This is a genomic window from Mesorhizobium sp. M0437 (genome assembly GCF_040321335.1).
In the GTDB taxonomy this organism is placed as follows: domain Bacteria; phylum Pseudomonadota; class Alphaproteobacteria; order Rhizobiales; family Rhizobiaceae; genus Mesorhizobium.
This window is the reverse complement of record NZ_JAMYRK010000014.1, coordinates 1-111,149: the sequence shown is the minus strand read 5'-3', so window position 1 is coordinate 111,149 and position 111,149 is coordinate 1. Positions and strand designations below refer to the sequence as shown.

Sequence of the window (111,149 nt, the reverse complement as noted above, 5' to 3'; positions counted from 1 at the left end):
TATGCCCGAAATTCTTCTTACGCCCGATTTCGGCGACGCCCCGTCAACCCATCCTCATCACGCTACGGGACAGAACCATGACAAGCGATAATTCCATTCAGCATACGAGCAACCGCATGACAGGAGCGGAGATCGTTCTCCGCGCACTCAAAGACAATGGTGTGGAGCATATTTTCGGCTATCCCGGCGCGGCCATATTGCCGATCTACGACGAGATATTCCAGCAGGACGACATCAAGCATATCCTCGTGCGCCACGAACAGGGCGCCGGCCATGCCGCGGAGGGTTATGCCCGGTCCACGGGCAAGGTCGGCGTGATGTTGGTCACATCAGGCCCAGGCACGACGAATGCCGTGACGCCCCTGCAGGACGCGTTGATGGATTCAGTACCGATCGTCTGTCTGTCCGGACAAGTGCCGACAACATTGATCGGCTCCGATGCCTTTCAGGAATGTGACACGATTGGCATCACGCGATCCTGCACCAAGCACAACTCTTTGGTCAAAGACGTCAATGACCTGGCGTCAGCAATCCATAGGGCGTTCCACATCGCCCGGTCGGGGCGACCGGGGCCTGTTCTCGTCGACATGCCAAAGGACGTTCTGTTTGCGTCCGGCGTGTACACGCCGCCATCAGACGTTGTCGCGCTGAAGAACCATCGACCGAAGCTGCAGGGCGATATCGGCAAGATCGGCCAGGCGATAGAATTGATGGCCAATGCCAGCCGTCCCGTTATTTATGCCGGCGGCGGCATCGTCAATTCCGGCCCGGAAGCATCGAGATTGCTGCGGGAGTTGGTTCAACTGACCGACTTTCCGATCACCTCGACGCTTATGGGCCTTGGGGCTTACCCCGCCTCCGGCAAGAACTGGCTCAAAATGGTCGGTCTGCATGGTTCCTATGAGGCGAACATGGCGATGCACGATTGCGACGTCATGATCTGTGTCGGCGCGCGCTTCGATGACCGCGTGACCTCGCGTGTGGACGCTTTTTCGCCGAACTCCAGCAAGATCCATATCGATATAGATCCGTCCTCGATCAACAAGAACGTCCACGTCGATATCGGCATACAAGGCGATGTCGGCAATGTTCTGGATGACATGGTTCGTCTATGGCGCGCATTGTCTCAGAAACCGGATGGAGGCCGCCTCCAGGACTGGTGGAGAAGGATCGCCGGCTGGCGCGCACGCAATTCATTCTCCTACGAGATGAACAAGGATGTGATCATGCCGCAATACGCGGTGCAGCGTCTCTACGCGCTGACGAAGGATCGCGACACATACATCACCACTGAAGTGGGCCAGCATCAGATGTGGGCGGCCCAATTCTACGGCTTGGAAAAGCCGAACCGCTGGATGAGTTCGGGCGGCCTCGGGACGATGGGCTACGGCCTGCCGGCGGCGCTGGGCGTGCAGATCGCACATCCGGACAGCCTCGTCATCGATATCGCCGGCGACGCATCGGTTCAGATGACCATGAAAAGAGATGTCGACGGCAGTCCAGTACGACGCGCCGATCAAGGTCTTCATCCTGAACAACGGATATATGGGCATGGTTCGCCAGTGGCAGCAAATTCTCCACGGCAACCGCCTCGCGCATTCCTATTCCGAGGCTTTGCCCGATTTTATCAAATTGGCCGAGGCGTTCGGAGCGGTCGGCCTGCGCTGCGACAAACCAGCCGACCTTGATGATGCGATCCAGGAAATGATCGATGTGGACCGGCCGGTGCTCCTTGACTGTCGTGTTGCCAAGCTCGCCAATTGTTTTCCGATGATCAGGACGGGCAGGGCGCACAATGAGATGTCACATGAGGCTGCCGACGAGACCTTTGGCAGCGCGATCGAAACGATCAGCCAGGGACTGGTATGAACGCAGCGGCGCCAGGGCGTATCAGGGCGTAAAAAGCCCAGGCCCGCAGCTGCACATATCGGGCGAGCCTGCGGCTGCGCATATCAAAAAGGGGGAGAAATGGAGGTTTCTGTTGCCAGGTACCTCCGAACCCCGCCTAGAAGTGCGAACCACTAGGGCTTGAATTGAAGCTATCGCACCGCTTACGCGGCGAGACGTGCTTCCGCATAGTTGTCGTTGGCAACTATAAGTTTAGCCCGATAACGGTGGTACAATGCCGGGCAAAAGTACGATCTTTACACCTTCGTCGATCCTATTTCGCCCCCAGCAAAAGCCGCTCCTGAGCAGCGGTTTTTGGTGGAGGCGCCGGGTACCGCCCCCGGGTCCGAACGGCTTATTTCATCGCCTGTTTATCGCCATAGTCGGTCGAGCCGACGAAGCGAATATAGAGACTGGCGGTGGAAAATGAAAGGCCGGAATGCCACTTTCGTCCGTGCCAAAGTGGATCATGAAGGGTTGACTTGCAGCCGGTCTCAACCGAAGCTTTGTGGCGGTGAGGAGACCTAGCGCATACTTGCGGCAGCGCGCCACAATCCTCATCGACCGGATCCCGTGGCGCCGACGAGGGGAATTTCGATGGCCGATTATCTCGCAGACGTAAAGAAGTATGATGCGGCGGCGGATGCCGACGCGGTCGCCAAGATCGTCAAGCATCTGGGCATCGCGCTCAGGAACCGCGATTCCTCGCTAGTGTCCTGCACCGACCCGGAGGAACTGAAGCGCGTCAGGAACAGCTGGGTCGCCGGCAAGCTCGGCGTCACCGACGGTGCCAAGGCGGATGCGGCTATCGAAAAGACCTGCAAGGCTATGGCGGCCGACAACAGCAAGAGCCGGGTGACATTCTATTACCTCGTCGCCAAGGATCTGGGCATGCTCGGCTCGCTCTGAGCAACCTCGCCGCCGGTGCTGGTGAGACTTCTGCTGGAATCGTCTCGCTTTGCTGTGTTCGGCCGACTGTCATTCGGCTATGATGGCTGACAACCCGAATCGGACCGGAGCCGATGCGCCAGTATCTCGACCTTCTGAAGCATGTGCTGGAAAACGGCGCTGATCGCGGCGACCGCACGGGCACCGGAACGCGCTCGGTATTCGGCTACCAGATGCGCTTCGACCTGGCCCGCGGCTTTCCGGTCACCACCACCAAGAAGCTGCACCTGAAGTCGATCATCCACGAACTTTTGTGGTTCCTGGCCGGCGACACCAACATCAAATATCTCAACGATCACGGCGTCTCGATCTGGGATGAGTGGGCCGACGAGAACGGCGATCTCGGCCCGGTCTATGGCAAACAATGGCGGTCGTGGCCGGACGGCCATGGCGGCGCTATCGACCAGATTGCGAATCTTCTGAAGGAGATACGCAAAAATCCTAATTCGCGGCGGCTGATCGTTTCGGCGTGGAACCCGGCCGAGGTGGAGGCCATGGCCTTGCCGCCCTGCCACTGCCTGTTCCAGTTCTATGTTTCGGAAGGCAAGCTTTCCTGCCAGCTCTACCAGCGTTCGGGCGATATCTTTCTCGGTGTGCCGTTCAACATCGCTTCCTATGCGTTGCTGACGCTGATGGTGGCGCAGGTGACCGGATTGAAACCCGGCGATTTCATCCACACGCTCGGCGACGCGCATCTTTACTCGAACCATTTCGAGCAGGCGCGCGAACAATTGCGGCGCACGCCCAAGGCGTTGCCGACGCTGTGGATCAATCCCGAGGTGAAGGATCTCTTTGCCTTCCGCTTCGAGGATTTCCAGCTCGAGAACTATTTCGCCGACGCGACGATCAAGGCGCCGATCGCGGTCTAGCACCATACCTGACCATCCATATCGAAATTGCCTACTGCGGCTGCGCCTTCGGGCCTTGTCAGCATCAATCTCGATCGGCCGACGTCGACTTGACGCGCAATCCGGGTCGCTGATTTTCATGTGAATATTTCCTTCGGCCTCGGTGCCGCTGTATCCAACGAAGATTATCGCAGGCCGGGAAAACCTCAGCTCAGAATGCCGTAGGCGGTAAAGAGCCTTTCCTTGTTATGTTCACATGGATATATCGATGGACGGCTTCGGGCGTTCCGAGACGAGGAGAGTTTCATGCTGGCGCGCAAAGGTTCGACGACGATTGCCATCGCGGGTCTCGCCGCCATGCTGATGGCCGCGGTGCCGGCGGCCCATGCCGATGACAAGGTGGTCGTGTTTGCCGCGGCGAGCCTGAAGGACGGGCTCGATGCCGTCAACAAGGCCTGCGAGGCCGATGTCGGCGAGGCGGCGACCATTTCCTACGCGGCGAGCTCGGCGCTGGCCAGGCAGATTGAAAGCGGCGCGCCAGCAGACCTGTTCATCTCGGCCGATCTCGACTGGATGAAATATCTTGCCGACAGGAAGCTGACCAAGCCCGAAACCGAAGTGAAACTGCTCGGTAACCAGATCGTTCTGGTTGCGCCACGGGATTCCAAGGTTGAAACCAGGATCGAAAAGGGTTTCGATCTTGCCAAGCTCGTCGGTGACGGCAAACTTGCCATGGGCGATGTCAAAGCTGTGCCGGCAGGCAAATACGGCAAGGCAGCCCTCGAATCGCTCGGTGCCTGGTCTTCGGTCGAAGGCAAGGTGGCGCAGGCCGAGAATGTCCGCGCCGCCCTAAAGCTGGTGTCGACCGGCGAGGCAGCACTCGGCATCGTCTACGCCACGGATGCGCATGCGGAGCCTGGCGTGAAGGTGGTCGGCACTTTCCCCGCGGGTACCCATCCGCCGATCATCTATCCAGTCGCCCAGCTTGCGGATTCGAAGAGCAGGGATACTCCGGCATTCCTGAAATGCCTGCAATCCGCCAAGGCTGGCGAACTCTTCAAGGCGCAAGGTTTTACAATCCTCGCGCCGAGCAACTGACGTACGGCACCGCACATGAACTGGCTGCTGGATCTCGCTCCCGACGAATGGAATGCGGTCCAGCTGTCGATCAAGGTGGCGACCGTGGCGATGATTGCCAGCCTGCCGCCAGGCATCCTGATCGCTCTTGTGCTTGCCCGCGGCCAGTTCTGGGGCAAGACGCTGCTCAATGGTCTGGTGCATCTGCCGCTGATCGTGCCGCCGGTGGTGACCGGCTATTTGCTGCTGTTGACTTTCGGCAAGCGTGGTCCGGCCGGCGCTTTCCTGGCCGAACATTTCGGGATCGTTTTTTCCTTCCGCTGGACTGGCGCCGCGCTCGCCTGCGGCGTGATGGGCTTTCCGCTGATGGTGCGGGCCATCCGGCTGTCGATCGAGGCCGTCGACCGCAAAATCGAGGCGGCCGCCGGCACGCTCGGCGCCAATCCGCTATGGGTATTCGGCACGATCACGCTGCCGCTGATCCTGCCCGGGCTGATCGCCGGTGCGATCCTCTCCTTCGCCAAGGCGATGGGCGAATTCGGCGCGACGATCACCTTTGTCTCCAACATTCCGAACGAGACGCAGACGCTACCGTCGGCGATCTACACTTTCACGCAGGTTCCCGGCGGCGACGCCGGCGCGCTCAGGCTGACGCTGATCTCGATCGTCATCTCGATGGCGGCACTTGTTGCCTCGGAAGTGCTGGCGCGGCGTGTCGGCCGGCGGATGGACATCGAATGACGGTTCAGGTCGACATCAGCCACCGGCTTGGCGATTTCATCGTCAATGCCCGTTTCGAAAGCGCCGGGCGGCTGACTGCGCTGTTCGGGCCTTCCGGCTCCGGAAAGACGACGCTGATCAATTTGATTGCCGGGCTGATCCGCCCCGACAAAGGTCGCATCGCGGCCGAGGGCCGCGTGCTGGTTGATAGCGATGCCGGTCTGTTCGTGCCGAAGCACAAACGGCGGATCGGCATGGTGTTCCAGGATGCGCGGCTGTTTCCGCATATGAGCGTGGCGAGCAATCTGCGCTATGGCCGCTGGTTCACGCCGGCTGCCGAGCGTTACGCCGATATCAATGCTGTGGTCGAACTGCTCGGGATCGGCCATTTGCTCGATCGGCGGCCGGCAAAACTCTCCGGTGGCGAGAAGCAGCGCGTGGCAATCGGCAGGGCGCTGCTTGCCAGTCCGAAATTGCTGCTGATGGACGAGCCGCTGGCGTCGCTCGATGAGCGGCGCAAGGCCGAGATCTTGCCTTACATCGAGCGGCTGCGCGACGAGACGAAAATTCCGATCGTCTATGTCAGCCACTCGATCGCCGAAGTGGCGCGGCTGGCGAGCGACGTCGTGGTGCTGATGCAAGGAAAGGTCGCCGCTTCCGGTCCGACCGGTGCGATCATGCAGCGTCTGGATCTATTGCCGGCCGAAGAGCGCGGCGAGGGCGGTGGCGTGCTGGATACCGCGGTTCTGCGCCACGACGAAGCCTTTGGCATGACGGTGCTAGGCTCATTGGCGGGCGAGATCCGGGTGCCGCTTCTGGCAACGCCAGTCGGTGCGCCGGTGCGCGTCCGCATCCGTGCCCGCGACGTGATGATCGCCACCGAGCAGCCGGTTGGCCTCAGCGCGCTCAACATATTGCCGGGCACGATCGTGGCGATAGAGCCGGGCGAAGGGCCCACGGTCGAGATCGGCATCGACTGCAATGGCGCAACCGTGCTTGCCCGCATCACCGAACAGTCGCGGCAGACACTGGAGCTTCGGCTTGGTCGACAGGTCTTCGCCGTGGTCAAGACGGTGAGCTTCGACCGGGCGAATACCGGCGCCGGCCTGCCCGCCGAGGCGGATGAGTGAACGGCCGATGATTCGCTATATCGTTTTGGAATAGCGGTATCGCCGCGGAACTTGTAGAATAGCGTGACCGCGGAGGAGCAAATGCCGTCGCTGAGTTTGCGGATAAATCTCGATCCAGATGGCCGCATCGGACCGGGCAAGATCGAGCTTCTGGAACAGATCGCCGCCTTCGGCTCGATTTCGGCCGCGGCACGCGGCATGGAGATGTCCTACAAGCACGCCTGGGATCTGGTCGAAGACATGAACCGCGTGTTCGGCAAGCCGCTGGTTGCGGCACAGACGGGCGGCAAAAAAGGCGGTGGCGCCCAGTTGACGTCGGTCGGGCTTGCTGTGGTCAGCCGCTTCCGCGCGATCGAGCGGGCTGCGTCTTCAGCAGCGGCGGCGCATATGGAGGCGCTGCAGGCCGAGATCGACGCAGCGTGACGCCGGCGGAATTCATGCCGCGTGTGATCCCTGTTACTTCTTAGGCTCGCCCGGCTTGCGCAGCAGATAGGTGTCCATGATCCAGCCTTTTTTCCGGCGGGCCTGCTCACGGGTGGTCACGATCTTGTCGCCGACGTCGCCAATCCGGCCCGAGATGACGATCTCGTCAGGCGTCCCGAGATAGGCGCCCCAGTGAACGGTGACGTCGTTGTCGTCCAGCGTGTTGAAGGCGCATTTGCCGTCCAGCATGACGATGGTGCTGCCGGCGTTTTCGGGCAGACCTTCCTCGGCGAGCCGGCGGCCGGTGGTGATCAAAATGGCGTCGCCGATCCGGTTCAATGCCATTTTGTGGCTGGCTGCGAGTGCCTGGATGGCGGTGATGCCAGGGACGACCTCCAGCTCGAACGCTACATTGCCTCTGAGGCGCACGCGCTCGAGGATGCGCAGCGCACTGTCGTAGAGCGACGGATCGCCCCAGATCAGGAAGGCGCCGCAGCCATCTTCAGGGAGTTCGTCGCGGATCAGGCCTTCGTAGATCGCGGCGATCGCCTCGTGCCAGTCGTCGACGGTCGAGCGGTAGGAAGGCGCCGGCTCGGCGCGCACCGGCACGTCGAATTCGACACGGCGCGAGTTCGGATTAATGACGAAGCGGTCGCAGATCTGGCGGCGCAATTCGGCGAGATCGTTCTTCTTGGCGCCCTTGTCGGGAATGAACAGCACGTCGGCCCGATTGAGACCGTTAATGGCCTGGACCGTCATGTGCTCCGGATTGCCGGCGCCGATGCCGATGACGAGAAGCTTGCGCATGGGCGAACTCCTGCCCGATCGGGACCGGCGTGTCTAGACCGACACGACATGCCGGCAGGCGCCGGCGCATTTGCCGAAAGGCTTTGAAACGCCACATTGAACAGCTAGAGTCATGTTGGCATTCTCGCCGGGGGAGTTTCCATGTTCCGTTACGTCCTGACCGCAGCCTTGGCGCTCTCGGCTACGCCTGCGCTCGCCAATGATTCGGTCGCCGAACTCGGCACCGGTGGGCTGATTCTTTCGCGCAGCGATGCGGTGGCGATGGAAAGCGAGGATCTCTACATCTCGCCGGAAAAAGTGATGGTCGATTACGTCTTCCGCAACAATACCGACAAGGATGTCGATGCGATCGTCGCCTTTCCGATGCCCGACATCGAAGGCGACCCCGAAGAAATACCAGCGATTCCGGAGGCGCAGAGCGACAATTTCCTCGGCTTCGAAGTGACGATCGACGGGGAGCCGGCAAAGCCGCAGCTCGAGCAGAAGGTGTTCGCGCTCGGCATCGACATCGGCGCTGACCTGAAGGCGCAGGGCGTGCCGTTCTATCCGTTCGGCGATGCGGCCAAGGCAGCGCTGGCAAAGCTGCCGCAAGCGGTCGCCGACGACTGGGTCAACCGCGGCATCATCATCGAGGACACTGCTGACGACGGTTCGGGCATGAAGACCGTCTATACGCCGTTCTGGCAATTGCGCTCGACCTATTGGTGGCGCTCGACGTTTCCGGCCAACAAGGCGGTCCATGTCTCGCATCGCTACAAGCCGAGCGTCGGCGGCACCTCCTCGGTCAGCTTCTTCTATGACGGCCAGTTCCAGGGTCAGTATGCCGCCTACAAGACACGCTACTGCATGGACGATGCCTTCGAGAATGCCGTGCGCAAGGCAGCCAAGGACGATCCCGACGGCTACCCCAAATATTTCGAGAACCGCATCGCCTATATCCTGACCACGGGCGGCAACTGGGCGTCGGGAAACATCGGCAGTTTCAAGCTGACCGTCGACAAGGGCGATGCGAAGAACCTGGTCTCGTTTTGCGGCGAAAACGTCAGGAAGATCGGACCGACGACGTTCGAGATGAAGGCGCAGAACTTCTACCCCGAGCATGACATCGACATATTGCTGCTGGAGCCGTCGGATGGCGGAAACGGCGGCTGATGGACCTCGCGCTTTATGTCGCCATCGCCGAGAACGGCGTGATCGGGCGCGAGGGTGGGTTGCCGTGGCGGCTGTCCACCGATCTCAAGCGGTTCAAAGCCGATACGATGGGCAAGCCCATCATCATGGGCCGCAAGACCTATGAAGGCATCGGCCGCCCATTGCCGGGCAGGCTCAACATCGTGGTGACACGAGACAAGGCATGGCGCGCCGAGGGCGTCGAAGTCGCGCACTCGATCGAGGACGCAATCGCGCTGGCGACGGTGCGCGGGCGCTGCATGGCCGGCGCCGACGAGATCTGCGTCATCGGCGGCGGCGAAATCTACGCTCAGGCGCTGCCGTTGGCCGATCGGCTGCACGTGACCCATGTTCTGGCCGCGGTCGACGGCGATGCCCATTTCCCGCCGATCGATCCGGCGCTGTGGCGGATCGTCCGCTCGCAGGAGGTGGAGGCTGGCGAAAAGGACAGCCATGCGACACGCTATTCGGTTTACGAGCGGCGCCGCGACGTGCATTGAAGGCGACAAAGGGGTCGCGACAGGTCTAGATGGACCCAAAGGCGGACAGTGGCGGCAGCCGATCGCGTTGAAAGCGTGCCGTCGCATCCCTATAGAAGAATAATATTGGATTTTGCGCCGGTGAGCCGGCGCTTGAGGGAATTCCAAGCGAAAGGACATTCATGCCCTGGAACGACAAGAGCGGCGGCGGCGGCCCGTGGGGCGGCGGCAACAATCAGGGGCCTTGGGGTCAGGGACCAAAAGGACCCAGCGGCCCGCAGGGCTCGCCTCCCGATCTCGAGGATATCATCCGGCGCGGGCAGGACCGGTTGCGGCGCGCGCTGCCGGGCGGCGGTGGCGCGAGCCCTGCCGTGTTCGGGCTGATTGCCGCGGCGCTGGTGGTGCTATGGGCGTTCAAGACAGTGTACACCGTCCAGCCAGATGAAGTTGCGGTGGAGCTCAGGTTCGGCAAGCCGAAGGCGGAGCTGTCGCAGCCGGGCCTGCATTTCCATTGGTGGCCCATCGAAACGGTCGAGACCGCTAACATCGCCGAGCAGCTTGTCAGCATCGGCGGCGGCAGCACCAGCGGCGATGGCCTGATGCTTTCCGGCGACCAGAACATCGTCAACGTGCAATTCTCGGTGGCCTATCAGGTTTCCGACCCGAAGGCCTATCTGTTCGACGTGTCCGACCCGGGCGGCATGCTGCAGCAGGTCGCCGAAAGCGCGATGCGCGAAGCGGTCGGCCGGCGCCCGGCGCAGGATATTTTCCGCGACGACCGGCAAGGCATTGCGGCGTCGGTGCGTGAGATCATCCAGACGACGCTGGACGGCTACAAGGCCGGCCTCAACGTCAACGCAATTTCCATCGAGGACGCCGCGCCGCCGCGCGAGGTGGCAGACGCGTTCGACGAGGTGCAGCGGGCCGAACAGGACGAGGACAAGTTCGTCGAGCAGGCCAATCAGTATTCCAATCAGAAGCTCGGCCAGGCGCGCGGTGCGGCCGCACAGATCCGCGAAGACGCGGCCGCCTACAAGAACCGGGTCGTGCAGGAGGCCGAAGGCGAGGCGCAGCGCTTCATCTCGGTCTATGACGAATATGCAAAGGCGCCGGAAGTGACGCGCAAGCGGCTCTACCTGGAGACGATGGAGAGGGTGCTGAAGGATTCGAGCAAGGTCATCGTCGAGCAAGGCAACGGGCAAGGGGTGGTTCCCTACCTGCCGCTGCCGGCATTGCAGCAGAAGGCGCCGGCACCGGCCACCGGAGGAAACCAGTGATGGCCAACCGTCTTCCCGTCATTGCGGTCATCGCCGCGGTCATCCTGTTCCTGCTCTATTCGTCGGTCTTCGTCGTCAATGCGCGCCAGCAGGCGCTGGTGCTCAGGTTCGGCGAAATCGTCGACGTCAAGAACCAGCCGGGCATCTATTTCAAGGCGCCATTCTCCTTCTTCGATGCCGACACCGTCCAGCTGATCGAAAACAGGGTCCTGCGCTTCGACCTCGACAACATCCGTGTCCAGGTTTCGGGCGGCAAATTCTATGAGGTCGATGCCTTTATCGCCTATCGTATCTCGGACCCGCGTGTGTTCCGCGCCGCGGTTTCCGGTCAGATCGAACTGGCCGAGGCCCGGCTGAGGACGCGTCTCGACGCTGCCTTGCGCCGCGTCTACGGCCTGCGCGACTTCGAGGCGGCACTCTCGGAAGAGCGCGCCGTGATGATGCGCGAGGTGCGCGATCAGCTGAGGCCTGATGCCACCTCGCTTGGCCTGCAGATCGAGGATGTCCGCATCCGCCGCACCGATCTCACGGCCGAAGTCTCGCAGCAGACCTTCGACCGCATGAAGGCCGAACGTCTCGCCGAAGCCGAGCGGCTGAGGGCGCGCGGCAACGAGGCAGCGCAGCGGATCAGGGCTCGCGCCGACCGCGAAGTGGTCGAAATCGTCGCCGAAGCGCAGAAAGAGTCTGAAATCCTGCGCGGTGAAGGTGAAGCCCAGCGCAGCGCGACGTTTGCCGGGGCCTATCAGCGCGATCCGGCCTTCTTCGATTTCTACCGGTCGATGAATGCCTATGGCACGGCGCTGAACAGCGCAGGAACGACGATGGTGCTGTCGCCGAATTCCGAGTTCTTCCGCTTCTTCCGCGACCCGGACAGCAAGGAAACGCCTGCGGCACCGGCGGCACCACCGCCAGCACCTGCCGCTCCCGCGCCACCGGCGGCTCAGCCAAGCACCGGCCAGTAGGGCCGGTGCAGGGATAGCCGGCGTAACAGAGGATTTATTCTCTGGCGGTAGCCATAGCCGCAAACGTGCCTTATTTCTTGCCAACATGACGCGACGCGGCGTTTTTTGCCGAAGCGCTTTTTTCAGAACACCCGGAGGCCTTTCGATGACATCCACCACCCTTCTGCGTGCAGCGAGGCGGACGTTCATCGCCGGGGCCGCTGCGCTTCTGGTCGGCGCCATTGCCGTTCCGTCGTTCGTGGCGCCGACGATGGCAGCCGACGGGCCGCCCTCGGTTGCCGATCTCGCCGCCGGCCTGCTTGGCGCCGTGGTCAACATCTCGACGTCGCAGACTGTTAAAGGCACTGAGGGGCCGGGCGCAGTGCCGATGCCGCAGCTGCCGGAGGGCTCGCCCTTCCAGGACTTCTTCGACGATTTCTTCAAGAACCGTGGCGGCGACAAGGGCGGCGGCGGGCAAAAGGTGCAGTCGCTGGGCTCCGGCTTCGTGGTCGACGCCGAGCAGGGCATCGTGGTGACCAACAACCACGTCATTGCCGATGCCGACGACATCGAGGTGAATTTCTCCGATGGGGTGACGCTCAAGGCGACGCTGGTCGGCACCGACACCAAGACCGATGTCGCGGTGCTGAAGGTCGATCCGAAAGGGCACAAGCTGACGGCGGTGAAGTTCGGCGATTCCAACACGATGCGTGTCGGCGACTGGGTGATGGCGATCGGCAATCCGTTCGGTCTCGGCGGCACGGTGACGGTCGGCATCGTCTCGGCACGCAATCGCGACATCAATTCCGGCCCGTATGACGACTTCATCCAGACCGATGCCGCGATCAACCGCGGCAATTCCGGCGGACCGCTGTTCAACAGCAGCGGCGAGGTCATCGGCATCAACACGGCAATCATCTCGCCATCGGGCGGCTCGATCGGCATCGGCTTCTCGATCCCGTCGCAGCTTGCCTCGGGCGTCGTCGACCAGCTTCGCCAGTTCGGCGAGACGCGGCGCGGCTGGCTCGGCGTGCGCATCCAGCCGGTGACCGACGACATTGCCGAAAGCCTGGGCATGGCGACCGCCAAGGGCGCGTTGGTCGCCGGCGTTATCAAGGGCGGGCCGGTCGACAACGGCACCATCCAGGCCGGCGACGTCATCATCAAGTTCGACGGCAAGGACATCCATGAAATGCGCGACCTGCCACGCGTCGTGGCGGAGAGCCCGGTCGGCAAGGCGGTCGACGTGATCATCGTGCGCAAAGGGGTCGAGCAGACCGTCAAGGTGACGCTCGGCCGGCTCGAGGACGGCGAAAAGCTTGCCAGCGGCGGTGAAAACGGCAACGCCGACCAGGACGATGCCGACAAGGCGCCTGCGGTTTCGACGGCTGCCGTGCTCGGCATGACGATCGGCGAGCTCAATGAGGAGACGCGCACGAAATTCGGCATCGCCGCCGACGTCTCCGGAGTCGTCGTGACCGACGTCTCCAAGGATTCGGCGGCTGCCGAACGCGGCATCCAGCCGGGCGAGGTGATCACCGAGATCGCGCAGGAATCGGTCGCCACGCCCAAGGATGTCATGGACCGGATCGGCGCGCTGAAGGAGCAGGGGCGCAAGAACGCGCTTTTGATGCTGGCGTCGAAGACCGGCGAGCTGCGGTTCGTTACGATCCGGATGGATTGAGTCCGGAAGAGCCTGCAACGCTCTGATGTTAAAAGGAAAAGGGCGGCTAGCGGGCCGCTTTTTTTCTTGCCTGCCAGTCTGTGCGTGACAGCCTGTAGAAGACATGTCGCCTGAGTGCGGTGTGGCTGTCCGGAACACCGGGATGGTCGAAATCGGAGGCGGGGTCGGCGATCATGCCCAGGCGCTCCATGACGCCAGTGGACCGGCTGTTATCCTTGACTGCGAAGGACACGATTTCGTCGAGGCCAAGTCTTTCAAAGCCATAGGTGAGCCAGGCTTCGGCTGCTTCGGTGACATAGCCGCGGCCCCAGAATTCGGGTGCCAGCCGCCAGCCGATCTCGATCGTGCCGCGCGGCAGGAATGGCAAATGATCGGTTCCGGTTATGCCGACGAAGCCGATGCATTCACCTGTGGCTGCGATCTCAGCGGCCGCGAAGCCGAAGCCGTCGCGATCGATAGCCGCGCGCAACTCCTCCATCTTGGCGTCAGCCTGGGCGCGGTCGCGGCGAAACGGAAAGAATTCCATGACCAACTCGTCGGAATTGATGCGATGGAAGAGCTCGCGGTCACGATCTCCCCAGTTGCGCAGGATCAGGCGCTCGGTGCGGATCGGCGTCATTCGACAAATTCCTTCCGGCGATAACCCTGCAGATAAAGCAAGGCGGTGAGGTCGCCGTGGTCGATACGGATCTTTGCCTCGGCTGCCACGGCCGGCTTGGCATGCAAGGCGACGCCGATCCCGGCAAGACGGATCATGTCGAGATCGTTGGCGCCGTCACCGACGGCAATGGCATCGGCAGGCGTCAGGCCGAGGCCGGCGGAAATCTCGATAAGGGCTTCGGCCTTGGCGGCGCGGCCGAGGATCGGTTCGGCGACCAGGCCGGTGAAGCGGCGATCCTGCTCGATCAGGCGGTTGGCGCGATTTTCGTGAAAGCCGAGCAATGCTGCGATGCGGGTGGTGAAGATGTCGAAACCACCGGAGATCAGGGCCGTCCAGGCGCCATTGGCCGCCATTGTCTGGACGAGCGTGCGGCCGCCGGAGGCTAGCGTCAGGCGATTGTCGATGATGCGGTCGATGATTGCGGCATCGAGACCCTTGAGCAGCGCCACGCGCTCGCGCAAGGCCGGCTCGAATGCGATCTCGCCGTTCATCGATCGCGCCGTGATGGCGGCGACGCGATCCTTGACGCCGATCTCGTCGGCAAGCTCGTCGATGCATTCCTGGTCGATCATCGTCGAATCCATGTCGGCGATCAGGATCTTCTTGCGCCTGTTCTCGGCCGGCTGGACGGCCACGTCGATCGGTTCGGAAGCCAGCGCGGCACGCAGGCGCGCCGTTATTTCGGAAGCGTCGGCGGTCTCCGGCAAGTCGAGCTCGCAGGCGATGCCTTCGGCCAGCCAGCGAACAGCGCTTGCGCCGACCGACCGCGAGGCCATATTCGCTAGCGTCGGCGTCAATGCGCGGCCGGCGGGATGGGATAGAAGCGTGGCGATCAGCGGCATCGAAAATTCCAGCGGACGGGCGGGCGGCGGCCGCCTGAAGAACGCGATCCTGATAGCCGGGCCGACCGCCAGCGGCAAGTCGGCGCTCGCACTCGACCTCGCCGAGCGCAATGGCGGTGTCATCGTCAACACCGATTCCATGCAAGGCTATTCGGTGCTCGACGTGCTGACGGCGCGGCCTGGTCCTGCCGAACTCGCCCGCGTCCCCCACTTTCTTTATGGACACGTCGATCCGTCCACCGCCTATTCAACCGGCGCCTGGTTGCGTGATGTCATAAAGCTGATCGACGACGGCACGCTTTCGGAGCGGCCAGTGATTTTCGTCGGCGGAACCGGGCTTTATTTCCGGGCGCTCACGGAAGGTATCTCGGAGATGCCCGACATTCCGAAGTCGATCCGCGACCGCTGGCGCTACGAGCTCCAGGAACAGGGCGCAGTGAGATTGCACCGCATCCTGTTGCGCGAGGATTCTGCGGCCGGCATGATGCTGAAGCCGACGGATGGCCAGCGCATCGTGCGGGCGCTGGAGGTGCTCGACGCGTCGGGCCGTTCCATCCTGGACTGGCAGGCCGCGCGTGGCTGGCCGTTGATCGACGGGAGCAGCGCGCGTTTTTTCGTCATCGAGCCGGAGCGAGCGGCTCTGGTGGAGCGGATCGATGCCCGCTTCGACCGCATGCTGGATGAGGGGGCACTGGACGAGGTGAAACAGCTTTCAGCGCTCGGCCTCGATCCCGACCTGCCGGCGATGAAAGCAATCGGTGTTCGCGAGCTTCAGGCCGCGCTGGCCGGCGCCTTCAGTTTTCCCGAGGCCATCGAGCGCGCGAAAATCGCGACGCGGCAATATGCCAAACGGCAGGCGACCTGGTTCAGGCACCAATTGGGCCCGGAATGGCAGAGATTGCGTCCTGATGGGGGGATCGACTCGATGCTCTCACTCCCTCCTTCGAGCGCAACCTGAAAAGTCGACACCGAGGGGACATTTCGCGTTGAAGTTGTCCAGGTTAACTGTCCGTAAGTTCCCGCATGCCATAAGATCGCTACGAACTTTCCAACGGGGAGCAGATGCGTTTCCACAAGGCGGAATCAGCCTTTTTCGTCTTTATTTTTGTGATCCTGGCCGCCGGCCTGGTGACGCTTTACGCCTATGGGCTCCTGCAAACCCTGGCCGCCGACATTAGCAATACGCCTTCAAAACTCGATGAAATCGTCTATCTCAACAAGCTGCTGTTTGCGACGGGCGTGCTGTTGGCGACTGCGCTGTTCTTCGGCATTTTCTTCATCTACCCGCTGATCCGAAAGCAGGCGACGGAAGAAGGCAAGCTGCGCGCCATGACCGTTTCGCTCAGCGCGCGTTCGGAGACGCTGGAGCATGCGGCGCTCACCGACAGCCTCACCGGCATGCAGAACCGGCGTTATTTCGACGATGCGCTGAAGGAATATCTCGAAGAGTTCCGCCGCATCGAGAAACCAGTAGGGCTGATGATCCTCGACCTCGACCATTTCAAGCAGGTCAACGACAGCCACGGCCACGATGTCGGCGACGAGGTGTTGCGGGCGGTCGCCAACTGTCTCAAGGACATGACACGCTATCACGACGTGGTGGCGCGCCTGGGCGGCGAGGAGTTCGCGGTGGTCACGCCCAATATGGACGCCGAGCTGCTATCCAAATTCGCCGAGCGCATCCGCAAGGCGATCGCCAACATGTCGGTGCTGACGGGCAATGTCCGACTGAAAATCACCACCAGCGTCGGGCTTGCCGTCTGGGATCGCAAGGAAACCGCCGAGGAGTTCTATCGCCGCGCCGATCGCCAGCTCTATGAGGCGAAGAGGCAAGGGCGCAACCGCGTCTGTGCCTGAATTCCGTCATTGAATTCGTGATTCCGGCCGTCTGGTATCGTTTTCTTCGTTTCCGGTGCACGCAGACCGACATCACCCCGTCAAGCTGAGATGCTGCCTTTGCGGGGCTTGCCGGAAATAGAGGTGTTGCCGTGACTAAATCCGATCTCTCCGGTCTTTACCGAGGCTATATTGCATGCCTGAACAAGCAGGATTGGCCAAATCTGGGGAGGTTTGTTCATGATGAAGTGACCCACAACGGTCGCAAGCTCGGATTGTCCGGCTATCTCGAAATGTTGGTGAGAGACTTCGACGAAATTCCGGACCTTTATTTCAACATTCAGCTATTGGTTGCCGATCCGCCTTATGTAGCGAGCCGGCTAAGCTTCGACTGCGCGCCAAGGGGAACGTTCCTTGGGCTCGATGTAAGCGGGAAGAGAATTTCGTTTGCCGAGAACGTATTTTATGAGCTTCAGAGAGGGAAAATTCGCCAGGTGTGGTCAGTTATAGACAAGACAGCCATCGAAACTCAGCTTTGATATCTGCGAGCGCTGCCTAAAAGTCGCTCGGCTCAATCATTCTGGGGGACGCAGGCCGAAGGTCGCCGGCTTGAGGCCGTAGCGCAAGTCGAAATCGTCGTTTCGCTGGGTGCGTGCGGCCGACGGCTTGCGATAGTCCGAATCGCCGGCCTGCCGGCCCGGATCGACGACTTCCGCGAAAGGCATTGCCTGTTGTGATTTCGGCACGTTGCGCAGCCGTTCGACGATTGCCACGAGGTCGACCTCGTCGCCGGTTTCGGACGGCAAGGCATTCTCGCGTCTGGCGGTGCCGGGGATCAAATCCTCGGAGAGCTTTTCGAACTTCATCCGCATCGTCGTCGCCACGCCTTCCCCGAAGGCGATAGCCTCGCGCTGGCCCATGGAAGACAGGAACGCGAGCGTCGAAGCCGAGGAATCGGCGATCGCCGAGCGGATGATCGCCTGGTCCTGCTCGTTGGCGAGCCGCATGGCAAAGAACGTCGAGCACTGCGACAGGATGGTCGGGTCGAGTTCGCCCGGGCGCTGGGTGACGACGCCGAGATAACAGCCATATTTGCGGCCTTCCTTGGCGATGCGCGACAGCGCGTGCCGCGTCGGCGCGAAACCGAGGCGCGGATCGGCCGGCATATAGCGATGCGCTTCCTCGCACAGGAAGAGCAGCCGCAGGCGGCCTTCGCTCCACAACGCCAGGTCGAAGGCCAGCCGCGCCAGGACCGAGCAAACGGAATTGACCACCTCGGACGGCATGCCGGCCATTTCGAAGCAGGTCACCGGGCGGCCGTGATGCGGCACGCGGAAGATGTTGCCGATCGTCTCGTGGATGGTGTCCTCGATCAGGCGCGAGTTGAACATGAAACGGTAGCGCGGATCGGATGCCGCCGATTCGATACGTGTCTTCAGTGACCTGAGGGTCGGGCGATCGTTCTTGCTTTCCAGCAGCCCCATGCGCTCGTCGACCAGCTTGATGAGGTCGGCAATGCGATAGGGCACCGGCGCGTCTGCGGTCAGCGCATCGGTGCTGCGCCGTAGATAGTTGCCGGAGTTCGGATTGCGGTAGAGGTTCTTGGCCGCGGGGATGAGATCGCGCAAGGCGTCGACCTCTTCCGGGACCGTCTCGCGGCCGCGAAACAGCACCTCGGCAAATTCCTCTAGCTTGAACATCCAGAAGGGCAGGTCGAGCGTCGTCGAATCGACCCTGACGCAATATTCGGGCAACGACGCGGCGAACTCGTTGTGTGGATCGAGGATGAGCACGCGCAGGTCGGGCCGGGCGGCGATCGACTTGCGCAAGAGCAGCGACACGGCGGTCGATTTGCCGACCCCGGTGGTGCCGACAATGGCGAAATGCCGCGCCAGCGTATCGTCGATGGCGATATTGGCGTCGATCGCCTCGTCCTGCGACAGCGTGCCGATGGTGATCGAATGACGACCTGCGAGATCGTAGACGGCCTGCAGGTCGCGGCTGCGGATACGATGGGCAATGGCGCCGATATGCGGGTAGGTTGTGATGCCACGGTCGAAGATCGGCTTCGCGCCGGGTTCGGCCCCGTCGCGCACCTCGCCGATCAATTCGATGCTGACCTCGATCGGATTCTGGCCCTCGCTGCTCCACGCACGATCCGACTTGCCGATTTCATAGACCAGGCCGACGGTTCGTGATGTACCGAGATTGATCGAGATCATCTTGCCGACGCTCCACAGGCCGGTGACCGTGCCTTCGATATCGTCGGCATAGGCGCTGATGGTGGCGCGCGCGCCGTCGCATTGTACGACATTGCCCAGAATGCGCTTGTCGTTCTGCTCCGCCCTGCGGCGCTCCAGCAAAGTCGGTTCCCCAATGGAGGCTTCGCGTTCAACGAGCATGGATACGCCGGTCCCCTTTTCCCAAGCGATGAGCCTAGGCGAACGGGGTTAAGGTGGGATGAGGCCGGATGGTTTAGCGGACATTAAGGAGTTTGCGAAAACTGGATGAAACGGCCGTTGCTCTGTAGAAGAATTTCGATATATTGGATTAATGGATGATATAGCGAACGACATCTCCTCGACCATCGGCAGAAGAATACATACCGAAAGAGTGGCTCGAGGCTGGTCCTTGGCAGAACTGGCGGAGCGGTCCGATGTTTCGAAAGCCATGCTGAGCACGGTAGAACGCGGCATGACCAGCCCGACGGCGGCACTCCTTGTGCGTATTGCGGCCGCCTTCGGCATGACGCTGTCCACATTGATCGCAAGGGCGGAATTGCAGGGCGGTGGCCTGCTTCGCGAACGTGACCAGCCGCTCTGGCGCGATCCGGCTACGGGATATGTGCGGCGGCATCTTTCGCCGGTTTCGGACATGCCCCTCGAACTGATCCGGATCCAGTTGCCGGCCGGCGCCAAGGTAAGTTTCCCGGCGGCGTCTTATGCCTTCATCAGGCAACAGATATGGCTGATCTCCGGGCGGCTGGAATTCACAGAGGGAGACATCGTTCACCGGCTCGAACCGGGCGACTGCCTGGCGCTCGGCGCGCCATCCGATTGCGTCTTTCACGCTCCGGGGCCGGACGCCGCCGACTATCTGGTTGCGTTGGCCAGGAGCTGAGGTGAAGGCGCGCCGTCCAAAACGCTGCGACAATGGCGGTCCGCCGCTCGACGACTATGACGGTCCGCCCTGGGGCAAGGGCGACCCCTATGTGTTTCTTGCCTGGCAGACCGCCCATGCCCAGGCATGGAAAGTGCCGAGCCGCGAGATCATGCTGATGCGGCTGCACAAGGCCGAGCGGCTGGGCCTGACCTATGAGGAATACACGCTCGAACTGCTGGAACGCGGGCGACATCTGCAAGAGGAAGACGCCGATCGCATCGCGGAAATCCGGCGGGCCAGGAAGCGGAAGCGGACCAGTCGTTTCGACTGACGGACGGCGACAGGGGAACGACATGAGTTCGATCGAAATCAGGCCACTCAGCAATGCTGACGGAACGCAAAAAATGCTGACGGAACTGCTGATCGGGACAGTCGCTGCCGGCGGCTCGGTCAGCTTCATGCATCCGTTGGTGCCGGAGATGGCCGCGGCCTTCTGGAACAAGTCGCTTCAGGCGGCCGCCAGAGGCGAAAGGGCGGTGCTTGGGGCCTGGAACGGCGAGGCTCTGGTCGGCACCATCACCTTGCTGCTCGACTGCCCTCCCAACCAGCCGCACCGGGCCGAGATCGCCAAGCTGATGATCCGCCTCGATTACCGCGGCAAGGGCATCGCAACCCGCCTGATGGAGGCGGCGGAAGCCGTTGCTGTGGAGAAAGGCCGCACGCTGTTGGTCCTCGACACGGCAAAAGAGGAGGGGGCTTCCGGGCTCTATGAAAAGCTCGGCTTCACGCTGGCCGGCGAAATACCGGATTATGCGCTGAAGCCGCATGGCGGGCTCACAGGCACCCTCATCTACTGGAAACGCGTCGGCCGGACACGCTGATGGCGACAACGATGCACCTTTGCAACACCCGTCAGACCATCGCGGGCGTGGAAAGAATAGCTCTTGCGTCAAATTGGCGGCGAGCTTAGAGAAGCCGCCCATTCTGATCCGTCGTCCTGAAAGGAGACCTGTCAATGACCCGGCGATCCAGATCGACACATTCCGTGCCGACGCTGGAATTGCGTGCGGCTGACAGGGTTCCAATCAGGAAGAACGGCCATGGCAAAGTCCATGATCCAGCGCAGGCAGGATGCCGAGCGCGAACGCATTGAAGCATATGCCGTAACGCTGCGGCGGGTTTTTCCTGTCCCGCGTCCCGCTCCGGATTTCGAGCGGGCGCTCGACGAGGCACGTCGGGGCTTTGCCGGCATGGCGATCCGCGACGGCGCGCTGTGGCGTCCAAAGCTGAAGACGCGCGACCCCGCGCGGCTGCGGCTGGCCGCGGCGCGCCATCTCTATGCGCGCTACCCGGTTACAGCCGCGCTCGAGGGGATCTGGCTGGACAGCTCGGGGTTGAATGCCGGCGAGATTGCGCTTCGCAAGGCTTGGTATACCGCAGTGGCGCGTGGTGACTCGCTTTACAAGGCGGGCGCCTGTGCGTGGCTGTCTCGCAAGGAGGTGCATTGCTTCTTGAACTTGCCCGGCGATTTCACGTTCGACGAGGCATTTTGGGTGGTGATCGCCCGGTCCTACACGGATGATTCCGGGTTGGCGGCCCGACTTGCCAAGTCGAAAATCGCGCGCACGCCACGTAACGATCTGGCCTTCTGGCGCGAGGTGACACGGTTCTTCTGCGGGCAACCCGCGTCGAAGGAGGAGATCGACGATCTTTGCGACTATATCGGCGCCGTGCACCAGCGCGATGCGGCGTACAGCCTGAAGGGTCGCACGCTTGCCTCGCTGCGTCGGCAGATGCTGGAATGGCATCGAGACATTGCCGCGATCGAACGCATCGAGGCAATGCGCCGCCGCGCTGCCGGGCGGACCACGCGTACTGCCGGGACGCAGTCGCAGGGTCGCGCCTGGGACGGCTCGTGCCTGGACGACTGGGACTGGCAGCCGTCGACCAAGGAGGCAAAGGCGCATGGCGAGCGTTTCTTCGTCCGTCAGTTGAAGACAGCCGAGGATCTGGTCGCCGAGAGCCGGGCGATGCATCATTGCGTCTCGATATACGCGGCCAAATGCATCGCCGGCAATGCCTCGATCTGGGTGCTGCGGCGCTCGGCGCTGGGCAAGATCGAGCGGTTGCTGACGATCGAACTCGACCCGCAAAACCGTGCGGTGCAGGTGCGCGGTTTCGGCAATCGTCTCGCCTCGCTCGAGGAGCGCAAGATCATCGAGCGCTGGGCCAAGGCGAGGGGTGTGGTGCTCTGCGCCTGAAACGGAACACCCGCGCGGCGGAAAGGCGGCGCGGGTGCATAATGGGCGGATGTGCCGACGTCGGGCCAAGTGCACATTCGCCGTTGACAGCGGCGTCAAACCAATTCTATTGTCCGCCACCATGAAAAAGGCACTCATTCTCGTAGGAAAGCGCGTGGGCAAGGCGGTGTAACCGCCGGGCGGTGACCTCCCATGCGCAAGACACAGGCTCCCTCGGGGGCCTTTTTTATTGCCCGAAACACGACTAAACGACGAGCAATCGCCAGATGGCGAACAGTACGGGACCAGAACGATGAGCAGTGGACAGAATGAGCGGCGCGAAATGCCAAGAACTGAAATGCCAAGGAGCGAAATGACGGGTGCCGAAATGGTGGTGCAGGCGCTGAAGGACAATGGCGTCAAGCATGTTTTCGGCTATCCGGGCGGCGCGGTTCTGCCAATCTACGATGAAATCTTCCAGCAGGACGAGGTCGAGCACATCCTCGTCCGCCACGAGCAGGGCGCGGGCCACGCGGCGGAAGGCTATGCGCGCTCGACTGGCAAGGCCGGCGTCATGCTGGTGACCTCAGGGCCGGGCGCCACCAATGCGGTGACGCCATTGCAGGACGCGCTGATGGACTCGATCCCGCTGGTCTGCCTGACCGGCCAGGTGCCGACTTCGCTGATCGGCTCGGATGCGTTCCAGGAGTGCGACACGGTCGGCATCACGCGGCCCTGCACCAAGCACAACTGGCTGGTCAAGGACGTCAACGAGCTCGCGGCAACGATCCACGAGGCCTTCCATGTGGCAACGACAGGGCGCCCCGGTCCGGTCGTCGTCGACATCCCGAAGGACGTGCAGTTCGCCAGGGGTATCTATGTCCCGCCGCAGACGGCGCCGCGCACCAGCTACCAACCGAAGGTCCAGGGCGATCTGGAAAAGATCAAGGCGGCGGTCGAGCTGATGGGGGCTGCCCGAAAGCCGATCATCTATTCGGGCGGCGGCGTCATCAATTCCGGCCCGGAGGCGAGCCATCTGCTGCGCGAGCTGGTCGACCTCACCGGCTTTCCCATCACCTCGACGCTGATGGGCCTCGGCGCCTATCCGGCGTCGGGCAAGAACTGGATGGGCATGCTCGGCATGCACGGCACGTATGAAGCGAACATGGCGATGCACGATTGCGACGTCATGCTCTGCATCGGTGCGCGCTTCGACGACCGCATCACCGGGCGGCTGACGGCGTTTTCGCCGAATTCGAAGAAGATCCACATCGACATCGACCCGTCGTCGATCAACAAGAACGTCCATACCGACGTGCCGATCATCGGCGATGTCGGGCGTGTGCTGGAGGATCTGGTGCGGCTGTGGCGGGCAACCGCCAAGGCCGACAAGAAAGCGCTTCACCCGTGGTGGGAGCAGATTGCCAAATGGCGCGCGCGCGATTCGCTCGCCTACAAGATGAACCACGAGGTGATCATGCCGCAATACGCCGTCCAGCGGCTCTATGCGCTGACCAAGGACCTCGACACCTACATCACCACCGAGGTCGGCCAGCATCAGATGTGGGCGGCGCAGCACTATCATTTCGAGAAGCCGAACCGCTGGATGACCTCTGGCGGATTGGGCACGATGGGCTACGGCCTGCCGGCGGCACTCGGCGTGCAGATCGCGCACCCGGATGCGCTGGTCATCGATATCGCCGGCGATGCCTCGGTGCAGATGACGATGCAGGAAATGAGCGCGGCGGTGCAGCACGAGGCGCCGATCAAGATCTTCATCCTCAACAACCAGTATATGGGCATGGTGCGGCAGTGGCAGCAGCTGCTACACGGCAACCGGCTGTCGCACTCCTACACCGAGGCGATGCCGGATTTCGTCAAGCTCGCCGAAGCCTATGGCGGCCACGGCATTCGCTGCGACAAGCCGGACGAACTCGATGATGCCATCAAGGAGATGATCGCGGTCAAGAAGCCCGTCCTGTTCGACTGCCGCGTGGCGACGCTCGCCAACTGCTTCCCGATGATCCCGTCCGGCAAGGCGCATAACGAGATGCTGTTGCCGGACGAGGCGACGGACGAAGCTGTCGCCAACGCGATCGACGCCAAGGGTAGGGAACTGGTGTAGTCTGGTTCAAGGAAGCTGTGCGAAAACAGCAGATTAGCGCAAAAGTTTGAAATCGAGATTCATGTCATGAACGCACAGTTGCAACCGACCGGCTCCGCCTATTTCATCGCCAAGGAGACGGAAAAACCAGAGAACCACACGCTTTCGGTCCTGGTCGACAACGAGCCGGGCGTGCTTGCGCGGGTCATCGGCCTGTTTTCCGGACGTGGCTACAACATCGAGAGCCTGACGGTCTCGGAAACCGAGCACGAAAAGCACCTGTCGCGCATCACCATCGTGACGCGCGGCACGCCGCACGTGCTGGAGCAGATCAAGCACCAGCTCGAGCGCATCGTGCCGGTGCACCGCGTCGTCGATCTCACCGTGCGGTCGCAGGAATTCGGACAGGAGCGGCCATTGGAGCGGGAACTCGCGCTGGTCAAGGTCGCCGGCACCGGCGAAGCCCGCGTCGAGGCGCTCCGGCTCGCCGATGCATTCCGCGCCAGCGTCATCGATGCCAACACCGAGCATTTCATCTTCGAGATCACCGGCAAGGGCTCCAAGCTCGATCAGTTCATCGCCATCATGAAACCGCTCGGGCTGGTCGAGATCTGCCGTACCGGGGTGGCGGCGATGAACCGCGGCCCGCAAGGGATGTGATCATGATGCTCGCGGCGGCAATTCTAGCAGGCGCCGGCGCAATCGTTCTTGCGGTCACGACGGCGGCGGCCAGCTAGGAGCCGGTATTCGACAAGTCAGTGCTGCCGAAATTGTTTGAAGAAATCGACCCGCAGGGGCACACCGAGCTATTATTTCCAACAATGCCCGGCCGATATTTGGCGCAGGGCGTCGGGCGTCGATGACGCGCTCTTTTCCACGCCGGGAATAGATTACCAAGGTTGTGAGAAAGACGTCTTGGCCTGTGCCAGGCGGTGTTTCGACGGACGCAGGGGCGAAGCCTGTTTCGAGACGGCCAGGGTCATCCAGGAGCACTCGCCAGAAGACAAGCAATGGACCGAGGAGATGTTCGCCCAGGCCTGCGCAACTGGCAGTATCGGCGGCTGCACAAATCGCGGCGCGGGAATTCTCTTGGGTCGGCTTGGGCTAAACAAACTGCTTGCCGCCGGTAGTGCCAATGAATCTTGCCCTTATCGCGCACATTCAAGCTGAGCTGCAATGAGGGCGATGCCTGGGGTTGCACCATGTATGGCAGCGCCCTTCAGCATGGTGAAGGCGTCTCTGCGGACGAAGCCGAGGCGATGGCCGCTTACAAAAAGTCTTGCGAGATCGCTGTGGAATTTGACGCCTGCCGATACGCCAAGGCGCTCATGAAAACGATGCAAAGCCGCTAGGGCTTTTCAGATTTGCGCAACTGCGATCTTTGCGCTGCCTCGCCTCGACCAAGTTCTTTGCTTTCTCTCTTGATAGGGCGCGATACCGGGCAGACATCCTGAACAAATCCATTCAGCGTGTTCACAAGATTGTTCTGGACCAGAGAATAGTGGATGAACTGTCCGTGCCGCTCCTTGGCGATGAGCCCGGCCGTCTCCAGAATGCTCAAATGCTGCGAGATCGACGGCTTCGACATCTCGAAGCGCGCCGCGATCTCGCCCGCCGTTAGGGAAGAGTGCGCAAGATAGGCGAGGATCTTGCGCCGGGGCGCTGAAGATAGCGCTTCAAACACGCGCTGTATCGCGCCATTTGCGTGAGCAGCCGTTTCGGCATCCGCTGCGTGCTCTGCATCTTCGATCACTGTCTGCCACCTTGTGATGCCGAGGCGTTGGCTGCGCCTCGGTCCGCCTTTCTTTTTTTCATTTAGACTATTGCCTAAATACCTAATTCACAGTAGTAGACGATTAGCTTACTGCCTAAGTAACGGACGACGCGCCAGAAGGCAAGGCTGTGGTCCGGAAATGTTCATGCAGGAGGAGGGGTACCGATGAAAACCATATCCACGGGCAGAATGATTTCCCAACAGGACAGTGACGCCGAAGACGGCAAAGTCGTGTGGGTGCCGGCAAAGTCGATCTGGGTCGGGGCGATGACGATCGCCGCCATTGTGTTGGGACCGATGACATTTAGCTGGAGTGCCTTCGCCTTATTCGTTGCGACAACGGCGGCGACAATCTGCGCCGGACACTCGGTGGGGATGCACCGTCTGCTCATCCACCGGTCGTTCAAGGTTCATATCTGGGTCGAGCATGCGCTGGTCTACCTTGGCGTGCTCGTCGGCATGGCCGGTCCTTTTGGGATGATCTATGCTCACGATATTCGTGACTGGGCTCAGCGCCAGACCGCATGTCACGATCTCCATGCCCATCGTCGGCCATTTTTCACCGATGCCTTCTGGCAGATGCATTGCGCGGTCGCTTTGCGCAATCCACCCACCTTCGTCATCGAACACTCGATCACGAATGACCGGTTCTACAAGTTCGTCGAGCGCACCTGGATGCTGCAACAACTGCCCTGGGCGATCCTCTTTTTCGCGCTTGGCGGCTGGGATTGGGTGGTATGGGGAATCGCGGTGCGCGTTTCAGTGTCGCTTACCGGGCATTGGTTGGTTGGGCATTTTGCGCACCGAGATGGGGAGCAAGGATGGCGCGTCGACGACGTTGCCGTGCAAGGATACAATTTGCCGCGTTTCGGGCTGGTAACGTTCGGCGAGAGTTTCCACGGCAACCATCACGCGTTTGCCGAGTCTGCACGGCTTGGTCTGGAACACGGACAGATCGATCTCGGCTGGCTATTCATTCAGGTTCTGGCGATCCTGGGTCTGGCGCACAGCGTCAAGATTCCGGAGAATACGCCGAGACGAAAAGGGCTGCGACGCGTGCGCCGTCAGCGCGAAACTGCCCCGAATTCAGATCTATGGTCGGTGCAGCCCTACCGCAGATAGATGTTCTCAGCGGATATTGGCCTAAGATATGAAGGAACGCTTGGGGCGCGTGGACCAACGAATTGCAATTGCACTCAGCACCTCATCGATTTAAGTCAGTATTTCAGTATTATTGATCTTTGCGATCCTCCATGACCTTCGATGCATTCCTTGCTCTGCTGGTTTATGCCTTCGTGACCTCGATCACGCCGGGTCCGAACAATTTCATGCTTTTGGCCTCGGGCGTGAATTTCGGCTTGGTCAAAACCGTGCCACACATGCTCGGCATCGGCATCGGCTTCCTCGTGCTGTTGCTTGCCGTAGGCTTCGGGCTTGGCGCCGTGTTGACGGCCTTTCCGGTCCTGCATACCGGGTTGAAGATCGCCGGCGGCCTCTACTTGCTTTATCTCGCCTCGAAGATCGCCATGTCGCGCTCGCTCGGCGGCGAAGACAAGACGAAGGGCCAGCCGATGCGCTTCATCGAGGCTGCGGCATTCCAGTGGGTCAATCCCAAGGCCTGGGTGATGGCGATTACAGCCATGGCCGTCTATACCAGTCCGGAACGCCCGTTTGTGTCGGTGGTGCTGATCGCAGCCGCTTTCGCCGTCGTCATGCTGCCGAGCATTTCGACCTGGGCCGGTTTCGGCATGGCGCTGCGCGGCTTTCTGGCGGATGCGGTGCGGCTCAAATGGTTCAACATCGTCATGGGTGTGATGCTTGCGGCGACGCTGTGGCCGATGCTGCGTTAGCTGCCGTTCTATTGTGCACTGCACATTAAATCTTCGTAATGACGGGTTTTGGCCCTTTTTCGCCTTCGGCATCCTCTATTATCTGGCAAAAGCGCGGCAAGAGGCTGCGAGTTGAGCTAGACTACGGCCACCGGATAGCGGCGTGTCGGATCGAGAGGTCTTTTGTCGATGCGCGGAAAGATCGTATTAGCGGTGATCGCTGCAGCCTGCGTTGCCGCGGCGTGGCTCTATCTTTCGCCCAGCGCAATGAGCGGTCTTCAGCAGATGCTGTCGGCGAAGCAGACGGCGACGGCGGACAAGCCCGCTGCAGCGGCAAATGCCGCGCGTACGACTTCGGTGGTTGCCGCCACCGCTACGACGGCCGATTTCCCGGTCCGGCGCTATGCCATCGGCTTTGTGTCCTCTCCTGCCGTGGTCAGCATCAACGCGCGGGTCTCGAGCCAGATCGTCGCAATCGCGGTCAAGGACGGACAGATGGTGAAGGCCGGCGACCTTCTTTTCTCGCTGGACGATCGCTCGTTGAAGGCGCAACTGGCACGCGATCAGGCGACGCTCGCAAAAGACCAGGCGCTGCTTGCCAGCGCCACGGCCGATCTTCAGCGCGCCAAAAATCTCGTCGCCAGGCAGGCCGGAACACAGCAGACCTACGATCAGGCCGTCGCGGCACAGAAATCCGCCGCGGCCACCGTCGACGCCGACAAGGCAACGATCGATGCGGACCAAATCCAGCTTGGCTTCGCCACGATCAGGGCGCCGATCTCCGGCAGGCTTGGCGCAGTCAGCGTCGCCGTCGGCGATCTCGTCACCACCAGCAACGGCAGCAGCACGTCGACTCCACTGGTGACGATCACGCAGGTCGACCCGCTGCAGGTGAACTTCAATCTCCCCGAAAGCGATCTTGCCTTGCTGCACAAGGCGCTGGCAGCGCCGCGGCAAGGTGCGGTGACGCTGACCAAGGACGGCGACCCGAAGCCGGTCGGCAAGGGAACGCTGGATTTCGTCGATTCCAGCGTAGACACGGCGTCCGGCACGATCGCAACGCGGGCCAGTGTGCCCAACGCCGATCTTTCGCTATGGCCGGGCCAATACGTCAACGTCGTGCTCGATGCCGGCATCATGCCACAAATGACGTCCGTTCCGACGGTCGCCGTCCAGCCCAGCCAGAAGGGCCCGTTCGTCTATGTAATCAAGCCGGACAACACCGTTGAAATGCGGCCCGTGCAGGTCGCGCTGACAGAAGGCACCAACACCGCAATCAGCCAAGGATTGAAAAGCGGCGAGCGTGTCGTCGTCGAGGGTCAGACCAAACTGAAGAACGGCGCGGCGGTGCGCGAAGGCAAGGCTTCGACCGGCACAGGCGATCGGGCGGCTCCGAAGGTTGCCGAGGCTGACCGGACGGGCGGAACACAGCCATGATTTCCGAATTCTGCATCCGCAGGCCCGTCGCCACGCTGCTCATGTCGTTCGCCCTGGTTCTGGGCGGACTATTTGCTTACAAATTCCTGCCGGTCGCGGCGCGGCCAAGCGCCGAATTTCCGGGTGTCAACGTCTCGGCCTCGCTGCCCGGGGCTTCGCCGGAAACCATGGCGACCTCGGTGGCAACGCCTCTGATCAAGCAGTTTGCCACTATCGCTGGCATCGATTCGATCTCGACGACCAACTCGCTCGGCTCGACCTCGATCGCCATTCAGTTCGTACTCAACCGCGACATCGATGCAGCCGCCGCCGACGTGCAGGCAGCGATCGCACGTACGCAACGACAATTGCCGCCGGAGATGACCAGCCCGCCGAGCTACCGCAAGGTCAATCCAGCCGACGCGCCGATCCTGCTGATGTCGCTGGTCAGCGACACAATTCCGCTGACTGATCTCGACGCGTTTGCCGAGAATGTGATTTCGCCGTCGCTGTCGACGATTGACGGCGTTGCGCAGGTGTCGATCTACGGGCAGCAGAAATATGCCGTGCGCGTCCAGATCGATCCGACGGCGCTCGCCGCACGCGGCATCTCGATCGACCAGCTGCAGACGGCCATTGCCTCGGCCAACAGCAACACGCCGCTCGGCGTGCTCAAGAACAACAAACAGCAGCTGACGATCACCGCGAACACGCAGCTGAACGATGCGGCGGGATTCTCCAACATCATCATCGCCACCAAGAACGGCCATCCGGTGCGGCTCGGCGAGGTGACCCGCGTCATCGATTCGGTCGAGACCACGACGACGGCAAGCTGGTATGACGGCACCCGCGCCATCATTATGGCGGTGCAGCGCCAGCCGGATGCCAATACCGTCGACGTCGTCGACCGCGTCAAGGCGATGCTGCCTTCCTTCGACGATCAGATGCCGGCAGCGGCGAGCATCCAGTTGCTAAACGACCGCTCGACATCGGTCCGCGAGGCGGTCGATGACGTGCAGTTCACGCTCCTGCTCACCATCGCGCTGGTGGTGATGGTGATCTTCCTGTTCCTGCGCCGAGTGACGGCGACGGTCATTCCGGCGGTGGCGGTACCGATTTCGCTCATCGCCACGCTGGGTGTAATGTACCTGTTCGGCTTTTCCATCGACAACGTCTCATTGATGGGGCTGACGCTGGCGGTCGGCCTTGTCGTCGACGATGCAATCGTCATGCTCGAAAACATTTTCCGCCATATGGAGGAGGACGGGCTCTCGGCCCTCGAGGCGTCACTCAAGGGCGCGCGCGAGATCGGCTTCACCATCATCTCGATCTCGATCTCGCTGGTCGCCGTGTTCATTCCGGTGCTTTTGATGGGCGGCGTGATCGGGCGCATCTTCAACGAATTCGCGGTGGTGGTGACGGTCGCCATCCTGGCGTCGATGTTCGTCTCGCTGACGCTGACGCCGATGCTGTGCTCGCGGCTGTTGTCATTATCGAAAGCCGAGCAGAAAGCAGCGCACGGTGAAGGCCATAGACAAAACGTCTTCATGCGGGGCTATGACAGGCTGCTGACATTCTGCCTGCGCCACAATTTCCTTGTCTTCCTTGTCTTCCTCGTGACCGCCGGGCTGTCGGTGTGGCTGATCCAGATTTCGCCGAAGGGCTTCTTCCCGCAGGAGGATATCGGCCAGGTCTCGGTGACGACCATCGCGCGCCAGGACATTTCGTTTGACGCGATGGTGAAGCTGCAGGGGCAAGTGGCGGATGTCTTCACCCATTCGCCCTACGTCGCGCATGTCGGCTGGTCGGCGGGCAGTGGAAATAATGCGCTCAACCAGGGCCAGCTGTTTGTGCAGCTGAAAGACAAGGACCACCGACCGAACATCGACAAGGTGCTTACGGACCTGCGGCGCCAGCTGGCCAATGTGCCCGGCATCGAAACCTACATGCAGCCGGTGCAGAACCTGCGGCTCGGCGCGCGTTCTTCGGCGAGTGCCTACCAGCTTGCCGTTCAGGGCCTCGATACCGGCCTGACGAACGTCTGGGCGCAGAAGCTGACGGACGCGATGGCTGCCGATCATGCCGCCTTCACCGACGTCACCAATGACCTGCAGAACAACGCGCTACAGGCGACGCTGGTGATCGACCGCGACAAGGCGGCGAACCTCGGCGTCGATACCGACACGCTGCGCTCCAGTCTCTACGGCGGTTTCGGCACCCAGCAGGTGTCGACCATCTTCGGTTCGGCCGACAGCTACGACGTGATCATGGAGCTCGATCCGAAGATCGAGTGGTCGCCCGAGCGGATGCTGGCCATCAAGGTGAGAACGGCGAGCGGCAGCCTAGTGCCGCTCGGTGCGTTCGCCCGCGTCGATCGGACCGCCGGTGCTTTGACCGTCAACCAGCTCGGCCAACTTCCGGCAGTGACCATCTCCTACAATCTGCCGCAAGGCGTGGCCCTCGGCGACAGCGTGAGCCACATCAACGCGCTGAAGGACAAGATCGGCATGCCGCCGACGATCTCGACCGCCTTCTCGGGGACGGCCAAGACGTTCCAGGATTCGCTTTCCAACCAGGGGCTGCTGATCGGCGGCGCGATTCTGACCATCTATATCGTTCTCGGCATGCTCTATGAGAGCTTCATCCACCCGCTCACCATCCTGACCGGGCTTCCATCGGCGGTGCTCGGCGCGCTGGTGGCACTGCGGCTGGCGGGGATGGATCTGTCGGTGATCGCGGTGATCGGCATCCTGATGCTGATCGGCATCGTCAAGAAGAACGGCATCATGATGATCGACGTGGCGCTGGAACTCAGGCGCGAGGGGATGTCGCCCGTCGAATCCATCCACAAGGCCTGCCTGATGCGCTTTCGGCCGATCATGATGACCACGCTTGCCGCGCTGATGGGTACCATCCCGATCGCGCTCGGCACCGGCGCCAGCGCGGAATTGCGCCAGCCTCTCGGCGTGGCGGTGGTCGGCGGTCTTGTCGCCTCGCAGGCACTGACGCTGTTCGTCACACCCGTCATTTACGTCTACATGGAGCATTTTTCCGGCTGGCTGGTCAGGCTGTGGGCGCGGCGCCGGGGCGAGCCGAGCCCGGTCGAAGCGGTCGACCAGCCGTCACTGTTCGACGAGGAGGAAGAACCGGTGCCGCAAAAGGCGGCAGCCGAATAGCGCTGGCCCAAGCCGTGGTGCTTGCGGCCGGGGGTCCGCGATCGTAATTTGACGCCATGCCGCACAATCACGACCACGACAACGAGCTTGATCCCTTTGCGGCGCGGGTGCGCGCGCTGGAGACGATTCTCACCCGCAAAGGCCTGATCGATCCGGCGGCGATCGATGTTATCGTCGACACCTATGAGACTAAGATCGGGCCGCGCAACGGCGCAAAGGTGGTGGCGAAGGCCTGGGTTGATCCCGGGTTTGCCGCATGGCTGAAGCGTGATGCGACGGCGGCAATCGAATCGCTCGGCTACACCGGCCGGCAAGGCGAGCACATGCAGGCGGTGTTCAACACGGCCGACACGCACAACCTCGTCGTCTGCACGCTATGCTCCTGCTATCCGTGGTCGGTGCTCGGCCTGCCGCCGGTCTGGTACAAGGCGCCGCCCTACCGTTCGCGCGCAGTGATCGATCCGCGCGGCGTGCTCGAGGAATTCGGTCTGACCTTGCCGGCGAGGACGACAATCCGGGTGTGGGATTCGACCGCCGAGCTGCGCTATCTGGTGGTGCCGATGCGCCCCCGGGGTACGGAGGGCTGGGATGAGGCAAGGCTCGCCGATCTGGTGACGCGCGATGCCATGATCGGCACGGCGTTGGTGCGGGAACCGGCATGAACGGGCCGCAGGATCTCGGCGGCCAGATGGGTTTCGGGCCGGTCGCGCCCGAACCTGACGAACCCTATTTCCATGCCGATTGGGAAAGGCGGGCGCTGGGCGTGACGTTGTGCGCCGGCGCCATGGGCGCCTGGACCATCGACGAGAGCCGGCACGCGCGGGAATCGCTGCATCCAGCGGATTATTATGCCTCCAGCTACTACCAGATATGGATCAAGGCGCTGGAGGTGCTGCTCAAACGCCATGGTTTCGTCAGCGACCGGGACCTGACTACGGGCGACGCAGTCGACCCGGCAGCGACACCCAAACGGGTGCTGAAGGCTAAGGACGTTCCGGCGGTGCTGGCCAAGGGCGGGCACTGCGACCGGCCTGTCGCCGCGCCTGCGCGGTTCAAGGCGGGCGACCCCGTGCGAACCAAGAACTTTCATCCGACCGGCCACACCAGACTGCCGCGCTATGCACGCGGCAAGCGAGGCGTCGTCGAGGCTGTGCGCGACGGCTTTGTCTTTCCCGACACCAATGCGCACGGCCAGGGCGAAAACCCGCAATGGGTCTATACGGTGGCCTTCACCGGCGGCGAAATCTGGGGCGAGGGCGCCGATCCGACACTTGTCGTGTCGATCGACGCCTGGGAGAGCTACCTTGAGCCGGCGTGAGACGGGCTCAGTTGCCGCCATGCTGCCCGCCGGTGTCGAGGCGCCTGTGTTTGCCGAGCCGTGGCAAGCAGAGGCCTTTGCCATGACGGTAGCACTGCACGACAACGGGCTGTTTTCGTGGAGCGAATGGGCGGATGCTTTGTCGGCAGAGGTGAAGCGGCCGGGCGCCGCGCGCGACGGTCACGATTACTACGAGCACTGGCTGGCAGCGCTGGAAAAGCTGCTTTTGGCCAAGGGCGTTGCCGGAAAGCGCGACGTCGATGCGCTCGCCGCTGCCTGGGAACGCGCCGCGCACGCAACGCCGCATGGCAAGCCGATCCAGCTGGAGAACGATCCACAGCGGGCCGGGTAAGCTGCGGCCGCCCGGCCTTGTTCTCTTTACGTTCCTGTTCGTCACTGATAGCCTGACCCTGTCGCAGCGGCGTGATTGCCGGCGATGAAAATTTGCCGGTGACGGCAGTCACCTTGTCTTTCCCTCGCGAATCCGGTCTGTCGCGCTGATGGAATTCTCTCCTCAACAAGACGAGGCGCTGAAGGCGGTGGCCGGCTGGCTGAAAGCAGGCAAGCCGCAGCTGTTCCGGCTGTTCGGCTATGCCGGCACCGGTAAGACGACGCTGGCGCGCTATTTCGCCGAGCATGTCGACGGCCAGGTGCAGTTCGCCGCGTTTACCGGTAAGGCGGCGCAGGTGCTGCGTTCCAAGGGGGCGGTCAATGCCCGCACCATCCATTCGCTGATCTACCGGCCGAAGGGCGAGGAATCGGTAGCGGACGAGGTGACCGGCAAGACATCGATGTCGCCGACATTTTCGCTCAACCGGCAGAGCCCGATCTCGCGAGCCAAGCTCGTCGTCATCGACGAATGCTCGATGGTCGACGAGCAGCTCGGCCGTGACCTGATGAGCTTCGGCACGCCGATCCTGGTGCTCGGCGATCCCGGCCAGTTGCCGCCAATCTCCGGCGGCGGCTTCTTCACCGACCATGAGCCGGACATTCTGCTCACCGAAATCCATCGCCAAGCGCGAGACAACCCGATCATCCGGCTGGCGCTTGACGTGCGCGAGGGCCGCGAGTTCATGCGCGGCGACTATGGCGCGGCGCAAGTGATCGGCAAGGAAGACGTCACCCAGGAATTGGTGCTGAAGGCGGACCAGGTGCTGGTCGGTACCAACCGTACGCGCCGCCGTTATAACCAGCGGCTGCGCGAGCTGAAGGGGTTCAACGCCGATTATCCGCAAGCCGGCGACAAGCTGGTCTGCCTGCGCAACGATCCGGCCAAGGGACTGCTCAACGGCTCGTTGTGGAAGGTGATGACCTCGTCGCGCGAGACGGTCAAGCCTGGCATCAATCTGCTGGTTTCGCCGGAGGAAGACGACCCGGATCGCGGCGTCGCCAAGATCAAGCTGCTCAAGGCGGCATTCGAAGATCCGGACGCCGACATTCCCTGGCAGCAGAAGAAACGTTTCGACGATTTCGACTATGGCTATGCACTGACCGTGCACAAGGCGCAAGGGTCGCAATGGAACGAGATCGTGCTTTTCGACGAAAGCTGGGCATTCAAGGAAACTCGCCAGCGTTGGCTCTATACCGCTATCACGCGCGCGGCCGAACGGTTGACGATCGTCCGATAGGGCTGTCAGGTCCGTCGTATCAGCGCTGGGCGATCGGTCTGGCGTCAAGCCATTCCCAGGCGGCGGCTTCGTCCTTGGCCTCGAAATGCCGGAGTTCGATAGGCAAAGAGGCAGGCAAAAAGGCTCTTGCCTCCGGTATCCAGTTCGGCTCACCGATCGCCGCGCAGCGGCCGATATGCTCCACGGCATGAGCTATGCCCTGTTCGATCGTCTCGTCCGATACGTCGGCCCAGTCGACACCCTCATGGTCGATCAGGCGCACCAGCACGTCGATCTTCGGATGCAGCGCATAGGCCGCCTCCAGCAATCCGAACAGGTTTTCGGCGTCAGCCGCTGCGACATGGCCGACGACATCGATGGCGAAGAGGTCTTCGCGATCGGTGTCGATGCGGCGAACCGCCGGCACGGCCTCGAGAAAATTCAACAGGGAACTCCTTGCGCTCGATTTCCTTCGCACACCTTGGAACACCTGAAACCCTCTGTCTGTTCCCATTAAAGGCGGTATAGATGCGCGCCAAGATCAGCCTGGAGCCGTGCAAATGCCTGCAAAGCTTTCCGTCAATCTCAATGCGATCGCCATGCTGCGCAACCGGCGCGACCTGCCGTGGCCAAGCGTGACGGGGCTCGGACGCATCGCCCTTGCCGCCGGCGCGCATGGGCTCACGGTGCACCCGCGACCCGACGAGCGGCACACCAGGCATTCCGATCTGCCTGAGATCAGGGCGCTGATCGACGACGAGTTCCCGAATGCGGAATTCAACATCGAGGGCTATCCGACCGAGGAGTTCCTGGCGCTTGTGGAAAAGCATCAGCCCGAGCAGGTGACGCTGGTGCCCGACGACCCGGCGCAGGCGACTTCCGACCATGGCTGGAACTTCGCCGCCGAGGCTGCGTTCCTGACACCGGTCGTCAAGCGCCTGAAGAAGGGAGGCTTTCGCGTGTCGCTGTTTTCGGATCCGGATCCCGCTGGCGTGAACGCCGCTCGCGACACCGGCGCCGATCGGATCGAACTCTATACGGGTCCATACGGCAGCTATCATTCCGATTCGGCAAAAGCGGCGAAGGAATTGGAGAAATTGGGAAAGACGGCGGATGCCGCATTGGCGGCAGGGCTCCAGGTCAACGCCGGGCACGACCTTGTGGTGAGCAATTTGCCGGCGCTGGCCAGGCGCATCCCAGCATTGGCCGAAGTGTCGATCGGACATGGGTTGACAGCCGATGCGTTGGAGTATGGCATGGCCGCAACGGTCAGGCGGTTTCTGAAGGCTTGTGGCTGGTAGAGAAAGGCGAGCCGATAGGCCATGCGTTCCGGGCACGGCAGCGCGTCCTTTCCATCCCGCAGCGTCGAGCGCCGCACGTCTATGGGAGTGTCGTCCATGGCTCTTGCCCACGCCGGTAGCGAGGCAGAACCCATCGAACAATCCAGCCACTCCAAGGCCGAACAGCACAGCACCAGAGTTTTGATGCTGGGCGCGTTGGGCGTGGTTTACGGCGATATCGGCACGAGCCCAATCTACGCGTTTCGGGAAGCGCTGCACGCATCGTCGGGACCGGTAGCGCGCAACGACGTCCTTGGCGTGCTGTCGCTTATCGTCTGGGCGCTGACGATCATCGTCACGATAAAGTACGTCGCTTTCGTGCTCAGAGCCGACAACAAGGGTGAGGGCGGCACGCTGTCGCTGATGGCGCTTGCGCGCAACGCTTATCCAAAGGGAGCCCGGTTCATTCTGGGGATCGGACTTTGCGGCGCGGCGCTGTTTTTCGGCGACGCCATCATAACGCCGGCCATCTCCGTGCTTTCGGCGGTCGAGGGCCTGGAAGTGGTGACCCCGACGCTGGAAACTTATGTTGTTCCGATCACGCTGATCATCCTGGCAATGCTTTTTGCCGTGCAACGCTTTGGCACCGGCAGGGTGGCGGCCGTGTTCGGACCGGTGACGGCAGCGTGGTTCCTGGCGATCGGTGCCGCCGGGGTCTACCATCTGCTGGACGACCCGTCGGTCCTGCTGGCGATCAATCCCTATTACGCGGTCGCTTATCTGGCCAATACGCCCACCGGTGCGTTCGTCACGGTCGGGGCTGTGTTCCTGGCGGTCACCGGGGCCGAAGCCCTTTATGTCGATCTCGGCCATTTCGGCCGCAGGCCAATAGTGCTGGCGTGGTTCTCCGTCGTGTTCCCTTGTCTGCTCCTCAACTATTTCGGACAAGGGGCGTTCGTCCTGGCCAATGGCGGCAAACCCACCAATCCGTTCTTCCAAATGCTGCCTGATTGGGCCCTGATGCCCATGGTTGGCCTGGCGACGGCAGCGACGGTGATCGCCAGCCAGGCGGTGATCTCCGGCGCGTTCTCGCTGACTCGCCAGGCGGTACAGCTCAATCTGCTGCCGCGCATCGAGGTGCAGCATACTTCCGAGATGCAATCCGGCCAGATCTACATGCCGCGGGTCAATCTGGTGGTCGCGCTGGGCGTGATGTTGCTGGTTGTCGGCTTTGGCAGTTCGAGTGCGCTGGCTTCCGCCTATGGCATTTCGGTGACTGGCGAAATGCTTATGACGACCATCCTGCTGTTCGTGGTGATGCGGTTCCGGTGGAAATGGCAGCTTGCACTGGCGGCCGCGCTCACACTGCTGTTCGGCACGATCGATACCGGATTTTTCCTCGCAAACGTCGTCAAGATCCTCGAAGGCGGGTGGGTGTCGATCACGGTCGCCTGCGGCATGGGGCTGATCATGTCCACATGGATACGCGGCACCCGCTATTTGTTCGACAAGACGCGCCGGAACGAGATCCCGCTGGATTTCCTCGCCGGCAATCTGCTGAAGAAGAAGCCGCATCTGGTGTCGGGCACCGCGGTGTTCCTGACCAGCGATCCGCTGAGCGCGCCGACCGCGCTGATGCACAGCCTGAAGCACTACAAGGTGCTGCACGAGCAGAACGTCATCCTTTCGGTGGTGACGGCACCGCAGCCGGTTGTGCCCGACAGCGAGCGCGTCAAGATGGAAATGGTCAACGAGCTGTTCATGCGGGTGACGCTGACCTTCGGCTACATGGAGCAGCCCAACATCCCGCGTGCGCTGGCGATCTGCCGCAAACAGGGCTGGAAGTTCGACATCATGACGACGTCCTTCTTCCTGTCGCGGCGCTCTCTCAAGGCCTCGCCCAATTCCGGCATGCCGGTCTGGCAGGACAAGCTGTTCATCGGGCTGGCGCGCTCGGCGGCCGATGCAACGGAATATTTCCAGATCCCGACCGGACGCGTCGTCGAGATCGGGACGCAGGTGGCTATTTAAAAACGTGTCCGTTGCGACATTCCAGGTGGTCTGCCGATCGGACTGAGTCTGCCAAGTCGTGGAGGGCTCGCAATATCGGGACGGAGCCATTACGTGACGGCACTTGATATTGCAGCGCAGCAAGCGTAGAGCACCGCCCGCTTACCGGAGTGTCGTCCATGGCCCTTACCAATGCTGGTAACGAGGCAGAACCTGTCGAACAATCCAGCCATTCTGAGGTCGAGCAGCACAGCACCAAGGTGCTGATGCTGGGCGCGCTCGGCGTGGTTTACGGCGATATCGGTACCAGCCCGATCTATGCATTTCGCGAGGCGTTGCACGCATCGGCCGGTGGCAACGTCGCCAACCGTGGCGACATCCTCGGTGTGTTGTCGCTGATCATCTGGTCGCTGACGATCACCGTCACCATCAAATACATCATGTTCGTGCTCCGCGCCGACAATCGAGGCGAGGGCGGGGTGCTGTCGCTGATGGCGCTGGCGCGCAACAGCTTCCCGACGCGCTCGGCGGTGATCCTCGGCATCGGCATCGTCGGCGCGGCGCTTTTTTTCGGCGACGCAGTCATCACGCCGGCGATCTCGGTGCTATCGGCGGTCGAAGGTATGAACGTCGTCACGCCGACATTCCAGCCCTATGTGGTGCCACTGACACTGGCCATCCTGGCGATCCTGTTTGCGGTACAGCGATTCGGCACCGGCGGCGTAGGTTTGGTGTTCGGGCCAGTCACCGCGCTGTGGTTCCTGGCCATCGGCCTTTCCGGCATTAACCACATCATCGCCGATCCGGAAATCCTGCTGGCGATCAGCCCGCATTACATCGTGTCGTTCCTGGTCAACTCGCCCGATGTCGCCTTCGTCACGGTTGGTGCGGTCTTCCTCGCCGTCACCGGCGCCGAGGCGCTCTATGCCGACCTCGGCCATTTCGGCCGCAAGCCGATCGTACTCGCCTGGCTGGCAATCGTGTTTCCTTGTCTGTTGCTCAACTATGTCGGGCAAGGCGCCTTCGTGCTGGCAAATGGCGGCGTTGTCGGTCATCCATTCTTCGAGATGAACCAGGGCTGGACGCTTATTCCGATGGTCGTGCTGGCGACGGCGGCGACCGTCATCGCCAGCCAGGCGGTGATCTCCGGCGCTTTTTCGCTGACCAGACAGGCGGTGCAGCTCAATATGCTGCCGCGTTTCGTTATCCAGCATACGTCGGAAAAACAGTCGGGCCAGATCTATCTGCCGCGCATCAACCTGATGCTGGCGCTGGTAGTGATGTTGCTGGTGGTCGGCTTCGGCGAATCCAGCCGCCTGGCCTCGGCCTACGGCATTTCGGTGACCGGCAACATGCTGGTGACGAATGTGCTGCTTTTTGTTGTGATGACGCGCATCTGGAAATGGCCGCTCGGCGTCGCGATCGCCTTGATGGCCGTGTTCGCCTTCGTCGATACCGGCTTCTTTGCCGCCAACATAGTCAAGGTGTTTGAAGGTGGCTGGGCATCGCTTGCCATCGCCGCAGTTATCGTGATGACTATGTGGACCTGGATCCGCGGCAGCCGCTATTTGTTCGACAAGACGCGCCGGAACGAGATCCCGCTGGATTTCCTCGCCGGCAATCTGCTGAAGAAGAAGCCGCATCTGGTGTCGGGCACCGCGGTGTTCCTGACCAGCGACCCGCTGAGCGCGCCGACGGCGCTGATGCACAGCCTCAAGCACTACAAGGTGCTGCACGAGCAGAACGTCATCCTTTCGGTGGTGACTGCGCCGCAGCCTGTCGTGCCCGACAGCGAGCGCGTCAAGATGGAAATGGTCAACGAGCTGTTCATGCGGGTGACGCTGACCTTCGGCTATATGGAGCAGCCCAACATCCCGCGTGCGCTGGCGATCTGCCGCAAACAGGGCTGGAAGTTCGACATCATGACGACGTCCTTCTTCCTGTCGCGGCGCTCTCTCAAGGCCTCGCCCAATTCCGGCATGCCGGTCTGGCAGGACAAGCTGTTCATCGGGCTGGCGCGCACGGCGGCCGATGCGACGGAATATTTCCAGATCCCGACCGGACGCGTCGTCGAGATCGGAACGCAGGTGGCTATCTGAGCAAACGGCCGTGCCCTTCGAAGGGCACCGCCATTTGTCAGGCTCAGCTCACCAGAGCCGCCTTGTTTGCTTCAAGAAATTGCTTCAGCGGCCGCGGCTTCCTGCCGGACAGCGTCTCGATCGCGTCCGTCACCATGCTGATGCGGCCGGAGCGTGTGTTGGTGTCGAAGGAAACGATGACAGGCGCGAAACCTTCGGGGACGCCGGCTGCCTTCAATCCCCCGGTCAGCGCTTCGTCCGAAAGCTGGACGACCTCGATCGGCTTGCCGGTAACTTCGGTGACGAGGGCTGCAATCTCGGCCATCGTGTGGGCCTTGGGGCCGGTCAGCGTGTATGTCGTGCTTTCGGTTCCGCTCGAAGCAAGGCTGGCGGCGATCGCCGCGGCCATGTCGTCGCGCGCGCCATGGGCAATGCGGCCGTCTCCGGCGGATGTGTACCACTGCCCCGACGCGATGGCGTGCGGCAGCGCCATGAACAGGTTCTCCTGATACCAGCCGTTGCGGAAGATGGTGTAGGGGATACCGCTCGCCTTGATCGCCTGCTCGGTGCCGTGGTGATCAGGCGCAAACAGTACCGGCGATCCTGGCTCCGGACTGGGCATCGACGTGTAGAGCAGATGCGAAACGCCGGCGCTTTTTGCTGCGGCGACCGCAGCCTCATGTTGCTTCAGGCGCTTGCCCGGAACGGCGAGCTCGTTTGTCGAAATGATCAGAACCCTGTCCGCACCGGTAAATGCACTGGCCAACGACGTGGCGTCGTCGAAGTCGACTGCCCGGATGGTGACGCCTCGGGCTGCCAGATCGGCCAGATTTTCCGGGTTGCGGGTGGCGGCGATGATGCGCTGAGGGGAGACCTTGAGCGTGTCAAGCAGATGATTAATGACGCCGCGGCCAAGCTGGCCGGAGGCGCCGGTGACGAGAAGGGTGTCGGTCATGAGATGTCCTGACGTTGCGCCGGAGCGGCGGGTGCATATGTTAGTCTCAAAAAGAGACCAGCACTAAAATAGGAATTGACCCATCCTCGTAAAGAAGGCAGTTTTGCGGGAGGTAGGCACACCCAGGGAACCAGCCATGGACGGCAAGATCGTCAATCTGAGATCGAAGCTCGAGATATACAAAGCAGGCAGCGGTGGCGGAAACCTTGCGGATTGCCCGGTTCGCGACGTGATCCAGGGCATAAGCAATAAATGGAGTTCACTGTTGATGGAGGCCTTGGCCGAGAAGCCGTACCGCTTCGGCGAATTGCGGCGGCTGGTGCCCGATATTTCACAGCGCATGCTCACCCAGACGCTGCACGATCTGCAGCGCGACGGCTATGTGCATCGCCAGGTGTTCCCGACCAAACCGCCGAGCGTCGAATACAGCCTCACCGATCTCGGGCGCTCGATGTTTGGACCCTTGCATCAGCTGATCCAATGGGCCGAGCTCAATCACGGCGCTGTACGCGAGGCACGGAAGGTTTTCGATGCTGCCGAAGGCTGAGCCTCCAGGCCGAGACGGCGGCTTGATTTAGCGGCGGTGCTGAAGGATTGTCCGGCCTGGGTTGGGGCGGGCAGATGGGCAATTCTCTGGACATCGCGATTGCCGGCGCCGGGCCGGCTGGACTTGCCGCCGCGCTCTATCTCACGCGCGCCGGACATAGGGTCACCATCTTCGAGCGCTTCGACCAGCCACAACCGGTCGGGTCCGGGCTGATCCTGCAGCCGACCGGGCTGATGGTGCTTGCCGATCTCGGCCTGCTCGATGACATTCTGGCGCTGGGCAGCCGCATAGACCGCCTGCATGGTGCAGATGCCAAGACCGGCCGCACAGTGCTCGACGTCCGCTACGATGCCCGGAGTGGCGGCCGCTTCGGGCTGGCGGTGCACCGCGCGGCTCTGTTCGGCGTGCTTTTCCGCGCCGCCCGGCGCCAGGCGCTCACCATTGAGACAGGTATCGAGCTCGAGACGCTGGAAACCGGCGAGCGGGCAACATTGATCTGCGGCAACGGACAACGGATAGGGTCGTTCGACCTGGTAGTGGATGCCAGCGGTTCGCGCTCCAAACTGCGGCGGTGCGTGAACAATCCGGGCGAACCGCGATCGCTCGCCTATGGCGCGTTCTGGGCATCGCTTGGCTGGCGCGGCGAGGGTTTCGACGAGCACGCGCTGCTGCAGCGCTACGACAGCGCGAGCGTGATGATCGGCGTGCTGCCAATCGGCCGGCCCGAGCCGGATGCCCAGAAGATGGCGGCATTCTTCTGGAGCCTCAAGCCGGCGGATGCCGAGCGCGTCTGGGCGGCAGGTCTCGAGGCATGGAAGGCGAGATTGGTCGGGCTGTGGCCTGAATGCGCGGCCTTCATCGACCAGATCGACAGTTTCGAGCAGCTCTCGCTGGCGCGCTATGGCCATCACACGATGAAGACGCCAGCCGGACGGCGATTGGCCGTTATCGGCGACGCGGCCCATTCGACAAGCCCGCAGCTCGGGCAGGGCGCGAACATGGCGCTGCTCGATGCAGCCGCGCTCAACTACGCGCTCATAGGAACGGACCGTATCGATACTGCGCTGGAAGCTTACGTTCGGGCGCGGCGATGGCATGTGCGGGTCTTCCAGACGCTGTCGCTGGTGCTGACGCCGTTTTATCAATCGGATTCGATTGTGATGCCGTTCGTCCGCGACAGGCTGGTGGCGACGCTGGCAAAAGTCCCGCCGGCGCCGCAGTTTCTTGCTTCCATGGTTACAGGAACGGTGCCCAATCCATTCAAGCCGATAGGGCTTGCGGAAGCGCTGTGGCCGGATCGCCTTGGCGGATGATTTCCGAAAGGTGCGAACCCTTAGCCTGCAAGAATGCATGGAGGCGTTGCGGATGATCGGGAGCGACCGCGCCCTTCACGGATGGGCGTTTGCGCAACGCCTCGCGCCACACCTGGACATGCGGCTTTCCGTCCAGGATGCCGAAATCGCCGATCCGGTCGAAGACGTCGAAATAGCGAAAAATCGGGCCGTAGACCGCGTCGACCAGTGAAAAGCGCTCGCCGTCGAAGCATGGCCCAGCCGCGCCGTTCGCCAGTTCCACTCCCAGGCGATCGAACATTGCTGCCAGAGCCCCGCGTTCGGCGATGAAGGCGGCTTCGGTGAGAGCTGAATAGAAGCGGCCGATGGCATTGAGGATTGCCGAGCCGAACTCGATCCAGGCGCGATGCCGGGCACGGGCGTAGGGGTCGGTGGGATGCAGCGGATTGGGCTGGGTTTCCTCGAGGAATTCGAGGATGACGAGCGATTCGAAGATCACCGTTTCCTGGCCGTCATGCTCAACGCGGAGCAGCGGCACCTTGCCGAGCGGCGATATCGCCTTGAACCAGGCAGGCTTGTTGGCGAGATCGACCGTGATGCGCTCGAATGGCACGCCCTTTTCGCGAAGCGAAATCGCCGTGCGCTGCACATAGGGGCAAAGATGATGGCTGACGAGAGTGAGCTTGTCGGTCATCTCACTCCCCCCAGACATAGTTCAAAGCACCGTCCTCGACGCGGGTGGAGAGGAACATCAGGCGGGAGCCCTTCGGCGCCGGGCCTTCGAGGCGATCACCGTTCGCCATGTCGAACGAGGCGCCGTGCCACTGGCAGACGAGCTTCCCGTCCTTGCAGTCGAGCGGGCCACCGAAATGCAGGCAGACGTTGGCGGCGGCGCGGATACGCTCGCCGCTGCGGTAGACATGGACCTCGCGGCCGAAAAACGGAGCGATGAGGCTGCCTGTTTCCGGAATGTCGGCGATCTTGCAGATTTCATGCTTCATCGGAATTGCCTCTCGTGATTGATGCGATTGCATCTATATAGATGCATTTGCATCGATCGTCAAGCTTGATGCAATTGCATCTATCGCCTACGATGCAATCATGACCGGGATTCCTTCACCTCCAGCCATCAAGGCCTGGGCCCGCCTGATGCGGGTTTCGCGCCAGTTGTTGGAAAGAGCCGAGGACGCGCTGAAGGACAGTGGCCTGCCGCCGCTTGCCTGGTACGACATCCTGCACGAGCTTGCCGAGGCGGGCGAGGGCGGATTGCGGCCGTTCCAACTCACCGAGCGCACCCTGTTTGCGCAGTACAACATCTCCCGGCTGCTGGCGCGGCTCGAAGCCGACGGGCAGGTCGAGAAGCTTCCAGTTGCCGATGACGGCCGCGGGCAAACAGTCCGCGTCACAGACAAGGGACGCGAGACGCGCCGCCGCATGTGGGCTGTCTACGGCCGGTCGATCGCGGAGTTGGTCGGCTCCCGGCTTTCCAATGTTGAACTGGACGCGCTGTCAGCTCTGCTTGGGCGCCTGCGAGATCCGCCCGCCCTGGAGTGACACGCCTTCATGACGAAGATGGCGACCGATTGGCGAGGTCAGGCACTGCCCAAGAGGAATGCCAACGTCGCCAGAACGCCAAGCCCGACGCGGACCAGATGCAGATTGCCCCATTTGGCGATCAATGTCCGAGCTTCAGGATTGACGGAGTTCGCGTCCATCGCCTCCAGCAACCTATTTGCCGGCATCATCACCAGCAGCGTCCATGGCCAAGGCAGGATGATCAGCACAGCGCCGGCCAGAAAAGCGAGATTGCCGGTCAGCCACCACGCGACGAGGCCTAGAATACAGGCGATGACGGCGATCGAGGCCTGCATGGCGGCGCCGCGCTTGTAGGAAGGCTGCCATTCCTGCAGCAATGCTTTGTCCTCGAGGCGAAGCCTCGCCGGCTGTTCGGCGACGCTGACGTAGATAGCCGCACCCGCGAACACTGCGGTAACGGTCAACGCAAGCAATCCGGCGAGCATGATCAGTGTCTCCCGTGATGCCCCGCATGGAGCAAGCTACAGAAATAAAGGCTTGCGTCGGGTCGGGCAATACGCCATAAAGCCGAACCGTAACGTACGGTACGCCATCGAGCTCGTATCTGAACTGCGGGTGAGTTCGCGTCCTGAGGAAAAACTGTGTTGCACGCTGTGACCGACATCGAAACCAGCGAGGCGCTGACGGAGCGGCAGAAGGACGTGCTCGACGCCGCCCTTCGCCTGCTGGTCGAAGAGGGCGATCAGTTGACCATGACCGCCGTGGCGCGGCGGGCGAGCTGCTCGAAGGAGACGCTCTACAAATGGTTCGGCGATCGCGACGGGCTGTTGACGGCAACGGTACAATGGCAGGCGTCTAAGGTGCGGGTAGTGCCGGTCGACCGCAAGGGGCTCGACCTCCCTTCGCTGACGGCGAGCCTCGAACGCTTCGCTTCGGACTGGCTCAAGGTAATTTCGAGCGACACCTCGATCGCGCTGAACAGGGTGGCGGTCGGCCATGCTAGTTCGGGGAAGGACGATCTCGGCGCCATCGTGCTGGAGAACGGCCGCTTCGCACTGGCCCGGCGCCTTAAACCGGTGCTGGAGGCAGGCAAGGAAGCTGGTTTCCTCGAGTTTTCCGACGCGGAGACGGCGTTCCGCACCTTTTTCGGGCTGGTCGCCCGCGACGTGCAGATCCGCCTGCTGCTTGGCGACCGGCTGGAATTGACTGATGCGGCGATCGGCGGCGATGCCGTCCGGGCGACGCAGCAGTTTCTCGCTCTTTACGGGGCAAAAACCGGGCCGCAAGGCCTCTGAATTCAAAACGGGAAGGAACAAAAATGCGTGTCTATTACGATCGCGATGCCGATCTCAACCTGATCAAGGGCAAGAAGGTCGCCATCATCGGCTATGGCAGCCAAGGCAGGGCGCATGCGCTCAACCTCAAGGATTCCGGCGTCAAGGACATCGCCGTCGGCCTCAAAGCCGGCTCGGCGACCGCCAAGAAGGTCGAGGCCGACGGGCTCAAGGTGATGAGCGTAGCCGATGCCGCCAAGTGGGCCGACCTGATGATGATGGCCACGCCGGACGAGCTGCAGGCCGACATCTACAAATCCGAGATCGCGCCGAACATCCGCGATGGCGCAGCGATCGCCTTTGCCCACGGCCTCAACGTGCATTTTGGCCTGATCGAGCCCAAAGCTTCGGTTGACGTCGTGATGATCGCGCCGAAGGGGCCTGGCCATACGGTGCGCGGCGAATACCAGAAGGGCGGTGGTGTGCCGTGCCTGGTCGCGGTCAACCAGGACGCTTCGGGCAATGCGCTCGACCTGGCGCTCTCCTATGCCTGCGGCGTTGGCGGCGGCCGCTCGGGTATTATCGAGACCAATTTCCGCGAGGAGTGCGAGACCGACCTGTTCGGCGAGCAGGTGGTGCTGTGCGGCGGCCTGGTCGAATTGATCCGCGCCGGCTTCGAGACACTGGTGGAAGCCGGCTACGCGCCGGAAATGGCCTATTTCGAGTGCCTGCACGAGGTCAAATTGATCGTCGACCTGATCTATGAAGGCGGCATTGCCAACATGAACTACTCGATCTCGAACACCGCCGAATGGGGCGAATATGTCTCGGGCCCGCGCATCATCACCGCCGAGACCAAGGCCGAGATGAAGCGCGTGCTGAAGGATATCCAGACCGGCAAGTTCACCTCGGAATGGATGCAGGAATACCGCGCCGGCATGTCGCGCTTCAAGGGCATCCGCCGCAACAACGACAGCCACCAGATCGAGGAAGTCGGCGCCAAGCTGCGCGCGATGATGCCGTGGATTTCGAAGAACAAGCTGGTTGACAAGGCCAAGAACTGAAGGACGTCCACGTTCGTTTCGTTACCCGTCCTCGGGCTTCGCCCTGCGGGCGCGTGGGAATTTCCATGAACAAGCTGGTCGACAAGGCCAAGAACTGATCGCAATTTCATTGCCGATCAAGAAAGGCCGGCGGAGCGATCCGCCGGCCTTTTCGCATCAAGATCGTGTGGTTTCCAGGCTTCTGGACAGGCGCACTATCCTCATCACCGTGATATGCCTGTGCGGGGCATGGCACAAAAGTGCCAAGGGGGTGAGAGTTGGAACTCAAATTTCTGTTGATCGGGTTTGCCTGCGCGGTTGCCGGCATGCTCTCCCTCGTCACCTTGCTGAAATGGTGGGAGGTGAGGGCGGTCAGCCGCTGGTCTCCGACGCCGGGAAAAATCATCTCGTCGCGGGTCGAGGCCCGCGAGGTGACCAGTTCGGGATCCGGTTCGGACAGCAGAGGGTCGACCGAAATCCGCAACTTCCCGGCAATCACCTTCGAATACAAGGTGAACGGCAAGACATTTCGCAGTTCGCACTACAGCGTGCAGGAGAACCTTGGAAACTTTGCAGTGGCGGAAACCCTTGCGAAATTTCCAAACGGGGCCGGCGTAACCGTCTTCTACAATCCGGCCGATCCAGCCAAGGCGGTGATCGAACGCACCATGCCCGACGGCTCCTTCAAGTTCATGGTCCAGCTTTCGGCCGGGCTGGTGGTCGGCGCGCTTGTATTGGTCTTCTCCGTCGGCGGCGTCCTCGAAGCGATCCGGCCGTTTTTGCCCAGGCCGCAGAACCTCGGCGCCGCTGCCCTGCTGCTTTTCATGGGATTGTTTGTCCTGCGCATGGGCTTTGCCCAGAAGTCACTTGCGGAACAGGCGGCCAAATGGCCGATCACGGCAGGACGCATCGATGCTTCGGGCCTGCAGAAATTCGAGACCCGCGACAGGTCCGGAGGCGGCTATCGGCCCTGGCGGACAGTCTTCAAATCCCGCGTCGTCTACAGCTATAGCGTCGCCGGCCAGCGCTACGCCGCCGATCGCATCGCGTTCGGCGCAAACGTGACGGCTTCGCTGCCGAGCCTCGTCAGCGGTCGATCGCAGCGCTACCTCCAGGGCGACAAGGTCGAGGTCCACTACGATCCCGACAACCCGGTTGCAGCGGTTCTCGAATGCAGGGTGAGCGGGCTCTGGCTCCTGTGGGTCTGCGCAGTTGGCCTCCTCGGTGGAGCCGCGCTGCTGGTAGGCGTCATCTGAAGCTGCTGTCCTAGGCTGCATATCCAGCGGAAAAAGACGCCTGTCTTCAGCATCTGACAAGAACTCCGCTGTCGAAGCCAGGCCATGTCAATCTCACCGTCGCCCCGTCGACCACAATATGGATGACACGGGAGAACGGCTCTTCGGCCGACGGGTCGGATCCGTAGCATTGGCTGGCCCGAGCCACCCAGCCCGTAGGCGTCTTGAGAAACGATGCGTGTTCGCAGCCGAGAGCAGGGACCGACAGCGCGTCGCGGTACAATGTGTAGACAGTCTGGCGTTGAACATCCGCAACGGCGGTACAGTTCGATCTGTCCCCGGACCATGTGCCCACATAGGGTTCCGTGGCAAAGGCGCTGCCGCACGTAAATGTTAAGATCGAAATGAGCATCAAGAGATTTCGCATCATCGATTCTTTCTTTTCGACGCGGCCTTGGGCCATGCTAAAGCATCGATGCTCAAACTTCACAATGATGCTGCTCCAAGGGACTTAAATGATCATCCGCAAAGCAGCAGCTATTTTTCTGAGCATGCTGAGCCTGTTGCAAGCAGCGAACGCAACAGAATGTTCGCTCAGCCATGCGACCTATCGCGAGCCGCGTTCGGGAGCGACGATACAGTTCCGGCCAACCAACAACGAGCCGGCCGCGCTGACGACCGAGGTCTTTTCGTTGATCGTGCCCAATACCGACATTCGTCTGCCGTCGGACATTACCTGGACCAATGGCAAGTACTCCTTTCCTGTGGGCACGATCCGGCACACCTGCACCGACGACGATCGTGAGGCTGGTCTCGAGGACGGCACCGGGCTGTGCAGAGTGTGGGATGGGCAAGTCTATGCGTTCAATGCAGGCGGTGCCGAGCAGTTGAATTCCCGCGAAGCCTCGCCGGCACCGGCAGGGTTGCTGTTGCCTGACTTCGGCGCGATTTTTACCGAATGGCCCGATTTCGCCAATGCCAATCCCGACGGTTCAGCCTGGGATGCCTTTACCTTGTCGGGTTGCAGCGATGAATAGCAAGAGACTGCCGGCCTGCATCTGCGCCCTGCCGGTCCTTGTTGCCATGGCAACCGGCGCTCGTGCCGACCAAAGCAAGCCGTCGCGTCCGCCTGTCGACAAATGCGCTTGGGAACGGCTGGCGGACAGGGATGTCGGGCTGGCTGCCTGGGTGCAGCGTTGCGATTTCGGTCTTCGCCGGATTCATTTCGAGCTTGGCGGCAATGCTCTTGCCATCAAATACAGCGACGGCGGGCCGGCCGATCCTGTCGTCGAAGTCTTCGATATGCTGCCTGGCGAGGCCGCCGATGCTGCGTTGCAGCGCATTTTTACGGAGAAGACCGAGAAAGCCATCAGCACACGTTGCGTGCTCATGCCTTACACCGAAGGGGCGACGCCCGCGCGCATCCTCCGGTATGTTTTCAGTCCCAATGCCGCCTATCGTGAGGAATTGAAGACCGTCGCCAACCCTGACGAGGTCGGCGTACCGCCTTGCGGCGAATGGGGCGAAGCCCCGGACGGCATTCAGTATTTCGAGGTGCAATCACCCGAACTGCGAAAGCTTCTATTCGTTCGCGTCGGCCAGGATGAGCCGCTGTTTGACGAGCAGACACTGCGAGTCCTGCCACCCGGATAGCGCCGGGATCTCAGCCGTAGTGCCAACTGGGCTTTGGTTCGGTACCGGTGAACATCACGCCGATACGATCCTCGCGGCGCCAGCGGACCACGGCCTTGTAGGCAATGCCGTCGGTCGGAACATAGAGCAGGAACTCATCGGGCACGCGCGCGTCGATCGAGACCTTCAATTCGGCGCCGCCGGCGTGCATGTTGCGCAGCGTGCATGTGACCTCGGAATTGCTCACGCCGGTCAGGATCGTCGCGCCCTTCAAGACGCGCTGCCGGTGTTTGTCCCTCTGTTCGTCCTCGGCCATCGCACGCAATCCAGCCATTTTTCGCGTCTCGGGCGTTCTGATCGGGAGGATTATTAGACCTGCCTGATAAAAATAGCGTTATCAGCAGTCGGGACTGGGCGATGTTCGCGGTTCCTGGCTGGAAGAAAAAGGCGCCGCGAAGCACGGCGCCGAATGATGCTTGTTGTCGGCCTGCTTACCTATAGGGCGAGTAGCATTGCTGGCGCGGCCCGTAATAGGGCTGGAAGGTGTTGTCCCAGGCGCGGTACGACCGGTAGCGATTGTAACACCATTGGACATGAGCACTGGAAAGCCGCCCTGCGCGATAATAGCGGCGCGGTGGCGGCGCGTCGTAGTAGTTGTAGCTGTTGTACAGGCTGCCAAGGCCGAGGCCCAGGCCCAAGCCAAGAATCGCGGCACCCGCACCATCATCATAGTAGCCGCCGCGGTAATGGCGGCGATGGTGGCGCCAGCGCCAGCTGTCGTCCCAGCCGCCATTGTCCCAGTGTCTCGAAAAATGACGGCCGCGGAAATTGTGGGACCGCCATCTCCAATCGTCGCCGCCGTGCCATTGCCGAAAGCCGCGATTGCGCCAACGCCAGATCTGCCTGTCATTGCCGCCTGCCCAATCTTCACGAATTTGCACGATGTCGGCAGCGTTGCCCGCCACCGGCAGCAGGGGTTTGGGCATCGGCCCGGCAAGCGACGGGGCCGAGAGGCTGGCGATCAGACCGAGGGCCATCAGCCCGGATCTGACGGAAGATAAAAAGAGCGGTTTCATCGCACTCTCCGAAATTCAGGCCCCACGCCCAGAAACCTCGGGGAAGGGCCTATTGATGGAACTTTCCATCTGAACGGAAGATGAACAAAAAGGTTCCGTCAACCATGGCGAGCGCGCGATCAATCAGAGCCGCCTGGTTTCTGCGCCCTTGTTTTCGGGCGCGCTTGCGGGCAAAGCTCAAAGCCATGTCGCTGCGCCTTGCCACCTTCAACGTCGAAAACCTAATGAACAGGTTTGATTATTCCGGATACCGCAATCAGCTCAACGAAGATCGCACACTGGCGCTTTTCGACATCCAGAGCGAGGCCGAATACAAGATGCTCGAGCAGGCGCGGGCGATCGCGCAATCCGACGACACGCGCCAGTTGACGGCGCTGGCGATCGCGGCCACCCGCGCCGACATCATCTGCATGCAGGAAGTCGACAATATCGAGGCGCTGAGGGCCTTCGAATATGGCTATCTGTTCAAGATGGTGGGGCAAGGCTACCGGCAGAAATACACCACCGCCGGCAATGATTCGCGCGGCATCGACGTCGCCGTGATGATGCGCAACGAGACCGCGCAGGGCCAGCCAATCGAATTCGTGCGCATGACTAGCTACGCCTATGTCACGTTCGAGCAATTCGGCCTGCACACGGCGGAATTGGCAGCGCTTGGTCACCAGGCCAATGAACGCATCTTCCGACGCGACTGCCTGGAAATCGATCTGACGGTCGCTGGCGCGCCGTTGACGCTGTATCTCGTGCATTTCAAGTCGATGGGCTCGCCCCGTAACGGCCTCGACGGCCGCGAGGCGACAATGCCGCTGCGCATCGCCGAGGCGCAAGCGGTGCGCCGGATCATCGAGGAGCGCTTCGGTAAGGATAATGCCGCCGACAAGCGCTGGGCAATCTGCGGCGACATGAACGACTACCGGCAGCGCGTGAAGATCACTGGCGATGTTTTCGACGGCCATCGCTTCGAGGTGATCGACGAGACCCGGTCCTGCATCGACGTGCTCACTGCCGGCGGTTTTTGCGAAAACACGGTCGAGCGGCGGCCGGAAATGGACCGCTGGACTTTCTATCACACGCGCGGACCGGAAGAGCGGCATCTCTGCCAGCTCGACTACATCCTTTTGTCGAGGGCGCTAGCCAGGCAGAACGCCACCGCCGTTCCCGATATCATCCGTAGCGGGCAGCCTTGGCGCACCATATTTCCGGCGGGCCAGGAGGTCGAGCGCTTCCCACGCGCCGGGTGGGACCGGCCGAAGGCATCCGACCATTGCCCAGTAGCAATTGCCCTCGACATGGTGTGAGACAGGCGTGAGTTTCGATTTGCCGCGCAACGTCATCCTGCCGGTCGATGCCATCGACGTCAGGCTCGATTCCGGCCCGCATCCGTTCGAGCGCGATCATGCCGACGCGATCGCGGCGAACTGGCGGCGTGAGACCGCGGCCAAGCCGGCGCTTTTCGACGGCACCGTGGTGCTGCTTTCCGCTCTCAGCTATCGCGACAATCGCCTAGTCGGCCGTTGCCATGCGGTGCGTTATTCGACCTTCATGCTTTGGCGCAGCAATCGACAGGTGCCTGGCGCCGAACATGCCTACGCGCACGCCATGCTGGTCGCCGGCGACAACGCGTTGGTGGCGATCCGTATGGCACCGCATACGGTCAATGCCGGGCGCGTCTACTTCGCCGCCGGTTCGTTCGAGCCAACCGATTTCCGCGACGGCATTGTTGACGTCGACTTCAACATGATCCGCGAGGTACTGGAGGAAACCGGGCTCGATCTATCAGGTGCGACACGCGGCAGGCGCTATTACGCCCTGTCGACGGCAACCGGCACGGTGATCTTTCGCCGCTACCGCGAGACGGCCTCCGCCGACGACCTGGCACAGCGGATCAGTGCATTCGTCGCCGCCGAATCAGAGCCTGAAATCGAAGGCCCCGTCATCATCCGCAATGCAGCCGACCTGCCGGACGGGCTGATGCCGCATATGAGACCGCTGATCGAATGGCACTTTGCGAGCGAGCAAGGTTTCCAACTCTAACGTCGTAGCCTACCTTCAATAGCCTTGCGGTCGTTGCGGGCGGCAACAAAATACAACAGCACGCCGAGACCCAGGAGCGCGCCCATCGCCGTTCCCATCGTCTGCCCAATTACCTGCTGGAAGTCAGCGGTGACGCGATCGGGGTTGTCCATCCCATAAAGGATCAAATTCCACCAAAGCCCTGCCAAGGCGGCTTCGACGATCACAATCGCCAGAGCCAGTCGCGCTTTCTTGCTCATCCATTGTTCCCCCCTTAGTCCCCAACAGCATTGTTATCATTGCAGAATGTGCTGCGACAAGGGCAGGTTGCATAAAAAATTGGCAGCGTCTGGAGGCGACACTTGCTGCAATGCCTATTCATGCCTCAGCGCGTCGATCGGGTTAAGCCGCGCGCCGCGCAGCGCCGGGAAGAAGCCGAACACCATGCCGATCAGCGCGGAAAAGCCGACCGCAAGCAGGATGACCGCCGGGCTTGGCGCAAACGGGATCGTCAGCGTTAGCGAGGCGAGGCCGGCCAGCGCCAGGCCGATCAGGATGCCGATGATGCCGCCAAGCAGCGACAGCACGGTTGCCTCGACCAGAAACTGGATGAGGATGTGCTTTTCGTGGGCGCCGATGGCGAGCCTGATGCCGATCTCGCGCGTGCGCTCGGTTACCGACACCAGCATGATGTTCATAATGCCGATGCCGCCGACGAGCAGGCTGACGCCGGCGACGGCGCCGAGCATGCCAGTCATGGTGGTGGTCGCGCTGGCCATGGCATCGGCGATCTGGGTCATGTCGCGGATCGAGAAATCATCGTCGCGGTCGGGCGTGATGCGGCGTGTGTCGCGCAAGATGTCCTCGACGCGCTGCTGCAGCACCGTGGTTGGCGTACGGTCGTCGGCGGCGACATAGATCGAATCGATGTCGCGATTGCCGGCAATGCGACGCTGATAGGCGGCGAGCGGCATCAGCACGACATTGTCCTGGTCCTGGCCGAAACCGGTATAGCCCTTCGGTTCGAGCAAGCCGATGATCTTGCAGGAAGTGCGGTTGACGCGGATGATCTCGCCTTCAGGGTCGCCGGCGCCGAAGAACTGCTGGCGCACCGTCTCGCCGATGAGGCAGACGCCGGTCCCCGAGCGGGTTTCCGAATCGCTGAACGGACGGCCCGAAACCAGCTTCCAGTCGCGGGCATCGAGATAGACGCTGTCGGTTCCGGTGACGCCCGAGGTCAGGCTTTCGGTGCCGAAAATGACGCGCACCTGCTTTTGCGACGCCGGCGAGATGGCACGCGCGCCGTCCAGATGCGCGACAAGCGCTGCGAGATCTTTGTCGCCCAGCGGTCGGACGACCTGATCGAGCCCTCCAGGTCCGCCAGGCCCGGCCGGACGGCCGGAACGGATGACGAGCAGATTGCTGCCGAGCTTGGAAATGTCGGATTTGACCTTCTCGGTGGTGCCCGAGCCGATGGTCAGCATGGCGATGACGGCGGCGACGCCGATGACGATGCCGAGCAGCGTCAGGAACGAGCGCAGCACGTTGCGGCGGATGGAGCGGAGCGAGAGGCGAACGGTTTCCCAGATCATGGCTAGGCCATCTCGAGATTGGCTGTGTCCAAGGCGACATGGCCATCGAGGAAACGGATCGTGCGCTGCGCATAGCCGGCAACATCGGCTTCGTGCGTGACCATGGCGATAGTCAGCCCGAGCTCGCTGTTCAGCTGCGTCAGGAGTTCCATGATCTCGTGCGTGCGTGCGGTGTCGAGATTGCCGGTCGGCTCGTCGGCAACGAGCAGCGTCGGCCTGGTGACGATGGCGCGGGCGATCGCCACGCGCTGCTGCTGGCCGCCGGACAGCTCGGCTGGCGTATGATGCTCGCGGCCGACAAGGCCGACCTCGGCAAGCGCCTGCATGGCAAGGCCGCGACGCTCGCGGGCACCAACGCCGCGGTAGATCAGCGGCAGTTCGACATTCTCCGCCGCCGTGGTGCGCGGCAAGAGGTTGTAGCCTTGGAAGACGAAGCCGACATAGAGGTTGCGCAGTACGGCGCGGCGATTGCGATCGAGACGGCCGGCGTCGATGCCTTCGAAGCTGCAGGTCCCAGCGGTCGGCGTGTCGAGGCAGCCAATGATGTTCATGGCCGTCGATTTGCCCGAACCGGACGGGCCCATAATGGCGATGAATTCGCCGCGCCTGATGGCGAGGTCGACGCCGGCCAGCGCATGCACCCGGGCTTCGCCCTGGCCATAGCTTTTCCAGACCTTGTCGAAGCCTATGAGGGTGGTCGCGCCCGATGCCACGATCAGCTCCGCTGCTGCGAGGCGGTAATGACTTGCGCGCCTTCCTCCAGGCCGGAGACGATCTCGGTCAGTTCTCCGTCTGTCGAGCCGACCCTGACGTTGACCGGATGCGGCCGCCCATTCTCCAGCACGTAGAGCGTGCGCGAGCCGTCGGTGGGCTTCGCCGCCGCCTGGTGCTGGCGGTTGCCGCCGGGGCGTCCCATGCGGCCGGTGAACAGGTCGGTGAGGCTCCAGCCGCGCTCCGCCGTCTGCGCCGGCCGGTAGCGGAAGGCGATCGATGGCACGGTGAGCACGTTCTTGGCCTGCTTGGTGACGACCGAGACGGTGGCTGTCATGCCGGGCCGCAAAAGAAGCTCGCTATTGTCGACGTCGAGCCTTGCATCATAGGTAACGACACCGTCGGTGGTGACCGAGGCATAGGAAATGTCGCGGATTTCGGCGTCGAATGGCCGTTCGGGGAACGCGTCGACGGTGAAGCGCGCATGCTGGCCGGGTTTGACGGCGCCGATATCGGCCTCGTCGACCGCAGCCTTCAATTCCATGTTCTTCAAATCCGCGGCGATGACGAACAGCACCGGCGCCTGCAGCGAGGAGGCGACCGTCTGGCCGGGGTCGACCGAGCGCGTCAGTATGATGCCGTCGATCGGAGCGTAGATGGTACTCTTGGCAAGATCCGTCTGTTGCGCCTTGAGATCGGCATTGGCCATGGCGAGGTTGGCTTTGGCGATATCAAGCGCCGCCTTCGAGCGGTCGCGGGTGGCGGTTGCCGCTTCGAGCGACTGGTCCGTCGCCATGCCGCGCTTGGTCAGTTGCGCCGCGCGCACCAGCGCCTTTTCGTTTTCGGCCAGGGTCACGGTGGCGTCCTCGACGCTCGCCGCCGCTGCCTTGGCGGAGGCCTGGGCGCGCTCGATCTGCACCTCCAGCTTTGCGGTGTCGAGCGCGGCCAGCACATCGCCCTTCTTCACCAGCTGGTTCTCGTTGACCGAAACCGAGCGGACGACGCCGGAGAGTTCGCTGGAAATATCGACCTGGGTGAGAGGCTGCAGCGCGCCGGTAGCCGAAACGGCGACGGTAAGGTCGGCCATGGCGGCCAGTGTCGTGGTATACTCGATCTTGGCGGGCGAGCCCGCATACCACTGGTAGCCGACGACACTCGCGGCGACGGCAAGCAGTGCGAACACTGCGTAACCCCAACCGCGACGGCGTTTTGTCTTCAGGCCCTGGTGGTCGAGCCCGAGCGCCGTCTCGATGGCGGAAGCGGATTCCGTCTTTGGCAGATTGACAATCTGGTCCACGCCGGACCCCTATGTTCAGTGATATCCCATCGGTGCACAAATCAGGCCTTATGGTTCAAAATTCAAATTAAATTTCGCTCATGTTTGGAATGAGGCAGAGGACTTACTGAGATGCAGCCGCGGAATTACTTGCTTTACGACGTATTCACCACCAACTGGCTGGCCGGCAATCCGCTGGCCGTGGTGCTCGACTGTGATGGGCTGGACGTTGCGACGATGCAGGCGGTGGCGCGCGAGTTCAACCTGTCCGAAACCGTCTTCGTGCTGCCGCCGGACAACCCGAAGCACCGGGCCCGCATCCGTATCTTCACGCCCGATTATGAAATGCCGTTCGCCGGCCACCCAACCGTCGGCTCGGCGATAGCGCTCGCCGAAATTGCGGGAGAGGCCGCCGGCATCTTCGTGCTCGAGGAGAATATTGGCCCGGTGCGCTGCGCTGTCAGCAAGCACGACGGTTCGACCTTTGCCGAGTTCGACCTGGCGAAACTGCCGGCGCAGCTGGCATTGTCGGCCGATCCCGAGGCGATCGGCGCGGCCCTTGGCCTTGGGCCGCACGAGATCGGCTTCGAGAACCACCGCGTTTCGTTCTGGTCGGCGGGCGTGCCCTACGTGACCATCCCCGTCGCCAATCTGGAGGCGGCCGCCCGGATCAGGCTGGACAACCAGGCCTGGTCGGAGCTCGCACCACGCAAGAGCGAATGGGCCTTCGCCAGCCCCTATGTCTATTGCCGCGAGACGGTGCATCACGACAGCGCCTTCCATGTCCGCATGATGGTGCCCGGCAATCCGTCCTACGAAGACCCGGCGACCGGCTCAGCGGCGGCCGCCTTCGCCGGCGCGATCATGCATTTCGACGGCCCGACGGACGGCGTTTCACAACTGTGGATCGAGCAGGGGCTGGAGATGGGCCGGCCTTCGCGCATTCGCCTCGAACTGAATGTCGAAGGCGGCAAACTGGCGGCCGCCCGCATCGGCGGCCATGCGGTGAAGGTGGCTGAAGGCAGGCTTTTTGTTTGACGGGCGCGGCACTTCGGCGATTTGTCGGGAAATGAATCCCACGGGGCTGGACATGGCGGATATCGGCGGCTATATGCCCGCCAACGCCGGTTTTGCCGGCCGAGTGGGTGCGTAGCTCAGTTGGTAGAGCAGCTGACTCTTAATCAGCGGGTCCACAGTTCAATCCTGTGCGCACCCACCAAAAATCTCCAGGATTTGGTGGAAGGACCTTAACGAGCTGGGAACGCGAGACGGCGTTTTGCAGGTTTGCACGTATCAGCCAGCTGCGGTCGGCTCGCCCGACTATTGGATGGTGGGCCTCAGATAGGTCAGGATTGCTCGCGTTATGGCTATCACGCCGTCGACGGCATCGAAGTTTGTTTTGCTCTTGCCTGCGATCCATTCGAGTTCAGGATGCCTGGGCAGTCGAAGTGCATTGAATAGCGCCTCGCCCGAGAGACCGCCCAGTCCAAAGGATGTAGGTTCATCGTCTGCGTAGTAAGGAAAGTGAAAATCCAGCCGGATAGGCCCACCATATCCAAGCTTAAAGGTCATTGTGACTGTAACATCGTGACCAAATCTGTTCTCAAAAATTCCGCAGAACCTAAGGTCCTTGGCATCATAGCTATGCCACTGCGTCGATAATCCCAAAGAATCCCCAAGCCCTGAGGGTATGCGCTTTCAGTTCTTTGCGATTGGGGAATTTTGCCTCTTCAGGATCGTAGGGAAGCGGTGGATCGATGTAGTCTGTCTCGGTTCGCCAATCTTCCGCGGCGCTGCGAAGATCTTCAAAAATCTGAACGATTCTCGGGTCTGTCTGCTCGCCAGAAAAGATTGAGATTCGCCATTGAGAAATCATCTCGCATAGCTCTTCGACCGTATGGCCCGATCGCTCTGCCCAATCCTCGGTGGCGAGTATCCACGGCGAATTGTATTTCAGCCCGGCAAAGGCGCCGCTCTTGCTATCGAAATCTCTGATGATCCGAGCAAGAATATCGCGAAGCCCCTGTTTGGGGTCTCCGAAGATCTGTGAGCGTTTGTTCATCAACGCGATCCGCGCTTGGCTCCGCCTTACTTCTCCGACACGCCGGCCTCGGCGAAGCTTGCCATGCGGGCATGGCATTCGAGCGCCGAGCGGACGATGTTGACCGCCAGGCAAGCGCCGGAGCCTTCGCCGAGACGCATGCCGAGATCAAGCAGCGGCGGCAGACCGAGCGCTTCGAGCAGGCGGCGGTGGCCGGACTCGGCCGAGACATGAGCGGCCATGGTGTGGGCAAGGCCGGCAGGATGCAGCCCGGCCAAGGGTGCCGCGGCGGCGGTGCAGACGAAGCCGTCGAGCAGCACCGGCACGCCGAGATGGCGCGCCGCCAGTGTAGCGCCCAAGATCGCCGCAAGCTCGCGGCCGCCGAGGGCTGCCGCTACCTTCAGGGGATCGCCCAGCGCCGGGGCGTGGCGCTTCAGGCCGGCCTCAATGGCGACGATCTTGCGCACGAGGCCGGCGTCGTCGACGCCGGTGCCACGCCCTGTCCATCGCTCCGCGCCGCCGCCGAACAGCGCGGTCGAGATGGCCGCCGCCGGCGTGGTGTTGCCGATGCCCATTTCGCCGAAGCAGACGAGGTCGAGTTCCTTGCTGATCGCGTCGTAGCCCGCGGAGACGGCGGCGAGGAAGGCCTCGTCGTCCATCGCCGGCTCTTGCGTGAAGTCGCCGGTCGGGCGGTCGAGGTCGAGCGGGATGACGTCGAGTTCGGCGCCGGCAATGCGGGCAAGCTGGTTGATGGCAGCACCCCCACCGGCGAAATTCGCCACCATCTGCACGGTGACCTCCGACGGGAAGGCCGACACGCCTTGCGCGGTGACGCCGTGGTTGCCGGCAAAGACGAAAACCTTGACGCGGTCGAGCTTTGGCATGTCGCGGCCCTGCCAGCGCGCCAGCCAGGCGGCTACTGTCTCCAGCCGGCCGAGGCTGCCTTGCGGCTTGGTCAGCGTGTCCTGGCGCCGGGCGACGGCATTTGCGGCGGCATCGCTGCCAGTGGGCAGGTCGAGGCAGGCGGCGCGCAGTTCATCGAGCGATTTGAAAGGCATGGGGGCAAAATCTCCGAAACAGAGTCAGGAAAGGGAAACGGAAGCGACGAGCAGGATTGCGATCTCGCCCAGCTGCTGAAGGGCGCCGACGGTGTCGCCGGTCTGGCCGCCGACCTGGTTCAGGCAAAGCGCGCGGAAGGCGGCGAATAACAGACCGAGCAGGATGATCGCGAAAACGGCAGCGCCGAACCCAAGCGCCAGCAGCGCGATCGCACCGAGTACGGTACCGATACCGGCGGTTTCGGCCGTGACTGCGCCTGCATCAATCGAGAGGCCGTCGCTGCGGGCCGGTGGCAGCAGGTGCATGAAGGCGGGGGGCAGGCCGCGCGACGCGGCATGCGCGGCAATGAGGGCCCAGAAGACATGAGCCGGGCCGGCGAATCCAGAGAGCACGCTCCAGCGGATCAGCAGCGAGACAGCAAGTGCACAAGCGCCGTAGGCACCGATGCGGCTGTCGCGCATGATCTCCAGCTTTTTGTCGCGTGTCTTGCCGCCGCCAAATCCGTCGGCGACATCCGAAAGCCCGTCCTCATGCAGGCAGCCGGTAGCGAGCAAGATCGCGGCAAGGGCCAACGCTGCAGCAGGGCCAGCGGCGAGGCCGAGCCTCGTGCCGCCGGCGTAGACCAGCGCACCGACCAGAGCGACGGCGAGACCGGCAACGGGTGCAGCCCAGATCGCAGCGGCAAGGCTGCGGCCACGGAAGTCGGCTCTCGGCAGCGGCAGCCGGGTAAAGAAGACGAGGCAAAGCGCGATATCATCGAGAATTTGCTGTTGCGAGGCCTTCATCCGCCCCTCGCAATGGCATGGAAGAACGTGCCGCTGACATTGCCGCGCCGGTAGCCGGAGGCGCCGAGCGGATTTCCTTGACCGTCGGCGAGGTCGGCCAGCGGCTCGTCATTGCCGGTCGCAATCATCTGCGCGTAGTGGAATTCATGGCCGCGGATCAGCGTGCCTTGGCTGCCGAGCGGACAGCCGGACCGCAGCCGCGCCTCGCGGTAGCCGAGATTCATCTTGCGCTTGGCGAAGCTGGTCGAATGGCCGAGGAGGCCAAGCATCCGATGCGTCTCGCCCGACGCGTCCTCGAGCGCTTCGCCCAACACCATGAAGCCGCCGCACTCGCCATGCACCGGCCGCGTGGCGGCGAACCGCGCCATGCCGGCCCTGAAATTCGCCGCGGCCGCGAGGCGGCCGGCATGAAGCTCGGGATAGCCGCCGGGCAGCCAGCAGACATCGCAATCGTCGCCTGGCGCCTCATCGGTGAGCGGCGAGAACGGCACGATTTCGGCGCCGGCCTTGCGCCAATGCATGGCGACATGCGGATAGAGGAAGGTGAAGGCGGCGTCCTCGGCGAGTGCAATGCGCTGGCCGGGGGGAGGCAGCGCATCGCCGAAATTGCCCGGCGCGGGCGTGAATGGCGCCGCCAGCGCCATGATGGCCTCGAGGTCGAGCGAGCGCTCGACCATGTCGGCCAGCCGGTCGAGATGCGCCACCAGATTCTCATATTCGCCGGCCTGGACGAGGCCGAGATGGCGCTCGGGCAGGTTGAGCGAGGGATCGCGCAGGATGGCGCCGACGACAGGCAGGCCAAGTGCCTCGATGGCATCGCCGCATAGCCGGCGGTGGCGCTCGCTGCCCAGCCGGTTGAGCACGACCCCGGCCATGCGCACATCGGGGTCATAAATAGCAAAGCCCTTGGCGACGGCCGCCGCCGTGGTCGACTGGCCGGAAACGTCGAGCACCAGCAGCACCGGCAGGCCGTAGAGTCGGGCAAGGTCGGCGGCCGAGCCGGAACGGCCTGGAGCAGCCGGAATCCCGTCGAACAGGCCCATGGCGCTTTCGAGGAAGATGAAGTCGGCATCTTCGGTCGCTTCGCCGGCCAGCGCGTTGAGCAGGGCGGGCGGCATTGCCCAGCTGTCGAGATTGATGCCGGACAAGCCGGTGGCGGCGGTGTGGAAGCCAGGATCGATATAGTCCGGGCCGGATTTGGCGCCGCGCACTTTCAGGCCGCGCCGGGCAAGTGCGCGCAAAATGCCGATGGTGACGCTGGTCTTGCCCGAGCCCGAGCGCGGCGCGCCGATGATGATGGCGCGGGTCATGGCTCACCCGCCAGTGCCGCGCGCATCGCGACAATACCGCCGACGACGATCAGCGCCGGCGAGGTCAGACCGGCGGCCGCTGCCTCTTCCGCAATCGTGGCGAGCGTGGCGACGACGATACGCTCCTGCGGCGTCGTCGCGGCAACGATGACCGCGGCGGGCGTCGAAGGTGGCAGGCCGCCCTCGAGCAGCGAAGCGGCGATCAGCGGCAGGTTGGCCATGCCCATATAGATGACCACCGGCTGGCCGGTGCGGGCGATTGCCGCCCAGTCGAGATCATCATCGGTGCCGGCGGCATGGCCGGTCGCCAGGATCAGCGCCTTGTTGATGCCGCGCATGGTGCCGGGAATGCCGGTCGCGGCCAGCGCGCTGAGGCCGGACGTCAGGCCAGGCAGGATGCGGAACGGGATAGTTTCCCCGGCCAGCGCCAGCGCCTCTTCGCCGCCACGCCCGAAAATATAGGGGTCGCCGCCCTTCAGCCTGACGACGCGCCGGCCCTCGCGCGCCAGCCGGACCAGCAGAGCGGTGATGTCGTCCTGCTTCATCGACGGCTTGCCGCCGCGTTTGCCGGCATAGAACAGTTCCGCGCCCCTGGCGACAGCGACGACTTCTGGCGAGACCAGCGCGTCATAAACCAGCGCGTCGCACTGTCCGAGGGCGGCTAGCACTTCCAGCGTCAGGCAGCCGGGATCGCCAGCGCCGGCGCCGGCCAGCCAGACATGCCCGGGCTCAAGCTGGCGCGGCTTGAAGTTTAGCCGGGTGAGCGCCTGCTCGACCGTAGTGTTTCTGTTGCTGCCGCTCACAATCCGTCCCGTCCGCGAAAGCGTCGCTGGTAGTGCGCGTCATACAGTGAACTTTCGCCAAAGCCCTCCGCCGCCAGCGAGCGGCCGACGAAGATCATTGCCGTGCGTTCCATCGGATCGGCGGCCAGTTGCGCCTCGATGGTGGCCAGCGTGCCGGTCAGCACGCGCTCGTCCGGCCAGGAAGCACGGAAGACGACCGCCACCGGGCAATCGGCGCCATAGAACGGCGTCAGTTCGGCGACGATCCGGTCGATGGCGTGGATGGCAAGGTGGATGGCCAGCGTGGCGCCGGTGCGGCCGAAGCCGGCCAGCGTTTCGCCGGGCGGCATTTTCGAGGCGCGGCCGGAGATTCGGGTCAACACTAGGCTTTGCGCGACTTCTGGAATGGTCAGCTCGCGGCGCAGCGCTGCCGCCGCAGCGGCGAAGGACGGCACGCCCGGCGTCAGCGTGTAGGGAATGCCGTGCTTTTCCAACCGGCGGATCTGCTCGGCAACGGCGCTCCACACCGAAAGATCGCCGGAATGCAGGCGGGCGACATCATTGCCGGCCGCGTGGGCGGCCAGATATTCGGCCTCGATCTCGTCGAGCGACATCGGCGCGGTGTCGATCAACCTCGTTCCGGGCGCGCAGTGCTGCAACAGCTCGGGCGCGACGATCGATCCGGCATAGAGGCAGACGGGACAACTGCCGAGCAGGCGGCTGCCGCGCAAGGTGATGAGGTCGGCAGCACCCGGGCCGGCACCGATGAAGTGAACGGTCATGCCGCCTCTCCGCTGATGGCGATGGCGCAAGTGACAGCACCGAGCACGGTGCGCGGCCCGAGCAGTTTTGCGCCTTTGCCGGCGGCGGCAAGCGCCGAGGCTTCGGAAACTGACGGCGTGCCGGCATGCTCCTGCGATAGGTCGGAACGGCTGGTCGTAGATGCGGCTTTGAGTTCGTCCTGCCCGACAACGATTACCGGAAGGCGGAGTTCGCGTCCGGCGTCGAAGATTGCCGCCTCATCCTGCTTGAGAGACGCGGTCGCGAGGGCCGAAAGCGCGGGCAGGGCAAGCCCGTGCGCCTCCAGCGCGGTTTCTACCGCGGCAAGCACGTCCGTTGCGCTGACGCCTTTGCGGCTGCCGATGCCCGCGACCATCATGGCTTGACCCAACTCCATTGAGTGACCGGCATAGCCGGCCGCCAGGCCTGCATCGAACCAACCGGCGAAGCACGGGATACAGCGATGCGGGCGAGCTGGCCGCCGTGCGCGGCGTGACGGGAAAGCAGCAGCGCCTCCATCTCCAGGGTCACCGCATTGGCGACGAGGCGGCCGCCGGCAGGCAAGGCATCGGTGGCTCCTTCCAGCACGCCGGCATCGCTGCCGCCGCCGCCGATAAAGATCGCCGCGGGCGTCTCCAGCCCGGCAAGAGCTTGCGGTGCCGAACCTTCGACGACGGTGAGACTGGGAACGCCGCAAGCCGCGGCGTTGCGTCGGATGCGCGCGGCGCGGGTCGGATCGGCCTCAACGGCAATGGCGCGCATGGAGGGATGCGCCAGCATCCATTCGATGCCAATGGAGCCCGATCCGGCGCCGATGTCCCACAGCAGTTCGCCGCGTCTTGGCGCGAGAGCGGACAGGGTGACGGCGCGCACTTCGCGTTTGGTGATCTGGCCGTTATGCTCGAACAAATGATCGGCAAGTCCCGGTGTCAGCGGCAGGATGCGTGCTTGCGAAGTCGATTCAACTTCGATCGCGAGCACGTTGAGCGGGTTGATCTTTTCGAGGTCGAAAGTGCCGGCGCTCGCCGAGCGCAGGCTTTCGTTCGGCCCACCCAGCGCCTCCAGCACCATCAACCGCGAAGCGCCGAAGCCAAGTTCGGTCATGAGACGGGCAATCGCTCCCGGTGCATCGCTGTCCGAGGTCAGCGCGAGAATGCGGGTGCAAGAATGCAGCAACGGCCGGATCAGGTCGAGCGAGCGGCCATGCAGCGAAATGGTCTCGACGTCCTGCAGCGCCCAGCCCAGGCGTGAGGCGGCCAGCGAAAAGGCCGAGGGCGCGGGGATCACCCGCATACCCTCTGCCGCGACCTTGCGGGCGAGGGTGACGCCGACACCGTGGTAGAGGGGATCGCCGGAGGCCAGCACGCAGACGCGTCTGCCGGAGAGCGCCAGCACGTCGCGCATCTCGGCATCGAAAGGTGTCGGCCAGGCGCGCGCTTCACCTTTGGCGAGCGACGCGACGAGGGCAAGGTGGCGCTTGCCGCCGAAGACGAATTCGGCCTCCGCGATCAACCGCTTGGCCTCGTCGCCGAGACCCGCTACACCGTCCTCGCCGATGCCGATGATCGTGAGCCACTTTGAGGTGAGCTTGGCGCCGCGCGGAGCTTCAGCAGGCATGACGACCCACCGCATTCTGATCCTCGGCGGAACCACGGAAGCCCGGCAAATGGCCGGAAAGCTGGCCGCGCGCGCGGATATTTCGGTCATGCTGTCGCTGGCCGGCCGCACCGAAAAGCCGGCCGCGCAGGGGGTGCCGGTGCGGGTCGGCGGCTTCGGCGGTGCCGGCGGGCTGGCGGCGTATCTCCGCCAGAACAAGATCGACCTGCTGATCGACGCCACGCATCCCTATGCGGCGCGAATCTCTGCCAATGCGGCGGAAGCAGCGCGCATGACCGGCGTGCCTATCGTTGCGCTCAGGCGTCCCGGATGGGAGGCGGTCGAAGGTGATCGCTGGATGTTGGTCGACACCGTTGCCAGCGCAGTGACGGCTCTGGGATCGGTGCCGCGCCGCGTGTTCCTGGCGCTCGGGCGACAGGAGGTCGCTGCCTTCAAGGCCGCTCCCCAGCATCATTATCTCATCCGCAGTGTCGACCCGGTCGAGCCCAGGCTCGCTGTGCCCCGCGCGACCTATCTCTTGGCGCGCGGGCCGTTTCGGGAAGTCGACGAACATGCACTGCTTCTGCAACACCACATCGAAGTCGTTGTTTCCAAAAACAGCGGCGGCGAGGCGACCTACGGCAAGATCGCGGCGGCGCGAGCGCGGGGAATCGAGGTGGTGATGATCCGCAGGCCGGCGCTGCCGGACGTCACGTCGGCTGAGACCGTCGAATCTCTTGGCGAGATGGTCGATCATGTTCTGGTCGGTCATGTTCTTGGGCCCGTTGCCGAACGCGGCGTGTAGACCAGCACGGCCTTGTCACCCCGCTTGATGATCCTGGTTTCCGGCGAGCCGATGATGATGCAGGTCGACATGTCGGCCTTCGCGGCATCGGCGTCGGCCAGCAGAAAAACCTCGATGCGCTCGTCGGGACGGCCGGCGGCACGGCCGAAGATCACCGGCGTGGTGCCGGGCAGGATCGCAGCAAGGCATTCGAAGGCGCGGCCTAGCTGCCATGGGCGCGCCTTGCTGATCGGGTTGTAGAGCGCGATTACGAAGCCAGCGCCGGCTGCCGCCAGCAGGCGTAGCTCGATCAGATCCCACGGCTTCAGATTGTCGGACAGGGAGATGGCGCAGAAATCATGGCCGAGCGGCGCGCCGATGCGGGCGGCGACGGCGAGCATGGCGGTGATGCCGGGCACGATGGCGATGTCGACCGCGCGCCATTCGGGTGGGCCCGCCTCCATCGCCTCGCAGACGGCCGCGGCCATGGCGAAGACGCCGGGATCGCCGCCCGACACGACGGCGACATCGTGGCCTTCCACAGCCTTCAGCAGCGCGTCCCTGGAGCGCGCGAGTTCCTCGCGATTGTCGGAAGCGACGCGAATCTGGTCGGGACGCAGATCGAGCCGGTCGAGATAGGGTTTATAGCCATAGAAGAATTTTGCCTCGGCAACGGCACGGCTTGCCTCCGGCGTCACCTGGTCGGCGTTGCCGGGCCCGAGGCCGATGACAGTGAGGCGGCCGCTCATGCTTCGGCTTTCAATGCGCTTGGCCGGCCCGACCAGCCGGCCACCAGCACGATGGCGAAATAAGGCGCCTGGTCGTCCTTTTTATCGACCAGCCGCATCGAGACGCCGCCCGGCATGGTGCCGCGCTCGACATAGATGGCCCGCGCCAGCTTGTCGGTTGCCTCCAGCGCGCGCCTGATCTTGGGCAGGTTGCGGCCGACCTTCATGATCACCGCAGCGTCGGTATCGGCGAGGCGACGCGTCAGCTCGAATTCGCTCATGGTGCCCGGCAGCACCGTCAGCACGTCGTCACCCTGGACGATAGGCAGGCCGGTCGCCGACCAGCAGCCGGACATGGCGGTGACGCCGGGAATGACTTCGCTCGGAAAGCGGTGCGCCAGCCGGACATGAAGATGCATGTAGGACCCGTAGAAAAGCGGGTCGCCTTCCGAAAGCACAGCGACCATCCTGCCGGCGCTGAGGTGCGCGGCGACCTTTTCGGCCGATTGCTCGTAGAAATCGGTTATCTGCGAGCGGTAATCGCTGTGGTCCTTGTCGATCTCGGTCGTCACCGGGTAGAGCAGCGGCAGTTCGATCAGATCAGGGCGAAAATGCGCGCCGACAATGGCGCGCGCATTGCTGTTGTTGCCGCGCTTGGCGAAATGCGCGACGACATCGGCCTCGGCGAGCGCGCGCGCTGCCTTCAGCGTCAAGAGTTCCGGGTCGCCGGGTCCGGTGCCGACGCCGACAAGCCTGCCTTTTGCAATCGTATTCATAGGCCCGGCCTCGCCAATGCATTGAGTGCGGCGGCGGTCATGGCGCTGCCGCCCAGCCGGCCGCGCACGATGGCGTAAGGCACGCCATAGGAATTTTCGGCCAGCGCATCCTTCGATTCGGCGGCACCGACAAACCCGACCGGCATGCCGATGATCGCCGCCGGCTTCGGCGCGCCGTCGCGCAGCTTTTCCAGCAGATAGAAAAGGGCTGTCGGCGCATTGCCGATGGCGACGACCGAACCGGCCATGCGCTCGCCCCACAGGTCGATCGCGGCGGCCGAGCGGGTGTTGCCGATCTTTTTCGCGATGTCGGCGGTCCGCGGATCGCGCAGCGTGCAGATCACCTCATTGCCGGCCGGCAGCCGGGCGCGCGTGACGCCATGCGAGACCATCTGCGCATCGCAGAAGATCGGCGCGCCGGCCGCCAGCGCCGTGCGCGCGGCGGCGACGAAATCGCTCGAGAAAACGAAGTGCCTGCAAGCATCGACCTGGCCGCAGGCGTGGATCATGCGGATAGCGATTTCGGCCTCGGCTTCGGAAAAGCGCGAAAGGTCGGCCTCGGCGCGGATAATGGCGAAGGAGCGCTCGTAGATCGCCGTGCCATCATGGATGTAGTCGTAGGCGTTCTGGGCGGGCATGCTCATTCCTGTCGGTAGATTTCGGTGATGCCGGCCGCGCCGAGCCTTGCCAGGCAGGCGGCAGCAGTCTCGCCGGAATGTCGTGCGCTGCGGATCGCCGCTGCAACGCGGCCGATGCCGTGCGCGGCGTCGTAGCCCGGCCTGTATCCGGCGGGCAATGCCTTTGCCGTCCCGTCCACGACAAGTCCGGCTCCGTTTTCGCCACCGACCAGGGTCAGCGCCGCCGGACCGGGATGGGCACAGCCCTTGGCGCAGCCGGAGATGTGCAGCGTCAGCGAGGAATCAAGGATGTCGCGGTTTTCTGTAGCGATGATCTCGGCGATGTCGCGGGTGGCGATCCGGCCGGAGGCGCAGGCGGGTGCGCCGGGGCAGGCGGCGATCCTGGTGCGCGGATCGGCTGCGTCGGTGACAAAGCCGAGGGCTGCGGCGGTTTTCTGGAGGGAAAGACATGCGGCTGGGGAGAGGCCAAGCAAAAGCAGCGCGCGACCCGGCGCCAGACGGATTTCGGTGGTGCCGAGGGTGAGGGCGTATTGGGTGAGATCGATAAGTTTTGGCGCTGGTATGCTGCCGAACGGCAGGCCGATGCCGAGGGAGGTACTGCCGGCTGCCAGATCGAAAATTCCGATGGGCCGGCGATCCGTCGCGCCCCCCTCTGTCCTGCCGGACATCTCCCCCTCCAGGGGGGAGATTGCGCCTTCGTCTCCGCTTTCGCCAATCGCCGAAGGTGCTGGGGGGAAGCCGCCGGCGAAGCTGCAGATCTCCCCCCTGGAGGGGGAGATGTCCGGCAGGACAGAGGGGGGCGCGACGGATCGCCAACTTGCGAGAGATCTCAGCTGCCTCGCCGTCAAATCCCGCGCATGGGCATCGCGGCCTTTTTCGGCAACCATCCTGAGAATGGCGACGGCAATGTCACAAGCCGCATCTTCCTCGGACATCGCCAGCGGCGTGGCACCCTGCGCATCTCCGGCGAGCGATACCCGCCACTTAATTCCGTCGGCGGCCCGCACCGCGACCAGCCAGACATCGGCCGTAACCGCATCCATTGTCAGCTGCCCGCCGCCGTCAACAATCACCGACACCTTCGGGCCAAGACGTTGCGTAACACCGGCGTCCTCAATTGCCGCCCGAATCCGCTCCGCCATCGGGCGCGGGTCGGCTATCTCCTCCTGGTCGAGCCCGGCCAGCGGGCCGGTCTCGACCGGCACGCCGGTGCGCACAGCGATGCCGAGCGCATCGACCTCCATCGCCAGCAGCCGCGCGCTTGCCGGCGTCAGGCCGCGGATCTGCAGGCTGCCGCGGGCGGTCACTTCCATGATGCCGTTGCCATGGCGCAAGGCGGATTCGCAGAGTCCGATCAACGACTTCGGCAACAGTCCTCCAGCGACCGGATTGAGCCGCACCAGCAGCCCGTCGCCGGTTTGCATCGGCGCCGACAAAGCGGGGCAGGCGCCACGGCGCGAGAAAGCGTTCATGCCGCCACTCCCAGCGCTTGCGCTTCGGCAATCAGTGCGGCGAGATCGTCATCGATCGAATTGCGCAGCGGATGCCAGAGCCCGCGCCGCCGTGCCGACAGCAAACGCTCGGCGATCACCTTCGCCGCCGCCGGGTTCTCGCGCAGGATGAAGGCGCGCACCACGGGGTCGCCAAGATAGGCGTCGTGCACTGCCTCGATCAGCGTGCCCGATATGGCATGGGTAGTCTCGGCAAAGCCGACCAGCCGGTCGACCGTCTCGGCGAATTCCGAGGCGCCGCGCGGCCCGTGCCGCAGCTGGCCGGCGATGAAGCGCGGGTTGACCGCGCGGGCGCGAACTACCCGGGATACGGCCTCACTGATCGAGCGCGGCTTGGGCTTTTGCGGGTCCGTGGTGTCGAGCACGATCACGTCGGCGTTCTTGCCGAGCGCGGCAAGCGCTGCCGAAAAGCCGCCGATGAAGGCGACGTCGGCCGAGCCTTCGAGGATGTCGCGGCCGGGGTCGTCGCCGGTATGAACCAGAAGGTCGGCCTCGGCGAGGCGATCCTCGAACGCGCCGGGCGCCGAAATGCCTTCGCCCTCGGAGCCGCCATAGGCGTGCGAGGTGGCGGCGAGATACGTGCGGCCGATCTCTTCGCGCGCGGCCCAGTCGCCGCTCGACAACAAGTCCTCGATGCCCGCGCCGTAAGTGCCCGGCGAGGTGCCGAAAATGCGCGGGCTGATCTTGCCGTCGATGCGGGTCCTAGCGGCGAGCGGGTTTTCCGAATCGTCCTCGTCGCGGGTCGCCACCGCGTTGGCCGCGGCGTCGATCAGCGCGATCTGGGTCGGGAACATGTCGCGGAACAGGCCCGATATGCGCCAGGTGACATCGATGCGCGGACGGCCGAGTGTTGCCGGCGGCAGCACGTCTATGCCGGTAATGCGGCCGGTGGCGGAATCCCATTGCGGCCGGCAGCCCATCAGCGCCAGTCCTTGCGCGATCTCCTCACCGCCGGTGCGCAGCGAGGCCGAGCCCCACAGGTCGATGACCAGCGAGCGCGGCCAGTCGCCATGCGATTGCATGTAGCTGCGGACCACTTCTTCCGCTGCCATCTTGCCCAGATCATAGGCGGTCGGCGTCGGCATGGTACGCGGGTCGGCGGTAAACAAATTACGGCCGGTCGGCAGCACATCGCTCCGGCCACGCGCCGGCGCACCGGCCGGACCGGCAGCGACGTGGCGGCCGTCGAGGGCGGCAAGCAGCGCGGTTTTTTCAGCTGCCGCGCTTTGCCGCCACAACGGATCAGCCTCGCCTTCCGGCGAGCGGCCGTAAATGTGCAGGCCGTCCTTGATGGCGAAATCCTTGAGATCGCAGAGCCAGGCGTCGATGCGGCGCAAAGCCTCGTCGGCCGCATCGGTCCTGGCGACGCCTGCCTCTGAGGCGAGGCCGGTCTTTTCCGCCGTCTCGACGATCAGCTTCGCCAGGCGGTCGCGGCGGCGGCGGTCGAGCCCGTCGGCCTGGGCATATTCGTCAACCAGTCGTTCAAGCCTGTGCTGGTTTTCGTCCAGCCCGGCGCCGGTCAGCGGCGGCGGCAGATGGCCGAGCGTGACGGCGGCAATGCGCCGCTTGGCCTGCGCTGCCTCTCCCGGGTTGGAGACGATGAAGGGATAGATGACGGGCAGGGGACCGGTGACTATCTCGGGAAAGCAGTTTTCGCTGAGCGCCACGGTCTTGCCGGGCAGCCACTCCAGCGTGCCATGGGCGCCGACATGGACAATTGCATGGATGCCGAGCGACTTGCGCAGCCAGAGCCCAAAGGCGACCAGCGCATGGCGCGGCGGCAGCGTCGGGTCGTGATAGTCGGCGCGGCGGTTCATGGAGCGCCCGCGATCGGGGGCGAGGGCTACGGTGATGTTGCCGAAGGTGGCTGCGCGGAAGGGGAATTTTGCCGTAGGCGCTCGAACACCCCCCTCTGTCCTGCCGGACATCTCCCCCTCAAGGGGGGAGATTGCGCTGTTGTCTCGGCTTTCGCCAATCACCAAGGATGTTGAGAGAGAGCCGTCGGCGAAACTGCCAATCTCCCCCCTTGAGGGGGAGATGTCCGGCAGGACAGAGGGGGGTGCCTCGCACAAACCTGTCTCATCTTCTGGATTTCCCCATGCGGCTTCCACCGCAGCGATGGCCGACGGCGGCAATTCCGTCGAGAAGGTCAAATACTCCTTCAATGCCAGCCCTTGGCTGTCCTTTTCCAACGCATCCAGCAACTCGCGCGGCGTTTGTGGAATGCTTTCAACGGCGTAGCCCTGTTCGCTGAGGTCGCGCAGCATTGCCAGCACGCTGGACGGCACGTCGAGACCAACCGCGTAGCCGGTGCGACCGGGGGCGCTCGGATAGTCGGGGATCAGGATGGCGAGCTTGCGCTCCGCACGCGGCGTCCGCTGCAGGCGCACGAAGGCCTCGACACGGTTCGCCACTTGCGCCACGCGGTCGGGCTCAGGCCGGTTGGCGAAGGCGCGGAAGGCCAGCGCCGGGTCGGTTTCGCTTTCGCCCTTGAATGAAATGGCGCCGGCCAGGATGCGGCCGTCGAGCTCGGGCAGGACGACATGCATGGCAAGGTCGGCGGGCGCCAGGCCGCGCTGATTGGTTTGCCAGATGTCGCGGCGGGTGGTTGCGACGATGACCTGGAACACGGGCACGCCGGCGCGGTCGAACAGGGTTTCAACGCCGGGCTCGGCACCCGAGGCGAAAGCTGTGGCGGTGATGATGGCGGCAGGGTTCAGGGTTGCGAGCGCGGTTTCGACAAAGGCGAGCGACGCCGGGTCCTTGAGGCTGGAGACGAACATAGGCACGGGAACCATGCCGCGGTGGCGCAGGGCTTCGAAAAGCGCGTCGATGGGCGCGACATCGGCCGCGAGCAGCATCGAACGGTAGAAGAGAATTGGCACGACGTCCCCCTCCCTCTCGAGGGGAGGGTGGCCCGCACGGCCGGGTGGGGTCGTCACGGCAGTGGTCGACGTTTTGTGTAGGCGCGCTTCGGAGAGGATCCCGCCCCCGGCCTGCGGCCGGACCCTCCTCTCGAGGAGGAGGGGGACGCCGCGTTCTGCGACCCCCAGTCCCGGCTCGTAAAATCCCGCCTTTGGCACGCTGACAGGTTCGGCTACAGCCGCACCCGATCCAGCGAGACTTGCCAGCCTCTGCACCAGCGCCGTCATATTTGCCGGTCCGCCCTCGCGGAAATAGCCAAGCAGGCCGTCCAACTCCTCGCGCGGCAGCGTCGAGCCTTCGATCAGCCGCAAATCCTCGTCGTGGCTCTCGCCCGGCAGCAGCGCCAGCTTGATACCGCGATTTCGCGCGATAGCGGCGAGCTGGTCGCAGCCATAGCGCCACCAGTCATAGCCGCCGAGGATGCGGACCAGAATGACCTTGGCGTGGCGGGCGACGCTGTCGATCCACAGGTCGACGGACATCGGATGGCGCAGGTCGCGCAAGGCGGCGAGCCGCATCGACGGCAGGCGGTGCGCATCTGCCTTCCACGCCGCCGCCAGCCCGGCCAGGTCGCTGTCGGTGAAGGACAGCGCCACGACATCCGCAGGCGTTTGCCTGAGATCGACAGGCTCGGCGAGATCGTCGAGCGAGGCGGATGTGGTGGTGAGGATGTGCATCGCGGCTCGTACCTGGGTCAGCCGGCGAGGATACGCTCGATGGCCGGGCGGTTCAGCCCTTTCAGGCCGATGACGACCAGGCGCGAGCGGCGGTCGTCTTCGGCGGTCCAGGCGCGGTCGTAATAGTGGTTGACGCGCGGACCGACGGCCTGCAGCAGGAGCCGCATCGGCTTGCCGCCGACTTCGACGAAACCCTTGACGCGCAACACGTTTTCTTCCTCCGCCGCCGTGGCGACCCGTTGTGCGAGCTCGTCCGGGTTGGACACAGACGTGATGTCGATGACGAACGAGTCAAAATCGTCATGTTCGTGGTCGAGCTCGTCGTCGTGGTGGGTCTTGCGGTTCTCGATGTCGTCCTCGACGGCGAGGCCGAGGCCGAGCAGCACCGACGGGTCGACCTTGCCTTGCGAAGTCGGTACGATCTTCACCGCCCGCGCAACGTGCTTGCCGATGACGGCATTGGCACGGGCCGAGCCGGCTGCGTCCATCAGGTCGCTCTTCGACAGGATGATCAGGTCGGCGCAGGCGAGCTGGTCTTCGAACACTTCCTCGACCGGATCGTCATGGTCGAGCGTCTGGTCCTGCGCGCGCTGGGCCTGCAGGGCGTCCATGTCGTTGGCTACGCGGCCATCAGCCAGCGCCGGTCCGTCGACCACGGCAATGACGCCGTCCACCGTCACGCGGCTTTTCACCGACGGCCACTGGAAGGCCTGGACCAGCGGCTTGGGCAAAGCGAGGCCGGATGTCTCGATCAGGATGTGGTCGACCCTCGGCGTCAGCGACAGGATCTGGTCCAGCGCCGGGACGAAATCATCGGCGACGGTGCAGCAGATGCAACCGTTGGCCAGCTCGACGATGTTTTCCTCGGGGCAGGTGTCGATGCCGCAGCCCTTCAGGATCTCGCCGTCGATGCCGATGTCGCCGAACTCGTTGACGATGATGGCCAGGCGCTTGCCTTTGGCGTTTTCGAGCAAATGGCGGATCAACGTCGTCTTGCCGGCGCCGAGAAAGCCGGTGACCACGGTGCAGGGAACGCGCGAAAGGGAGGCAGCGGTCATGTCAGGTCCTTCAAAAGGTCAAGGGGAGGGATGCGGGCAACCAGGCCGCGCTTCAGGCAATCGGGACGGCCGCGCCATGGAATGAGCCCATCCGTCGAGGTGGCGAACAGCTTTGCCCCGGTGACGAGATCGGCGCCGCTGGTCGTGGTCAGATCACCGAAGACGTAGCTCCAGCAGCCGTCGCGCAGCATGGCCGCGCTGAGCCGGCGCTTGCAATTGCCGAGGCATTCGACGGTGCGGATTTTGATGTTTTCGCTGGAAGCAGCGCGGCGCGTGTCCTCTGCGAGCAGTTCGCCAGCGCGCGGATGAGCGTCCGAACCGGTCTCGTCACGGCAGGACGAGCAGACGATGACGGTAACGCCGGCCGGGGAATCACCATGGCCGGACAATAAATCCGCTGTCTCAGCCGGAAAACTGCTGTCGCGTTCCAAATCAGGCTCCTTGCCCGGAAAACCCGCCAGGCGATCGGATTCTTAGGTCCTAGACGGCAGGTCTCCTGGCTCGCGGGTCATCGCCTGGGTGCCGCCTTCCCGGGAATATCCCAGTGGTTTTCGGCCTTGGCTCGTCGCTTACAGTTGCGGGGACAGCCGCGGATTTGAAATCGAGATTTCGCACCGCATTCCCTCTTGGCCCCTGCCGTTGCGGGCAGGGGACCGTCTGGAACGGATTTAGGCTTGTGGAGGCAGTTGTGTCAACGCACGTCTATGGCGCGGCGATATCCGCGAGCGGCCGGCCCAAATCGCCGGCAGCGGTCACCTCGATGCGTTCCAGGCCGAGCCAGCCCTGCATCTGCTTCAATTCCTTGAAGAGTTCGGCAGCGGTTTGTGGCGGGGCGCCGGGCTCCGCATAGGCGGCATGGACGCGCAATACGCCGGCCGGACGGTCGGCCCTGAGGTCAACGCGCCCGACGATGCTGTCGCCGAGCAGGAATGGCAGCACATAATAGCCATACCGCCGCTTTTCGGCCGGCGTGTAGATCTCGATGCGGTAGTGGAAGTCGAACAACCGCTCGGTGCGCGATCGTTCGAAGACGACAGGATCGAACGGCGCGAGCAAGGCGCGCGCCTCGATCCTGCGCGGCAAACGGGCGTCCTTGTGGAGATAGGCTGTTTTGTTCCAGCCGTCGACGCTCACCGGCAACAGCTCGCCGGCCTCGACCAGCTCCTCGATGCGACCCTTGATGTCGGCGGGCGAGAGGCGGAAATAGTCGCGCAGGTCGCCTGCCGTGGCGATGCCGTGGGCACGGGCCGAGATGCGCAGCAATTCGCGGTGAGCGTCTTCGGGGGAGGGCGTTGGCAGACTCAGTATTGTTGGCGGCAGCACGCGCTCCGGCAGATCGTAGAACCGTTCGAAGCCGCGGCGATGCGCCGTGGTGATGCGGCCGGCCCAGAACAGCCATTCGAAGGCGTGCTTGGCATGGCTCCAGCCCCACCAGCCACCCGAACCCTTCTGCCCTTCGAAAGCCGACGCCGCGATCGGGCCTCGTTCGGCGACCTCGCGATAGATGTCTTCGATATAGGCGGCGTGCTCGCGGCCCCATTTGGCCAGTCCGCTGTACATTTCGTCGCCGCACTCGGCCCGCTGCATGCGCCAGCGCATCAGCGGATAGGTCTCGACCGGCAAGAAGGAGGCTTCGTGCGCCCAATATTCGAAGACCATGCGCTTGCGCGTTACGGCGGCGTCGTCGAGCAGCGCCAGCTTGTAGGGGCCAAGCCGCGAATAGAGCGGCATATAGTGGGCGCGCACCACGGCGCTGACGGAATCGATCTGCAGCAGGCCGGTACGGGCAAGCACGCGGGCCAGATGCCGGCGGTCAGGCGTGCCGGTGGGGCGCGGGTCATTGAATCCCTGTGCCGCGAGCGCATGCGGCGGGCCATGGCGAGCGAGATTTTTTCCTTCATGAAGGCGGCATCCGGACGATTTTAGACAGAGAAAATGACCTGCGATTCCGTGCCATGCTAACAGGGTTTTGGCGGCATCCATGTCAGGAGAGAAAAGTGGAGTAAAAAGTGAAGGAAATCAAACAGGAGCGGATCGGACCAGTTTTCCCGGATATGCCGTCCAGCACCGCGATTTGAACAAGGTTTGACTTGCTTCGCCGAAAGCGCTGCGCTAACCCTCGCCGCGTTGCAGCATAGAGCCCCCTTAAAACGGTTCAGTGGTTAAACTGTCACGCTTCCGCAAGTGGGTCCGGTGCTGTAATCAGAGTGGATTGGCCGCCAACGGAAACTGCAGCATGAACGCACTTTTAGGTTCGTACCTGCCCATCGTCCTGTTCATCGGCGTGGCGCTGATCGTCGGGCTGGCGCTGCTCGCCGCACCGTTCCTGGTGGCCTACCGCAACCCCGATCCGGAAAAGCTTTCCGCCTACGAGTGCGGCTTCAACTCGTTCGACGACGCCCGCATGAAGTTCGATATCCGCTTCTACCTGGTGTCGATCCTGTTCATCATCTTCGATCTGGAGGTGGCCTTCCTGTTTCCGTGGGCGGTGTCGTTCAGCCAGATCGGCATGCTCGGTTTCTGGTCGATGATGGTGTTTTTGGCGGTGCTGACCATCGGCTTTGCCTATGAATGGAAAAAAGGAGCGCTGGAATGGGATTGAACGACAGTTCCGGCACGCTCGTCGCGCCGAAGCCCAAGGGTCTCATCGACCCCAACACCGGCAGGCCGGTGGGGGAGGATGATCCATTCTTCCTGGAGATCAACAACGAGCTCGCCGACAAGGGCTTTCTCGTCACCTCGACCGAGGCGCTGATCACCTGGGCGCGCAGCGGCTCGCTGATGTTCATGACGTTTGGCCTCGCCTGCTGCGCCGTCGAGATGATCCACACGTCGATGCCGCGCTATGACAGCGAGCGCTTCGGGGTGGCGCCGCGCGCGTCTCCGCGCCAGTCCGACATCATGATCGTCGCCGGCACGCTGACCAACAAGATGGCGCCGGCGCTGCGCAAGGTCTACGATCAGATGCCGGAGCCGCGCTACGTCATCTCGATGGGCTCATGCGCCAATGGCGGCGGCTATTATCATTATTCCTATTCGGTGGTGCGCGGCTGCGACCGCATCGTGCCGGTCGACATCTACGTGCCCGGCTGCCCGCCGAGCGCTGAAGCGCTGCTTTACGGCATCCTTCTGCTGCAGAAGAAGATCCGCCGCACCGGCACGATCGAGCGGTGAGCGGCATGACCCAGGCGTTGAATGACCTCTCGACCTATCTAGGCGAGAAGCTGATCGGCCGGATCGGCGAGGCGGTGTTCGCCTATGGCGAACTCACCATCTCGGTCGAGCCGCGCGACCTGATCGAGGTGGTGACCTTCCTGCGCGACGACCCGAAATGCCAGTTCATTTCGATCATCGACGTCTGCGGCGCCGATTATCCGTCACGGGCAAAGCGCTTCGACGTCGTCTATCACCTGCTGTCGCCGAGGCAGAATATCCGCATCCGGCTCAAGGTCCAGGCCGACGAAGAGACGCTCGTGCCGTCGATCACCGGGATATATCCCGGCGCCGACTGGTTCGAGCGCGAGACCTACGATCTCTACGGCGTGCTGTTTTCGGGCCATCCCGATCTGCGGCGGATCCTGACCGACTACGGCTTTGAAGGCCATCCGCTGCGCAAGGACTTTCCGCTGACCGGCTTCGTCGAGGTGCGTTACGACGACGAAGCCAAGCGCGTCATCTACGAGCCGGTGGAGCTCAAGCAGGAATTCCGCAATTTCGATTTTCTGTCTCCGTGGGAAGGTACGGATTACGTGCTTCCGGGGGATGAAAAGGCAAAGCAGTAAATGGCTGAAACCTCCGTTCGCAACTTCAACATCAATTTTGGCCCGCAACATCCAGCGGCGCACGGCGTTTTGCGCCTGGTGCTGGAGCTTGACGGCGAAGTCGTCGATCGCGTTGACCCGCATATCGGGCTGTTGCACCGCGGCACGGAAAAGCTGATCGAGGCCAAGACTTACCTGCAGGCCGTGCCCTATCTCGACCGGCTCGACTATTGCGCGCCGATGAACCAGGAGCATGCCTTCGCGCTTGCCGCGGAGCGGCTGCTCGGCATCGAGGTGCCGAAGCGCGGGCAGTTGATCCGAGTTCTCTACTCCGAGATCGGCCGCATCATGTCGCATATCCTCAACGTGACGACGCAGGCGATGGATGTCGGCGCGCTGACGCCGCCGCTGTGGGGCTTCGTCGAGCGCGAAAAGCTGATGGTGTTCTATGAGCGCGCCTCGGGTTCGCGCATGCACGCGGCCTATTTCCGCCCCGGCGGCGTCCACCAGGACCTGCCGCAGAAGCTGATCGAGGACATCGGCAGCTGGATCGACCCGTTCCTGAAATCGGTCGACGACCTCGACTCGCTCTTGACCGGCAACCGTATCTTCAAGCAGCGCAATGTAGACATTGCCACCGTCTCCCTGGCGGACGCCTGGGCCTGGGGTTTTTCAGGCGTCATGGTGCGCGGCTCGGGCGCGCCGTGGGACCTGCGCAAATCGCAGCCCTACGAATGCTATGCCGAGCTGGATTTCGACATTCCGATCGGCAAGAACGGTGACTGTTTCGACCGCTATCTGGTGCGCATGGAAGAGATGCGGCAGTCGGCGAAAATCATGCGCCAGTGCGTCGACCTGTTGCTCGGCAAGGAGGGCGCCGGCCCGGTGTCCAACCTTGACGGCAAGGTGGTGCCGCCGAAGCGCGCGGCGATGAAGCGCTCGATGGAAGCGCTGATCCATCACTTCAAGCTCTACACCGAAGGCTACCGCGTGCCGGCCGGCGAGGTCTATGCCGCAGTCGAGGCGCCAAAGGGCGAGTTCGGCGTCTATCTCGTCTCCGACGGCACCAACAAGCCCTATCGCTGCAAGCTGCGCGCGCCGGGCTTTGCGCATCTGCAAGCCATGGACTTTTTGTGCCGCGGCCACATGTTGGCAGACGTCACCGCTGTGCTTGGCTCCCTCGATATCGTCTTCGGGGAGGTGGATCGGTGAAGATGCGGAGCGCCCTGCATGTTGCTGCCGGTTTTGCTGCCGGAGTGGCAGGCATGGGTGCCGTTGCCGCCTGGGGCCGCTCGGCGGAAGCCTATTGGGTGTCCTGCCGCCTTGAGGGCGTGAAGACAGATGTCATGTGCAGGGTAACCACGACGGGCCGACTTTGGGATCTGGATTCCGGTTGGTATCTTTATGCCGATACGGCATATCCGGATTGGAATGTGGCCCTTGGCGCGGATTGCTCGGATCGGTATCGCGAATATCGCGACTATGTCGACACTACCCGGGGAAAGATCGGAAACGATGAGAGTACCGCGGTCTTGGCCAGGTCCGACCCTCGTTTTTATTTCGACTGCTACAACAGAGTTAAAAGCTAAATGTCAGTCCGCCGTCTCGCAGAAGCCAGCCTCCAGCCAGCCTCCTTCGCCTTCAACCGGGCGAATGCGGCGGCGGCGAAGCAGTGGATCAAGAAATATCCGAAGGGGCGCGAGCAATCCGCGATTATCCCCTTGCTCATGCTGGCGCAGGAGCAGGAAGGCTGGGTGACCAAGGCGGCGATCGAGACGATCTCCGACATGCTCGACATGCCCTATATCCGTGGGCTGGAAGTCGCCACCTTCTATACGCAATACCAGCTCAATCCGGTCGGCACCCGCGCTCATATCCAGGTCTGCGGCACCACGCCCTGCATGCTGCGCGGCTCGGAAGCGCTGATGGATGTGTGCCGCTCGAAAATCCATCACGACCAATTCCACACCAACGACAAGGGCACGCTGTCGTGGGAGGAGGTCGAGTGCCTCGGCGCCTGCGTCAACGCACCGATGGTGATGATATTCAAGGACACCTATGAGGATTTGACGCCGGAGCGGCTTGCCGAGATCATCGACCTCTATGACGCCGGCAAAGGTGCTTCGGTGACGCCAGGACCGCAAAACGGCCGCATCACCTCTGAGCCGGCCAGTGGCCTGACGACCCTCAAGAGCGAAAAGGCGATCCTCAAGGCGACCCGCGACCGGGAAACCAGGGCGGCGACCAAGGCCGCCAAGGATGCAGAGCCGGCGGCTGCCGCCGCAGCACCAGTTCCGCCAGCGGCTTCGGCCGCGCCTGCACCGGCGCCGGTTGCGCCCTCGAATGCCAGCAAGCCGAAAACCGACGCGGTCGAGACCAACCCGGCGCTGAAATCGCCGTCGGCCACGAAAGTCGCGCCCGCGGTGGAGAAGGCGGCGAGCGTCGCAGCGCCTCTGCATTCGGCCGCCAATGCCAACAAGGCCGAGCCGCAGGTCGAGGACGTCTCGAAACAGCGCAAGGGCCCCAAGAACAAGGCCGAGCCGGCGTCTGCCTTCAAGGCGCCGGAGGCCAAGGTCAAACCGGCGAAGGCTGCCGCCAAGGCGGCCAAGGCGTCGCCCGGAAACAAGAGCCGGCCGACCGGCAAGAAGCCGGTCTGAGGAACGAGCAATGCTTCAGGACAGAGACCGCATCTTCAACAACATCTACGGCCGCTTCGACAAGTCGCTGGCCGGCGCCATGGCGCGCGGCGCCTGGGACAACACGCCCGGCATCGTTGCCAAGGGGCGCGAGTGGATCGTCAACGAGATGAAGGCATCGGGCCTGCGCGGCCGCGGCGGCGCCGGTTTCCCGACCGGGCTCAAATGGTCGTTCATGCCCAAGCAAAGCGACGGCCGGCCGAGCTATCTCGTCGTCAATGCCGACGAGTCCGAGCCCGGCACCTGCAAGGACCGCGACATACTGCGCCATGACCCGCACACGCTGGTCGAAGGCTGCCTGCTTGCCGGCTTCGCCATGGGCGCGGTCGCCGCCTACATCTATGTGCGCGGCGAGTTCATCCGCGAGCGCGAGGCGCTGCAACGCGCCATAGACGAGGCCTATGCGGCCAAGCTGATCGGCAAGAACAACACCTCCGGCTACGATTTCGACATTTACATGCACCATGGCGCCGGCGCCTATATCTGCGGCGAGGAAACGGCGCTGCTCGAAAGCCTCGAGGGCAAGAAGGGCCAGCCGCGGCTGAAGCCGCCATTTCCGGCCAATGTCGGCCTCTATGGCTGCCCGACGACGGTCAACAATGTCGAGTCCATCGCTGTCGCGCCGACCATCCTGCGCCGCGGTGCCGCCTGGTTCTCGTCCTTCGGCCGGCCCAACAATGTCGGCACCAAGCTGTTCTGCATCTCCGGCCACGTCAACAATCCGTGCACCGTCGAAGAGGCGATGTCGATCCCGTTCCGCGAACTGATCGAGACGCATTGCGGCGGCATCCGCGGCGGCTGGGACAACCTGCTGGCGGTCATTCCGGGCGGCGCCTCGGTGCCGCTGGTGCCGGCCGAGCAGATCATCGACGCGCCGATGGATTTCGATGCGTTGCGCGACCTGAAATCGGGCCTCGGCACGGCGGCTGTCATCGTCATGGACAAATCGACCGATATCGTGAAGGCGATCGCGCGGCTGTCCTATTTCTACAAGCACGAGAGCTGCGGCCAGTGCACGCCTTGCCGTGAGGGCACCGGCTGGATGTGGCGGGTGATGGAACGGCTGGTGCGCGGCGAGGCGCAGAAGCGCGAGATCGACATGCTGCTCGACGTGACGAAGCAGGTCGAGGGCCACACGATCTGTGCGCTGGGCGATGCGGCGGCGTGGCCGATCCAGGGCCTGATGCGGCATTTCCGCGGCGAGGTGGAGCGGCGCATCGACGAGTTTTCGCGCAACGCACACCGCGCCGAACCGGTGCTGGCGGCGGCGGAATAGAAGAATTCAAAAAATTGCGGGCGAATGCCCGAAACGAGGAAACGAGCGCGGGGCAGACGGAAACGACCAGGAGACCACCTATGTCGCTGTTTTCGACACCCGACGATTTTACGCCCGATATGGACCCGTTGTTGAAGATGAACCAGGATCTGACCAGGATGATGCCGAAGGAGATGGCCAATGCCGTCAATCTCCTGGCGCATCCTGTCGCGGGCGCGGCGGCGATGACGGCACTCGGCATCGGCCTTGCCAACCACGCCTTTGGTATCTGGATGGGCGTGCTTTCAGGCGCCGCCGAGACCTCGCAGCGGCTTTGGCAACCGGTCGCCGAGGATTTCGAGGCGCGAACGGAACGCTTTTCCGCGACCGGCAAAAGCTCCTCGACCAAGGCGCGCGCGGCGACCAAAACCCTGATTGCCGAGGCGCAGTCCTTCGCCAACGATGTGACTGACATTGCGACGAGCACCGCTGCACGGAGCTTGGCGAATGCCAGCACCGTTGCAGCGGATGCGTCGGCTGGGCTGATGCCGGAAGATTTCAAGCAGCCCAAGCCGATGGATCGGCCAGCCGAGCCGGCCGACCTCAAGGCGATATCGGGCATCGGGCCGAAACTGGAAAAGGTGCTGAACGGCCTTGGCATCTGGACATACGCCCAGATCGCCGCGTGGACGCCGCAAGAGATCGCCTGGGTCGAAGATTACCTGTCGTTGAAGGGCCGCATCGGCCGCGACAGCTGGATCGGTCAGGCGGCCGCGTTGGCCGGGGCCAAAAAGTGAATTCAATATCGTGCGCGGTCTCGGCTGCGCCCGGAAGGAAAGATTGCGGAACGTCCGCAGGGGTTTGAGGCGAAATGGCAAAGCTCAAGGTCGACGGGAAAGAGATCACTGTACCCGACCACTACACGCTGCTGCAGGCGGCCGAGGACGCCGGCGCGGAAGTGCCGCGCTTCTGCTTCCACGAGCGGCTGTCGATCGCCGGCAATTGCCGCATGTGCCTGATTGAGGTGAAAGGCGGTCCGCCCAAGCCGCAGGCGTCCTGCGCCATGGGCGTGCGCGACCTGCGCCCCGGCCCGAACGGCGAGCCGCCGGAAATCTTCACCAACACGCCGATGGTCAAGAAGGCGCGCGAAGGCGTGATGGAATTCCTGCTGATCAACCATCCGCTGGACTGCCCGATCTGCGACCAGGGCGGCGAGTGCGACCTGCAGGACCAGGCGATGGCGTTCGGAGTCGATTCCTCGCGCTACCATGAGAACAAGCGGGCGGTCGAAGACAAGTATATCGGGCCGCTGGTCAAGACCATCATGAACCGCTGCATCCATTGCACGCGCTGTGTCCGCTTTACCACCGAGATTGCCGGCATCTCCGAGCTCGGCCTGATCGGCCGCGGCGAGGATGCCGAGATCACCACCTATCTCGAAAGCGCGATGACTTCGGAACTGCAAGGCAATGTCATCGACCTTTGCCCGGTTGGTGCGCTGACCTCCAAACCGTACGCCTTCCAGGCACGGCCGTGGGAACTGACCAAGACCGAATCCATCGACGTGATGGACGCCGTCGGCTCCGCGATCCGCGTCGATAGCCGAGGCCGCGAAGTGATGCGCATCCTGCCGCATACCAACGAGGCGGTGAACGAGGAGTGGATTTCCGACAAGACCCGCTTCATCTGGGATGGTCTGCGCACGCAGCGCCTCGACCGGCCCTATGTGCGAAAGGAGGGCAGACTGGCCCCGGCAAGCTGGGCCGAGGCTTTTGCCGCGATCAAGGAAGCGGTGTCGAATGCCGCACCCGAAAAGATCGGTGCCATTGCCGGCGATCTTGCCGCCGTCGAGGAGATCTACGCGCTGAAGCTTCTGATGGCTTCGCTCGGCTCGAAGAACACCGACTGCCGCCAGGACGGCGCCGCACTCGATCCGTCGCTCGGCCGGGCGAGCTATGTGTTCAACCCGACCATCGAAGGCATCGAACAGGCCGATGCGGTGCTGATCATCGGCGCCAATCCGCGCTTCGAGGCATCCTTGCTCAACGCCCGCATCCGCAAGCGCTGGCGGGCCGGCAATCTGCCAGTCGGCGTCATCGGCGATGTCGGCGATACGCGCTATGATTACGAGCAGCTCGGCGCCGGGCCGGAATCGCTGAAGGATCTGGCCGACGGCAATGGCAAGTTCTTCCAACTGCTGAAGAAGGCGACGCATCCGCTGATCATCGTCGGACAGGGTGCGCTGGCGCGTCCGGACGGGGCGGCCGTGCTCGGCCAGGCGGCGAAGCTCGCCGTCGCCGTCAACGCCGCCAGGGCCGACTGGAACGGCTTTGCCGTGCTGCACACTGCCGCGGCACGCGTCGGCGGCCTCGATGTCGGGTTTGTGCCGGGCGAGGGCGGCAGGAACGTCGCCGGCATGCTGGGCGAGACCGATGTGCTGTTCCTGCTCGGCGCCGACGAAATCGACATGGCAAAGACCGGCGGCGCTTTCGTCGTCTATATCGGCACGCATGGCGACAAGGGCGCACACCGCGCCAACGTCATCCTGCCGGGTGCCGCCTATACCGAGAAGTCGGGCACCTTCGTCAACACCGAGGGGCGCGTGCAGCAGACCAACCGTGCCGGCTTCGCGCCCGGTGAGGCACGCGAGGACTGGGCGATCCTTCGGGCACTATCGGATGTGCTTGGCAAGAAGCTGCCGTTCGATTCGCTGCCGCAGCTGCGCGCTAAGCTCTATGCGGAATACCCGCATCTTGCCCGCATCGACCATGTCGCGGCCGGCGACCCGGCCGACATCGCCAGGGTTGCCAAGCTCGGCGGGCGGCTGAACAAGGGCACCTTCACCTCGCCGGTCAAGGATTTCTACCTGACCAACCCGATCGCGCGGGCTTCCGCGGTGATGGCCGAGTGCTCGGCTTTGGCGAAGAACGGCTTCAGGCAGGCGGCGGAGTAGACATGGACACCTTCTTCTCCTTCTACGTGCTGCCGGCGCTGCTGATCCTTTTGAAGTCGGTCGTGCTGATCATCGTTCTGTTGATCTTCGTCGCCTATGTGCTTTACGCCGACCGCAAGATCTGGGCGGCGGTGCAATTGCGCCGCGGACCGAACGTCGTCGGCCCGTGGGGCACGCTGCAGGCGTTCGCCGATCTGCTGAAATTCGTCTTCAAGGAGCCGGTCATCCCGTCCGGCGCCAACAAGGGCGTTTTCCTGCTGGCGCCCTTGGTGTCGGCGGTGCTGGCGATCTCTGCCTGGGCGGTCATACCGGTCAATGAAGGCTGGGCGATCGCCAACGTCAATGTCGGCATCCTCTATGTCTTCGCCATCTCCTCGCTCGAGGTCTATGGCGTCATCATGGGCGGCTGGGCGTCCAATTCGAAATACCCCTTCCTCGGCGCGCTGCGCTCGGCGGCGCAGATGGTGTCCTACGAAGTCTCCATCGGTTTCGTCATTGTCACCGTGCTGCTTTGCGTCGGCTCGCTCAACCTGTCCGACATCGTCTTGTCGCAGCAGGACGGGCTGGGCACACGGCTCGGCCTGCCCAACACCTTCCTCGACTGGCATTGGCTGTCGCTGTTCCCGATGTTCATCGTCTTCTTCATCTCGGCATTGGCCGAGACCAACCGGCCGCCCTTCGACCTTGTGGAAGCCGAATCGGAACTCGTCGCCGGCCATATGGTCGAATATTCCTCGACGCCGTTCCTGTTGTTCTTCCTCGGCGAATATGTCGCCGTCGTCCTGATGTGCGCGCTGGCCACCATCCTGTTCCTTGGCGGCTGGCTGCCGCCCTTCAACTTCGCGCCGTTCACCTGGGTGCCGGGGCTGATCTGGTTCGTGCTCAAGGTCTGCCTGGTGTTCTTCATGTTCTCCATGGTGAAGGCGTTCGTGCCGCGCTACCGCTACGACCAGCTGATGCGGCTCGGCTGGAAGGTCTTCCTGCCGATCTCGCTGTTCATGGTGGTCGCCACCGCCGCCTTCCTCAAGATCACGGGGTTTGCGTGATGGGCAGTCTGATCGTTGGTTTTCTAGGCGCAGCTGTCGGCGTGCTTGTTGCGCTCTTTGGCAACGTCGTTGTGCTGCCCTACGTTTTGCGGCAACAGGACCAAAGGTTGGCAGCAAACTACCGAGTGCCGGTGTTTGGCTGGGACAAGCAGATATTGGCGTCGATGACGAGACTTGCATACCGTTTCCTGATGCCTGTCTTTTTCGGATTTATCGGCGCAATCGCTGCAACACAGATCTTTGGGGGTGCTGAATGAGTACGCTATCCCAGGCCGCCAAGTCACTGCTTTTGCAGGACTTCGTCAGCGCTTTCTTCCTGTCGATGCGCCAATTCTTCGCGCCGAAGGAGACCATCAACTATCCGCATGAAAAGGGGCCGGTCAGCCCGCGCTTCCGTGGCGAACATGCGCTGCGCCGCTACCCGAACGGCGAGGAACGCTGCATCGCCTGCAAACTATGCGAGGCGATCTGCCCGGCGCAGGCCATCACCATCGAAGCCGGCCCACGTCGCAATGACGGCACGCGGCGCACCGTGCGCTACGACATTGATATGGTGAAATGCATTTACTGCGGCTTCTGCCAGGAAGCCTGCCCGGTCGACGCCATTGTCGAGGGCCCGAATTTCGAATTCGCGACGGAGACGCGCGAGGAGCTTTATTACGACAAGGACAGGCTCCTGGCCAATGGCGACCGCTGGGAGCGTGAACTGGCGCGCAACATCTCGCTGGATGCGCCTTACCGCTGATATTTGACGCATGGACGGGGCGAGGGCCCTCGTTTAAGGAACACGCAACTTGCCGACCGGAGGCGGTGGCAAAAAACAGGACGAACGTCCTGTTCTGACAGGAAACCCGGGGGAACCCATGCTGAGTGGACTAGAGGCGGCCTTTTTCTACCTCTTCGCCTTTGTCGCGGTGGCATCGGCGTTCATGGTCATATCGGCGCGCAATCCCGTGCATTCGGTGCTGTTCCTGATCCTGACCTTCTTCAACGCCGCCGGCCTTTTCATGCTGACCGGCGCCGAGTTCCTGGCGATGATCCTGCTCGTCGTCTATGTCGGCGCGGTGCTGGTGCTGTTCCTGTTCGTCGTCATGATGCTCGACGTCGACTTCGCCGAAATGAAGGAAGGCGCCCTGCAATATGCACCGATCGGCGCGCTGGTCGGGCTGATCCTGGCGGCGGAGCTGATCGTGGTGCTCGGCGGCTATACATTCGCGCCGAAACTGGTGGCGACGGTCGCCAAACCCATTCCGGACCTGGCCGCGCGCTCGAACACGGCAGCGCTCGGCGACATCCTCTATACGGATTACCTCTATTACTTCCAGGTGGCGGGGCTGGTGCTGCTGGTCGCCATGATCGGCGCCATCGTGCTGACGCTGCGCCACAAGCCGGGCGTCAAGCGGCAGTCGATCGCCGCCCAGGTCGGCCGCACGGCGGCAACCGGAGTGGAAATCCGCAAGGTCAAGACGGGCGAAGGAGTCTGAGATGGTCGTCGGCATCGCGCACTACCTGACCGTATCGGCGATCCTGTTCACGCTCGGCGTGTTCGGCATCTTCCTGAACCGCAGGAACGTCATCGTCATCCTGATGTCGATCGAGCTGATCCTGCTTGCCGTCAACATCAATTTCGTCGCCTTCTCGGCGGCGCTCGGCGACCTGGTCGGCCAGGTGTTCGCACTGTTCGTGCTGACGGTCGCGGCGGCCGAAGCGGCGATCGGCCTTGCCATTCTCGTCGTCTTCTTCCGCAACCGCGGCTCGATCGCGGTCGAAGACGTGAACATGATGAAGGGTTGACGGAACCACCATGTATCAGGCCATCGTCTTCCTTCCGCTGCTCGGCTTCTTGATCGTCGGCCTGTTCGGCACTTCGCTCGGCGCCAAGGCTTCAGAATACATCACCTCCGGCTTCCTGGTGATCGCGGCTGTGCTGTCGTGGGTCGCCTTCTTCTCGGTCGGCTTCGGCGGCGGCGAGGTGTTCACCGTGCCGGTGATGCGCTGGATCCAGTCGGGCGGGCTGGAGGCGTCCTGGGCGCTCAGGATCGACACGCTGACGGTGGTCATGCTGGTCGTCGTCAACACGGTGTCGTCGCTGGTCCATATCTACTCGATCGGCTACATGCATCACGATCCGGACCGGCCGCGCTTCTTCGCCTATCTGTCGCTGTTTACCTTCGCCATGCTGATGCTGGTGACGGCCGACAACCTCGTGCAGATGTTCTTCGGCTGGGAAGGCGTCGGCCTTGCCTCCTATCTGCTGATCGGCTTCTGGTACAAGAAGCCTTCGGCCAATGCGGCTGCAATCAAGGCCTTCGTCGTCAACCGCGTCGGCGATTTCGGCTTTGCGCTCGGCATCTTCGGCGTGTTCGTGCTGTTCGGCTCGGTCAATCTCGGCACCATCTTCGCCAATGCGGCGACGTTCATTCCGGCGGAAGGCGCGCCGCAAGGTGCGGCCGTGCTGACCTTCCTCGGCTATGCACTCGACAGGCAGGCTGCGATGACGGTCGTCTGCCTGCTCCTGTTCATGGGCGCCATGGGCAAGTCGGCGCAGGTGCCGCTGCACACCTGGCTGCCGGATGCCATGGAGGGCCCGACGCCGGTCTCGGCACTGATCCATGCCGCCACCATGGTGACGGCAGGCGTGTTCATGCTGGCGCGGTTGTCGCCGCTGTTCGAGCTGTCGCATTCGGCACTGACGGTGGTCACCTTCATCGGCGCTTTCACCGCCTTCTTCGCGGCGACAGTCGGTCTCGTCCAGAACGACATCAAGCGCGTCATCGCCTATTCGACCTGTTCGCAGCTCGGCTACATGTTCGTGGCGCTCGGCGTCGGTGCCTATGGCGCAGCGATTTTCCATCTGTTCACCCACGCCTTCTTCAAGGCGCTGCTGTTCCTCGGCTCGGGCTCGGTCATCCACGCCGTCTCCGACGAGCAGGACATGCGCAAAATGGGCGGCCTGAGGACGCTGATTCCGACGACTTACTGGATGATGGTGATCGGCACGTTGGCGCTGACCGGTGTCGGCATTCCGGTAACGATCATCGGCACGGCCGGCTTCTTTTCCAAGGACGCCATCATCGAAGCGGCCTTCGCCGGCCACAATGCGGTCGCCGCGTTTGCCTTCATATTGCTGGTCATTGCTGCCTGCTTCACCTCCTTCTACTCCTGGCGGCTGATCTTCATGACCTTCCACGGCGAGCCGCGGGCCAGCCACGAGGTCATGCACCATGTCCATGAATCGCCACCGGTCATGCTGGTACCGCTGTTCATCCTGGCGGCGGGCGCGCTGTTCGCCGGCGTGATCTTCCACGGCGCCTTCATTGGCGAGGGCTATGCCGAATTCTGGAAGGCGTCGCTGTTCACGCTGCCGGACAACCACATCCTGCACGAAATCCACGAAGTGCCGTTGTGGGTCGAGCTGTCACCGTTCATCGCCATGCTGATCGGCTTTGCGATTGCCTGGCAGTTCTATATTCGCGCGCCGGAAATGCCTCGGAGCGTCGCCGCCAACCATCGCCTGCTCTACGCCTTCCTGCTCAACAAATGGTATTTCGACGAGCTCTACGACTTCCTGTTCGTGCGGCCGGCAAAGCGCCTCGGCAGCTTCCTGTGGAAGACCGGCGACGGCACCGTCATCGATGGGCTTGGGCCGGACGGCATTTCGGCGCGCGTCGTCGACGTCACCAACCGGGTCGTCAAGCTGCAGACCGGCTATCTCTACCACTATGCCTTCGCCATGCTGATCGGCGTTGCCGCACTCGTCACCTGGATGATGCTCTGATGACCGCCTGGCCGATCCTATCGCTGGTCACCTTCCTGCCGCTGGTTGGTGTGCTGCTCATCCTTTTCGTGCGTGACGACAGCGAGAACGCGCGCCGCAACATCCGCGCCATCGCGTTGTTCACGACCGCGTTCACCTTCGTGGTTTCGCTGTTCATCTGGACCGGCTTCGACAATTCGCAGCCCGGCTTCCAGTTCGTCGAGAAGTTTGCCTGGCTGGATTCCGGCATCTCCTACCATATGGGCGTAGACGGCATCTCCATGCTGTTCGTCATCCTGACCACCTTCCTGATGCCGCTCTGCATCCTCGCCTCGTGGGAATCGATCGAGAAGCGCGTCAAGGCCTATATGATCGCCTTCCTGCTGCTCGAGACGCTGATGATCGGCGTGTTCTGCGCGCTCGACATCGTCTTGTTCTACGTCTTCTTCGAAGCCGGCCTGATCCCGATGTTCATCATCATCGGCGTGTGGGGCGGCAAGCGGCGCGTCTATGCCTCGTTCAAGTTCTTCCTCTATACGCTGGCCGGCTCGGTGCTGATGCTGCTCGCCATCATGGCGATGTTCTTCCAGTCCGGCACCACCGATATCCCGACGCTTCTGACGCATAACTTCCCGGCCAATATGCAGACCTGGCTATGGCTTGCCTTCTTCGCGTCCTTCGCGGTGAAGATGCCGATGTGGCCGGTGCACACCTGGCTGCCGGACGCGCATGTCGAAGCACCGACGGCCGGCTCGGTGATCCTGGCCGCCATCCTGCTCAAGATGGGCGGGTACGGCTTCCTGCGCTTTTCGCTGCCGATGTTTCCGATCGCATCCGAAATGTTCGCGCCGCTGATCTTCACGCTCTCCGTTGTCGCCATCATCTACACCTCGCTGGTGGCGCTGATGCAGGAGGACATGAAGAAGCTGATCGCCTATTCGTCGGTCGCTCACATGGGCTTCGTTACCATGGGCATCTTCGCGATGAACCAGGAAGGCGTCCAGGGTTCGATCTTTCAGATGCTGTCGCACGGCCTGGTCTCCGGCGCGCTGTTCCTCTGCGTCGGCGTCGTCTACGACCGCATGCATACGCGTGACATCGACGCCTATGGCGGGTTGGTCAACAACATGCCGAAATATGCAACCGTGTTCATGATCTTCACCATGGCCAATGTCGGCCTGCCCGGCACCAGCGGCTTCGTCGGCGAGTTCCTGACCATGCTCGGCGTGTTCCGGGTCAACACCTGGGTGGCGTTCTTCGCCGCCACGGGCGTCGTCCTTTCGGCGGCCTATGCGCTCTGGCTCTACCGCAAGGTGATCTTCGGCGCGCTGACCAAGGAAAGCCTGAAAGGCCTGCTCGACCTGTCGACGCGCGAGAAGGTGATCATCTATCCGCTGGTCGCGCTGGTCATCTTCTTCGGCGTCTATCCGGCGCCGATCTTCGACGCGACCGCCGAATCGGTCAAGGCGCTCGTTACCAATGTCACCGCATCCATCGGCGCCGCGCAGACCGCGGCGGCGAACTGACTGGGGGTTTGCGAACCATGACGCCGGACCTTCTCTCAAGCCTGTCGCTCTCGACGCCAGAGCTGATCCTCGCCCTCGGCGCCTTGGCGCTGTTGATGCTCGGCGCCTATTCTCGCGCCAACACCACTGTCACGGTGAGCGGCCTTGCCGTCGCCGTGCTGGTGATCGCCGGCGCCTGGCTGATCTTTTCGCCGGGACAGGGCAACGCCTATGGCGAAGCCTTCATCCAGGACCCATTCGCCCGCTTCATGAAGGTGCTGGCGCTGGTCGGCTCGGCGGTGACGCTGGTCATGTCGGTCCGCTTTGCCCAGGCGGAGCGTTTCGACAAGTTCGAATATCCGGTGCTGATCCTGCTCTGCACGCTCGGCATGATGCTGATGATCTCGGCCAACGGCATGATCGGGCTCTATCTCGGCCTCGAGCTGCAATCGCTGGCGATCTACGTGCTGGCGGCGATCAACCGCGACAATCTGCGCTCGACCGAGGCCGGGCTGAAGTACTTCGTCCTTGGCGCGCTGTCATCGGGCATGCTGCTTTACGGCATCTCGCTGGTCTACGGCTACACCGGCAACACCGGCTTCCAGGAGATCGCCGCGGCGCTGAGCGGCGGCGAGCGCCAGCTCGGCCTCGTCTTCGGCCTGGTTTTTGTGCTGGCCGGCCTTGCCTTCAAGATCTCGGCGGTGCCGTTCCATATGTGGACGCCCGACGTCTATGAAGGCGCGCCGACGCCGGTGACGGCTTTTCTGGCGGCGGCACCGAAGATGGCGGCGATGGCACTGATGGTGCGCGTCACCATGGGCGCCTTCAAGCCGATCGCCGCCGACTGGCAGCAGATCATCGTCTTCATCTCGATCGCCTCGATGGCGCTTGGTGCCTTCGCGGCCATCGGCCAGACCAACATCAAACGGCTGATGGCCTATTCCTCCATCGGCCATATGGGTTATGCTCTGGTCGGCCTTGCCGCCAACAGCCAGGACGGCGTGCGCGGCGTCGCCATCTACATGCTGATCTATCTGGTGATGACGCTCGGCACCTTCGCCTTCATCCTCGCCATGCGGCGAAAGGAGGGCAATGTCGAGCAGATCAGCGATCTCGCCGGCCTGTCGGCGACCAATCCGATCATGGCGACGATCCTCACCATCCTGATGTTCTCGCTGGCCGGCATCCCGCCGCTCGCCGGCTTCTGGGGGAAATGGTACGTGTTCCTCGCCGCCATCAATGCCAACCTCTACGCGCTGGCGATCATCGGCGTGCTCGCGTCTGTGGTGGGCGCCTACTATTATCTGCGCATCATCAAGATCATGTGGTTCGACGAACCGGTCGGCGGCTTCGTGCCGATGGCGTCCGAACTGCGCGTCGTGCTCGGCGCCTGCGGCGCTTTCGTGCTGTTCTACGTGCTGATCGGCGGCCCGATCGGAACCTACGCCGCTGCCGCAGCCAAGACCTTCTTCTGACGGAATGACGTTCAGGCTGGCTCCAACCGCGGCTTCGGACGGGTTCCGGCTCGAGGCGCACGACACGGTCGGCTCCACCAACGCGCTGGCGCTGGAGCACGCACGGGCCGGCGATCCGGGCAAACTCTGGGTCGTCTCCAAAAAGCAGGAAGCGGGGCGTGGCCGCCGTGGCCGCGCCTGGGCGACGCCCGAGGGTAATCTGGCAGCGACGTTGCTGGTGATCACCAACACCGAGCTTCGGCTTGCCGCGACGCTCGGCTTCGTTGCTGGACTGGCGCTGGCCGACGCGCTCGACGCTGTCGTGCCGAAGGGCAGGATCGCGATCGGCCTCGATGGTGCGAGCCAAGGCAAAAACCGTTTCGAACTGAAATGGCCGAACGATGTGCTTGCCTCGGGCGCCAAGCTCGCCGGCATCCTGCTGGAATCGGCGATGCTGGATGGCGACCGTTCGGCGGTGGCTATCGGTATCGGCGTCAACGTGGTGGCATACCCTGAGGATTTGCCTTATCCAGCGACGTCGCTCAGCGCGCTGGGGTCTGCTTGCGATGCCGAGACGCTGTTTCTGGCGCTATCGGATGCCTGGAGCGAGAATGCGCGGCTGTGGAACGAAGGGCGTGGGCTTGCCGCCGTCAGGCGGCGGTGGCTGGCGCGTGCGGCGGGGCTTGGCGGGCGGGTTGCTGTCAGAATTGACGGTAATGTGGTGCGTGGCACCTTCGAGACCATTGACGAGGACTGCCGTTTCGTGATCCGCGACGATGAAGGTTCGGTTCTGACGATCGCCGCCGGCGACGTGCATTTCGGCGCGGTTGCCTCGGCCGGCGTTTGACCGGCCAATACGTTTGACTGGCCAGGTATTTGACCAGCTTGAATTTGACCGGCCGACAATTTTGACCGGCCCACAATTTTGACCGGCCCGCAATTTTGACCGGCAAGGAAGGAAAGACCATGGCGACAGCGGAAAACGCCGAACTTGTCTTCGTGCCGCTCGGCGGTGTCGGCGAGATCGGCATGAACTTTGCCCTCTACGGCTATGGACCGGCCAATGCGCGCGAATGGATCGTGGTCGACGTCGGCGTCACCTTTCCCGATGCAACCCTGCCCGGCGTCGACCTGGTTCTGCCCGACACACGCTTCATCGAGGAGAATGTCGCCAATCTGCGCGGCATCGTCATCACCCATGCGCATGAGGACCATTATGGCGCGCTCCACGACATCTGGCCGAAGCTCAAGACGCCGGTGTGGATGACGCCGTTCAGCGCCGGCCTGCTGGAAGCCAAGCGGCAGGGCGAGCAAGGGGCGCCGAAGATCCCGGTGACGATCTACCGGGCCGGCGAGAAATTCACCGTCGGCCCGTTCGAGATCGAGGCCATCCCTGTTGCGCACTCCATTCCCGAACCGATGTCGCTGGCGATCACGACGCCGGCCGGCGTCGTCATCCATACCGGCGACTGGAAGATCGATCCGGCGCCGACGGTCGGGCCGATGACCGACGAGGCGCGCTTCCGAGCCTATGGCGACAAGGGCGTGCTGGCGCTGGTCTGCGATTCCACCAATGCGATGCGGGAAGGGGAATCGCCGTCCGAAGTGGCGGTGGGCGAGGGCCTCAAGAGCGTCATCCAGAACGCCAACGGCCGGGTCGCCGTCACCAGCTTCTCCTCCAATGTCGGGCGTATCGTCTCCATCGCCAAGGCGGCGCGGGATGCCGGCCGCCAGTGCCTGGTGATTGGCCGCTCGATGAAGCGAGTCATCGATGTGGCTGATGAACTCGGCTATATGGACGGGTTGCCGGAATTCATCGCCGAGGAGGATTACGGCTTCATCCCGCGCGAAAACCTCGTCATCATCTGCACCGGCAGCCAGGGCGAGCCGCTTGCCGCACTTGCCAAGCTGTCGCGCGACGAGATGAAGTCGGTGGCGCTGACGGCCGGCGACACGGTGGTGTTTTCCTCGCGCACCATTCCCGGCAACGAGAAGGCGATCCTCGAAATCAGGAACCGCCTGATCGATCTCGGCATCAAGATCATCGAGGACGGCGATGCGCTGGTGCATGTCTCCGGCCATCCACGCCGCAGCGAATTGCGCAAGATGTATGAATGGGTGCGGCCGCAGATCGGCGTTCCCGTGCATGGCGAAGCGGCGCATCTGGTGGCGCAGGGCTCGCTGATGTCGACGTCCGGTATCGGCCAGGTCGCGCAGGTGCGCGACGGCGACATGCTCAGGCTGTATCCGGGTGCCGCCGCCATCATCGACCAGGTGCCGTTCGGCCGCATCTACAAGGATGGAAGGCTGATCGGCACCGACCAGGCGATGGGCATTCGCGACCGCCGCAAGCTGTCCTTTGCCGGCCATGTCGCCGTCAATGTCGTGCTCGACGACAAATACGAGCTTGCCGGCGATCCCGATCTGGTCGCCATCGGCGTCGCCGAGGCCGACGGCAGCGGTGAGAGCCTGGAAGACCTGATGATCGATGCGGCAATCGGCGCCGTGGACTCCATCCCCCGCCAGCGCCGAAAAGACCTCGACCTAGTCCAGGAGGCGGTGCGGCGCGCGGTGCGCGGCGCGGCCAACGAAGCCTGGGGCAAGAAGCCGCTGGTGACGGTGTTCGTCACAAGATGAGGGAGTAGGGGAGTATGGCAGTAGGGGAGTAGGGAAGAACAGATAGTTTGCACTCTCCAAACTTGTTTTTCGTACTCCCGTACTCCCCTATTCCCCTACTCCCCTAACCGGGAGCACTCTATGCTCGGACGCCTCAACCATGTCGCGCTTGCGGTGCCGGATCTGGCCGCGGCTGCGGCGGTCTATCGCGATACGCTTGGCGCGCGCGTGACCGCGCCGCAGGCGCTGCCGGAGCATGGCGTTACGGTGGTGTTCGTCGATGTCGGCAACACCAGGATCGAGTTGCTCGAGCCGCTCGGCGAAGCCTCGCCGATCGCCGCATTCCTCGCGAAGAATCCGTCCGGCGGCATGCACCATGTCTGCTATGAGGTGGATGACATTGTTGCGGCGCGCGACCGTCTCAAGGCCAGCGGCGCGTGCGTGCTCGGCGACGGCAATCCGAAGATCGGCGCACATGGCAAGCCGGTATTGTTTCTGCACCCCAAGGATTTCTTCGGCACGCTGGTCGAACTGGAGCAAGCATGAGTTGGGTTTCGTTTATCGCCCTGTTCTTCGCCACGTGGTGGGTGGTGTTGTTCGCCGTCCTGCCGTTCAGCATGCGGACGCAGGACGAGGATCGGGACGTGACGCTTGGCACGGTTCCGAGCGCACCGCGCGGACCGCACATGCTGCGCGCCGCGCTGCGCACGACGATCGCCACGCTGGTCCTCATGGGTATCTTCTACGGCATCACGAGAGGGCTTGGCCTCGGTATCGACGACATCCCGCACATCGTGCCGGATTTTAACCAGAGCCCAGCGCATTAGCCGGCTACCGATCGTGTCCGACTATCCCAGCCTAGCCGAGGCTCTGAAATCAAGCTGAGCCAGCAAGATCAACCCAAAGTAAAGGCCGGGGCGGGTTTGGGCTGACGCAACGTCATGTAGTTTGGTAATCCGTCGTGCTAACCAGATGATTGCACAAAAAAAATGCAAGGCGCGAGGCCTTGCAATTTAAACGCGTCCGATCTGTTTCCGGTGTCCGGCGGCAGCGAGTTACCGCGCCTAGATCGCATCCTCCCAAGACTTTGACCGCGTAGGAGGGCAGATTTTTCTCTACCCTCTCGGTTATGGGGGCACACTAGCCTAAGGCGGGTGAAAATGTCACGAAGAATTTTGCCCAGAAACAGGCAATCTCGTGCTGCAGTGCACAATAGTACGGCAGGCGTTGCTTGCGAAACGCCCAGCAAGCCGCGTGCGGCAATTGCGGCGCCTGTGCAGCGCCTGGGCCGGGTTTCCATTCCGCCATGAAATGGCTATGAAGCCGGGGCAAGCAAGCCTGCGCTGCGCCGATTCCGGCGCCGCCATCCTCTCTCACGGACCAGTTCATGCGTTTGTCGCGCTATTTCCTGCCCATCCTCAAAGAAAATCCGCGCGAGGCCGAGATCGTCTCGCATCGGCTGATGCTGCGCGCCGGCATGATCCGCCAGCAGGGGCAGGGCAGCTTTTCCTGGCTGCCGCTCGGCAAGCGGGTGCTGGACAAGGTCTGCCGGATCATTCGCGAGGAGCAGAATCGCGCCGGCGCACTCGAAATCCTGATGCCGACCATCCAATCGGCCGAGCTGTGGCGCGAAAGCGGCCGCTATGAAGACTACGGCAAGGAGATGCTGCGCATCAAGGACCGGCAAGACCGCGATATGCTCTACGGGCCGACCAACGAGGAGATGGTCACCGAGATCTTCCGCTCCTATGTCAAGTCCTACAAGGACCTGCCGCTCAACCTCTATCACATCCAGTGGAAGTTTCGCGACGAGGTGCGCCCGCGCTTCGGCGTCATGCGTTCGCGCGAGTTCCTGATGAAGGACGCCTATTCCTTCGACCTCGATTATGAAGGCGCCAAGGCCGCCTATAACCGCATGTTCGTTTCCTATCTCAGGACGTTTACGCGCATGGGGCTGCAGGCCATCCCGATGCGCGCCGACACCGGGCCGATCGGCGGCGACCTCAGCCATGAGTTCATCATCCTGGCCGACACCGGCGAGAGCCAGGTGTTCTGCCATCGCGATTATCTTTCGCTGGCAGTGCCCGGCGCAGACACTGATTTTTCGAACGACGCCGAGATCGGCGGCATCGTCACGACGTGGACGACGCCCTATGCCGCCACCGACGAGATGCATGACGAGGCGGCGTGGGAGAAGGTGCCCGCGAGCGACCGGGTCTCGGCGCGCGGCATCGAGGTTGGGCATATCTTCCATTTCGGCGACAAATATTCCAAGCCGATGGGCGCCAAGGTGACCGGGCCGGACGGCAAGGATCATTTCGTTTCTGGCGGTTCCTACGGAATCGGCCCGTCCAGGCTGGTCGCGGCGATCATCGAGGCCAGCCATGACGATAACGGCATCATCTGGCCGGAGGCGGTGGCACCGTTCGATGTCGGCCTGATCAACATGAAGGCTGGCGATGCCGAATGCGACCGCGTCTGCGGCGAGCTGAATGCCGCCTTTGCCGCCGCCGGCAAGGAGGTGCTCTACGACGACACCGACCAGCGGCCGGGCGGCAAGTTCGCCACCGCCGACCTGATCGGGCTCCCGTGGCAGGTGATCGTCGGGCCGCGTGGTGTCGCCGCCGGCGAGGTCGAGATCAAGAACCGCAGGACCGGCGAGCGCGAGACGCTGCCGATCGGCGACGTGAAAAAGCGTTTCGGTGCCGCCGCATGAACGAAGCGGCGGCAGCAAGACCACCGGGCGCCGGGCCTTTTTCCGGCTTCGAACGCTTGGTGGCGTGGCGCTATCTGCGCTCGCGTCGCAAGGAGACGGTGATCTCGGTGATCGCCTCGATCTCCTTCCTCGGCATCATGCTGGGCGTCGCCACGCTGATCGTCGTCATGGCAGTCATGAACGGCTTTCGCGCCGAACTGCTGACGCGCATCCTAGGCGTCAACGGGCACCTGATCGTGCAGCCGCTCGACATGCCGCTGGAGGACTATGCCCAGGTCGCTGGCCGCATCAACGGCGTGCCCGGCGTCAAATACGCCATCCCGCTGATCGACGGGCAGGTGCTGGCGCAAGGCAATGTCGGCGGCGGCACCGGCGCGCTGGTGCGCGGCATACGCGGCGAGGATCTCGGCAAGATCACCATCGTCGCCAACAACATCAAGGAGGGCTCGATCGTCGGCTTCGACACCGGCGAAGGCGTCGCCATCGGCAGCCGCATGGCCGAAAATCTCGGCCTTGTGCTCGGCGATACCATCACGCTGATCTCGCCCGAGGGCGACATCACGCCGCTCGGCACGACGCCGCGTATGAAAGGCTATCCGATAACCGCGATCTTCGAGGTCGGCATGTCGGAATATGACAGTTCCATCGTCTACATGCCGTTTTCCGAAGCGCAGCTTTACTTCAACATGGACGGAAGGGCGCAGACGATCGAGATCTACGCCGACAATCCCGACAATATCGACGCGCTGAAGCCGAAGGTCGAAGAGGCGGCGCAGCGGCCGATCAGCCTTGTCGATTGGCGGGAGCGTAACAAGACGTTCTTCGACGCGCTGCAGGTCGAGCGCAACGTCATGTTCATGATCCTGACGCTGATCGTGCTGGTGGCGGCGCTCAACATCATTTCGGGCCTGATCATGCTGGTGAAGGACAAGGGCCACGACATCGCCATCCTGCGCACCATGGGCGCCACGCGCGGCGCGATCCTGCGCATCTTCCTGATGACCGGGGCTGCGATCGGCGTTGTCGGCACTATCGCCGGCGTGCTGCTCGGCATCGTGATCTGCCTCAACGTCGAGCGCATCCGCCAGTTCTTCTCCTGGCTGGCCAACGAGCGGCTGTTCAATCCCGAGCTTTATTTCCTGAGCCAGCTGCCGGCCCGCATGGATGCCAGCGAGACGATCTCGGTCGTTCTCATGGCTTTGGCGCTGTCATTCCTGGCGACACTGTTTCCGGCATGGCGCGCTGCCAGGCTCGATCCGGTCGAAGCGCTGAGGTACGAATGATGGCCGAGGCCATTATCGAGCTGAAGAGCGTCGAACGCCACTATGTACAGGGGCCGCGCAAGCTGACCATCCTGAACGGCGCCGATTTTTCGCTGAAGCGTGGCGAGATGGTGGCGCTTGTGGCGCCGTCGGGCACCGGCAAGTCGACGCTGCTCCACACTGCCGGGCTGCTGGAGCGACCGGACGCCGGCGACGTGATCCTGGCGGGGCGCGCCTGCGGCCGGCTTTCCGACGACGAACGCACGGCGATCCGCCGCAACGATGTCGGCTTCGTCTACCAGTTCCATCATTTGTTGCCTGAGTTTTCTGCGCTGGAAAACATCATGATGCCGCAGCTGATAAAAGGGCTGCCGCGCAAGGAGGCGGCCGAGCGGGCGGCGCAATTGCTCGACTATATGCAGATCGGCAAGCGCGCGCAGCATCGTCCTTCCGAGCTCTCCGGCGGCGAGCAGCAGCGCGTCGCCATTGCGCGTGCCGTCGCCAATGCGCCGCTGGTGCTTTTGGCCGACGAGCCGACCGGCAATCTCGACCCGGTGACCGCTTCCTATGTGTTCGAGGCGCTGGCAGCGCTGGTCCGGCAATCGGGCCTGGCGGCGCTCATCGCCACCCACAATCACGAGCTCGCCTCGCGCATGGACCGCCGCGTGACGCTCGCCGACGGCAAGGTCGTGCCGCTTTAGGGTGCGCTGCAATTGAGGCGATGACGGCCTGCGAGCTGCCGTGCGCCGTCCCGCCGCCTTTCGCGCGCCTGTCGGCCGCGAAACGCTCGGCATTTCCCTCTCAACCCTTTCTTAACTTTGTCGAATTGACCGGGCGCAAATTCCGGTGACGTCCGGACTGCGATCGTTGACATTCGAACAAAATTAGAACAAAATACGAACATACTAACAACAGGAGAGAGTTATGACCGATCTTGTTCAGGATGTCGTCTCGCTGGTGTGCATGAGCACGTTCCTCATTTCCATGGCAATCTGGATCGGCGCGATGTGAGAATTGAGCTCAAGGGCGGGCTCGATGCTGATGAGCGAGGGCCGCCTTCGCATAGTGGCGCAGCATTGAGCGAGTGTTTCAGCCGGCCTTGCGGGACACTTCGACAGGCGACACCGCGGCGGGCCCGAACACGTCCTCGAAAGCGGATTTCAGCGCCAGGTCGAGGTCGGCCATGGTCACGGGAAGGCCGAGGTCGACAAGGCTGGTGACGCCGTGATCCTGGACGCCGCACGGCACGATGCCGCTGAAATGGCTAAGGTCCGGCTCGATATTGATGGCGATGCCGTGAAAGCTCACCCAGCGCCTCAGCCTGATGCCGATGGCGGCGATCTTGTCCTCGGCCGCCGAGCCGTCGGGCAAAGCGGGGCGGTCCGGCCGAACCACCCAGACGCCGACGCGGTCCTCGCGGCGTTCGCCGCGTACGTTGAAGGCGGCCAGCGAGCCGATGATCCATTGTTCGAGTGCGGCGACGAAGGCGCGGACATCCTCGCGCCGCCGCTTCAGGTCGAGCATGACGTAGGCGACGCGCTGGCCCGGCCCATGATAGGTGTATTCGCCGCCACGCCCGGCGGCAAAGACCGGGAAACGGTCCGGCTCGATCAGGTCCTCGATGCGGGCGCTGGTGCCGGCGGTGTAGAGCGGCGGGTGCTCGACCAGCCAGACCATCTCACCGGCGGCGCCGCTGCGGATTGCCTCGGCGCGCGCCTCCATCACGGCGAGCGCATCGGGATAGGCGGTGAGCCCCGGCTCGATGCGCCATTCGACCGGCGCCGAGCCGGGCAAGGGCAGGAACGACGTGGCGATCTGGCTGCGTTCTGTCATGATATCTCGTCTCGCCACTCATATGGCGGCAATCGGTACAAACGTCCAGTTCCGGCACGTTCGGCCCTTGAACAGTTATGCCGATGTCCGGCCGATTATTGCTGGCCGCGCACTTGTTTCACCGGAAACGATTTGCTACACGCCGCGGGCCGGTTGGTTCCGGCTCCTACCACGTGCGGTCGTGGCGGAATTGGTAGACGCGCAGCGTTGAGGTCGCTGTGGGGCAACCCGTGGAAGTTCGAGTCTTCTCGACCGCACCATCAAATTCGAAAGCGGAATCTCTTACACGTTGAATTCGAGCACGGCGGGGAGCGTCCTTGTCGGGGCACGTGCCCTTTGCCTGATTACGATCGCGAGTTTTGCCCATGCGAAGAGGCCATCGGGCCATCTATTGATAGGCGCACATGATTATTCGCGCACCAAGCGTCCGATTGCCCACCGGATCACAAATACAACAACGATCGGTACGTAGCCGTCCACGGCATAGTGGCAGCCAGTGTACACCGATCCGTACAGGATCAGGCCTGTAAAGGTCCAACCGAGAACGAGCCGGCGCTGGGTGTGGTTCGAGGGCCAGCTCGATCTCGACGCTGATCGGATGGTTCATGGCCTATGGTCCAGCGACGATCGCAGCGAAAATAAGCACCTTTGCGCTTGCCTTGAAGGCATCCTATTCTGGCGGGTAGTATCCGCTCGTGGGCATAGAATGTCGGTACTGCCTTTCTTAAGAATTTACGCGCTGCTCAACGCGGTGCTGGCTGCGACTGGGCTTGTGGCGGTGGCTACGCTCACGATACCGGACATGCCCGGACGAAGCAGACTGGCTTTGGCTGCCGTGCTCGCGGTCATTTGGGGTGTCTATCTCCTGGAATTGGCGGAGAAACTGCTCAAGCGCCGGGCGGGAGACGTTCGGGACAGGACGCCGGCAATCGCCATTGATGTGCTCGCGGTTTTGGTTCCACTCGCCGCATTTCTGCTCGTCGGCACGCCTGACCGGAGCCTCTACTGTGCTGTCTGGCTGCTGAAACCGCTGCGCGATTCAACGTTCTTCCCGCTGCTGGGCAGAATCCTGACCAACGAAGCGCGCAACCTGATCGGCGTCGCCACGGTCTTCGGCATCGTTCTTTTCGGTTTTGCGCTCGCAGCCTATGTCATCGAGCGCGACGTCCAACCGCAACAGTTCGGCAGCATCCCCCAGGCAATGTGGTGGGCGGTGGTCACGCTGTCCACCACCGGCTATGGCGACGCTATTCCGGAAAGCTTCGCCGGCCGCGTCCTTGCCGGGGCGGTCATGATGAGTGGCATCGGCATCTTCGCGCTCTGGGCTGGCATTCTTGCCACCGGCTTTTATCAAGAAGTCCGTCGCGAGGATTTCGTCCGCAATTGGCAATTGGTCGCCGCCGTGCCGTTGTTTCAGAAGCTCGGCCCGGCCACGCTAGTCGAGATCGTGCGCGCATTGCGACCTCGCATCGTGCCGGCGGGCGCTGTGATCTGCCGCAATGGCGAGACCGGTGACCAGATGTTCTTCGTCGTGGAGGGGCGCGTCAGCGTCGCGACGCCGAACCCGGTGGATCTGGGCCCTGGCGCCTTCTTCGGCGAGATGGCGCTGATCACCGGCGAACCGCGCTCGGCGACCGTCAGCGCCACAACGGTGGTCTCACTCCTGTCGCTACACTCGGCGGATTTCCAGATGCTGTGCAGCAGCAGCCCGGAGATCGCAGAAACCATCCGCAAGACCGCGCTCGAGCGGCGCGGCGCGGCACCTAAGGCTTGACCGTACTAGGTGTTCGTCAGAGGAGGATGCGATGGCAAGGCTGCCAGCTGCCTGCCGATGGTGGCTGGCTGGAACTACATGCTTTGCCGCTGTCGAACCACCCTCAATACAAATCGCCATGGAATCGTAGAAAAATGCTTTAAAATCAACGCGGCATCTCGACCGCACCATTAAATTCGAAAGCGGATTCTCTTGCCCGTTGAATTCGAGCACGGCAGGGAGTTGTCGGGGCACGTGCTTTTTGCCTGATTGCGGTCGCCAGTTTGGCTTATGCGAAGTGGCCATCGGCGGGCATGGCCATCTATCGACAAGCGCACATAACTATTCGCGCACCAGGCGTCCGGTCGCCCACCAGATCACCGACACAACAACGATCGATGCGTAGCCGTCCACGGCATAGTGCCAGCCAGTGAACACCGATCCGTACAGGATCAGGGCTGCAAAGGTCCAACCCAGAACGCCAAGCCAGCGATTGATCGATGACAGCAAATAGGCGTTCAATGCGGCAAAGGCGACATGCATGCTTGGCATGGCCGAGATGCCGCCGCCAAGACTTGGCCGGCCGCTTTGGTAAGCCATCAGGAGATATGCCGCGGGTTCCCGCACCATGTAACTATGGTCCAGCCTGTCCAGGGCCGCATTCAATCCGTGGAAGCGATCCACGCCGACAAAGTGGTGGTAGTAAACCGGTCCGACCGATGCCAGCGCCAGGGCCAAGACCGTTCCGAGGACGGACAACGTCAGCGCTGCTGCGCAGAGATAGCGGATGCGGGCAATCTCGTCCGACCAGAGCGACACGAAAAGGATGGCGCCGAACCACTGGTAAAACCAAATGACTTCATAACTGTTGAAGACGACGAACGACCAATTGTTGCTGTCGAGCTTATGGACGATCTCCCATGGCGGCATCCCGTGCAGCCATTCATCAGCGTCGGCCAACCAGTTGTCGGCATAGTAAGGGACGACGGACGGGATGGCGATCTTGTAGGTAGAGAACGCGGTCAAGCTGGCAAAGAAGAACAGCAGCACCAGCAGGCAACCGCGCCAGCGCCCTTGAACCAAATCCAGTGCGTAGCGAACCGGTTGCCGCCGGCCATGGACTAGCGCGGCACAGCAGACGCCACCGATAAACAACACCGGAATGCCAACAAGAAATTTGTGAGAATAGATTAAGGCTGACGTATAGAATACTTCTGGATATAGTGCAGATGCGCCTAAAACGTATGTCGCCATGAACAAGGAGAGGCGCAATTGCCATATGGCGGAGGGCCTGTAGCGAGAGGCTTCCGTGGTTAGGGCCAAACCAATTTACCTGTTCTTAACGTTTCGCCGGAGAGACACATACACCGGTAAGGTAAAAACCTTGCCGCCAGGTTTACTTTTCACCGGTGGTCGACATTTGCCGGCCGGCCCGCATGCGGTGGATCGATTCCCTGAGCAGTCTTGCATCCGCATCGCTGTCCATGCCCCCGAGTCAAGGAATTGCCCCGGAGCCTCGGGGCCGAGCCGGCCGGTTGCTTGAACACGGTCCACCGCTCCCTCAGTTGACATATCATAAGTTTTAGCTTATCATAAGTCATGATTTATGATTATGCAGGAATGGTGGCCTTGTCCGATCCGACGCGCCGAAAGGTGTTCGAGCTCATCGCCGATCGGCCACGCTCGGTCATCGATCTGACGCGAGTGCTTCCGGTCTCGCAGCCGGCGGTATCGCAGCACCTCAAGGTCTTGAAGGAAGCCCGGCTGGTCCGCGCAGAGCCGAAAGGTGCCAGCAACATCTATCATCTCGACCCGCATGGGCTCGGCGAGATGCGCGCCTGGCTTGACCGCATGTGGGGCGATGCGCTCGACGCCTTCAAACGGGAAGTCGACAACAGCAAGGAGAACAGGAAATGACGACCATGATCAAGCCCGCGCCGGTCAGGAAGTCGGTGACGGTGGAGGTGCCGCTCGACAAGGCATTCGATGTGTTCACCACAGGATTCGGGCGCTGGTGGCCGGCTTCGCACTCGATCGGCAAATCCGCCCTGACGACCGCGGTGATCGAACCGAAAGCCGGCGGCCGCTGGTACGAGATCGGCGAGGATGGGTCACAATGCGATTGGGGCGAGGTTCTCGCCTGGGATCCGCCATCGAGGCTGACGCTCGCCTGGCGCATTGGAGCCGGCTGGCGCTACAATCCGGCATTGCTGACCGAAGTCGAGATCCGCTTTGTCGCGCTCGGCGAGAACGCGACGCGCGTGGAACTCGAGCACAGGCTTCTGGAGAACATGGGCGAAACCGCAGAGGCGATGCGCGAGGCCTTCGAATCGGAGGGTGGCTGGAGCGGTCTCCTGGACCGCTATGCGGCTGAGGCCAAGGGCCACGCCGCCTGATCGGGAAGCCGTTAAGTCCAATATCCAGCGAGGCCGTCGCACCGTCGGCCTCGCCGTTTTTGAATCAGTGTCGATCTGCCCATCTGGTTGACCGGGGCGGGGGAGATACGCTGCCCTTTACCTGCCGGCGCAAAGGTTTGCAGCGCCGCAGGTTTGTAGAACGTCCTCTCCTCCTACCATCCGGTATGCGCCGCGTCGTTTGGACGCGCGAACGGCGCTGTAGCAATTTGTCGTTGTGCATGGTCCTTTCGCAAAATCGATTCCGATTGTCAGGATCATGGTCTAGACCTGACAGGCACCTTATCCGGAAATCCGATGGCGGGAGGCGCTGGTGGAAGGCCAGGACGAACAGATGACCGGCGCCAGGGCGGCCGAGGAGCGCCGCGCCGACATCTATGACGAGGACGGCGTCATCCTGTCGTCGTTCCTCGCCCAGATCGGTGCCGCGATCGCCGATCGCGATACGCTGACGCTGAAGCGCGAAGTCGACGATCTGCACCAGTCGGAACTCGGCCACCTGCTCGAGGCCCTGCACCCGGAACAGCGACGCGCGCTGGTCGAATTGCTGGGCAAGGATTTCGATTTTTCCGCGCTGACCGAGGTTGACGAGGCGATCCGCCGCGACATCGTCGACAGTCTGCCCAATGCGCAGATCGCCCAGGCGGTGCAGGAGCTCGATTCCGACGACGCCGTTTACATTCTCGAGGATCTCGACCAGGAGGACCAGGACGAGATCCTGTCGCGGCTGCCGTTCACCGAGCGGATCAGGCTGCGGCGTTCGCTTGACTATCCCGAAGAGACCGCCGGCCGCCGCATGCAAACGGAGTTCGTCGCGGTGCCGCCGTTCTGGACGATCGGCCAGACCATCGACTACATGCGCGAGGACAACAATCTTCCCGACCGTTTCAGCCAGATCTTCGTCATCGATCCGAGCTTTAAGCTGCTCGGCGCCATCGACCTCGACCAGATCCTGCGTACCAAGCGCTCGGTCAAGGTCGAAGAGGTCATGCATGAGACCAGGCATGCCATCCCGGCCACCATGGACCAGGAGGAGGCGGCACGCGAATTCGAACAATACGATCTTCTGTCCGCCGCCGTCGTCGACGAGAACGAGCGGCTGGTCGGCGTGCTGACCATCGACGACGTCGTCGACGTCATCCAGCAGGAGGCCGAGGAAGATCTGCTGCGCATGGGCGGCGTCGGCGACGAAGAACTCTCGGACAGCATCTTTTCGACCTCGCGCTCGCGCGTGCCCTGGCTGCTGGTCAATCTTTTGACGGCTTTCCTGGCGGCCTCGGTGATCGGCCTGTTCGACCGCACCATCGAGCATATCGTGGCGCTGGCGGTGCTGATGCCGATCGTCGCCGGCATGGGCGGCAATGCCGGCTCGCAGACCATGACGGTCACGGTGCGGGCGCTGGCGACCAGGGACCTCGACATCTACAATGCCGGCCGCATCATCCGCCGCGAAATCGGGGTGGGCTTCATCAACGGCATCATCTTTGCCATCCTGATCGGCCTCGTCGCTGCTGCCTGGTTCCACGATCGCAATCTCGGCGGCATCATTGCGGCTGCGATGATCATCAATATGTTCGTGGCGGCTCTGGCGGGCATCCTTATCCCGCTGCTGCTCGACCGCTTCAAGATCGATCCGGCTGTGGCTTCGGCGGTTTTCGTCACCACGGTCACCGATGTCGTCGGTTTCTTTGCCTTTCTCGGGCTCGCCACATGGTGGTTCGGCGTGCGCTGAACGTCACCTCAATTGACTTTTACGTAAATGCCATGCGAGGCTTTGAAAGGTGCCTTGCCCGCCGATTCTGGTACGCGCCTCGGCGCCGGCCAGTTGGAACTCGCGGCGTGGCCGGGGCATTGGAGTGACGATGCGGGAATATTATTCGATCACGGAGCTGACCCGCGAATTCGACGTGTCGACGCGGACGTTGCGCTTCTATGAGGACGAAGGGCTGGTGCAGCCGGTAAGACGCGGCCGCACGCGGCTGTTCCGTCCGTCGGACCGGCATCTCATCCGCCAGATCATGCGGGGAAAAAGACTCGGCTTCTCGATCAACGAGATCCGCGAGATCATCCAGATGTACAGGGAGCCGCCCGGCGAGGTAGGCCAGCTCAAACTGATGATCAAGCGCATCGAGGAAAAGCGCGAGGATCTTCGCCAGAAACGCCGCGACCTCGAAGAGACCCTGGCAGAGCTCGACCAGGCCGAGGAATCCTGCGTCGAGCGGCTGGTGGAGCTCGGCGTCACCACCTAAGCCGGTGTCAGCCTCGGCTCAAATCCAGCGCCGCACCCTTTTGGCGTAGTCCCGGTATTTCTTGCCGAATTTGGCCGTCAGCACCTTCTCCTCGCTCTCGATCGTCAGCTTCTGCGTCAGGAACGCCGCGATGACTGCCAGCGGCAGGAACCAGGCGATCCCAGTGACAAAGGCGAGGCTGACCAGCAGCAGCGTGTTGGCGAGGTAGATCGGGTTGCGGCTGACGGCGAAGGGTCCGGTGGTCACCAGATGGTCAGGCACGCCGTTCGGGTTGAGCGTCGTCTTGGCGCGGATCATGGTGCGGATTGCCGTGAACCAGAGCGCGGCAACCGCCACCAACCCCACAAGGCCGGCGGCGAACAGGATGTCGCCGAGAAGATCGCCGATCCACGGCAGCGGATAGAACAGCCCTAGCGCGACGCTGACGATGATGGCAGCGATATAGATCAGCGGCGGCCATGGGATGTGCCCCAGCTTCGGCTGCCCAGGATTTTGCTGCATGGGTTTCGGGTGACTGTCGCTCATTATTGTCCTCCCTCGATTAGCGCGTTCCCGGTTCCGCCGCCTCGGTTTGGGCGGTGCAGGTGCCGGCGAGCTCGCCAATATGCGCCTTCCACTCTGGGGACTGGTCGTCGCTGTAGAGCCGGTCAAGCGAGGCTTCGCCCTGGAGAGTGTCCAGCATGCAGGCACAATAGCTGGAGCAGAACTCGGTGTCGCGTGCCTGCTCGCAGGATATCTGGCAGGATTTCAGAAAACGCACCTCCCTGGTTTCGGCCTGCGCCGGCATGAATTGCGAAAACAGCCAGACCGAGCCGATCAGCACCGGCTGATGGATCAGATAGAAAGCAAGGCTGTGCCGGCCGATGAAGACCAGCGGATTTGCCCAGCGGCCGGGCGCCAATGCCGACAGCCGCGTCAGCGCGCCGGAGGTGGCGGCGAGCTTGGTAACCGCGATGCCGGCAAGTACGGCGCCGAACCAGGGCAGCAGCGGCACGTAGTCGTTGGAGCGCGGGTTGGTCGCCGACAGGCCGACCCACCACAAAGCCGGATGATCGAACGTTTCGGATCGCAGGTAGAAAGGCGCAGCGACGACGAATACGGCGACAAGCAGCGTCAGCAGCGCCGGCAGGCGCAGGAACGCCAGGCCGAGCAGGCTGGCGAGCGCGATCTCATGCAATATGCCGAAGAAGATGAAGCCGTCGGGCGTGGCGATGCGGGTGACCAGCGATATTGCGAGCGCTGCCCCGGCAACCATGGCGAAGCGCTTCCAGAAGCCGGTCCAGCGGATTTTTTTGCCATGGGCGAGATAGAGGCTGATGCCGACCAGGAACAGGAAGCTCGAGGCGATGCAGCGCGCGTAGATTTTCCACCAGCCGAAGGCGGTGAGGCCGGGATCGGTGTAGCCGAAGAATTCGACGTCCCAGGTGAAATGATAGCTCGCCATGGCAAGCAAAGCGATGCCGCGTGCAATGTCGATAACGGCGATGCGCTTCGACTTCGGTTGATCCTGAACGGCTGCGGTCGGCGTGTCGATGCTCATGGTCTCGCTGTCTTGATTCAGCCCCGGCAAGACGACTATCACGGTTGCCACCGTCAAAAGAAGCAGGACCTTGCGTCGTGTTGGCGCCGGTCGGCATCAGGGCTGCTTTAGGCCACAGCCGGAAAGCCTTTGGCCGGCGTGCTGGCGTTCTTCGGCCTGGGCGCGGTTTTCGCGACGCTCGGGCTGCTGGCGGTGGCCTGCGGCTTCGTCACCTGGCGTTATCTGCCCAAATCGCTTTGATGTGCGAGCGCCGCATGGCGCTCGCGCACCCAGTTGTGGAAGCGGTGCAAGTCGTATTCCTCGGGCATCAGCACGCCGGCCTTGTGGCGCATCGAGCGCAGGCCCATCTGGTTGACCTCGCAGATATCAGCATCCTCCTCCAGCACCTGGGTACCGAACGCGACGATGTTGTCGATATCGGCGGCCGGATCGGCGAGCGCTTCGCGTCGCGGCAGACGAGCAGCCAGTTGCGATACCAGATGGCCTCGAGATCGCGCTGATAGGCTGCGATGTCCCAATAGGCTGTTTGACGGCAGCGTCGGCTCGGGCCGCGTCAGGCCGTTGTAGGGAATCGCTTGTTCGGGCTGGGTTGCATGCCGGCTTCCTCCCCATCCGCCAGCCGACACCCGGCTGCGAAAATTGTCAATCGCGGCGCCGGTCTGCGAACTTGGCGAGGCGGCGCATTCGCCACACGATCCGGCGGAATTTGGTTTGCCGGGCGCGGCGATTCTGCCTATAGTCGCTGATGTCGTCGGTTCCGTTTGGAACCAAGAGGGAATGCGGTGCGGGCGAAATTGTTTGCCCAATGCCGTGGCTGCCCCCGCAACTGTGTGCGGTAGTCCTCTCCATATGCCACTGAAGGTTCGCCTTCGGGAAGGTGGGGAAGGGCGCTGATCCGCGAGCCAGGAGACCTGCCGGCGACAGGAAACTGACTTCTATGCCCTCGGGTGGAGGGCGAAAGGACAAGACATGAATACCGCTTCCGTTTCGCTCGGCGCTTCCGCCTCCTCGCAGTCGCGTCTCATGCAGCTGGCGCTTGCTGCATTCCTCGGCATTTTCGTCATGGGCTTTGTCGGCTTCTCGCATATCGATGCGGTCCACAATGCCGCGCACGACTATCGCCATTCGATGGGCTTTCCCTGCCACTGACAAGGGGCTGACATCATGACACTGTTTCGCAACGTCGTGTTCATCGCGGCGATCGCAGGGCTTGTGGCCGGCGTGGCTCTCGCCTGCATGCAAGCCTATGCCACGGTGCCGCTCATCCTGAAGGCGGAAGTCTACGAACAGGCCGGCGGCGGCCATGACCATGCCGCGGCACCTGCGGCACCGGCCGAAAACGCCGCGGGCACGACGGCTATGAGCAGCGCCGCGCCGGCACCGGCTGAAGCAATGGCTCCGGCGGAAGACGAAGGCTGGGCGCCGGCCGACGGTTTCGAGCGCTTCGGCTTCAGCGTCGTTGCCAATATCGTCACCGGCATCGGCTTTGCGCTGGTCCTGATCGCGGTTTCGGAATTCGCCGGCGGCATCGGCAACTGGCGCCAGGGCCTGTTCTGGGGGCTTGCCGGCTTTGCCGTGTTCACGCTGGCGCCGGGCCTCGGCCTGCCGCCGGAACTGCCGGCGATGCCGGCGGCCGACCTTGTCCAACGCCAGATCTGGTGGTGGGCAACAGTGGTGGCGACCGCCGCCGGGCTCGGCCTTATCGCCTTCCGCAGATCGTTGCCGCTGGCGATCCTTGCCGTAGCGTTGATCGTGGCGCCGCATATTGTCGGCGCGCCGCAGCCCGATAGCTTCGAGACGGCGATCCCGGAAGGCCTGCACCACCAGTTCGTGGTGGCGGTGACGCTGACCAACCTGGTGTTCTGGCTGGTGCTCGGCGCGGTCGTCGGCGTGGTGCGCGGACGCTTCACGGGCACGGCGACCAGCCTGCGCGACAGCTTTGCCTGACCGCGCTGCCGGGGCACTGACCCTGGTCATCGGCGCTTGGGGGGGGGGGGGCGGCGGCCCCGCCGGGGGGCGCCGGGGGGGGGGCCCCGGCCCCAG

The 111,149-nt window shown here is 63.0% G+C and carries 113 protein-coding genes, 2 tRNA genes, 1 other RNA gene, 2 pseudogenes and 2 riboswitches; of the genes and pseudogenes, 78 read left to right on the top strand and 40 right to left on the bottom strand.

Features of this window, described 5'->3' with window-relative positions:
* The first annotated feature begins 77 nt into the window (after positions 1–77).
* Positions 78–1,869 (top strand): annotated as a pseudogene (locus NKI72_RS11995) (acetolactate synthase 3 large subunit).
* Between the two features lie 98 nt (positions 1,870–1,967).
* On the opposite strand, the gene ssrA reads toward NKI72_RS11995, so the two are convergent.
* Positions 1,968–2,323: a transfer-messenger RNA gene (gene ssrA, locus NKI72_RS11990) on the bottom strand.
* Between the two features lie 161 nt (positions 2,324–2,484).
* Between ssrA and NKI72_RS11985 the strand changes: the two genes are divergently transcribed.
* From NKI72_RS11985 to NKI72_RS11960, 6 genes are all read left to right on the top strand, one after another.
* Positions 2,485–2,796: a DUF2853 family protein gene (locus NKI72_RS11985; protein ID WP_023676702.1), complete on the top strand. Its 312-nt coding sequence runs from the start codon at positions 2,485–2,487 to the stop codon at positions 2,794–2,796.
* Between the two features lie 113 nt (positions 2,797–2,909).
* The gene (locus tag NKI72_RS11980; protein ID WP_352471610.1) at positions 2,910–3,704 is read left to right on the top strand and encodes a thymidylate synthase; all 795 of its coding nucleotides are present in this window, start codon (positions 2,910–2,912) and stop codon (positions 3,702–3,704) included.
* A 285-nt stretch (positions 3,705–3,989) separates the two neighbouring features.
* Positions 3,990–4,781, top strand: a complete 792-nt coding sequence (modA, locus tag NKI72_RS11975; protein ID WP_352831166.1) for a molybdate ABC transporter substrate-binding protein — start codon at positions 3,990–3,992, stop codon at positions 4,779–4,781.
* Between the two features lie 15 nt (positions 4,782–4,796).
* Positions 4,797–5,501, top strand: a complete 705-nt coding sequence (gene modB / locus NKI72_RS11970; protein WP_352831164.1) for a molybdate ABC transporter permease subunit — start codon at positions 4,797–4,799, stop codon at positions 5,499–5,501.
* Complete coding sequence (gene modC, locus NKI72_RS11965; protein WP_352850177.1) at positions 5,498–6,610, top strand: molybdenum ABC transporter ATP-binding protein; 1,113 nt, start codon at positions 5,498–5,500, stop codon at positions 6,608–6,610. Before modB ends, modC begins: the two co-directional genes overlap by 4 nt.
* Positions 6,611–6,691: 81 nt before the next feature.
* The gene (locus NKI72_RS11960; protein WP_023676697.1) at positions 6,692–7,033 is read left to right on the top strand and encodes a winged helix-turn-helix domain-containing protein; all 342 of its coding nucleotides are present in this window, start codon (positions 6,692–6,694) and stop codon (positions 7,031–7,033) included.
* Between the two features lie 33 nt (positions 7,034–7,066).
* On the opposite strand, the gene cobF is transcribed toward NKI72_RS11960, so the two are convergent.
* Positions 7,067–7,840 (bottom strand): precorrin-6A synthase (deacetylating), encoded by a 774-nt coding sequence (gene cobF, locus NKI72_RS11955; protein WP_352539563.1) that lies wholly within the window; start codon positions 7,838–7,840, stop codon positions 7,067–7,069.
* Positions 7,841–7,981: 141 nt separating this feature from the next.
* Between cobF and NKI72_RS11950 the strand changes: the two genes are divergently transcribed.
* From NKI72_RS11950 to NKI72_RS11930, 5 genes are all read left to right on the top strand, one after another.
* Positions 7,982–8,992, top strand: coding sequence for a DUF4424 domain-containing protein (locus NKI72_RS11950; protein WP_352471617.1), 1,011 nt, complete (start codon positions 7,982–7,984; stop codon positions 8,990–8,992).
* Positions 8,992–9,510 carry a dihydrofolate reductase gene (locus tag NKI72_RS11945; protein ID WP_352471618.1) on the top strand — a complete coding sequence of 173 codons (519 nt, stop codon included), beginning with the start codon at positions 8,992–8,994 and terminating at the stop codon, positions 9,508–9,510. The genes NKI72_RS11950 and NKI72_RS11945 overlap by 1 nt, the downstream gene beginning before the upstream one ends.
* A 161-nt stretch (positions 9,511–9,671) precedes the next feature.
* Positions 9,672–10,766 (top strand): FtsH protease activity modulator HflK, encoded by a 1,095-nt coding sequence (gene hflK / locus NKI72_RS11940; protein WP_352850175.1) that lies wholly within the window; start codon positions 9,672–9,674, stop codon positions 10,764–10,766.
* On the top strand, positions 10,766–11,728 hold the full coding sequence (gene hflC / locus NKI72_RS11935; RefSeq protein WP_352471620.1) for a protease modulator HflC: 963 nt from the start codon (positions 10,766–10,768) through the stop codon (positions 11,726–11,728). The genes hflK and hflC overlap by 1 nt, the downstream gene beginning before the upstream one ends.
* 145 nt (positions 11,729–11,873) lie before the next feature.
* The gene (locus tag NKI72_RS11930; protein WP_352539566.1) at positions 11,874–13,391 is read left to right on the top strand and encodes a DegQ family serine endoprotease; all 1,518 of its coding nucleotides are present in this window, start codon (positions 11,874–11,876) and stop codon (positions 13,389–13,391) included.
* 46 nt (positions 13,392–13,437) lie between these two features.
* On the opposite strand, the gene NKI72_RS11925 is transcribed toward NKI72_RS11930, so the two are convergent.
* Both NKI72_RS11925 and serB read right to left on the bottom strand, forming a co-directional pair.
* A complete protein-coding gene (locus NKI72_RS11925; RefSeq protein ID WP_352831160.1) occupies positions 13,438–14,010 on the bottom strand; it encodes a GNAT family N-acetyltransferase in 573 nt (190 codons plus the stop codon).
* Positions 14,007–14,894, bottom strand: a complete 888-nt coding sequence (serB, locus tag NKI72_RS11920) for a phosphoserine phosphatase SerB (protein ID WP_352820445.1) — start codon at positions 14,892–14,894, stop codon at positions 14,007–14,009. Before serB ends, NKI72_RS11925 begins: the two co-directional genes overlap by 4 nt.
* On the opposite strand from serB, the gene miaA reads away from it, so the two are divergent.
* The 3 genes from miaA to NKI72_RS11905 all read left to right on the top strand — a co-directional run bounded on the left by miaA (position 14,884) and on the right by NKI72_RS11905 (position 17,269).
* Positions 14,884–15,852: a tRNA (adenosine(37)-N6)-dimethylallyltransferase MiaA gene (gene miaA / locus NKI72_RS11915; protein ID WP_352831288.1), complete on the top strand. Its 969-nt coding sequence runs from the start codon at positions 14,884–14,886 to the stop codon at positions 15,850–15,852. The two genes, serB and miaA, sit on opposite strands and share 11 nt — an antisense overlap.
* A 104-nt stretch (positions 15,853–15,956) precedes the next feature.
* Positions 15,957–16,751, top strand: a complete 795-nt coding sequence (locus NKI72_RS11910) for a GGDEF domain-containing protein (RefSeq protein ID WP_352501016.1) — start codon at positions 15,957–15,959, stop codon at positions 16,749–16,751.
* Positions 16,752–16,882: 131 nt separating this feature from the next.
* Positions 16,883–17,269, top strand: a complete 387-nt coding sequence (locus tag NKI72_RS11905; protein WP_352539569.1) for an ester cyclase — start codon at positions 16,883–16,885, stop codon at positions 17,267–17,269.
* A gap of 36 nt (positions 17,270–17,305) precedes the next feature.
* On the opposite strand, the gene NKI72_RS11900 is transcribed toward NKI72_RS11905, so the two are convergent.
* Entirely contained in the window at positions 17,306–19,132 is a 1,827-nt protein-coding gene (locus NKI72_RS11900; protein ID WP_352820447.1) for an ATP-binding protein, read from the bottom strand.
* A gap of 151 nt (positions 19,133–19,283) precedes the next feature.
* Here NKI72_RS11900 and NKI72_RS11895 point away from each other — a divergent pair, with 151 nt between their 5' ends.
* The 7 genes from NKI72_RS11895 to NKI72_RS11865 all read left to right on the top strand — a co-directional run bounded on the left by NKI72_RS11895 (position 19,284) and on the right by NKI72_RS11865 (position 25,528).
* Complete coding sequence (locus NKI72_RS11895) at positions 19,284–19,850, top strand: helix-turn-helix domain-containing protein (RefSeq protein WP_352768935.1); 567 nt, start codon at positions 19,284–19,286, stop codon at positions 19,848–19,850.
* A gap of 1 nt (position 19,851) precedes the next feature.
* Positions 19,852–20,163: a hypothetical protein gene (locus tag NKI72_RS11890; protein WP_352471626.1), complete on the top strand. Its 312-nt coding sequence runs from the start codon at positions 19,852–19,854 to the stop codon at positions 20,161–20,163.
* Between the two features lie 22 nt (positions 20,164–20,185).
* Entirely contained in the window at positions 20,186–20,713 is a 528-nt protein-coding gene (locus NKI72_RS11885; protein WP_352471627.1) for a GNAT family N-acetyltransferase, read from the top strand.
* 219 nt (positions 20,714–20,932) lie between these two features.
* Positions 20,933–22,093, top strand: coding sequence for a PcfJ domain-containing protein (locus NKI72_RS11880; RefSeq protein ID WP_352539572.1), 1,161 nt, complete (start codon positions 20,933–20,935; stop codon positions 22,091–22,093).
* A gap of 352 nt (positions 22,094–22,445) precedes the next feature.
* Positions 22,446–24,197 (top strand): acetolactate synthase 3 large subunit, encoded by a 1,752-nt coding sequence (locus tag NKI72_RS11875; RefSeq protein ID WP_352471629.1) that lies wholly within the window; start codon positions 22,446–22,448, stop codon positions 24,195–24,197.
* A 66-nt stretch (positions 24,198–24,263) separates the two neighbouring features.
* The gene (gene ilvN, locus NKI72_RS11870; RefSeq protein ID WP_023676680.1) at positions 24,264–24,836 is read left to right on the top strand and encodes an acetolactate synthase small subunit; all 573 of its coding nucleotides are present in this window, start codon (positions 24,264–24,266) and stop codon (positions 24,834–24,836) included.
* Between the two features lie 542 nt (positions 24,837–25,378).
* Positions 25,379–25,528 carry a hypothetical protein gene (locus NKI72_RS11865; protein WP_352539573.1) on the top strand — a complete coding sequence of 50 codons (150 nt, stop codon included), beginning with the start codon at positions 25,379–25,381 and terminating at the stop codon, positions 25,526–25,528.
* On the opposite strand, the gene NKI72_RS11860 is transcribed toward NKI72_RS11865, so the two are convergent.
* On the bottom strand, positions 25,525–25,929 hold the full coding sequence (locus NKI72_RS11860; protein WP_352539574.1) for a metalloregulator ArsR/SmtB family transcription factor: 405 nt from the start codon (positions 25,927–25,929) through the stop codon (positions 25,525–25,527). The two genes, NKI72_RS11865 and NKI72_RS11860, sit on opposite strands and share 4 nt — an antisense overlap.
* A gap of 186 nt (positions 25,930–26,115) precedes the next feature.
* Here NKI72_RS11860 and NKI72_RS11855 point away from each other — a divergent pair, with 186 nt between their 5' ends.
* The 8 genes from NKI72_RS11855 (at position 26,116) to NKI72_RS11820 (ending at position 35,317) form a co-directional block, all read left to right on the top strand.
* The gene (locus NKI72_RS11855) at positions 26,116–27,072 is read left to right on the top strand and encodes an acyl-CoA desaturase (protein ID WP_352850173.1); all 957 of its coding nucleotides are present in this window, start codon (positions 26,116–26,118) and stop codon (positions 27,070–27,072) included.
* Positions 27,073–27,203: 131 nt separating this feature from the next.
* Complete coding sequence (locus tag NKI72_RS11850) at positions 27,204–27,800, top strand: LysE family translocator (RefSeq protein ID WP_352539576.1); 597 nt, start codon at positions 27,204–27,206, stop codon at positions 27,798–27,800.
* A gap of 168 nt (positions 27,801–27,968) precedes the next feature.
* Positions 27,969–29,216, top strand: coding sequence for an efflux RND transporter periplasmic adaptor subunit (locus NKI72_RS11845; RefSeq protein WP_352501010.1), 1,248 nt, complete (start codon positions 27,969–27,971; stop codon positions 29,214–29,216).
* Positions 29,213–32,371 (top strand): efflux RND transporter permease subunit, encoded by a 3,159-nt coding sequence (locus NKI72_RS11840; protein ID WP_352850172.1) that lies wholly within the window; start codon positions 29,213–29,215, stop codon positions 32,369–32,371. Before NKI72_RS11845 ends, NKI72_RS11840 begins: the two co-directional genes overlap by 4 nt.
* A 56-nt stretch (positions 32,372–32,427) precedes the next feature.
* Positions 32,428–33,033, top strand: a complete 606-nt coding sequence (nthA, locus tag NKI72_RS11835) for a nitrile hydratase subunit alpha (RefSeq protein WP_352501008.1) — start codon at positions 32,428–32,430, stop codon at positions 33,031–33,033.
* A complete protein-coding gene (gene nthB, locus NKI72_RS11830) occupies positions 33,030–33,689 on the top strand; it encodes a nitrile hydratase subunit beta (protein WP_352767821.1) in 660 nt (219 codons plus the stop codon). The genes nthA and nthB overlap by 4 nt, the downstream gene beginning before the upstream one ends.
* A gap of 19 nt (positions 33,690–33,708) precedes the next feature.
* The gene (locus tag NKI72_RS11825) at positions 33,709–34,041 is read left to right on the top strand and encodes a nitrile hydratase accessory protein (protein WP_156937343.1); all 333 of its coding nucleotides are present in this window, start codon (positions 33,709–33,711) and stop codon (positions 34,039–34,041) included.
* Positions 34,042–34,189: 148 nt separating this feature from the next.
* Positions 34,190–35,317 carry an ATP-dependent DNA helicase gene (locus NKI72_RS11820; protein ID WP_023720791.1) on the top strand — a complete coding sequence of 376 codons (1,128 nt, stop codon included), beginning with the start codon at positions 34,190–34,192 and terminating at the stop codon, positions 35,315–35,317.
* Between the two features lie 19 nt (positions 35,318–35,336).
* Here the strand turns inward: NKI72_RS11820 and NKI72_RS11815 are convergent, their stop codons facing one another.
* On the bottom strand, positions 35,337–35,741 hold the full coding sequence (locus NKI72_RS11815; protein WP_352450052.1) for a SpoIIAA family protein: 405 nt from the start codon (positions 35,739–35,741) through the stop codon (positions 35,337–35,339).
* 115 nt (positions 35,742–35,856) lie between these two features.
* Here NKI72_RS11815 and NKI72_RS11810 point away from each other — a divergent pair, with 115 nt between their 5' ends.
* The 3 genes from NKI72_RS11810 (at position 35,857) to NKI72_RS11800 (ending at position 40,685) form a co-directional block, all read left to right on the top strand.
* The gene (locus NKI72_RS11810) at positions 35,857–36,597 is read left to right on the top strand and encodes a pyridoxine 5'-phosphate synthase (RefSeq protein WP_352471639.1); all 741 of its coding nucleotides are present in this window, start codon (positions 35,857–35,859) and stop codon (positions 36,595–36,597) included.
* Between the two features lie 96 nt (positions 36,598–36,693).
* Positions 36,694–38,607: a potassium transporter Kup gene (locus NKI72_RS11805; protein ID WP_352815360.1), complete on the top strand. Its 1,914-nt coding sequence runs from the start codon at positions 36,694–36,696 to the stop codon at positions 38,605–38,607.
* A gap of 158 nt (positions 38,608–38,765) precedes the next feature.
* Positions 38,766–40,685, top strand: coding sequence for a potassium transporter Kup (locus tag NKI72_RS11800; RefSeq protein WP_352450049.1), 1,920 nt, complete (start codon positions 38,766–38,768; stop codon positions 40,683–40,685).
* A gap of 43 nt (positions 40,686–40,728) precedes the next feature.
* Here the strand turns inward: NKI72_RS11800 and NKI72_RS11795 are convergent, their stop codons facing one another.
* Positions 40,729–41,619 carry an SDR family oxidoreductase gene (locus NKI72_RS11795; protein WP_352831151.1) on the bottom strand — a complete coding sequence of 297 codons (891 nt, stop codon included), beginning with the start codon at positions 41,617–41,619 and terminating at the stop codon, positions 40,729–40,731.
* A gap of 136 nt (positions 41,620–41,755) precedes the next feature.
* On the opposite strand from NKI72_RS11795, the gene NKI72_RS11790 reads away from it, so the two are divergent.
* Positions 41,756–42,166, top strand: a complete 411-nt coding sequence (locus NKI72_RS11790) for a winged helix-turn-helix transcriptional regulator (protein ID WP_352466906.1) — start codon at positions 41,756–41,758, stop codon at positions 42,164–42,166.
* Positions 42,167–42,240: 74 nt separating this feature from the next.
* A complete protein-coding gene (locus tag NKI72_RS11785) occupies positions 42,241–43,479 on the top strand; it encodes an FAD-dependent oxidoreductase (RefSeq protein ID WP_352850171.1) in 1,239 nt (412 codons plus the stop codon).
* Here NKI72_RS11785 and NKI72_RS11780 read toward each other — a convergent pair.
* Positions 43,427–44,152, bottom strand: a complete 726-nt coding sequence (locus tag NKI72_RS11780; RefSeq protein ID WP_352768912.1) for a glutathione S-transferase family protein — start codon at positions 44,150–44,152, stop codon at positions 43,427–43,429. The genes NKI72_RS11785 and NKI72_RS11780 overlap by 53 nt on opposite strands.
* A gap of 1 nt (position 44,153) precedes the next feature.
* A complete protein-coding gene (locus NKI72_RS11775; protein ID WP_352470198.1) occupies positions 44,154–44,459 on the bottom strand; it encodes a Rieske (2Fe-2S) protein in 306 nt (101 codons plus the stop codon).
* Positions 44,460–44,559: 100 nt separating this feature from the next.
* Here NKI72_RS11775 and NKI72_RS11770 point away from each other — a divergent pair, with 100 nt between their 5' ends.
* Positions 44,560–45,012, top strand: a complete 453-nt coding sequence (locus NKI72_RS11770; RefSeq protein WP_352539585.1) for a MarR family winged helix-turn-helix transcriptional regulator — start codon at positions 44,560–44,562, stop codon at positions 45,010–45,012.
* Positions 45,013–45,050: 38 nt separating this feature from the next.
* On the opposite strand, the gene NKI72_RS11765 is transcribed toward NKI72_RS11770, so the two are convergent.
* The gene (locus NKI72_RS11765; RefSeq protein WP_352768909.1) at positions 45,051–45,479 is read right to left on the bottom strand and encodes an anthrone oxygenase family protein; all 429 of its coding nucleotides are present in this window, start codon (positions 45,477–45,479) and stop codon (positions 45,051–45,053) included.
* 156 nt (positions 45,480–45,635) lie between these two features.
* Here NKI72_RS11765 and NKI72_RS11760 point away from each other — a divergent pair, with 156 nt between their 5' ends.
* The 5 genes from NKI72_RS11760 (at position 45,636) to NKI72_RS11740 (ending at position 50,199) form a co-directional block, all read left to right on the top strand.
* Positions 45,636–46,289, top strand: a complete 654-nt coding sequence (locus tag NKI72_RS11760) for a TetR/AcrR family transcriptional regulator (RefSeq protein WP_352539587.1) — start codon at positions 45,636–45,638, stop codon at positions 46,287–46,289.
* 23 nt (positions 46,290–46,312) lie between these two features.
* A complete protein-coding gene (gene ilvC / locus NKI72_RS11755) occupies positions 46,313–47,332 on the top strand; it encodes a ketol-acid reductoisomerase (RefSeq protein WP_352831149.1) in 1,020 nt (339 codons plus the stop codon).
* A 257-nt stretch (positions 47,333–47,589) separates the two neighbouring features.
* On the top strand, positions 47,590–48,567 hold the full coding sequence (locus tag NKI72_RS11750) for a DUF3592 domain-containing protein (RefSeq protein ID WP_352831147.1): 978 nt from the start codon (positions 47,590–47,592) through the stop codon (positions 48,565–48,567).
* Positions 48,568–49,061: 494 nt separating this feature from the next.
* Positions 49,062–49,583: a hypothetical protein gene (locus NKI72_RS11745; protein ID WP_352539589.1), complete on the top strand. Its 522-nt coding sequence runs from the start codon at positions 49,062–49,064 to the stop codon at positions 49,581–49,583.
* Complete coding sequence (locus NKI72_RS11740) at positions 49,576–50,199, top strand: hypothetical protein (RefSeq protein WP_352831145.1); 624 nt, start codon at positions 49,576–49,578, stop codon at positions 50,197–50,199. The genes NKI72_RS11745 and NKI72_RS11740 overlap by 8 nt, the downstream gene beginning before the upstream one ends.
* A 10-nt stretch (positions 50,200–50,209) precedes the next feature.
* On the opposite strand, the gene NKI72_RS11735 is transcribed toward NKI72_RS11740, so the two are convergent.
* The 3 genes from NKI72_RS11735 to NKI72_RS11725 all read right to left on the bottom strand — a co-directional run bounded on the left by NKI72_RS11735 (position 50,210) and on the right by NKI72_RS11725 (position 51,441).
* Positions 50,210–50,494, bottom strand: coding sequence for a PilZ domain-containing protein (locus NKI72_RS11735; RefSeq protein ID WP_352470452.1), 285 nt, complete (start codon positions 50,492–50,494; stop codon positions 50,210–50,212).
* 175 nt (positions 50,495–50,669) lie between these two features.
* The gene (locus tag NKI72_RS11730) at positions 50,670–51,254 is read right to left on the bottom strand and encodes a BA14K family protein (RefSeq protein ID WP_352539591.1); all 585 of its coding nucleotides are present in this window, start codon (positions 51,252–51,254) and stop codon (positions 50,670–50,672) included.
* A 49-nt stretch (positions 51,255–51,303) separates the two neighbouring features.
* Positions 51,304–51,441, bottom strand: coding sequence for a hypothetical protein (locus NKI72_RS11725; protein WP_352470206.1), 138 nt, complete (start codon positions 51,439–51,441; stop codon positions 51,304–51,306).
* Between NKI72_RS11725 and NKI72_RS11720 the strand changes: the two genes are divergently transcribed.
* Both NKI72_RS11720 and NKI72_RS11715 read left to right on the top strand, forming a co-directional pair.
* Positions 51,440–52,552 (top strand): endonuclease/exonuclease/phosphatase family protein, encoded by a 1,113-nt coding sequence (locus tag NKI72_RS11720; protein WP_352539592.1) that lies wholly within the window; start codon positions 51,440–51,442, stop codon positions 52,550–52,552. The genes NKI72_RS11725 and NKI72_RS11720 overlap by 2 nt on opposite strands.
* Before the next feature lie 7 nt (positions 52,553–52,559).
* On the top strand, positions 52,560–53,288 hold the full coding sequence (locus NKI72_RS11715; protein WP_352831143.1) for a hypothetical protein: 729 nt from the start codon (positions 52,560–52,562) through the stop codon (positions 53,286–53,288).
* Here NKI72_RS11715 and NKI72_RS11710 read toward each other — a convergent pair.
* The 4 genes from NKI72_RS11710 to NKI72_RS11695 form a co-directional block, all read right to left on the bottom strand.
* Entirely contained in the window at positions 53,285–53,527 is a 243-nt protein-coding gene (locus NKI72_RS11710; protein WP_352636669.1) for a hypothetical protein, read from the bottom strand. The genes NKI72_RS11715 and NKI72_RS11710 overlap by 4 nt on opposite strands.
* Positions 53,528–53,641: 114 nt before the next feature.
* Entirely contained in the window at positions 53,642–54,859 is a 1,218-nt protein-coding gene (locus NKI72_RS11705; protein ID WP_352815349.1) for an ABC transporter permease, read from the bottom strand.
* 2 nt (positions 54,860–54,861) lie between these two features.
* Positions 54,862–55,572, bottom strand: coding sequence for an ABC transporter ATP-binding protein (locus tag NKI72_RS11700; protein ID WP_352831141.1), 711 nt, complete (start codon positions 55,570–55,572; stop codon positions 54,862–54,864).
* Between the two features lie 2 nt (positions 55,573–55,574).
* Entirely contained in the window at positions 55,575–56,867 is a 1,293-nt protein-coding gene (locus NKI72_RS11695) for an efflux RND transporter periplasmic adaptor subunit (RefSeq protein ID WP_352539596.1), read from the bottom strand.
* A gap of 111 nt (positions 56,868–56,978) precedes the next feature.
* Between NKI72_RS11695 and NKI72_RS11690 the strand changes: the two genes are divergently transcribed.
* Complete coding sequence (locus tag NKI72_RS11690; RefSeq protein WP_352831139.1) at positions 56,979–57,884, top strand: PhzF family phenazine biosynthesis protein; 906 nt, start codon at positions 56,979–56,981, stop codon at positions 57,882–57,884.
* A gap of 105 nt (positions 57,885–57,989) precedes the next feature.
* Positions 57,990–58,065: transfer RNA gene (locus NKI72_RS11685), tRNA-Lys, on the top strand.
* Positions 58,066–58,166: 101 nt separating this feature from the next.
* Here NKI72_RS11685 and NKI72_RS11680 read toward each other — a convergent pair.
* From NKI72_RS11680 to cbiE, 9 genes are all read right to left on the bottom strand, one after another.
* The gene (locus tag NKI72_RS11680) at positions 58,167–58,418 is read right to left on the bottom strand and encodes a hypothetical protein (protein WP_352681703.1); all 252 of its coding nucleotides are present in this window, start codon (positions 58,416–58,418) and stop codon (positions 58,167–58,169) included.
* A 70-nt stretch (positions 58,419–58,488) separates the two neighbouring features.
* On the bottom strand, positions 58,489–58,908 hold the full coding sequence (locus NKI72_RS11675) for a hypothetical protein (RefSeq protein WP_352831137.1): 420 nt from the start codon (positions 58,906–58,908) through the stop codon (positions 58,489–58,491).
* Between the two features lie 26 nt (positions 58,909–58,934).
* Entirely contained in the window at positions 58,935–59,945 is a 1,011-nt protein-coding gene (gene cobT / locus NKI72_RS11670) for a nicotinate-nucleotide--dimethylbenzimidazole phosphoribosyltransferase (RefSeq protein ID WP_352831135.1), read from the bottom strand.
* A 24-nt stretch (positions 59,946–59,969) separates the two neighbouring features.
* Entirely contained in the window at positions 59,970–60,731 is a 762-nt protein-coding gene (cobS, locus tag NKI72_RS11665) for an adenosylcobinamide-GDP ribazoletransferase (protein ID WP_352817159.1), read from the bottom strand.
* A complete protein-coding gene (locus NKI72_RS11660) occupies positions 60,728–62,041 on the bottom strand; it encodes a cobyrinic acid a,c-diamide synthase CobB (protein WP_352831133.1) in 1,314 nt (437 codons plus the stop codon). Before NKI72_RS11660 ends, cobS begins: the two co-directional genes overlap by 4 nt.
* Entirely contained in the window at positions 62,038–62,844 is an 807-nt protein-coding gene (gene cobA / locus NKI72_RS11655) for a uroporphyrinogen-III C-methyltransferase (protein WP_352850169.1), read from the bottom strand. The genes NKI72_RS11660 and cobA overlap by 4 nt, the downstream gene beginning before the upstream one ends.
* The gene (gene cobM / locus NKI72_RS11650) at positions 62,841–63,605 is read right to left on the bottom strand and encodes a precorrin-4 C(11)-methyltransferase (RefSeq protein WP_352831130.1); all 765 of its coding nucleotides are present in this window, start codon (positions 63,603–63,605) and stop codon (positions 62,841–62,843) included. Before cobM ends, cobA begins: the two co-directional genes overlap by 4 nt.
* Positions 63,602–63,982, bottom strand: coding sequence for a cobalamin biosynthesis protein (locus tag NKI72_RS11645; protein WP_352539604.1), 381 nt, complete (start codon positions 63,980–63,982; stop codon positions 63,602–63,604). The genes cobM and NKI72_RS11645 overlap by 4 nt, the downstream gene beginning before the upstream one ends.
* Complete coding sequence (cbiE, locus tag NKI72_RS11640; protein ID WP_352831128.1) at positions 63,979–65,220, bottom strand: precorrin-6y C5,15-methyltransferase (decarboxylating) subunit CbiE; 1,242 nt, start codon at positions 65,218–65,220, stop codon at positions 63,979–63,981. Before cbiE ends, NKI72_RS11645 begins: the two co-directional genes overlap by 4 nt.
* On the opposite strand from cbiE, the gene NKI72_RS11635 reads away from it, so the two are divergent.
* Complete coding sequence (locus tag NKI72_RS11635) at positions 65,219–66,004, top strand: cobalt-precorrin-6A reductase (protein ID WP_352850168.1); 786 nt, start codon at positions 65,219–65,221, stop codon at positions 66,002–66,004. The two genes, cbiE and NKI72_RS11635, sit on opposite strands and share 2 nt — an antisense overlap.
* Here NKI72_RS11635 and NKI72_RS11630 read toward each other — a convergent pair.
* From NKI72_RS11630 to NKI72_RS11595, 8 genes and pseudogenes are all read right to left on the bottom strand, one after another.
* The gene (locus NKI72_RS11630; RefSeq protein ID WP_352831124.1) at positions 65,968–66,732 is read right to left on the bottom strand and encodes a precorrin-3B C(17)-methyltransferase; all 765 of its coding nucleotides are present in this window, start codon (positions 66,730–66,732) and stop codon (positions 65,968–65,970) included. The two genes, NKI72_RS11635 and NKI72_RS11630, sit on opposite strands and share 37 nt — an antisense overlap.
* Positions 66,729–67,487 carry a precorrin-2 C(20)-methyltransferase gene (locus NKI72_RS11625; RefSeq protein ID WP_352831122.1) on the bottom strand — a complete coding sequence of 253 codons (759 nt, stop codon included), beginning with the start codon at positions 67,485–67,487 and terminating at the stop codon, positions 66,729–66,731. Before NKI72_RS11625 ends, NKI72_RS11630 begins: the two co-directional genes overlap by 4 nt.
* Complete coding sequence (locus tag NKI72_RS11620; protein WP_502893717.1) at positions 67,484–68,131, bottom strand: precorrin-8X methylmutase; 648 nt, start codon at positions 68,129–68,131, stop codon at positions 67,484–67,486. The genes NKI72_RS11625 and NKI72_RS11620 overlap by 4 nt, the downstream gene beginning before the upstream one ends.
* Complete coding sequence (gene cobG, locus NKI72_RS11615) at positions 68,128–69,597, bottom strand: precorrin-3B synthase (RefSeq protein WP_352831120.1); 1,470 nt, start codon at positions 69,595–69,597, stop codon at positions 68,128–68,130. The genes NKI72_RS11620 and cobG overlap by 4 nt, the downstream gene beginning before the upstream one ends.
* A complete protein-coding gene (locus tag NKI72_RS11610; RefSeq protein ID WP_352850167.1) occupies positions 69,594–73,238 on the bottom strand; it encodes a cobaltochelatase subunit CobN in 3,645 nt (1,214 codons plus the stop codon). Before NKI72_RS11610 ends, cobG begins: the two co-directional genes overlap by 4 nt.
* A gap of 17 nt (positions 73,239–73,255) precedes the next feature.
* The gene (gene cobW, locus NKI72_RS11605) at positions 73,256–74,296 is read right to left on the bottom strand and encodes a cobalamin biosynthesis protein CobW (protein WP_352831116.1); all 1,041 of its coding nucleotides are present in this window, start codon (positions 74,294–74,296) and stop codon (positions 73,256–73,258) included.
* Positions 74,293–74,727, bottom strand: a complete 435-nt coding sequence (locus NKI72_RS11600; RefSeq protein ID WP_352458247.1) for a DUF1636 family protein — start codon at positions 74,725–74,727, stop codon at positions 74,293–74,295. Before NKI72_RS11600 ends, cobW begins: the two co-directional genes overlap by 4 nt.
* Before the next feature lie 38 nt (positions 74,728–74,765).
* Positions 74,766–74,969, bottom strand: a riboswitch (cobalamin riboswitch).
* 29 nt (positions 74,970–74,998) lie between these two features.
* A pseudogene (locus tag NKI72_RS11595) lies at positions 74,999–76,197 on the bottom strand (winged helix-turn-helix domain-containing protein).
* 335 nt (positions 76,198–76,532) lie between these two features.
* On the opposite strand from NKI72_RS11595, the gene NKI72_RS11590 reads away from it, so the two are divergent.
* From NKI72_RS11590 to NKI72_RS11475, 24 genes are all read left to right on the top strand, one after another.
* Complete coding sequence (locus tag NKI72_RS11590; RefSeq protein WP_023676631.1) at positions 76,533–76,898, top strand: NADH-quinone oxidoreductase subunit A; 366 nt, start codon at positions 76,533–76,535, stop codon at positions 76,896–76,898.
* Positions 76,889–77,470, top strand: coding sequence for a NuoB/complex I 20 kDa subunit family protein (locus tag NKI72_RS11585; RefSeq protein ID WP_023720749.1), 582 nt, complete (start codon positions 76,889–76,891; stop codon positions 77,468–77,470). The genes NKI72_RS11590 and NKI72_RS11585 overlap by 10 nt, the downstream gene beginning before the upstream one ends.
* Positions 77,471–77,475: 5 nt before the next feature.
* Positions 77,476–78,078, top strand: coding sequence for an NADH-quinone oxidoreductase subunit C (locus tag NKI72_RS11580; RefSeq protein ID WP_352831114.1), 603 nt, complete (start codon positions 77,476–77,478; stop codon positions 78,076–78,078).
* On the top strand, positions 78,079–79,269 hold the full coding sequence (locus tag NKI72_RS11575; RefSeq protein ID WP_352850166.1) for an NADH-quinone oxidoreductase subunit D: 1,191 nt from the start codon (positions 78,079–78,081) through the stop codon (positions 79,267–79,269).
* Positions 79,266–79,646: a hypothetical protein gene (locus NKI72_RS11570; protein WP_352831111.1), complete on the top strand. Its 381-nt coding sequence runs from the start codon at positions 79,266–79,268 to the stop codon at positions 79,644–79,646. Before NKI72_RS11575 ends, NKI72_RS11570 begins: the two co-directional genes overlap by 4 nt.
* Complete coding sequence (nuoE, locus tag NKI72_RS11565; RefSeq protein WP_352831109.1) at positions 79,647–80,714, top strand: NADH-quinone oxidoreductase subunit NuoE; 1,068 nt, start codon at positions 79,647–79,649, stop codon at positions 80,712–80,714. It abuts the gene before it with no gap.
* 10 nt (positions 80,715–80,724) lie between these two features.
* Positions 80,725–82,029: an NADH-quinone oxidoreductase subunit NuoF gene (nuoF, locus tag NKI72_RS11560; protein WP_023676626.1), complete on the top strand. Its 1,305-nt coding sequence runs from the start codon at positions 80,725–80,727 to the stop codon at positions 82,027–82,029.
* An 80-nt stretch (positions 82,030–82,109) separates the two neighbouring features.
* Positions 82,110–82,805 (top strand): helix-hairpin-helix domain-containing protein, encoded by a 696-nt coding sequence (locus tag NKI72_RS11555; protein ID WP_352831107.1) that lies wholly within the window; start codon positions 82,110–82,112, stop codon positions 82,803–82,805.
* 74 nt (positions 82,806–82,879) lie between these two features.
* Entirely contained in the window at positions 82,880–84,961 is a 2,082-nt protein-coding gene (gene nuoG, locus NKI72_RS11550) for an NADH-quinone oxidoreductase subunit NuoG (protein WP_352831105.1), read from the top strand.
* A 2-nt stretch (positions 84,962–84,963) separates the two neighbouring features.
* Entirely contained in the window at positions 84,964–86,007 is a 1,044-nt protein-coding gene (gene nuoH, locus NKI72_RS11545) for an NADH-quinone oxidoreductase subunit NuoH (protein ID WP_352831103.1), read from the top strand.
* Complete coding sequence (locus NKI72_RS11540) at positions 86,007–86,264, top strand: hypothetical protein (protein WP_352745070.1); 258 nt, start codon at positions 86,007–86,009, stop codon at positions 86,262–86,264. Before nuoH ends, NKI72_RS11540 begins: the two co-directional genes overlap by 1 nt.
* Positions 86,261–86,752, top strand: a complete 492-nt coding sequence (gene nuoI / locus NKI72_RS11535; protein WP_352745068.1) for an NADH-quinone oxidoreductase subunit NuoI — start codon at positions 86,261–86,263, stop codon at positions 86,750–86,752. Before NKI72_RS11540 ends, nuoI begins: the two co-directional genes overlap by 4 nt.
* Before the next feature lie 118 nt (positions 86,753–86,870).
* Positions 86,871–87,491 carry an NADH-quinone oxidoreductase subunit J gene (locus tag NKI72_RS11530; RefSeq protein WP_352831101.1) on the top strand — a complete coding sequence of 207 codons (621 nt, stop codon included), beginning with the start codon at positions 86,871–86,873 and terminating at the stop codon, positions 87,489–87,491.
* A gap of 1 nt (position 87,492) precedes the next feature.
* Entirely contained in the window at positions 87,493–87,801 is a 309-nt protein-coding gene (gene nuoK / locus NKI72_RS11525) for an NADH-quinone oxidoreductase subunit NuoK (protein ID WP_023676620.1), read from the top strand.
* Between the two features lie 10 nt (positions 87,802–87,811).
* On the top strand, positions 87,812–89,785 hold the full coding sequence (nuoL, locus tag NKI72_RS11520; RefSeq protein WP_352817111.1) for an NADH-quinone oxidoreductase subunit L: 1,974 nt from the start codon (positions 87,812–87,814) through the stop codon (positions 89,783–89,785).
* Positions 89,785–91,290 (top strand): NADH-quinone oxidoreductase subunit M, encoded by a 1,506-nt coding sequence (locus NKI72_RS11515; RefSeq protein WP_352681670.1) that lies wholly within the window; start codon positions 89,785–89,787, stop codon positions 91,288–91,290. The genes nuoL and NKI72_RS11515 overlap by 1 nt, the downstream gene beginning before the upstream one ends.
* 17 nt (positions 91,291–91,307) lie before the next feature.
* Positions 91,308–92,744, top strand: a complete 1,437-nt coding sequence (gene nuoN, locus NKI72_RS11510; RefSeq protein ID WP_352768819.1) for an NADH-quinone oxidoreductase subunit NuoN — start codon at positions 91,308–91,310, stop codon at positions 92,742–92,744.
* A 4-nt stretch (positions 92,745–92,748) separates the two neighbouring features.
* A complete protein-coding gene (locus NKI72_RS11505) occupies positions 92,749–93,570 on the top strand; it encodes a biotin--[acetyl-CoA-carboxylase] ligase (RefSeq protein ID WP_352831099.1) in 822 nt (273 codons plus the stop codon).
* Positions 93,571–93,689: 119 nt separating this feature from the next.
* Positions 93,690–95,360, top strand: a complete 1,671-nt coding sequence (locus NKI72_RS11500; protein ID WP_352850165.1) for a ribonuclease J — start codon at positions 93,690–93,692, stop codon at positions 95,358–95,360.
* A gap of 120 nt (positions 95,361–95,480) precedes the next feature.
* Entirely contained in the window at positions 95,481–95,885 is a 405-nt protein-coding gene (gene mce, locus NKI72_RS11495; RefSeq protein WP_352539625.1) for a methylmalonyl-CoA epimerase, read from the top strand.
* Entirely contained in the window at positions 95,882–96,166 is a 285-nt protein-coding gene (locus tag NKI72_RS11490; protein WP_352470241.1) for a DUF1467 family protein, read from the top strand. The genes mce and NKI72_RS11490 overlap by 4 nt, the downstream gene beginning before the upstream one ends.
* A 560-nt stretch (positions 96,167–96,726) precedes the next feature.
* Complete coding sequence (proS, locus tag NKI72_RS11485; RefSeq protein WP_352539626.1) at positions 96,727–98,055, top strand: proline--tRNA ligase; 1,329 nt, start codon at positions 96,727–96,729, stop codon at positions 98,053–98,055.
* Positions 98,052–99,338, top strand: a complete 1,287-nt coding sequence (locus tag NKI72_RS11480) for a lipoprotein-releasing ABC transporter permease subunit (RefSeq protein ID WP_352539627.1) — start codon at positions 98,052–98,054, stop codon at positions 99,336–99,338. Before proS ends, NKI72_RS11480 begins: the two co-directional genes overlap by 4 nt.
* Positions 99,335–100,018, top strand: coding sequence for an ABC transporter ATP-binding protein (locus tag NKI72_RS11475; RefSeq protein WP_254818120.1), 684 nt, complete (start codon positions 99,335–99,337; stop codon positions 100,016–100,018). Before NKI72_RS11480 ends, NKI72_RS11475 begins: the two co-directional genes overlap by 4 nt.
* Positions 100,019–100,406: 388 nt before the next feature.
* Here NKI72_RS11475 and lipB read toward each other — a convergent pair whose 3' ends face one another.
* Entirely contained in the window at positions 100,407–101,150 is a 744-nt protein-coding gene (gene lipB, locus NKI72_RS11470) for a lipoyl(octanoyl) transferase LipB (RefSeq protein WP_352831095.1), read from the bottom strand.
* A 175-nt stretch (positions 101,151–101,325) separates the two neighbouring features.
* On the opposite strand from lipB, the gene NKI72_RS11465 reads away from it, so the two are divergent.
* Both NKI72_RS11465 and NKI72_RS11460 read left to right on the top strand, forming a co-directional pair.
* A tRNA-Leu gene (locus NKI72_RS11465) sits at positions 101,326–101,410 on the top strand.
* 446 nt (positions 101,411–101,856) lie between these two features.
* Positions 101,857–102,924 (top strand): cyclic nucleotide-gated potassium channel, encoded by a 1,068-nt coding sequence (locus NKI72_RS11460; RefSeq protein ID WP_352831094.1) that lies wholly within the window; start codon positions 101,857–101,859, stop codon positions 102,922–102,924.
* Between the two features lie 321 nt (positions 102,925–103,245).
* Here NKI72_RS11460 and NKI72_RS11455 read toward each other — a convergent pair whose 3' ends face one another.
* Entirely contained in the window at positions 103,246–104,061 is an 816-nt protein-coding gene (locus NKI72_RS11455) for a phosphatase PAP2 family protein (protein WP_352831286.1), read from the bottom strand.
* A gap of 441 nt (positions 104,062–104,502) precedes the next feature.
* Between NKI72_RS11455 and NKI72_RS11450 the strand changes: the two genes are divergently transcribed.
* From NKI72_RS11450 to NKI72_RS11435, 4 genes are all read left to right on the top strand, one after another.
* Positions 104,503–104,820: an ArsR/SmtB family transcription factor gene (locus NKI72_RS11450; RefSeq protein WP_352831093.1), complete on the top strand. Its 318-nt coding sequence runs from the start codon at positions 104,503–104,505 to the stop codon at positions 104,818–104,820.
* Entirely contained in the window at positions 104,817–105,299 is a 483-nt protein-coding gene (locus tag NKI72_RS11445) for an SRPBCC family protein (RefSeq protein ID WP_352831091.1), read from the top strand. Before NKI72_RS11450 ends, NKI72_RS11445 begins: the two co-directional genes overlap by 4 nt.
* A gap of 352 nt (positions 105,300–105,651) precedes the next feature.
* Positions 105,652–107,049, top strand: a complete 1,398-nt coding sequence (mgtE, locus tag NKI72_RS11440; protein WP_502894836.1) for a magnesium transporter — start codon at positions 105,652–105,654, stop codon at positions 107,047–107,049.
* Positions 107,050–107,179: 130 nt separating this feature from the next.
* A complete protein-coding gene (locus tag NKI72_RS11435) occupies positions 107,180–107,566 on the top strand; it encodes a MerR family transcriptional regulator (protein WP_023676566.1) in 387 nt (128 codons plus the stop codon).
* Positions 107,567–107,584: 18 nt separating this feature from the next.
* On the opposite strand, the gene NKI72_RS11430 is transcribed toward NKI72_RS11435, so the two are convergent.
* The 3 genes from NKI72_RS11430 to NKI72_RS11420 form a co-directional block, all read right to left on the bottom strand.
* Positions 107,585–108,091 carry a methyltransferase family protein gene (locus tag NKI72_RS11430; RefSeq protein ID WP_352470249.1) on the bottom strand — a complete coding sequence of 169 codons (507 nt, stop codon included), beginning with the start codon at positions 108,089–108,091 and terminating at the stop codon, positions 107,585–107,587.
* Positions 108,092–108,107: 16 nt separating this feature from the next.
* Complete coding sequence (locus NKI72_RS11425) at positions 108,108–109,106, bottom strand: heparan-alpha-glucosaminide N-acetyltransferase (RefSeq protein ID WP_352539631.1); 999 nt, start codon at positions 109,104–109,106, stop codon at positions 108,108–108,110.
* 218 nt (positions 109,107–109,324) lie between these two features.
* Entirely contained in the window at positions 109,325–109,732 is a 408-nt protein-coding gene (locus tag NKI72_RS11420; protein ID WP_352539632.1) for an SRPBCC family protein, read from the bottom strand.
* Positions 109,733–109,841: 109 nt separating this feature from the next.
* A riboswitch (cobalamin riboswitch) is annotated at positions 109,842–110,039 on the top strand.
* Between the two features lie 36 nt (positions 110,040–110,075).
* On the opposite strand from NKI72_RS11420, the gene NKI72_RS11415 reads away from it, so the two are divergent.
* Together NKI72_RS11415 and NKI72_RS11410 are read left to right on the top strand one after the other, a co-directional pair.
* Entirely contained in the window at positions 110,076–110,255 is a 180-nt protein-coding gene (locus NKI72_RS11415; protein WP_023676561.1) for a CbtB domain-containing protein, read from the top strand.
* A gap of 15 nt (positions 110,256–110,270) precedes the next feature.
* Entirely contained in the window at positions 110,271–111,053 is a 783-nt protein-coding gene (locus NKI72_RS11410) for a CbtA family protein (RefSeq protein ID WP_352539633.1), read from the top strand.
* The last annotated feature ends 96 nt before the right edge of the window (positions 111,054–111,149 follow it).

Bases quoted from the DNA above. Each gene is read 5' to 3' on its own strand.
- NKI72_RS11865 (WP_352539573.1), top strand. From the start codon at position 25,379: ATGTATGGCAGCGCCCTTCAGCATGGTGAAGGCGTCTCTGCGGACGAA.
- NKI72_RS11460 (WP_352831094.1), top strand. From the start codon at position 101,857: ATGTCGGTACTGCCTTTCTTAAGAATTTACGCGCTGCTCAACGCGGTG.
- NKI72_RS11730 (WP_352539591.1), bottom strand. From the start codon at position 51,254: ATGAAACCGCTCTTTTTATCTTCCGTCAGATCCGGGCTGATGGCCCTC.
- NKI72_RS11620 (WP_502893717.1), bottom strand. From the start codon at position 68,131: ATGAGCATGCCCGCCCAGAACGCCTACGACTACATCCATGATGGCACG.
- NKI72_RS11430 (WP_352470249.1), bottom strand. From the start codon at position 108,091: ATGAGCGACAGTCACCCGAAACCCATGCAGCAAAATCCTGGGCAGCCG.
- NKI72_RS11800 (WP_352450049.1), top strand. From the start codon at position 38,766: ATGGCCCTTACCAATGCTGGTAACGAGGCAGAACCTGTCGAACAATCC.
- NKI72_RS11590 (WP_023676631.1), top strand. From the start codon at position 76,533: ATGAACGCACTTTTAGGTTCGTACCTGCCCATCGTCCTGTTCATCGGC.
- NKI72_RS11630 (WP_352831124.1), bottom strand. From the start codon at position 66,732: ATGAGCGGCCGCCTCACTGTCATCGGCCTCGGGCCCGGCAACGCCGAC.
- nuoH (WP_352831103.1), top strand. From the start codon at position 84,964: ATGGACACCTTCTTCTCCTTCTACGTGCTGCCGGCGCTGCTGATCCTT.
- hflK (WP_352850175.1), top strand. From the start codon at position 9,672: ATGCCCTGGAACGACAAGAGCGGCGGCGGCGGCCCGTGGGGCGGCGGC.
- NKI72_RS11410 (WP_352539633.1), top strand. From the start codon at position 110,271: ATGACACTGTTTCGCAACGTCGTGTTCATCGCGGCGATCGCAGGGCTT.
- cobG (WP_352831120.1), bottom strand. From the start codon at position 69,597: ATGAACGCTTTCTCGCGCCGTGGCGCCTGCCCCGCTTTGTCGGCGCCG.
- cobM (WP_352831130.1), bottom strand. From the start codon at position 63,605: ATGACCGTTCACTTCATCGGTGCCGGCCCGGGTGCTGCCGACCTCATC.
- NKI72_RS11785 (WP_352850171.1), top strand. From the start codon at position 42,241: ATGGGCAATTCTCTGGACATCGCGATTGCCGGCGCCGGGCCGGCTGGA.
- nthA (WP_352501008.1), top strand. From the start codon at position 32,428: ATGCCGCACAATCACGACCACGACAACGAGCTTGATCCCTTTGCGGCG.
- NKI72_RS11580 (WP_352831114.1), top strand. From the start codon at position 77,476: ATGACCCAGGCGTTGAATGACCTCTCGACCTATCTAGGCGAGAAGCTG.
- NKI72_RS11765 (WP_352768909.1), bottom strand. From the start codon at position 45,479: ATGCTCGCCGGATTGCTTGCGTTGACCGTTACCGCAGTGTTCGCGGGT.
- NKI72_RS11880 (WP_352539572.1), top strand. From the start codon at position 20,933: ATGGCAAAGTCCATGATCCAGCGCAGGCAGGATGCCGAGCGCGAACGC.
- NKI72_RS11855 (WP_352850173.1), top strand. From the start codon at position 26,116: ATGAAAACCATATCCACGGGCAGAATGATTTCCCAACAGGACAGTGAC.
- NKI72_RS11960 (WP_023676697.1), top strand. From the start codon at position 6,692: ATGCCGTCGCTGAGTTTGCGGATAAATCTCGATCCAGATGGCCGCATC.
- NKI72_RS11900 (WP_352820447.1), bottom strand. From the start codon at position 19,132: ATGCTCGTTGAACGCGAAGCCTCCATTGGGGAACCGACTTTGCTGGAG.
- NKI72_RS11845 (WP_352501010.1), top strand. From the start codon at position 27,969: ATGCGCGGAAAGATCGTATTAGCGGTGATCGCTGCAGCCTGCGTTGCC.
- NKI72_RS11805 (WP_352815360.1), top strand. From the start codon at position 36,694: ATGGCTCTTGCCCACGCCGGTAGCGAGGCAGAACCCATCGAACAATCC.
- nthB (WP_352767821.1), top strand. From the start codon at position 33,030: ATGAACGGGCCGCAGGATCTCGGCGGCCAGATGGGTTTCGGGCCGGTC.
- NKI72_RS11790 (WP_352466906.1), top strand. From the start codon at position 41,756: ATGGACGGCAAGATCGTCAATCTGAGATCGAAGCTCGAGATATACAAA.
- nuoN (WP_352768819.1), top strand. From the start codon at position 91,308: ATGACGCCGGACCTTCTCTCAAGCCTGTCGCTCTCGACGCCAGAGCTG.
- cobF (WP_352539563.1), bottom strand. From the start codon at position 7,840: ATGCGCAAGCTTCTCGTCATCGGCATCGGCGCCGGCAATCCGGAGCAC.
- NKI72_RS11540 (WP_352745070.1), top strand. From the start codon at position 86,007: ATGGGCAGTCTGATCGTTGGTTTTCTAGGCGCAGCTGTCGGCGTGCTT.
- NKI72_RS11720 (WP_352539592.1), top strand. From the start codon at position 51,440: ATGTCGCTGCGCCTTGCCACCTTCAACGTCGAAAACCTAATGAACAGG.
- nuoI (WP_352745068.1), top strand. From the start codon at position 86,261: ATGAGTACGCTATCCCAGGCCGCCAAGTCACTGCTTTTGCAGGACTTC.
- NKI72_RS11480 (WP_352539627.1), top strand. From the start codon at position 98,052: ATGAACGAAGCGGCGGCAGCAAGACCACCGGGCGCCGGGCCTTTTTCC.
- cobW (WP_352831116.1), bottom strand. From the start codon at position 74,296: ATGACCGCTGCCTCCCTTTCGCGCGTTCCCTGCACCGTGGTCACCGGC.
- NKI72_RS11675 (WP_352831137.1), bottom strand. From the start codon at position 58,908: ATGAACAAACGCTCACAGATCTTCGGAGACCCCAAACAGGGGCTTCGC.
- mce (WP_352539625.1), top strand. From the start codon at position 95,481: ATGCTCGGACGCCTCAACCATGTCGCGCTTGCGGTGCCGGATCTGGCC.
- nuoK (WP_023676620.1), top strand. From the start codon at position 87,493: ATGGTCGTCGGCATCGCGCACTACCTGACCGTATCGGCGATCCTGTTC.
- NKI72_RS11500 (WP_352850165.1), top strand. From the start codon at position 93,690: ATGGCGACAGCGGAAAACGCCGAACTTGTCTTCGTGCCGCTCGGCGGT.
- serB (WP_352820445.1), bottom strand. From the start codon at position 14,894: ATGCCGCTGATCGCCACGCTTCTATCCCATCCCGCCGGCCGCGCATTG.
- modB (WP_352831164.1), top strand. From the start codon at position 4,797: ATGAACTGGCTGCTGGATCTCGCTCCCGACGAATGGAATGCGGTCCAG.
- nuoL (WP_352817111.1), top strand. From the start codon at position 87,812: ATGTATCAGGCCATCGTCTTCCTTCCGCTGCTCGGCTTCTTGATCGTC.
- NKI72_RS11850 (WP_352539576.1), top strand. From the start codon at position 27,204: ATGACCTTCGATGCATTCCTTGCTCTGCTGGTTTATGCCTTCGTGACC.
- nuoE (WP_352831109.1), top strand. From the start codon at position 79,647: ATGTCAGTCCGCCGTCTCGCAGAAGCCAGCCTCCAGCCAGCCTCCTTC.
- cobS (WP_352817159.1), bottom strand. From the start codon at position 60,731: ATGAAGGCCTCGCAACAGCAAATTCTCGATGATATCGCGCTTTGCCTC.
- NKI72_RS11795 (WP_352831151.1), bottom strand. From the start codon at position 41,619: ATGACCGACACCCTTCTCGTCACCGGCGCCTCCGGCCAGCTTGGCCGC.
- modC (WP_352850177.1), top strand. From the start codon at position 5,498: ATGACGGTTCAGGTCGACATCAGCCACCGGCTTGGCGATTTCATCGTC.
- NKI72_RS11925 (WP_352831160.1), bottom strand. From the start codon at position 14,010: ATGACGCCGATCCGCACCGAGCGCCTGATCCTGCGCAACTGGGGAGAT.
- NKI72_RS11645 (WP_352539604.1), bottom strand. From the start codon at position 63,982: ATGATGGTCGCGGGCATCGGCAGCCGCAAAGGCGTCAGCGCAACGGAC.
- NKI72_RS11910 (WP_352501016.1), top strand. From the start codon at position 15,957: ATGCGTTTCCACAAGGCGGAATCAGCCTTTTTCGTCTTTATTTTTGTG.
- NKI72_RS11635 (WP_352850168.1), top strand. From the start codon at position 65,219: ATGACGACCCACCGCATTCTGATCCTCGGCGGAACCACGGAAGCCCGG.
- mgtE (WP_502894836.1), top strand. From the start codon at position 105,652: ATGACCGGCGCCAGGGCGGCCGAGGAGCGCCGCGCCGACATCTATGAC.
- NKI72_RS11810 (WP_352471639.1), top strand. From the start codon at position 35,857: ATGCCTGCAAAGCTTTCCGTCAATCTCAATGCGATCGCCATGCTGCGC.
- NKI72_RS11705 (WP_352815349.1), bottom strand. From the start codon at position 54,859: ATGATCTGGGAAACCGTTCGCCTCTCGCTCCGCTCCATCCGCCGCAAC.
- NKI72_RS11435 (WP_023676566.1), top strand. From the start codon at position 107,180: ATGCGGGAATATTATTCGATCACGGAGCTGACCCGCGAATTCGACGTG.
- NKI72_RS11415 (WP_023676561.1), top strand. From the start codon at position 110,076: ATGAATACCGCTTCCGTTTCGCTCGGCGCTTCCGCCTCCTCGCAGTCG.
- NKI72_RS11930 (WP_352539566.1), top strand. From the start codon at position 11,874: ATGACATCCACCACCCTTCTGCGTGCAGCGAGGCGGACGTTCATCGCC.
- NKI72_RS11515 (WP_352681670.1), top strand. From the start codon at position 89,785: ATGACCGCCTGGCCGATCCTATCGCTGGTCACCTTCCTGCCGCTGGTT.
- NKI72_RS11625 (WP_352831122.1), bottom strand. From the start codon at position 67,487: ATGAATACGATTGCAAAAGGCAGGCTTGTCGGCGTCGGCACCGGACCC.
- NKI72_RS11780 (WP_352768912.1), bottom strand. From the start codon at position 44,152: ATGACCGACAAGCTCACTCTCGTCAGCCATCATCTTTGCCCCTATGTG.
- NKI72_RS11950 (WP_352471617.1), top strand. From the start codon at position 7,982: ATGTTCCGTTACGTCCTGACCGCAGCCTTGGCGCTCTCGGCTACGCCT.
- hflC (WP_352471620.1), top strand. From the start codon at position 10,766: ATGGCCAACCGTCTTCCCGTCATTGCGGTCATCGCCGCGGTCATCCTG.
- modA (WP_352831166.1), top strand. From the start codon at position 3,990: ATGCTGGCGCGCAAAGGTTCGACGACGATTGCCATCGCGGGTCTCGCC.
- NKI72_RS11660 (WP_352831133.1), bottom strand. From the start codon at position 62,041: ATGACCCGCGCCATCATCATCGGCGCGCCGCGCTCGGGCTCGGGCAAG.
- NKI72_RS11505 (WP_352831099.1), top strand. From the start codon at position 92,749: ATGACGTTCAGGCTGGCTCCAACCGCGGCTTCGGACGGGTTCCGGCTC.
- nuoG (WP_352831105.1), top strand. From the start codon at position 82,880: ATGGCAAAGCTCAAGGTCGACGGGAAAGAGATCACTGTACCCGACCAC.
- ilvC (WP_352831149.1), top strand. From the start codon at position 46,313: ATGCGTGTCTATTACGATCGCGATGCCGATCTCAACCTGATCAAGGGC.
- NKI72_RS11490 (WP_352470241.1), top strand. From the start codon at position 95,882: ATGAGTTGGGTTTCGTTTATCGCCCTGTTCTTCGCCACGTGGTGGGTG.
- NKI72_RS11985 (WP_023676702.1), top strand. From the start codon at position 2,485: ATGGCCGATTATCTCGCAGACGTAAAGAAGTATGATGCGGCGGCGGAT.
- NKI72_RS11530 (WP_352831101.1), top strand. From the start codon at position 86,871: ATGCTGAGTGGACTAGAGGCGGCCTTTTTCTACCTCTTCGCCTTTGTC.
- NKI72_RS11885 (WP_352471627.1), top strand. From the start codon at position 20,186: ATGAGTTCGATCGAAATCAGGCCACTCAGCAATGCTGACGGAACGCAA.
- cbiE (WP_352831128.1), bottom strand. From the start codon at position 65,220: ATGCCTGCTGAAGCTCCGCGCGGCGCCAAGCTCACCTCAAAGTGGCTC.
- NKI72_RS11740 (WP_352831145.1), top strand. From the start codon at position 49,576: ATGAATAGCAAGAGACTGCCGGCCTGCATCTGCGCCCTGCCGGTCCTT.
- cobT (WP_352831135.1), bottom strand. From the start codon at position 59,945: ATGCCTTTCAAATCGCTCGATGAACTGCGCGCCGCCTGCCTCGACCTG.
- NKI72_RS11710 (WP_352636669.1), bottom strand. From the start codon at position 53,527: ATGAGCAAGAAAGCGCGACTGGCTCTGGCGATTGTGATCGTCGAAGCC.
- NKI72_RS11610 (WP_352850167.1), bottom strand. From the start codon at position 73,238: ATGCACATCCTCACCACCACATCCGCCTCGCTCGACGATCTCGCCGAG.
- NKI72_RS11945 (WP_352471618.1), top strand. From the start codon at position 8,992: ATGGACCTCGCGCTTTATGTCGCCATCGCCGAGAACGGCGTGATCGGG.
- NKI72_RS11770 (WP_352539585.1), top strand. From the start codon at position 44,560: ATGACCGGGATTCCTTCACCTCCAGCCATCAAGGCCTGGGCCCGCCTG.
- NKI72_RS11475 (WP_254818120.1), top strand. From the start codon at position 99,335: ATGATGGCCGAGGCCATTATCGAGCTGAAGAGCGTCGAACGCCACTAT.
- NKI72_RS11575 (WP_352850166.1), top strand. From the start codon at position 78,079: ATGGCTGAAACCTCCGTTCGCAACTTCAACATCAATTTTGGCCCGCAA.
- NKI72_RS11840 (WP_352850172.1), top strand. From the start codon at position 29,213: ATGATTTCCGAATTCTGCATCCGCAGGCCCGTCGCCACGCTGCTCATG.
- NKI72_RS11450 (WP_352831093.1), top strand. From the start codon at position 104,503: ATGATTTATGATTATGCAGGAATGGTGGCCTTGTCCGATCCGACGCGC.
- NKI72_RS11425 (WP_352539631.1), bottom strand. From the start codon at position 109,106: ATGAGCATCGACACGCCGACCGCAGCCGTTCAGGATCAACCGAAGTCG.
- NKI72_RS11775 (WP_352470198.1), bottom strand. From the start codon at position 44,459: ATGAAGCATGAAATCTGCAAGATCGCCGACATTCCGGAAACAGGCAGC.
- NKI72_RS11895 (WP_352768935.1), top strand. From the start codon at position 19,284: ATGGATGATATAGCGAACGACATCTCCTCGACCATCGGCAGAAGAATA.
- NKI72_RS11820 (WP_023720791.1), top strand. From the start codon at position 34,190: ATGGAATTCTCTCCTCAACAAGACGAGGCGCTGAAGGCGGTGGCCGGC.
- lipB (WP_352831095.1), bottom strand. From the start codon at position 101,150: ATGACAGAACGCAGCCAGATCGCCACGTCGTTCCTGCCCTTGCCCGGC.
- nuoF (WP_023676626.1), top strand. From the start codon at position 80,725: ATGCTTCAGGACAGAGACCGCATCTTCAACAACATCTACGGCCGCTTC.
- NKI72_RS11445 (WP_352831091.1), top strand. From the start codon at position 104,817: ATGACGACCATGATCAAGCCCGCGCCGGTCAGGAAGTCGGTGACGGTG.
- NKI72_RS11745 (WP_352539589.1), top strand. From the start codon at position 49,062: ATGATCATCCGCAAAGCAGCAGCTATTTTTCTGAGCATGCTGAGCCTG.
- ilvN (WP_023676680.1), top strand. From the start codon at position 24,264: ATGAACGCACAGTTGCAACCGACCGGCTCCGCCTATTTCATCGCCAAG.
- NKI72_RS11725 (WP_352470206.1), bottom strand. From the start codon at position 51,441: ATGGCTTTGAGCTTTGCCCGCAAGCGCGCCCGAAAACAAGGGCGCAGA.
- NKI72_RS11680 (WP_352681703.1), bottom strand. From the start codon at position 58,418: ATGACCTTTAAGCTTGGATATGGTGGGCCTATCCGGCTGGATTTTCAC.
- NKI72_RS11735 (WP_352470452.1), bottom strand. From the start codon at position 50,494: ATGGCCGAGGACGAACAGAGGGACAAACACCGGCAGCGCGTCTTGAAG.
- NKI72_RS11690 (WP_352831139.1), top strand. From the start codon at position 56,979: ATGCAGCCGCGGAATTACTTGCTTTACGACGTATTCACCACCAACTGG.
- NKI72_RS11825 (WP_156937343.1), top strand. From the start codon at position 33,709: ATGCTGCCCGCCGGTGTCGAGGCGCCTGTGTTTGCCGAGCCGTGGCAA.
- NKI72_RS11980 (WP_352471610.1), top strand. From the start codon at position 2,910: ATGCGCCAGTATCTCGACCTTCTGAAGCATGTGCTGGAAAACGGCGCT.
- NKI72_RS11585 (WP_023720749.1), top strand. From the start codon at position 76,889: ATGGGATTGAACGACAGTTCCGGCACGCTCGTCGCGCCGAAGCCCAAG.
- NKI72_RS11875 (WP_352471629.1), top strand. From the start codon at position 22,446: ATGACGGGTGCCGAAATGGTGGTGCAGGCGCTGAAGGACAATGGCGTC.
- proS (WP_352539626.1), top strand. From the start codon at position 96,727: ATGCGTTTGTCGCGCTATTTCCTGCCCATCCTCAAAGAAAATCCGCGC.
- NKI72_RS11555 (WP_352831107.1), top strand. From the start codon at position 82,110: ATGTCGCTGTTTTCGACACCCGACGATTTTACGCCCGATATGGACCCG.